Genomic DNA, 115343 nt, shown 5'->3' with positions numbered 1-115343 from the left:
GAATGAGAGATTGCTTAGGCTGTGAGGGTACGGCTATTTCGGTATGCATGTCAGTAATAAAGCTCCTTCATTGAAAGAATAAGAACACACAGCAGCATGCGTTTGGGCCGAATGTACGTGAAAAACCGAACACAATCTGCCAGATACATGGCAGCGCTAGTACGCAGCGGGAGGGTCTTTTTTAATATAAGGCACACTGAGAACGATTGTCAATGATAATAATTCTCATTGACATGCTGTCCAACTTTCTATATTCTACGGAGGTATCCCCTGCAAGGCTATGGGCTTAATGCCATACCCGCAGGATCAATAACATACATACAGAAAAGGGGACTTAAGAGAATGAAGAAAATATTCAAACGATATGTACCGCTGCTGGCGGTTCTGGTGATGGCGGTTATGCTGGCGGCTTGTTCTTCCGCTACAGGCAATGAGAAGGACGCGGCGGCAACGGCTGCACCTGCATCGGCCAGTCCTGCACCGGCGGAGACTGCACAGGCTGCGAAGACTGTATATCCGCTCACGATAGAAAACCATACGAATAATGGGGAAGGCACCGAATGGACGGCTAAAGCGCAGACCTTCGATAAGGCTCCCGAGAAGGTAGTAGCGAATACCCAAGGTGCGGCGGAGCTGCTGATTAAGCTGGGGCTTACCGACAAAATGGTCGGGGTTGCGGCTCTCTACGGTGCAGGCGATCCGGCGGTTCAGGAAGAGTTCAAGAAGATTCCTGTCATTTCCCAGGACTATGCCAGTAAAGAGCTGGTTGTAGGAGCAAGTCCAGATCTGGTGATGGGTCGCGGTGGCCTGTTCGCAGATGCGGATTGGGGAGTCGGGACGGTAGGCGGACTCAATGAGCTGGGCATCAAGACCTTCGTGCAGAGCACCAGTCTGCAAGGGGCAACGCTTGACAGCCTGTACAAGGATATTGAACAGCTTGGCCAGATCTTTGATGTGCAGGAGAAGGCAACTGCATACATTGCAGAGCTGAAGGAGCGTGCAGCGAAGCTGAAGGAAGGGGCAGCAGCAGGAGGGAAGACCTTTGCTTACGTCTCTGACGGGGGCAACGGCGCGATCGCCGTCTATAGCGGGAACGTGGATACTTTTGCGGGAGATGTGCTGGGACTGCTTGGACTGACCAACAGCTACGCGGATGTGACCGGTGAGATCAGCAAGGAGCAATTGATCGCGACCAACCCGGATGTCCTGCTGATCTCGGTGTACACAGGCGGTATTGATGCTGACCAGTCGATACAGGCGTTCTATGCCGATCCGTCACTGCAGAGTCTGAAGGCGATCCAGAACAAAGCGATCTATAAGATTGACTTCAACCAGTTCTGGGGCTACAGCTATTCCATCTTTGACGGGGCGGAGAAGCTTGCGTCTGAGCTTCCTGCTGCGAAGTAAGCCGGAGCTAATATTAATCTGTCAAAAAAAGCAGCCTGAGCTGTCACTCCAACGGGTGACGGTTCAGGCTGCTTTTGGCATTCTCATAGATATTCATAACCACCTGCTGGATCGGCAACTCCTTGACGGAAATATCCGAGAAGGCATGCTTCCGGGAGATATTCTCCAGGAAATCGCTGATGGAGATCCGGGCGGTGTCTACCTCAAGCGTAATCTGTAAGTCGGAGGGGCGTTCCATAACCTTGGTCCAGTCGTTGTCGAAAAGGGTGTCCCGCACAGACTCGTTAAACGTAAAGCTCACGCGCTTCTTCTCTCCGAGGAACAGCTTCAGCCGCTGCAGCGAGTCATCAAACACCTTCTCGCCGTGGTTAATGACAATCACCCGGTGGGCTAACTCCTCTACATCCTCCAGATCATGGGTGGTGAGAATACAGGTCATGTTCTGCTGCTTGTTCATCTGGCGGATGAACTCACGGATTTTGAGCTTGGCGATCACATCCAGCCCGATGGTCGGCTCATCCAGGAACAGGATGTCCGGCCGGTGCAGCATTGCCATGACGAATTCGCATTTCATGCGTTCGCCAAGCGACAGCACCCGGGTGGGCTTCTCCATCACTCCAGCGATATCCAGCAGCGTTGCCAGCTCGTCTAGACGGTTGCTGAAATCCGTGGCCGAGATACCGTAGATTGCTTTGTTCATCTTGAAGCTGTCGATGGGCGGGATATCCCAGATGAGCTGGGATTTCTGGCCGAAGACGGCCCCGATGGTGCGGACATAATGCTTCCGGTCCCGGGCCGGGGAATAACCGAGTACTTCGATCTCCCCGCTGGTCGGGTAGAGGGCGCCGCAGAGCATTTTGATCGCAGTGGATTTGCCTGCCCCGTTCGGACCCAGCATCCCGCAGATTTCGCCTTGCTCGATGGCGAAGCTGATATCGTTCACGGCCTGGACAGAGACGGCTTCACGCCGGAAAAAGCTCGTGAAGGTCTGCTTCATGCCTGCGCCCCGCTTATAGGTGGTATAGGACTTCGTTAAATGCTTGACATCAATCACCGGCATCAGCCGCCAACCCCCTCATATAATCTGATTATGTGCCGGTATACCCAAATGCCTGCCCAGAGAAAGACAAAGCAGGGCAGAATAGCGATGAAATCACCGGCCTGTACCCGGCCAAGCAGTGCGGAGGCCGGGAGGTAGCCGACCATCCCCACGGGAATGATCAGCGTAGCTGCCGCCTGCACCGCCTTCGGGAAGATCGGAAGCGGATATTTGCCGACATGCAGCACACTGTCCGCCAGCTCGGAAATCCGCGAATTACCGACCCATTTGAAGGACATCGCCGCCATCATCAGCGATAATCCGGCGAGTACAGCCGTCCCGGCCAGGAACATTCCGGCGAATTGCAGCCAGGCGAGGGCGGAGATAGCGCCAATATGCATAGCTGAGAAGATGAATAATGCAGCCCCGCCAAGGAATAATCCGACACTCTCTACAGAGAAGGTAGTGGCTACAATGTAGAACAGCGGATTCAGCGGCCTCAGCAGAATGACCTCGAAGCTCCCCTCCCGCACATGCGACATCGTTGTCCATAACAATCCTCCGAAGACGAGACTGGAGAGACCGCTGGACATGGTGAATATAGACTGGATCAACAGCACCTCGTATAAGCTCCAGCCGGGAAAGCTGGTGCCCGCCCGGTAGATTAACAGCGTCACCAGCGGAAACAGAATGTTGCCGATGAGTGTAATCAGACTGCTGACGATGAAGTTCATCCGGTAGGCCGAAGCCGTCTGGATAGCAGAGTACATGCACTGCTTGTATACATCCACATATTTTTTCATAACAGGACCGTTCCTTTCCCTCCGGGTATTCATGCGCCGACCGCCGTGAACTGCTTCATGGCCCGGCGGCGGACGAGCTCATTGCAGCCGAACATCACTAGCACAGCAGCGGCCTGCATACCTACGGCTTCGGGAAGGGATAGCTCAAGACCGCCAAGTGAATAATGCCCGGTGAACACCATGGCAGGCATATAAGCAATGTACTGAAAAGGCAGGAACAGCTGAGTGACCTGAAGCCAGTGCGGGAAGAAATCAAGCGGAATCAGCGCCCCCGAGAAAATACCCGACACGAGCAGGAAGGCGCTGCGAATCCCGCCGGATTGCACCAGCCAGAAGGAGGTCAGGCCAATCGTATAATTGACATAGAAATTCATGAGAAAGGCAAGCAGCACAGACACCAATGTCCAAGGGAGGCTTGCCGGCCGCATATCGATCCCGAAGATGAAGATAAAGATCAGGAGACACGGCAGGAACTCAAACAAGAAGCCAAGCATCCGGTGCCCCAGCTTCTGGAACAAGGCGAAGGAACGGTGATCCACCGGACGCAGATGGAAGGTCAGGAATTTGCCGGTGCGGACCAGCATCGACAGGTTCCAGTCGGCGAAATCCATAATCAGATACCCGATCAGCGCCGTGGCCCCGAAATAGCGGATCATCTGCTGGAGATCAAGCCCGCCGAGCGTAGTCTGCCCGCCATAGACTGCGGTCCAGATGAAATATTGCACCATGAAATACACCGGGCCGACAATAACAGAGACCAAGGAATGGGTGCGGTAGGCACTCCATTCCTTGTAGGTAACCTCTGCAACGGCCCGGCATATGAGCCAGTTATGCCTGAGACGGTTCATTACATCAGTCCTGACCAGATCACATTGGTTACATTGAACAGGGCTTCCGCATGCCAGTTATCATCCGTGAAGGGCACGAACCATACCGCGGTGAGCTGCTCCACCGGATCGATTACCATACAGCAGGCGCCGGCACCTTCATGAAAATAACTGCCTTCGGAATAGAGAAATGCGGGGCCTCTCCGCATATCCAGCCCAATGCCGTAGCTCCGGTCTTTGACATTGTTGCCCCAGCAGTAATCAGGCGTGCCATAGAGCGTGCGGGTGGTGAGCTTCTCAACGGCTTTACGGCCCACAATGCGGGTGCCGTCCATGGTACCCATGCCGAGCAGCATATTGGCGAAGCGGATAAGGTCGGCCGGGGTAGAGGAGAGTCCTCCCCCTGTACTGGATACGTTGTCCCACAGCTTCTCACCTGGCGGAATTTCAGCAGGGTTCTCCGCGATCAGGTCATGGAGCTGCTTTTCTTTGCGTTCATTTCTGATAATGAAGCGCTTCGCCAATTCGGGAGTCGGCTCCCACCGGGTATCATTCATACCAAGCGGCTTCAGAATCTGCTCCTCTATGTACTGTTCAGCGGACATGCCTGTAACCTTCTTAATGATCTCACCAAGAATACAGAAGCCGAAGGAGCAGTATTGCCATTCCTCACCGACCGGTTTGTTGATCCCGCAGCTCAGTGCAGCTGTGATCCAGTCTAGCTCCCCGTCCTCCGGATTGTACTTGTCGAAATATTCGCCAATCAGCTGCCAGTAGGACTTATGATAAGGAATCATGCTGCTGGCGCAGTCCGGGAACAGGCCGGAGGTATGAGTCAGCAGGCTATAGATGTCGATTTTATTGAACGGATCTGCGTTAAACGGTTCCAGAAAGGCACCAACGGGAAGGTCAAACCGGAGAATGCCGTCCTCCACGAGCTTGGCAATAGCCACCGAGGTAACCGCTTTGGTAATGGAAGCAATCTGATGAACCGATGTCGGCAGCAGCGGGTCCGCAGGGTCTTGACGGTAGGAACGGGGACCGATCGCGCCGTGCATGAACGTCTTGCCGTATCTGGATACGCAGTACGCCGCAGCCTGAATCTTATGGTCGTCGATCAGTTGCTGGAAGTGGGTATGCAATATCCCGATTCTTGTAGCGTCATAATTCACCTCTGCCGGTGAGCAGTCGGTAATGCCTGGAGTGTACAGCATAAAGATAAATGCCTCCTCGAAGGATAGTGGCGCTGAGCGAACCAGCTATGCCCAGGGAAATGCGCCCAGGCTTCAGTATATCTTCCATATAGTGTTAGTTACAATGGGAAGTTTGGTTTATAACCAATTTCTCCGGCTCAAAAAGAGGGGTGAACAGGACAAATAGAGAAATAAAAGCATGATAAATATTTCACAGAACGGAAGGACAATGAATCGCATCATGACAACAAAGCCGTTAACCAAAAGTATTACGTTCCTGCAAGCCCTGGCCCTGGTGGTCGGGATGATTATCGGATCGGGGATTTTTTTGAAGCCCGGAATTGTATTGGACAATGCGGGCAGCCCGTGGCTCAGTATTCTTGCCTGGGGCGTTGGAGGGATCATTACCCTGGCTTCGGCGCTGAGCGTGGCGGAGATTGCAGCCGCCATTCCGAAGTCGGGAGGTCTATATACTTATTTAAGTGAATTGTACGGCGGGGTATTCGGATATCTGCTTGGCTGGGTGCAGGCGGTGATTTCCTACCCCGCTTCTGTGGCGGCGCTGGCTATTGCTTTTGCAACCTATTCCGGTTACTTCCTGCCGCTGAATGCATGGCAGCAAAAGCTGCTTGCAGTAGGCATTCTGGCCTTCATTCTGCTGATGAATGTCATCGCGACGAAGTTCGGCGGGATCATTCAGACGGTGGCCACGGTCGGGAAGCTGATTCCGGTAGCGGGCATTGTGGGCGTCGGGCTGTTCTCGGATCTGGCTCCCGGCTTCGGCGGCATCGGTACAGCGGCAGCGGGTGCAGGCTTTGGGGCTGCGGTGCTCGGCACACTCTGGGCCTATGACGGCTGGATCAGCGTGACCAATATGGCGGGAGAGATCAGTGACCCGGCCAGGACGCTGCCGAAAGTCATTTCGATCGGTGTTGTTTTTGTCATCGCCGTATATGTGTTGTTCAATATTGCGGTGTTCCAGGCGCTGCCCTATGACCAGATTGTGTCGTCCCCGACCCCGGGAGCCGATGCGGCTGAAGCGCTGTTCGGCAGCGGCGGCGGAGCCTTTATTACGGCAGGCATTATCGTCTCCGTGCTGGGTGCGCTGAACGGTTATCTCATGACCGCAGCACGGGTGCCGCAGGCGATGGGGGAGCGGGGACAGCTTCCGTTCTCGCGGGTGCTGAGCAGCATTCATCCGAAGTTCCAGACACCGGCGAATGCGCTTGTTTTTCAGAGTGTGCTGGCGGTAGTCTACATCTTCTCGGGAACCTTCAATACGCTGACGGATCTGCTGGTGTTTGTCCTGTGGATCTTCTTCACGATGGGCGTGTTCGGCGTATTCATTCTGCGCAGGAAGCTGCCGCACGAGCAGGGCCGCTACCGTGTGCCGCTCTATCCGTTCACCCCGATTCTTGGCGTAGCAGGGGGGCTCTATATTCTGGCCAGCACGATCATCAGTGATCCGCTGCGCTCGCTTATAGGGATTGGCATCACGCTGGCCGGACTCCCCGTGTATGTGCTGATGAAGCGGAAGAATCGCGTGTAGACAGCTGTTCATAGCCAGGAGTGAGAAAGTTTTAATAAAACAGTTGACAGCGCCCGTTCAAAAAAGTATACTATGAAAGTACTTTTGAGCGGACGCAGTCAGCTTAGAGATCATCGTCTAGAAGAATTATACATAGACACCATACGGACTCTTAGCTCAGTTGGTAGAGCAGTAGACTCTTAATCTATTTGTCCAGGGTTCGAGCCCCTGAGAGTCCATCCCTTAAGAAACGGCAGAGATGCCGTTTTTTTGCTGTTTTGGATAAGTGGCGCGCAGGTATGGTGGCCCGGATGAGGTACACAAGTGCACCTGAATCGCCCGAACGCGGGCTAAGCGAGCGGATGTGGGGTGTCGCAAAAGCAGATACTCTACGGGTGGAAATAAATCCCGTACTCCATCTTAAAAGCTTAAATTGTAAGAAAGGAGCGATTCTCCGTTATTCGTGGATCGCTCCTTTGCGTTTTATGTTCCTCCACCTGCTTGCTTCAGCAGGTTGTGGAGCGAGAGCCAACCAGCCCCTAGCGTCACTTTTTCAAAATCGCGAAATTACTGATTGCATGTTCATATAAAAACGGCTTGATTTCCCTCATATCGTTTGTCGCAGCCAAGATGATGGGTAATAGATAAAATGTACAAAACCATACATAACCCTTAAGAGGTGATACGGATTGACGGAAATGAATCAGCTTCACACATTAGCGGCGGAGATCATGGCTGCTGTGGCGGAATGGCTGCAGGAGAGTGAGGAGGAGAAGGGGAAAGCGATCCAGGAAGCGGTTAACCGCACTTCGCTGCAGGCCGGCATCCATGACTTGGTTTATATGCAGGTGGAGCAAGGGGAATTTAAGCTGTCTACCTGGATCAGCGACTATGGCTCGCCGGAATTTGAACGGCCCATCCATCCGCCGGACCCGCCCATTACCCGGCAGCAAGCCGAGACAGTGTTGATTCCGTTGCTGGCGGAGGGAATTGGTGGAATACTGCAAGGCTATGCGGACAATCCTCTGATAGATTATCATCTTCAGGTAAGCCTTGAGCTTGATGATTTTGGGATTCTTCCGGTTCTGCATACGATTAATGAGCGCAAACGCGGTCTGCTGCTGGAGCGCATCCAAACGTATATCGCCAAGCTGGAGAATCATGCTTACCCAACCGATCCGCTGGAAAGCTTCTTTTTGGCGCAGCACCTGGTTGATCCGCTGCTGTTCCCGGAGCTTAATTCCGCTTTTGTGTTGCGCATCTATGAACTGGTGATGGAACGCAATCGGGACAATCCGGCCAAGCTGAAGGAGCACCGCGGCAACTTTATCCGCGCTTTTACCGTGTGGGTAGAGGAAGAATTTCTGCCGGCCTATTATCATCGGATCAAGCCCAAGTGGGGAGTGGTGGAATATACGCTTAAAGCGGATGTGGATAAGGCGTCGATCGATCAAGAGCATCTGGAACTTGTGCTGCAAACGGCCATCTTGATCATCAAATACGAACCGAACTACAGCCGGCAGAGAGGACTCGATTTGCTGGCTCGTTTGCAGGAACTGGGTTATGCGAAGGCGGCGCGGGTGATCAAGGAGGGCAGCGGCACGCTCCCTGCCGATGCAATTCACTATAAGGATCAGCAGCTTGAGTGCCAGGCACATGATGTGTTCTCCACGATCACCATTCGCATCAAAGAAGAGTGTGCGGACAGCTACGGCAAAGGGCTGGATTATATCTCGAACCTGCACACGCTGGGATTCTTCCGCAGCTACCAAATCAAGCTGAAATCTTCGGTTAAGCAGGCAGTGGACGTTCCCGGTCTGGCCAAATCGCAAACACACCGTTTTTTTGCCAACGCGTTGCAATACGAGGAACTGTATCCCAAGCTTGAGGCATACGCAAGGCTGGCGATGGTCGAATTTGAGTGGTATGAGGATACCGAGGGGGAGAAAAATTGTATGCCCGGCACCTATGCTGTGTTTGGCCTTGGGCTAACGGACCCGCGCTATTATCCGCTGGTACAGGAATATATGAAGGTGGTGGACAGTGAGCATCAATCGGTGCAAGCGGCCTTCACTGCGGCTTTTATCCACCGGTTCGGTGTTGATGAAGCCAGCCTGCCGACGATAACGGCTTGTCTGCTCGCCTGCGAGGATGGCAAGTTCACCAAGCATGGACCGGCATTTGAAACAGCAAGCAATCTGCAAGCGCTCGCCGGGATTCTGGCAACCCTTGAGCCGTACGAGGCCCGTCATATTGTCGAATTGGTCTGGGGAAGCACAGCGAAGCTGGAGAAGAAAGCGAAAGCGGCAAAAGGCGAGCTTACGGAAGGCTTCGCGCGGGTGCGCGATGCAGTGAACCAACAATAATCAGAACAGAGGAGAAGGATGATGACGACACGACTTTAAGTACACACCCGCTTCTCCACGTCCGTACGTTACTTTATCCCATCCGAACGCCGCTACATATGCTCCGCAAGCTGGACCTCAAAGCCGTCGGGGTCCAGGATATAGAAGAAGCGCAGGCTGGAATTCGGCGCGATGGGGCCGCGGGCTACCGGGATTCCTTCCTTGCTAAGCTCCGCCATAGCCTCGTCCAGCGACCTGACCTCGAACCCTACAGACACTCCGCACTCCGGCTTCACCGGCGGGTCACTTCCTTCTATTAACTCAAGCTTGGGCTGCCCCTCTATCCCCAGCATGACGATCTGCTTCCCTCTGCTCTCGAATCTGCGCTCCACCGGAAGCCCTAGAATTCTGTGATAGAAATCAAGGGAAGCCTCCAGATTGCGTACCCTGAGTGTAATCCAATTCATCGTGAGCTCCATCATGATCCATCCTTTGTTGTATATTTCAATTGCTGCTAAGATAAGCTATCCGCATATTTTAACATATTCGATCAGGAGGTTATAACCATGAACATAACAACTATTGAAGCAGGAGGCACAACCATCGCTGTTGTGAGCGGCAACGAGGCCGTGGTGGGGGATGTCCAGAGCGCACTGGATCTTATGGCAACGGTCCGCTATGAGACGGACTGCGACCGGATCGTGATCCATAAGGCGCTGCTGAGCGAGGAGTTCTTCGACCTCAAGACCCGACTGGCCGGTGAGATTCTGCAGAAGTTCATTAATTATCAGGTGAAGGCTGCAATAGTCGGGGACTTCAGTGGCTATACCAGCCGCAGTATGCGCGATTTCATCTATGAATGCAACCAGGGGAAGGATATATTTTTCGTAGCGGATGAACAGCAGGCGGTTGAGCGGCTCATCCGGGTCTAGATTCTCGCAGCGTTAGAGCTAAGGGCTTGCAACGTTAGCCTGGTCCTCTATGCAGCTCATACTGGAACCGGAAACCCCGGATATGATAAGCTCATGGAATCAGGGCAGCCCTGAACCAAGGAGGGAAAAGTTATGAGCAGCTTAATAGCAGGTGAAGTTTATTCCGGGTTTGAAGTCATACGTAAGGAGTACATACGGGAAATCGAATCCTCCGTATACACGCTGGAGCATCAGCAGAGCGGCGCACGGCTGCTCTATGTACAGAATCAGGATGACAATAAGGTGTTCAGTGTCACGTTCCGGACTCCGCCTGCGGACAGCACGGGAGTGTTTCATATTCTGGAGCATTCGGTCCTCTGCGGCTCCGGCAAATTCCCGGTGAAGGAACCGTTCGTGGAGCTGCTGAAGGGCTCGATGAAGACGTTCCTGAACGCTTTTACCTTTGGCGACAAAACGATGTATCCGGTAGCCAGCCAGAATGACCAGGATTTTGCCAATCTGATGGAGGTCTATCTGGACAGCGTCTTTCAGCCGAATATTTACAGTCAGCCGGAGATCTTCGAGCAGGAGGGCTGGCATTATGAGCTCCCGCACTCCGGGGATGAGCTGATCTACAAGGGCGTTGTCTATAATGAGATGAAGGGCTCGTACTCCTCGCCGGTGACGGTGCTGATTGACCGGATCAAAAAATCGCTCTACCCGGGTACGATCTACCGTCACTCCTCCGGCGGTGATCCGCAGCATATCCCTGCCTTGACCTATGAGCAGTTTCTGGAGGCGCACCGGAATTATTATCACCCCTCGAACAGTTATTTCTATCTCTATGGCGATCTGAATATCGAGGCACGGCTGCAGTTTATCCATGAGGAATACCTCAGCCGCTATACCCGCAAGTCTATGGATACTTCGATTGCACTACAGGCACCGACCGGCATGACCCAGCTTACGGCGGAGTATCCCATTCTGGAGACGGAAACGGCTGCCGACAAGACATACTTGAGCCTGAATTATGTAATGGGCACCTCTGTGGACCGGGAGCTGAATCTGGCCTTTGCCATTCTGAAAAGCATGCTGATGGACAGCAACGCCGCCCCGCTGAAGCAAGCGCTGCTGGAGAGCGGCCTTGGCAAGGATGTGGTTGCCTTTTATTCGGATAGCATGGCTCAGCCTATGCTGGGTATTGCCTTGACGCATTCCAACCCCGGTGCCAAGGAAGAATTCGTGAATCTCGTCAGAGCTACCTTAAGCCGCCTGGCGGCGGAAGGACTGGATGAGAAGCTGGTGCTGGCTGCGGTGAACAGCAAGGAATTTGAACTGCGGGAAGCCGATTTCAGCCAATATCCGAAGGGTCTCACCTACAACATGGAAGTGATGAAGGCCTGGCTGTATGACGGCTTGCCGTCCACCTATCTGGAGTACGAAGCGGCGATTACGGCGATCCGTGAGCAAAGTGGCGAGCGGTATTTCGAGCGCCTGATTGAGACCTACCTGCTGAACAGTAACCACTGCAGTGTCGTTGTCCTCCAGCCCTCTCAGACTCTGGCGCGGGAAAAGGATGCGGCGGTCCGCAGCCGTCTGGCGTCATACAAAGCGTCTTTGGACCCGGCACAGCTGGATGAGCTGGTGCTTAGCACGCAGAAGCTGCTGGCCCGGCAGAACACTCCAGACCCCGCAGAGGAGCTGGAGAAGCTGCCGAAGCTGACCTTGCAGGACATTAACCCTGTCGCCCCGGCCGGGGTACCCACAGTGGAGGTTGCGCTGGACGGGATTAAGGTGCTCCATCATGAAGTGGCTGCCGGGGCCATCGCCTATATCAAGCTGTACTGGGACACCAGCGTGCTTGCCGCGCAGCAGTTTCCTTATCTGGAGCTGCTGGCGAGAGTGCTTGGACAGCTGGAGACGGAAGCCTACAGTATCGAGGAGCTGACCAGTGAGATCGGGATTACGACCGGGGGCATCCGTTTTCAGAATGAGGTGTTCGGAGCCGGGAAGTCTGGGGAAGGAAGCTATCAGGCCAAGTTCAGCGCACGGATCAAGGTCATGCAGGGCAACATCGGCGGTTCCCTGAAGCTGCTGCATGAGCTGCTCTACGGCAGCAATCTGGATAACCTGTCCAAGCTGCAGGAGATTGTCCGCCGGGAAGCCTCCGGGATGGAAGCGATGCTGACCCAGAAAGGCAATGAGATTGCAGCCAGCCGGGTGCTGTCCTACTTCTCGGACCGGGGGATGTACGAGGAGCAGCTTGGCGGCGTGGCGTATTACCGCTTCATCAAGGAGCTTGCCCGCACCATTGACCAGCAGGCTGAGGGACTTGCGGATACCTTGAAGGAAATCTGCGGGCTGTTGTTCAATACGCAGAATCTGACGCTCTCGCTCACTGGTACGGCGGATTCGTATGCGGAATTCGCCGCACATGTGCAGGAGCTGGACCTGAGCAGACGGGTAGTAGAGTCTGAGCCGCTCTTATCAGCACAGGGGCAGGCGGTCAACGAAGGCTTCATGTCCGCGAGCCAGGTGCAGTACGTAGTCAAAGGCTATGACTACAAGAAGCTGGGCTTCGCCTATTCCGGCAAGCTGCAGGTGCTCAAGAAGATCCTCAGCCTAACCTACCTGTGGAATACGGTCCGGGTCAAGGGCGGTGCGTATGGCGGCAATCTGCTCCTGCGCCGCGACGGGGTAATCCTGTTCACTTCCTACCGCGACCCGAATCTGCTGGAGACGCTGGAGGTCTATGACCGGGCCTCTCAGTTTGCCGGAGAATATTCGGCAGATGAAGCGGAGATGGAGAGGGCGATTATCGGGACTCTGGCCATGCTGGACCAGCCGCTGAGTCCCGGCGCTGCAGGCCGTCAGGCGGACCGGCATTATTTCGAGCAGATTACGGCGGAAGACCTTCAGCAGGAGCGTAATGAAATCTTGTCGGCCACAGCCGCGGATATCAGGAGCTATGCCAGTCTGCTTGAGACGGTAACGCAGCAGAATTACTTCTGTGTAGTCGGAGGCGAATCCAAGCTGAAATCAGCCTCCGGTGCCTTTGGCAGTCTGGAGGAGCTGGTGAAATAAGCGGAAGCGGCTACGATTAACCAGCTAACACACAATTGGGTGCCTCAGGAGCTGTTGACACAGCCGGGGCACCCTGTTTGCTGTGGCTTGATAATTTCTTTGAATATTCACCTATTTAGTTTTAGAATATAAAGATTACTGACTTCTAGGAGGAACAATACGTGGAACTTGGAATAAGCACCTTTGTCGAGACAACACCTGATGTGAATACCGGAGTGACGCTAAGCCATGCGGAGCGGCTGCGCGAAGTGGTAGAGGAGATCGTGCTTGCGGATCAGGTGGGACTGGATGTATACGGCGTGGGTGAGCATCACCGGCCTGATTTTGCAGCTTCATCGCCTGCTGTGCTGATGGCGGCCGCTGTACCGCTGACGACCCGGATCCGCCTGACCAGTGCGGTCATGATTCTGTCCTCAGCCGATCCGGTACGGGTATTTCAGGATTTCGCAACACTGGACGGAATATCGGGCGGCCGTGCCGAGATCATGGTGGGCCGGGGATCGTTCACCGAGTCGTTTCCTCTATTCGGCTATGATCTGAAGGACTACGAAGAGCTGTTCGACGAGAAGCTGGACCTGCTGCTCAAGCTGCGGGAGCCCGGCAAGGTGAGCTGGAGCGGCAAGCACCGCCCGGCTATAACGAATCTGGAGATCTATCCGCGTCCGGAGCAGAATCCGCTGCCGATATGGATTGCGAGTGCGGGAACTCCGGAGTCTGCGGTCCGTGCGGGTACCCTGGGTCTGCCCTTTGCACTGGCGATTATCGGCAATGTGAACCCTTCCGATTATGCCATGCATGTACGGCTCTACAAGGAGGCAGCAGCCAAGGCTGGTCATGATGTGTCCAAGCTTCCGATTGCCTCACACTCTCATGGTTATGTTGCGGAGACGGACGAGCTTGCGGTAGAGGGCTTCTTCCCGTCCACACATGCGCGGACGAATATCCGGGCGGTGGAGAAAGGGCTGCCTTCGTATCAACGTGCGGATTACGATGCTGCCCGCAGCTTTGACGGTGCTCTATATGTGGGCGACCCGGACACAGTTGCCCGCAAAATCATCCACCTCTACGAGCATGTAGGGATCACCCGCTTCCTGCTGCATGTCCCGCACGGCTCCATGCCGCATGCTCAGGTAATGCAGGCCATCCGTCTCTTCGGGACAGAGGTAGCGCCTAGAGTGCGGGAGGGAATTAAGCGGTTGAAGCAAGCCTAACTGCCGTTACGAGCTTAGACAACAGTGAACAGCCCCCGTGCCTTATGGCCCGGGGGCTTAAGTCTGCCAATCTATGAAACCAGAGAACAGGCAGCCAGAGGGCTTAAGTAATCGAAGCCTCATAGATGGCCTGGATCGACGCAGCGAGGGTGCTGTTAAATTCCTCTTCCGTCTGCTGATCGCTGAGACCCTGGGACAAAGCGCGGGAGAAGCTGGCAATCACTCCATGCTGCCGGGCCAGCTTCTCGTTGGCTTCAGCCTGGGTATACCCTCCTGAGAGGGCTACGATCCGAACCACATGGGGATCTGCGGCGAGCTCGCTGTATAAATTATCCTCCGTCGGGATCGACAGCTTGAGCATGACCTTCACGCCATCTGCTAGCTCAGACAAGCGGGTGGCCAGTTCACGCTTCAGCAATTGCTCTGACGCCTGCTTGTCCTTACTGAGGATGTCTACTTCCGGTTCAATAATCGGAACGAGTCCGCAGGCGGCGATCTGCCGGGCCAGCTCGAACTGCTGTTCCACTACCTGCCGGATACCCTCCGGGTTCGCCTCATGGATCACGGAGCGCATTTTGGTGCCGAAGATATGCTTGCTGACTGCCCTCTTCAGCAGGTCATCGAGGGCCGTAATAGGCTTCATGAGCTGGACTCCGTGCTGAGGAGCGGCCAGTCCCTGGTCAATTTTGAGAAAAGGCACGACGCCCTTCTGCTCCCACAGGTAATCCGCGGTATATTGCCCGTCTATGAGACGGTCCATCGTGTTCTCGAACAGAATTGCGCCGAGAATATGCTCGCCTGTAAAGGCAGGACTCTGAATAATGCGTGTTCTCATGCTGTGAACCATGGTATACATCTCTTCGTCTCCGGAATAACGGTCTTCCTTAATACCGTATTGCAGCAGCGCTTTGGGGGTGCTTCCTCCGCTCTGATCCAGAGCAGCTATAAAGCCTTGGCCAGTGTGAATCCGGTCCAATTGTTCAGTATTCATGGTTAGGTTCATTCCCTTCTGCAAAATGAGATGGTTAGTGTACCCTGTCTAGTATAGCACTTGCACATAAGGACATACATGCGGGTCCGGCAGAGCTTTCCATTTGAGTTGAGAGATATGGTATGTTACCTTGTTCAATAGGATGGTATGATAGAAAGTGGGGTGAATTTAATTATGACAAACGAAACAACCAATGAGACCACGAATGAGCCGGTCAACGGTGAGGCGGAAGCTGCCGAGCAGGCCATGACCGAAGAGAACTGGAATGAGCTGCTCAAGGCTGTTTTTCATAACGGCATTGTAGCGCTCAAAATGAGCTTCAGCGATGTGGAAGGACAGGTGCTGAACCTGGACAACTACGGCCCGGTATATGTATTCCGTGTGAAGGATAAAGATAACGCTGATTATTACTGCGGCTTCTTCCTTCGTGAGCTGGCTGCCCGGTTCCAGTCCGGCAACAGTCCGGAGATCTGGATGGCTTCCTTCTTCCACGAGCTGATGAAGACCAAGGGAGGCAACTCCATGCCTAAGCCGCTCGCCAGTGAAGAGGAAGCCAAGGCCGCTGTCGATAATGTGCTGGTTCCGATGTGTATCGCCGCTGTAACGGAGGAGTTCGCACCGGAGCAGGTGCATGCCGGACTGGCCTGGAACGAGGAGCATGGACCGGTCTTTGAAGCAGGCTTCCCTGCAATTACGGACGGAAATAACGTATGCGCTATCCCGCTCCATCTGTTACTGACCCATCTGCAGCTTAACCGTGATCCTTCGGAGCTGCTCGTGCAAGGGATGTACAAGATCCGCGAAGAGCACGGACTCGAGTAGTACGGCAATCAAGGTATTATCTTTGCAAAAGCATGAACCGCCTCCGTTGGAGAGCGGTTTTTTGCTGTGGCTGGGCTTGATGAGGCAGTGTCTTCCGAAAGGACGCCCCTTACTTTCCGCCGGGTTCGCTGAATTGTCAAATTTCTGGTTCTTCCGGGAAGCAAAAACGATATATATGGGATGTAGCAGAAGAAGGCGCTGCCAATATCCATATCCGAAACCGGTTGGGTAAGGTTTCAACTGCACGAACGTACGCGTGCATTGAAATAAGGCTGGCAATTTTGAAAGGCAAAAGAGGAGGACGAAGATGGTTAGAAGAGGTAAAGTCTTAAGCTTGTTCATGCTGTTCACGTTATTAATCGCACTGGTCCCTGCGGGGAGTGCAAGCGCAGCAACCTGGAATCTGGCCTGGAGCGATGAGTTCGACGGCTCCTCGCTGAACACCGCCAACTGGACGGCTGAGACGGGCACAGGCAGCGGCGGCTGGGGCAACAATGAACTGCAATACTATACGAACCGTTCACAGAACCTGAAGGTAACCGGCGGGAACTTGGTCATCACGGCGCAGAAAGAATCCTATGAAGGCATGAATTATACCTCGGCACGGATTAAGACACAGGGACTCAAGAATTTCACCTATGGCAAAATCGAAGCCAGAATCAAACTGCCTTCCGGCCAGGGATTATGGCCTGCGTTCTGGATGCTCGGCTCCAATATCAACACCCCGCCCGGCTGGCCGGCCTGCGGAGAGATCGATATTATGGAGCGGGTAAATAATAACGCTGCTGTCAACGGTACGGTGCACTGGGATGCAGGCGGCCATGCCGAATTCGGAAGGGTATCCGGTAATCTGGACTTCTCCCAATACCATGTATACAGTGTGGAATGGGATTCGAAGTACATCAGATGGTTCGTCGACGGCAACCAGTTCAATGAATTCTATATTGAGAACGGAACCGGCAATACGGAGGAATTCCAGAAGCCGTTCTTCCTGCTGCTGAACCTCGCGGTAGGCGGTAACTGGCCGGGCGCTCCGAACAGCTCCACCCCCTTCCCGGCGCAGATGCTTGTGGATTATGTACGGGTGTATCAGGCGGGTGCGCCTTCGACCGGCATTGTCAGCGGCGGGGTCTACACCTTAATGAACAAGGCAAGCGGCAAGGTAGTGGATGTGAAGGATGTGTCTACGGCAGACGGAGCGAAGCTGCATCAGTGGACCAATTATACCGCAGCCAATCAGCAATTCAGAGTGGAGAGTACAGGAGACGGCTTCTACAAGCTTACAGCGATGCATAGCGGCAAACTGCTGGATGTGCCGAATGCCTCCACGGCAAGCGGAGTCCAGCTTCAGCAGGCGAATGACAACGGCAGCAACGCCCAGCGGTGGAGCATCGTCGATGTGGGCGGCGGATATTACAAGCTGATCTCCAAAGCCAGCGGGCTGGCTATGGATGTCTCGAACTCCTCTACCGCAGACGGAGCGGTCGTGCAGCAATGGACAGATAACGGAACCGATGCGCAGAAGTGGCAGCTGACCAAGATTAATTAGGGCAGTGGAACGCTTATACTGCTGCAAAAGGGCTTAAGAAAGGGAGAAGCCCCGCAAGCCTGTCGGCTGGGCGGGGCTTCCTGCTGTTTGCGGCAAGCTTCTATTTCTTCGCAAACAGCTCAATACTGTGTGTCTCCACAATCGGATTCCAAATACGCTCTACCGATAGGGTAAGCGGCTGCGGATAATCTGCAGCTTGACTGTCAAAAGATAAACTGATCTCACTGGTTCCCGTACCATCTCTAGAGATCATGGTGCCGCCGAAGTCGATTAGTGGCGTTTCCCGATTCGTTCTATTATGCACCTGGCCGTTCGCATCGGTGAATTTGTCAGCCAGTTGTGCGCCGATGTTCTCCGCCTGTACCGCCCCTTGCGAATCGGTGAAATAAGACAGATGGGTCACCTTACGCCGGAGCAGAATCTCTGCGGCTGTTGCATGATGTTCTTCCTTGGATGTGACCATTTCCCAATCGTTTGCCGGTGCTTCAATCACTTGCTGCTTGTTCAGATCGACCACAAATTTCATACGGTCCGGCTCCAGCGCCGAGATCCCGGCAATCTTCAGCGTGGTGGAGTCCGGCTGGTTAAGCTCGGTATACCTGAACACCAGCGTGGCCTGCGAGGTGTCTTTGTACACCTCGGAATTATCGGCCGTGATTCTGCCCGGATAAACTAATTTCTCGGTTTGACTCCCGGTTGTTGCGGTCAGAACAGGATTCAGCAGGCTGAAAATCTGTTTGGTGTTTGCCTTGTCATACTCCAGATCGACATAAGTATTGAACGGAGTATATTGTACTTGGCGCACTTTGATCTTTTGCCCGTCCACGGTAAGCGTGCGATTCACAGGCAGCGTGTGCTCCTGGTCTTTGAACCTGTGCGGATCAAGCCCGAACGATACCTCAAGGCCGGTCCGATACTTGCTGCTGCTGGAAGCGAGTGCTTGGTCGGATGTTCCAGTGAGAATTAAAGTGAACTTCACCTCCTTGGAATCAGGGATGGAAGCCGGATAATTAGTGGAATAAATAAAATCTTTGCTCCCGCCGGGTTGAATCCGGGAGTCGCCATCGTACGCCATTTCCAAGGCCGCACCTCGATGTGGATATGGAACCTCGAAATCACCGAATTGAATTTTCGTATCCGCAGTAACAACTTCTTGATCCGTACCGTTGTGCACATTGAATAGGATATACACTTTACGGCCATCCGTGACCGCGCCTTCCACATCTATACGGTATCCTTTGTTGGTTGCGCTTTGACGGACCGGTTGGAACAGATTTCGTTCCAGGATGTCGCCAACCACCCGGTTCGTTAATGGCTGCTTGCGATAGTCCGCAAAATCATTCCAGCTTTTGGTGCTGGCTGCCTGCACTGAACCGCTGAGGCCGGAATCGTCTATACCTCCAGATGGCAAGCCGATAGATGAGACAATCACAAAAATGGCTGCGGCCGCGGCTAATACGGCGCCGGCCCCATAGGAATAGAAACGCCGTTTGCTGCGTTTTTTCCCTTGCGTCATTCCACTGCGCATGGCATTATAAATTTTCAATTCCTGAATCTCCTCTGCATGAAGATGGACCTCATGGGCATCCTGTTTCAGGACACGCTCTTCTTTTTCCAACATTTCTGTCACCTCCGATTTGCTCACAGATATTTCCGCAACAGCCTAAGTCCTTCACGCAGCCAGGTTTTGACCGTGCCTTCGGGCTTATTCAGTACCTTGGCAATTTCAGTGGTCGTCATATCCTGGTAATACTTGAGCATCACGGCATGCCGGTATTTCGGCTTGATCCGGCTCATCGCCCGCTCCAGATCGAGACGGTCGCTGCTCCTCATCTCCTGGGTCTCCTTCTCATCCAGCTTCTCCGCCGGCACGACGCGTTTTTTACGCCTTAACTCATCCATGCAGCAGTTGATGGTAATCCGCAGCAGCCACGGTGTGAAGGCCTGCTCGTTCTTAAGCTGTTTGCGCTTCATCCAAGCCCGGCATGAGGCTTCCTGCACCGCTTCCAGGGCATCTGCTTCTGAGCGCAAATAGCTGTACGCGAGCGTATACAGTTTACGGTGCTCACTTGCAAGCCGCTCGAAGAATACCTCTTCATCCATCAGCGCCAGATCTGCTGTGTTGGCTTTGTTCATTGTCTTCCCCCCATTCACCATCCCCTCTTCCTTATTGTGTTGGTCTATGGAAGAAGTCGTCCTTTAAATATGTTTTCATAAGTAAGACGGAGCTAACCGGAAAAACGATTGATTTTTATTAAAACACATATCAGATTCCTTAGGAAATACACATTGAATTATGAGAAGCTGTGTGCTACATATAAGTTGGGTTGGCTTAGCGGGCATGCACCTAAAGGAGATGAAGCCGAAGTGGAAAAGAACAAAGTTACCTATGAAACGGTTGACCAATATATTGCGGACTTTGCACCGGAGGTCCAGGAGCTTCTGGAGAGCTTGCGTAAGGTCATTTCGGAAGCTGCGCCGGAGGCCGTGGAGAAGATCAGCTACCAGATGCCTACCTGGTTCCTGCATAAGAATCTGGTGCATTTTGCCGCCTTCAAGAACCATATCGGATTCTACCCGGCACCCAGCGGGATTGAAGTCTTCAAGGAAGAGCTGGCGCGTTACAAAGGAGCCAAGGGTTCGGTGCAGTTCCCCATTAATGAGCCGCTCCCCTATGATCTCATTGCCAGAATCGTCAAATTCAGAGTGGCAGAGAATCAGCAGCAGGCTGCAGAAAAGCGGAAGAAGAAATAAGAGAGCGTGCTCATGCCGATCCAACTCAAAATAAGGGGCTGTCCCGAAGCCATGAAGTGGCTACTTGGGACAACCCCTTATAGTTGATGCTGTGATTGATGGTGCATGGAAACTTAATTGTATCTGGTGTATGAATCCCAGTCCTTACAGTGCCTTATCGTCTATGCTGTTCAGCCAGCCCTCAATCTCTCCGATGACGGAGCCGATGCAGCCATCCTCGAACGGGGAGGTTAGTCCGGCAAGCTTCACCAGCTCCGTGAAGGAACGGCTGCCTCCGGCCTGGCAGAGCTTCAGGTAATCCGGCCAAGCCGAGGTGAAGTCCTCGTTCGAGCGTTTCCAGAACTGGAAGGCGCAGAGCTGGGCCAGGGTATAGTCGATATAGTAGAAAGGGGAACGGAAGATATGAGCCTGCTTGTGCCAGAAGCCGCCTTGTTCCAGATAAGCATTGCCGTCATAATCACGGTGCGGCAGGTATTTCCGTTCAATGTCCCGCCAAGCCTGTTTGCGTTCCTGCGGCGTAGCTTCCGGATGCTCGTACACAAAATGCTGGAATTCATCGACAGAGACGCCATAAGGAATGAACTCCAGACTGTCCGCCAGGTGGTTGAAGCGGTACTTGTCCGCCTCCTCCTTGAAGAACAGGTCCATCCATGGCCAGGCGAAGAACTCCATACTCATCGAATGAATCTCAGCGGCTTCGGAGGTCGGAAACGCATATTCAGGGACCTCCATATTCCGGCTGGAGTATACCTGGAAGGCGTGTCCGACCTCATGGGTTAGCACATCGATATCTCCGGAGGTTCCATTGAAGTTGGAAAAAATGAACGGAGCACGGTAGTCGCTGAAGAAGGTGCAGTAGCCGCCGAATTCCTTGCCTTTTTTGCTGACCAGATCCATCAGCCCGTTCTCCTGCATGAAGGTGAAGAATTCACCGGTCTGCGGGGACATCTCCTGGTACATCTTCGCACCATTCGCCACGATCCAGTCCGGGTCTCCCTTAGGGGTAGCGTTGCCGGAATTGAACTTAATACCCTCATCGTAAAATTTCAGCCCGTCCAGCTGAAGGCGTTCGCGCTGGCGCTGCTTCAGCTTCCCGGCAACCGGCACGATATGCTCATGCACCTGCTTGCGGAAGCCTGCTACCATCTCAGCATTATAATCGGTACGTCCCATCCGGTCATACCCGAGCTCCACGAAGCTCTTGTATCCCAGCTTGGCAGCGATTCCCGCCCGGACCTTCACCAGCTCGTCATAGATCCGGTCGAATTGTGGTTCATGCTCTGCCATGAAGGCATTACGGGCTTCGAATACGCCTTTGCGGACTTCACGGTCCGTGGAAGAATCGAACGGAATCAGCTGTGCCAGCGTGCGTTCTTCGCCCTGGAACAGGATTTTGGCGGACGCGATCAATTGGGAGTATTCGGAGGACAGCTTATTCTCCAGCTGCAGATCTTCAATGACTTCAGGGCTGAAGGTACGCAGTGAGATCTCGGCCAGGCTTAGGAGCTGTGTTCCCCATTCCTGCTCGAACTCGGCTCTATATTTGGAGTTGACGAGGGCTCTGTAATAATCCGTGATGTACTCCTGGATCACCGGTCCGGTCTCATCCATATAATCCTGCTCTGCCTTGTAGAATGCATCCTCCGTATCGATGGAGTGGCGGACACTCACGAGGGTCTCCATCGTATCGAAGCGGCTGCGCAGCTTATTGATTGCTGCCACGGCAGCCTTTTGCTCCTCCAGATTGCCTGTCTCCAGGTCCTTCAGCAGAGTGGTGAACTCCTGTTTGAATTGCTCCACATCCGGTCGTTCGTATACATATTCTGTGAATTTCATTTGCTGTATCGCATCCTTTCTTTACCATATAGATCTTATTATATAATCGGCGTCCGCAAAAAACTAATGTTCTTCCGGTAAACTTTGATTATAGCTAAACACTATACTCCTGGCACCGCGCACATCCGTTGTTGAACCAATATGGAAATTATTCTAGAATAGAGTTAATCTGCACCAATTATTAAATCCCGGGAGGTGATGACCCATGTTTCGGATGAGTCAGTATGTGAACGGCACGCTCCATGCAAAGCCTGTGAAATAACTAAGGCGAAAGCTTGGCATGGAGCGGATTCATATTCGCCTGAAGTATGTTTTAAGAAATACAGTTATTTATACACAGGCTTTGCCCTTAAAAGATTAATATATTTTAAGGAGCGAGCCAGATATGCAATGTATAAATGCAGCAAAGCTGTTGCCAGACCACCTGCTGAAGGAGATTCAGCAATATATTCAAGGGGAAGCCCTGTATATCCCAACCTGCAAGAGCAAACGCAGAAAATGGGGCGAAAGCTCAGGGGCAGCCGATTACTATAAAGTCCGCAATGCTGAGATCCGTAGCCGCTTCCAAGAAGGTGCAGAGTTGTACCAATTGTGCGAGCAATACGGCTTATCCATCGACAGCATCCGTAAAATTGTATATTCCAAGAACCCGCAGAGCTGAACTGCGGGTTCTTTGAGGTTGGGGAGGGCGTGGCTGCCCGGGAAAAGTGCCAAGCGGATGCCGTGTATGGTCAAGTGTGCATCGGTAATAGACAGTGGATGGTCAAGAGACATCAGCCAAGCTGCTATAGTTGAGTGCTGATCGGCTAAGGGTGCGATTTTCACAAAGGCTACGGACTGAGATTCCGCTATTGTGGATTTTCAGGACCAAGTGGAACTTTGGCGGACTGACAATCCGTTATTGCTGCTCAGACAGGCCGTTTGAGTGGTTTGTAAGGCGGATAGCGGAATCTCAGTCCGCGAACAAGCGAATAAGTAACAATTTCGGTAAAATAGCGGATTCTCAGTCCGCGCCATCAGGCTCGTGCGTCTCGTGTACCTCCGACATCAGTCTCCCGCACATCAGCTACCCCAAGCTCGTCATAAAAACTAATATTCCAGGGACCCGCAGAGCTGAACTGCGGGTTTTTTTGAGGTTGGTGGGGGGCTACGGACTGAGATTCCGCTAATGTGGATTTACAGCGCCATATGGACTTTCGGCGGACTGACAATCCGTTATTGCTGCTTAGACAGGCCGTTTGGGTGGTTTCTAAGGCGGATAGAGGAATCTCAGTCCGCGAACATCCGAATAATAGCGATTTCGGCAAAATAGCGGCTTCTCAGTCCGCGGCATTAGGCTCGTGCACATCGCCCCATCAGGCTCACGCACATCACCCCATCAGGCTCACGCACCTCCACGCCGGCAGACTCGTCCACCAAAAGTGGGGGAGTCAGGATTAGCGGTTCTTAGCAAAGTTAGACCCGGAGCTTATACGTGCGAACCCGCTCTGTGCCACTCGCCACCTCCAGGACTTGTAGCTCAACGAGATGATGAAGAATGCGCCTCGCTTGGCGGTCACACACCCGCAAATGCGCGGCCAGCTCCAGCGGCGTCAGCGGACGCAGAATACGCCGGGCCAGGCGGACGGTTTCTGCCTCCAGCCAGGATAATGATGCAGATACATCAGTAGCAGCGAATCTGCCAATGAACGCAAGCACAAGCTGCTGGCATAGCTGAGGTTCTTCTGTAATAGACGGATAGGCAATGGGCAAAAAGGTCCAACCGTCCAGCGCCAGCAGACAATGCCGTCTGCATAAGTCTTTGAACCGTCTGACATCAAGGTCCCGTGCATGCGGACCAAAGCCTTGAATCTCGATGCCGCCCTTGGCACCGCCAGGCATGTACGCCAGGTCTAAGTAACGGTAACCGTTGTTGAAATCACGAACCTCCCACTCCGCATATAGAGACTTGAAATTGCCGACAGCGGGAAACCAGACGGAGCGCAGAAATTCAATGGTCCCGTGCCCCAACCCCTTATTAAGAAACTCCAACCTTATTGAACTTGTCTCCGCATGAATCTGTTCCTGAAGCCATTTCTCAACATGCTGCTCGAATCTCGACAATGAAGCTTCCCCTTTACTGTAGATTAGCCGTGAAATCCGCAGTGATCCTGAACACAAGAAAAGCCGCCTCCATAGAGACGCATCCAGAGTTAGCTCCAGATAAACGCTCTATTGAGGCGGCGTGTTCTTCACGACCTATACCGGTTATTATACCGTATTTCTTTTTATAACCGGTACCATTTATTGCAGAAGAACCAATGAAGGAGTTGAGCCTGGTTGGACCTCCCAAACCTGCAGCTTGAACCCGCTGGAGCGCAGCTTGCGCAGAGGCCATTGTATAAGTCTTTTTACAAAAATATACTGTAGCTGTAGGGAGAGAAGGCAGGAGGCGGTGGCGGTGAAAATCACGATTGAGAATGTTCCAGAGGGTGGTGAGCCGGAAATTATCCTCAGGTGCAATGACCCGGATGAAGCCTTGCTGGGGCTGATCTACTCGGTGAACACTGGCGCAAGGAAGCTGATTGGCATGAACGGGCTGCAAATGCACATCATCCATCCGCGTGACGTCTACTACTTCGAGGCGGTCGATCATAAGGTGTTCATCTACTGCCAGGAGAAGGTGTATGAGTCAAGGCTGAAGCTGTATGAGCTGGAGACGGAGTATGCGTCTGGCGATTTTTTCAGAGCATCCAAATCCAGTATTCTGAATGTGGCCAAGATCGAGTCGCTCCGCCCGGTGCTCTACGGAAGATACGAGGCGCTGCTGCACAACGGTGAGAAGGTCTACATCTCCAGACAATACGTCCCGGTGCTCAAACGGAAGCTAGGGTTATAGCTGTGCTGTCCAAACTTGACTAGGAGGAAAACTCATGATTACAACCAGAAAGTATGTGTCTTTGTTCGTGAAGGATCTGCTGGTGGCTTGCGGGGGGCTGATGGTGCTCGCGGCGGTTGTGCTGGCTCTGAACTCTACGGAGATGATCCGGGGCTCGCTGCTGGTGCAGCTGTTCCTGGGGGCTTCGGCATTTACCTGCTTCCGCTATGCGCTGGTGAATACGTATGAGGTAGATCCCAAAGTGCAGACGATCAGCTTCTATCTCTGCTTCATCCTTGCCGATGTGCTGGTAATTCTCTGGCTGTGGCAGTTCGCGGATGGCCCGCTGATGGATAAGGGAGTGCTGGTGCCGTTCGTCATTGTTATTCTGGTGGTCAAAAGTATGGTGTACGCCATGATGCACATCGACGGGAAACGGGAAGCCAGACAGCTTAATCAGAAGCTGAATGAGTATAAGCAGGGCGGGGATCAAGGAGACGAAGAGCTTTAGGAAGCGCTGGAGTTAAGGAGCATGAAAGCCATCTTGAAGGGGAAGCGGTCCGGGTGGCTTTTTTGGTGCTGGGTAAGCTTGGGGATTTTTGTTACCTTTTGCAAGACTGAACCGTAATAAGCCAAATGCTATACATAATCTTCCATGGAGATGATCTTATGCTGCTTCACAAGGTATCCCTGACAGAAATGATGAGCCGGATTCACGAACCCGGATATTCACCCGAAACTGTGCTTGACCAGTACATGGAGCGTTACAGACAGCTTGAGCCGCATATCCATGCATTTGTCCCTGAGGATGAGGCTGAAGGGCATCTGGATTCGGAAAAAGCTCTGCTGCAACGTACCTACAGCGGAGATGATCGTAAACCGGCCCTATTCGGCATTCCTGTGGCCATTAAGGATCTGCTGCATGTAGACGGTCTGCCCACCCGGGCAGGATCGCAGCTATCTGCTGAGCTGTTAGCCGGTGCCCAAGGGTCTCTGGTCACTAAGCTGCGTGCCCTCGGGGCCGTGATTGCAGGCAAGACGGTGACCGAGGAATTCGCCTATAACGGGCCGATTGCTACGCTTAATCCGCATAATACCGCGCATACTCCCGGAGGGTCCAGTGCAGGCTCCGCCGCAGCGGTGGCTGCGGGGCTCTGTCCGCTGGCAGTGGGCACACAGACGCTGCGTTCGGTGATCGCCCCGGCGTCCTTTTGCGGAGTGGTCGGGTTCAAGCCCAGCTATGGCCGGGTTCCGCTGGATGGGGTGCTGCTGTTCTCACCGTCTTTTGACACAGTAGGGTTCTTCACACAAAACTTGCCTGATATGGAGGCAGCGGTAGCCTTGCTTGTCCCGGACTGGGAGGCTCCTGCTGCCCCAATCCCCCGTAAGCCGGTTCTGGGTATCCCCAAGGGAGTCTATATGGAGCTGATGAGCGCGGAAGTCAAAGGGGTGTTCGAGGCTCAGATCACAGGAATTAAGCAGCTTGGATATGAAGTCCGTTATGTCCAAATGCCGTGGGAGGATGAACTCATCTACGGAAATGCCATGCTGCGTTTCATTGAGGGGGAGCTGGCACGGGAGCATAAAGATAGATTCGCGGTGCATAGAGTAGAATACGGCGTTCCAGTGCAGGAAGCTATCCTTAGAGGACAGCAGATTCCGGAGGAGGAGCTGGAGCAGTACCGCACCCGGCAACAGGAGCTGCGGCGTGATCTGACGGAGCTTATGGACCAAGAGGGAATCGACCTGTGGGTCTCTCCGGCCCAAGGAGGGACTGCGCCGAAGATCGAGGAGCGGAATACAGGCTGGGCAGGGATGCCTGCGGTCTGGGGCTTCGCGGGAGTGCCCGCGGTCAGTCTGCCTGCGGCAACGCTTGAAGGCATGCCGCTCGGCTTCCAGTGCATAGGAAGATATGGAGAAGACGAGAAGCTGTTAGCCTGGGCGCGCCAGCTATGGCCGCATCTGGCTGGGGAGTAACCGCTCCCCGTGAAATAAGGAGCAGTTACCGGGCCGGTTATTTTGTCGGGGGTCCCCGCAAAGAACCTGAATATCCTTCGAAGCTAAAATCTCACTTTGTGGGGTTTCTTGGGGGAGCAGCGGCGCTTCAGGAACCGTACGTCGATCTCCCCGCTGCCGCCGGTATTCGGCTTCAGGCGGAGAGGGAAGGCGTTACGCTTCAGCAAGAGCTTCACCTGGCGCGGCGTGAGACCAGGCGCAAGCTGGAGCAGCTGCGCGGCGGCACCGGACACGATGGGCGTGGAGATGCTGGTGCCGGACAGCTTGAAATACCGCTTGCCGACCTTATTGCGCGGCAATTCACGGACCAGCCGGGAGCCGGGGGCACGCAGCGAGATCACTGAATTGCCGGGGGCGACCAGATCCGGCTTCACCTTGCCGCCGGGAGCGGGTCCCCGGCTGGAATAGACGGCGATCCGGTCATCCTTCTGCGTCAGCGTCCGGCGGTCATTGACGGCTCCGACGGTGATCGCGGAGGGGCTGATCCCGGGGGACTCAACGGTCCTGCGCCGAGGGCCGGCATTGCCGGCGGCGATGACTACGGTGAGGCCGGCTTTGACGGCTTTTTCCACCGCCTGGACGAGAAGATCATCCTTGACATGGGGAGCCACCGGCCCGCCGAAGGACATGGAGAGGATGCGCAGCTTCAGTTTTTTGCGGCGGGTGATGCAGTATTCAATCGCCTTGATGATGGTGGAGTCATAGCCGTCCCCATACTTATCCAGCACCTTGATTCCGACAATCCCCGCTTCCGGCGCGGGTCCCCGGTACTTGCCCCGGCTGGACCAGCCGTTACCGGCCGCATCCCCGGTGATATGTGTCCCGTGTCCGTTGTCGTCATACGGGCATTTCCGGTGATTGATATAATCCTTGAACGCCAGGATGCGGTTCACCGGCCGGGTCAGGTCGGGATGCGGGTAGATTCCGGTATCGAGCACAGCGATGTTGATGCCTTTGCCGGTAAGTCCTCTTGAGCGTCTAACCGCTGTAGCTCCTATGGATGGAGTCGCGATGTTGAGTGTAGCCTTCTTGATGCCATCCAGGTAGACTTTATGGACCCCGTTCCAGCGGCATACATGCTCCAGACATTTCAGGGATACCTGTGAAGCTACGGCCTGGTGCAGCCGCAGATGATGCTTGACCGGGAGGACATGCCGTCCCAGATGCTTCCTCAGTTCACGGAGCCCTGCCGGAGTAAGCGGTTGTCTGAACTGTATGATTACCGGTATAGCAGTAGTTGAGGCAGCAGTGGAATAGGCTCTGCGGATCTTATGCTTCAGGGGCCGGTTGAGCTTGGCGGCGTGACGCCTGACCCATGATGGTACACTTTTCATAATGTAATCACCTCTATGAAGCAGTGTATGCGGCAAGCTGCCTCGTGGGTACGAAACCATGAATGAGTACAGTAATACATTTATGTAAATAACAGGCAATAGCGCGTTTCGGCTGATTCTTCTATTGCATTTACTACTGTATTCCAATAGAAAGTGGTGAAGTAAATGAAAGAATCAGAGAAGAAGGCATTGCTGGCAAAACGTCAACTGATGGCTAAAAAAGCAAGAGCAGCGGCGGTAGTAAGACCCAAGAGACGGCGGATCAGACAGGTGCTTAATAATTTCATCGTGCTTGCCGTGAACAATAACAATGTCCCTTACGAAACACAGGGCTGGACGGCAACACTGACCCGGAGCTCCGGCACTGTGATTACGGCACAATTCGATGAATTCGGCGTTGCCCAGTTTAATACAATCAGTACGCTGACAACAGTCAGCTACACGCTCCGAATTATCGACGCGGATAATGTGCAGCGCACACAGAAGTTCGTCCCGTCGAACCGCGAGTTTTTTGTAGCACGCTTCTAAGGCGGTGCGCCTATTTATATTCTATGAACAGTGCAAGATAGAGAGCTAGATTGCATAGTGTATCTATGAATGACGTAATGAAAGAGCTGTTTCCAGGGCCGGAGGGCTGATGGGGGCAGCTCTTTTGATATATGTGTGAGATAATATTCCGTTTGTCAAGCATTAAGGGGAGTTGGCGTTAAAATATTGGCTCAATGTACAATCCCGTCCGCAGAATTCAGCTCTTATGACAATAAACCTTCCATCAATATTCAAAAGCGGGGGCATACCCTATATAATATCGCCATAGATGTATATCAGGGATTGTGGAGCAGGATGCCAAGCGGGCAGCAGCTATGAGCTGAAGATGCCCTGGAAAGGTCTGAGGAATGATGAGCCTGGAAGCCTTGAATGAACGAGTGAATACGGATCTCTCTTATCTCGCCTATGGCGGCGCGGACTGGGTCCGCCCTGTGGAGCATGTGGAAGGCCATGTCTATGATGTCGTCATTGTGGGCGGAGGCCAGAGCGGGCTCGGTGCGGCTTTTGGCCTGCTGCGCGAACGGATCTCGAATCTGCTGATCATCGATGAGAATCGTGACGGGCTGGAGGGGCCGTGGGAGACCTATGCCCGGATGGTGACGCTGCGCACACCCAAGCATCTGACCTCGATTGATCTTGGAATTCCATCGCTGACCTTCCGCTCCTGGTGGGAGGCTCAGCATGGGGCGGGGGCCTGGAGTGAGGTGGATAAAATCCCGCGCGGGCAGTGGATGGAGTATCTGCGCTGGTACCGGCAGATTCTGAAGCTGCCGGTACGTAACGAGGTGCAGCTAATGCTGGTTGAACCTGGTGACGATGGAATTTACCGTCTGCAGGTTACAGGAGCGGGTGCGCCGGCCGGAACCCTGCTGGCCCGTAAGGTGGTGCTGGCTACCGGTATTCAAGGCGGAGGGCAGTGGCATGTTCCGCCAATGATTGCAGATCATCTGCCGGAGCGCCTGTATGCCCATACTTCCCGGCAGATTGACTTCGCTGCCCTTCGCGGCAAGCGGGTGGGGATTCTCGGCGGCGGGGCGTCTGCCTTCGACAATGCCAATTACGCGCTTCAGGAGGGCGCGGCTGAGGCCCAGGTCTTCGTCCGCCGGACGCAGCTGCCGGGGGTGAATCCGATCCGCCAGATGGAGGGCTCGGGAATGATTGAGCGGTTCCATACCCTGGCGGATGCGGACAAATATACAGTCATCTCGCATTTCTTCCAGTATAATCAGCCGCCGACGGGCGATACCTTCCGCCGGGCAGCGGCATGGCCCGGCTTCCGGCTGCATCTCGGCTCGCCGTGGCTGAAGGTGGAGGCTGCGGGGGAGCAGGCGGTGGTGACTACACCCGCCGGTGAGTTCAGCTTCGACTATCTGATCATCAGCACGGGCCTGCTCAGCGATCCTGCCCTGCGGCCGGAGCTGCGGCAGGTGGAGCCTCATATTGCCCGCTGGAGCGACCGGTACACGGCGCCTGCGGGAGCGGCGAATCCGCTGCTGGATGCGCACCCTTACCTTAGTCCAGGCTTTGCCCTTCAGAGCCGGGATGAAGCAGGCCGCAAGCTGCTGCATGGCTTATTCGTGTTCAACTATTCCGCGCTGGCCAGCTGCGGGTTATCGGCATCGGCGATCTCGGGACTGCGCAATGCGATTCCGAGACTGGTCAGCGGCGTGGCCGACCAGCTGTTCCTGGATGACCGGGAGCAGATCCTGCAGGCTTATTATGATTACGCTGAGATTGAATTTACAGGCCAGTAAGACGGCCGGAAGAGGCTGTACCTGAGGCGGGCAATGACCTCTGGTGCAGCCTCTTGGCGTGCAGAGCGGATAGATTGGCAAGTGTCTGAGAGCTGACTGGCACCCGGGTCAGGCAGTAATCCTGGCGTACAACGCGAAGAACAGCGCCAGCTCGCCCATAATCAGGACATTCGGTACATGGACTAGAAGATCCAGCACATAGAAGCAGGCCAGAATGACGGTCAGCCCTGCCAGCGGCTTCATTCCCAGCCGATGCTGCTGATGTCTGTAGACCTGGAAGACCAGTGCCGTGGAAGCGAAGTAGAGCAGTGCGGAGCCGAACAACAGGTTCAGCATCGGCCCATAATGTAGCTGATCCAGGAACAGCAGCTGGATGGACGCAGCAAGCATACATAGCGACAGATAGATGAACAGATGCCCGTAGATAATCGTCTGTCCGGCAGTCTGGATGTGCATATCGACCTTCTTCTCCAGGTTGTCATAATACTGCCACCATATGGCGATGATCAGTACAAAGGTGAGCGCAGCGAAGCCGACAGATTGTCCGGTCCAGCTGCTGGATTGCAGTACGGCGAGGATGCTGACCACGGATTCGCCGAGCAGGATCAAGGCGAACAGGGAGAAGCGCTCCAGCAGATGATGGGTATTGGCAGGCGTCTTCACCAGAATCCTCCGTCCCGTCAGCGGGAGAATAATGTCTAGTATAATCCCGGCGTACAGTACCGCATACCGCAGCCAAGAATCGAAGAACAGAGAGCAGGCCGAAATCGTAAGTCCAATCCAGAAGCGTGATCCCAGATAACGGGCGGTGCTCCGCAGATGCCCGCTTTCTCTGGAATGGCTGTAATGATACTGGACCGCAGTCATGATCCGGAGTCCGAGGTAGCCAATTAGAAACGGCAGATAGTTGGCATCGAAATCTACCGACAGGCTGGCTGTCATTATTAATACGAAGAACAACTGGATAATCAGAAAAATCCGGTGCATCACCGTATCCTGACCATAGCGGTTAACGAAGAGCGTCTGGCCGACCCAGGCCCACCAGATCGGAATGAAGATCAGTACGAATTTGCCCAGTGTCTCAAAGGACAGGGTCTCGTGTTCTACATGCAGCAGCACATGGCTGGCTTTGGAGACCGCAGCGACAAACAGCAGATCGTAGAAGAGCTCCAGCCAGGTTACCTTTTTGATGATCATTGCGTTAGTCCCCTTTGCCGTTTGTTGTCCGGAGCTGTCCGGTTTACAAGTATAATAATGGCTCTCCACAGAAGAAGGCAAGAATATCTGTGACAATTGGAGAGGTTGCCCTGGCGGGAATTGACCTGACGGACACACTCATTGATAATAAAGAGGTTCATATTCTTGAGAGAATGGGAGTAGAAGCATGTCATATCGCAATATGGAAGAATGCATTATTGACCTGGAGAAGCACGGGCATTTAATTCGCATACATGAAGAGGTGGACCCGCATCTGGAGATGGCGGCGATACATATGAAGGTCTATGAGGCGGGCGGTCCCGCTCTGCTGTTCGAGAAGGTCCGGGGCTCGAAGTACCGTGCGGTCTCGAATCTGTTCGGAACGATTGAGCGGAGCAAGTTCATCTTCCGCGACACGTGGGAATCGTCGCAGGCGGTCATCGCCCTGCGCAGCAATCCCATGAAGGCGCTCAAGCAGCCTTTGCGGTATATCGGGACAGGCCTTGCCGCCCGTAAAGCGCTGCCGATCAAGAAGGGCAGCGGTGTACCGGCCGGGTTCGAGGAGATTCAAATCTCCGATCTTCCGCAGATTAAGCACTGGCAGGGCGACGGCGGGGCGTTCGTCACGCTTCCGCAGGTGTACTCCGAGGACCCCGATAAGCCGGGCATCATGAACTCCAATCTGGGGATGTACCGTATTCAGCTTAGCGGTAACGAATATGAGCTGAATAAGGAAGTGGGCGTCCATTACCAGATTCACCGCGGGATCGGCATTCATCAGGCCCACGCGAACAGACGCGGCGAGCCGCTGAAGGTTAGCTGCTTCATCGGCGGCCCGCCTGCGCATACGCTCTCGGCGGTGATGCCGCTGCCGGAGGGCTTAAGTGAAATGACCTTTGCCGGGCTGCTCTCGGGGCGTCATTTCCGCTACAGCTATGCAGACGGCTTCTGCGTCAGCAGCGATGCCGACTTCGTCATTACCGGAGAGATTCATCCCGGGGAGACGAAGCCGGAGGGGCCGTTCGGCGATCATCTGGGCTATTATAGCCTGACTCACCCGTTTCCGGTGATGAGAGTACACAAGGTTTACGCCAAAAAAGGGGCCATCTTCCCCTTCACGGTGGTCGGCCGTCCGCCGCAGGAGGATACTGCCTTCGGAGAGCTCATCCATGAGCTGACCGGCGGGGCGATCCGCTCGGAGATTCCCGGCGTGAAGGAGGTACATGCGATAGATGCTGCGGGAGTGCACCCGCTGCTGTTCGCGATCGGCAGTGAGCGGTATACCCCGTATCAGCAGCTGAAGCAGCCTGCAGAGCTGCTGACGATCAGCAACCGGATTCTCGGAACCGGACAGCTCAGTCTGGCGAAATACCTGTTCATCACGGCAGAAGAGGACAAGCCGGTCAGCACGCATGATATCGCCGGGTTCCTGACCTACATTCTGGAGCGGATCAATCTGCGCCGCGATATTCACTTCCAGACGAATACAACGATTGATACGCTGGATTATTCCGGTACGGGGATCAACAGCGGAAGCAAGGTGGTCTTCGCAGCCGTAGGAGAGCAGAAGCGGAGCTTGTGCACGGAGGTACCTGAGGTTCTTCAGCGGGTGGAGCAGGGCTGGGGTCCGGCGGCCATGATTATGCCGGGGATTGCCGCCATGCAGGGGAAGCCGTTCCGGGATTACGCCTCGGCGGCAGAGGAGATCTCCGGCCTGAGCGCTGCTATTGCAGCGCAGGGGGCGCTTGATTCCTGCCCGATGATTATTCTGTGCGATGACAGCAGCTTCATGTCGGATTCGCTGAACAACTTCCTGTGGGCGACCTTCACCCGCAGCAATCCTTCCCATGACATCCATGGGGTGAACAGCACGGTGGAGTATAAGCACTGGGCCTGTGATAATGTGATCATCGATGCCCGGGTGAAGCCGCATCAGGCGCCGCCGTTAATTCCTGACCCCGAGGTGCAGCGGAGGATTGAGCGGGTATTTAGTGAAGGAGCAAGCTTGGGTGGACTGCAGAGCCGTAAGGGGTGAAGCAGCACTTCTATAACCGCTGAAAAGAGGGGTTGTATGGCTGAGCTATTCGGGGTGCTTTTCGAAGTTATGCTGGAGCTCGTATTGGGCCGTAAGGACCGTAAGCGGAGGAGAGAACGAAGAAGACAGAGAAGAATGGAGCGGAGAATGAAAAGGCAGGGGCGTTTGTAGACGCCCTGTCTTTCATTTGGTGGCTGTTGGATGTTAGACGCATAAACGTCATTTATGATAATAATGACGTTTATGCGTTGTTTTGTCGTGGCGGAAAATGTATGCGAAAACAAACATGTCTTTCAAGGCACAACTCCAGCATAAAAATGAGCAGCACGGAGGCCGAGCAGACCAAATGTAATCGAAAAACCGAACACAATTGGACTGGAGACGCCGCGTAGGTCGTGCGTTTATCGCAAGAGACGTATTTTCACAGAAAAACCGAGTGCAATCGAATGTGAAAGTGTAGCTCCTCAGTTCTGACTGCCAGGCCATGTGTAGGTCTTGATGATATCCTGGCTGCCGTCCATTCTGTGAAGCTTGAAGGTGAAGACATTGTCAGTACGTCCGGTGAAGTAGATATAGTCACCCGGGAACATAAAATCGGGCTGCTCTACCTCGCGCTGGCGCTCTGCACTGAGCAGCTGCTTATACAACACAGTTTGCTTACCATTAGCACGGTCAACTAGGGTCAGGAAGGCGGTGTCTGTAGGACGGACCAGCAGAACATCCGGGTAGACGGCTTCGACGTTGTAGTAGACATCCTGGGCAACGGTGGTGCCCAGCAGTTTCGGTAAATCTACGGTCTCGCTGACCGCTCCGGTTCCATCCTCAATGAGTCTTAGCGTGCGGCCGTCATTGAATAACAGCTTGCCGTCAGCCCAGACCGGGGCTGTGCCGAAGGAGGTATGGATATTCGTATGCCCCTGGCGGATCACACTGTTGTTCTTCACTAGATAGGTGTAATACCCTGCATGTACATGGGGCTCGCCATACGAATTCACGACTTGAAGCAGAGTCAGACCGGCAGGTGTGCGCTCGAAGGTGAAATCCACTACATCCAGCCCTCTGCCGAGAACAGCCAGCTTATGTCTGGTGTTCTGCTTCGTGGTCAGATACAGCTCGCCGCTGTCCAGCGACAGGGAGTACACTCCGCCGTCGAACACTTCCGAATAACCGCGGTACATATGCAGACCGTTGGCCCGTATCGTATTCGTGGCGGCATCCCATCTTACGGGCCCGCCTTCAAGAGCCGCTACCACAAACTTGACGGGTACATACAGTTGCTTATCCGCCATATAAGGTGTGCCTCCAAGGGAGACCTTCTTCCCGTCCAGTACGCCGGTGGATTGACCAAGCTTCATGCTGAAGCTTTTGTTCCACCCGCTGAAGGTAGCGGTTTTGTCCGCATTACTCCACTTGCCCTCAAGACCCATGATTGTGACCAGGTTAGCGGGCATATAAGAGACTCCGTTCTTGATCTGTGCGGTGCCTCCGGCCATGCCTGATATCCCGCTTCCGCTGCTGTAGGTTAATTGAAGTTGTACCTTCGGGGCGGGCTTGGCCGAAGCCGGAACGGCTTCAGCCCCTCCGGCCAGAGCCAGTGCAAGTGCGGGGAGGAGTAATAACCTCCGGTTGATCTTCATGTTCGTCATCCTTTCTGCGGGCGCGGCCGCTGCTGGATCAGCCGTCCCCCGTCCCGTGACCCATAGGCTGAACCTGGGATTGTACGGTAGTCTCTGTTACAGATTCATAACCCCCCAGGGGGTGAACAGCTATAACGGCCAAGCTACATGACACTAGAAGCATAATCATTTTTCTTATCATTGGATTCTTGCACCTCTCCAATCAGAAGTCTGTATTGCTCTGTCTGTTCCTCAGTGGCTTGATGCCGGAATTGTTCAAACAGATTCACACATTTAATGATTATGCTATCACTCTTTATTTTAGCAGAAGATTCCAGACTTTGGAGCAGGAAGCCCATTCCTTCGGGGCGGTGATTGCGTAAATAATAGTTGGCTAATTCCGCGAGAAAGGTAGAGTACTGGTCGGCCAGGATCTGCTGGTTGTGAAGCTCCCCGAAGTCCTTCAGGTTGGTCCGGTAAGGGATATAAGAAGGGAACTGTTCAAGCACCTCATCGACATTCCAGGAGAAGCGGTTGGCTGAGATCATAATATGGTACAGGGCAACGAAAATCTCACTGGCATGCGGAGCAATATAGGCCACATATTCAGGCAGCGCTCCATGATCACCGGACATCATCCGGTAGAGAAGGGTGTTGGCCGTGCCCCACTCCTGGAATTGGTCCAGGATGCGCCGGGTGTCTTCCCCTTTTTCACGTATCCAGCTCCTATCCATATATAGAGCTACGTATTTCAGCGCCGACTCATAGTCCCGGAATTCTTCGCACACGCTTGCCCGCATCAGATGCGAATACAGCGCATAGAAGAATACCGGCTTCTCCGGGCTTTTATCCTGGCGGTCCCTGCGCTGCGATCGGTGCAGATGGTGGTAGCTGAGCGTGGCAAGACGGTGCATCTCCTGGGCCAGGGCATCCACCTTATCCCACTTGTGCAGCGAGTAATAGACATGCATCAGAGCTTTCAGTCCATCGAGCTGATCCGGCACCTCAAGCCGTTCAATATAACATTCGAACAAAAGAGCAGCCTGGAGGTTGAGTGTCTGGCTGTCTCCGAGGGTAATGCGGAACAAACGGTACTGGCAGAGGGCCAGCCGCTCGGAATGCTGATACTTCTCGCTTGCGCTGATATTCTTGTAGAGAACGGCCGCCGCTTGCCAGTGATGCTCCTGGAACAAGTCCTCGGCCACTTCAAAAAGCATCGGGGCGTAGGTCAGGTTGTCCAGCAGATTTTTGACTACAAGCTCAATACAGTCCAGCCGTCCCAGCTCCGCTGAATTCAGGATGAAGGGGCGCAGCCGCCGCCAGGTTGGTGCCGAATATAAGAAGCACTCATCGACATACATGCTATAGAAATGATCCTCCGGCAATGACATGCCCCGGGTAATCAATTTCAGGTGGTTCATGGCAATCGGCTGCTGGCCGCTAAGGATACGGCTTAAGGTGCCGGAATTAACGCCGGACTGAATGGAGAACTGGTTGATGGACAACTGCTGGGAATAGAGATAAGCCTCAAGATGACTGCGAATCGTTGTGAGAGGCTTCAAGGGATCACCGCCTGACTGAATTCCATATTTTGGATTATTGTATATGTGTATAATATAAGTCATTATTCCAATGGTCAATAGAGTGATGGGGAGAAACCGTGAACAATGGAAAAAAGCATTCCCACAGTCCCAGGAATGCTTAGTCTTCATAGGGGGGCAGACAGCGGATCAGGCGGTGTAAATCCCTGCTTCATTCTTGATCCTGCGGTGCTCGATGACTTCTTCATAATCCTTAATCAGTCTGTCAAAAATCTGCTCCCAGGAGCGCTGGAGAGCTTGACGCCGCCCTTCGCGGCCCATTGCGCTCCGCAGCAGGGGCCTGGCGGCGGCGGTGCAGATCTGCTCTGCCATGGCTGCCGGGCTGCGCGGCTCGAACAGCATGCCGGTGACACCGGGTGCGATCAGCTCCCGCGTTCCGCCTGCATCTGCGGCGATCACGGGAAGCCCCGACGCCATGGCTTCAAGCACGACGTTGCCGAAGGTCTCCGTGCAGGAGGGGAAGACGAACAGATCGGCGGAGGCGTACAGCTCTGCCAGCTCTTCGCCGTGTCTGGCACCGGTGAAGGTGACATTCTCCTGTACCTGCGATTTAAGCTCAGGCAGCAGCGGGCCATCGCCGGTAATCACCAGCTGAACCTGCGAACGCACGGACTCCGGCAGGAGCTGTGTAGCCTGAAGAAGGGTGGTGAGATCTTTTTCCGGGGCAATCCGTCCGACATAGAGCATCATCAGCGCTGCACCCTTGCCATAACGCTCCCTGGTCTCTTCGCTTCTTCTCTCCGGCGAGTAGAGCGTACAGTCCACGCCTCTGGACCACAGACGCAGCCGGGTGAAGCCCTCCATGCGCAAGCTGGTTAGGGTCTCGCGGGAAGGGGCCAGGACGGCATCGCAGGAACGGTGATACCACTTCATGTATTTCCAGTAGAGCGGGAGGATTCTTCTCATTTTGTAATATTCGAGGTAACGGTCGAAGTGGGTGTGATAGGAGGCGACATGGGGGAGCTGCTGCTTGCGGGCATACCGGAGGCCGGTTAAGCCGATATTGAACGGGGTGGCGAGATGGAGCAGGTCAGGGGCGAACGCAGTCAGTTCACTCTGCATGGAGGACATGCCGGGCAGGGCCAGCCTGCACTCGGGATACAGGAAAAAGGGGATGCTGGCCACGGGTCTGACAGGATCGGGGTAGCTGCTCTCCGGGGCGGATTTTGGCGTGAACAGCAGATGATCGATTCCCCGGCGGTGCAGGTGGCCGGTCAGCCGGGCGAGTGTACGGGCAACGCCATTGGTCTGCGGAAGAAAGGTGTCCGTGAATAGAGCCAGACGCATCGGTATCCCTCCCAGTAATCTTGTTGCCTTGATCTTAACAACCAACTATTACTTGGAGATCAACCGCAGGTTAAACATCTTGCATGAAGAGGGGAATTTACAGGGAGGGTCGGAGAGAAGCCGGGAGGACAAGGGAGGACAAGGGAAGACCAAGGGGGACAAGGGAAGACCAGGAAGGACTTGGACAATAAGGTTAAGGGAGGAGCGGAACGGGTATACATGAGGTATCAGGAATGAAGGAGGTATATGGATATGAACAAAGATCTGCCGCCGGAGGTTCCGCCGAAGGTTGTCCCTGATGTGAAGCCGGATATCCTCCCGGAGCCGGTTGTGATCCCGCCGGAGATTGTGCCGGAAAAGCATCCCGAAATCGTGCCGCCAGAGCAACCCGAGATTATCCCGCCAGCCCCGCCGGAGATTCTTCCGAATGATCCGCTGTAAGCTGGAATGCTGTCTGACAGCGGACTAAAGACTGACTGACAGCAGAATAGTGGATAGATTATGCTAAGCGCCCGGGGAGCCGGGCGTTTTGCGATTATATAGGAAACTAAAGTTTCCTGCTGTAGAAAAGGTATGTGTACATTTGTGAATATGAGTTCTTGGAATGATTCGTAAAATGACCTTGATGCTGAATGTGACTGAGGGCTGAATGTATGTGAAAAACAGCATACAATGTGCTCACAAGCAGGCATATGGACCAAATGTATGTGAAAAACAGTATACATTGTGTTCGCAAGCAGGCATATGACCAATTGTATGTGAAAAACAGTATACATTGTGTTCGCAAGCAGGCATATAGACCAGATGTATGTGAAAAACAGTATACATTGTGTTCGCAAGCAGGCATATGACCAAATGTATGTGAAAAACAGCATACATTGTGTTCGCACGAAGGTAATCTTATTCGTCCGTAGGATGATTTTGCTGTGTGCTCTGTTCCGCGTAAAGTACCTGGGCAGGTATCGGAGCTAGAACCAAAATCCACTTGTTACCTGATATTCTTGAGAAACTGGCGAAATAAGATACGTTTTTCCAATTGTTAGTGGCAGGCACCTGTTTCCTGAGGTGGAGAAGAGCGTGGCAGTAATATGGACGGGTCAGGTGTTTGTTAAGCAGCTGGCTTCCTGTTCCAGGTTGGCGGTTCCCGGTGACCGGTTCCCGATCCTGGTTGACAGTTCCCGATGCCCGGCTCCCTGTTCCAGGTTGGCGGTTCCCCGTTCCACCGTACCCGCTCTCCAATCTCCGCTCCCCCTCAACTGCCCGGGAGACTTGTCCAGATCGGTTCGGCGTACTGATTCTGCAGATTCATGCTGCAATCCTTGCCGGTATCGTAGGAGCGGTTGCCCAGCACCTGGGCGAACTGCTCCTGCTTGCGCCTTGCTGCAGCGGGTTCCTTGCACTCCAGCCAATCGGCAAGCGCTCCGAGCACCGTCCGGCCTTCCGCAAGAGCCGCCTCCCATAGCTCCCACACCGATTCTGTGCGGACCTCGGAATAGAGTGCGGGATGCCGCCATTCGGAGTGCCGCTCATTTAGATAATCCAGCTGCTCCTCACGCGCGGTAAGCTTGCGGGAGAACAGCAGGCGGGTCCGTCCCCAGGTGATGGCCTTCTTCCAGCCTTTCGGGTCATACAGGCAGCGCTGGGCCAGCACCATATCGCGGTAAGAGGTCTGCCAGATCTCTTCAGGCAACCGGGACATCGCCTCCGGGTAATGCTTAAGGGCCGTAGTGTGAAGGATGCGGTGAACCGGACCGGGCAGGCGGGAGCCGGCGTCAATCAGAGACCAGGCCGGGTTCTGCCACGTGTTGAGCTTCCGCCGCCGGTTCATGAACAACGTGTCCAGATCAATCTCGAACCGCTGATGATCGCGGTATTGATAGCCCGCTTTCCAGTTAATATAGGGATGGAGATTGCGGTCCAGCAGATGATGGGTGAGGAAGCCGAGGAAGTAGAGCCGGGCCTGCTCCCCTTCAGCCCCGCTGAGGTTCCGCGCAGACTCCGAGAAGTCCATAAGTACAGGCCCGCAGCTTCGCGTATGCATCAGATCCCCGAGATGTAGCGCCCCGGCATCCTTGCTCCAGGGGAGAAAGCTGTGATACAGCAGAATATCCGGGCCCTGACAGCCAAGATGATAGAGAGGCTGCTGCTGCTCCAGCTGCTGAAGAAACGGAAGCCGATTACTGAATTCTCCGGCCAGCTGCCGCCCGTACTCGATATGCATCCAGATATTAGGCATGATCATTCCTCCTATCAGTTCATGTGTCAGCCGCAACTAAGGATATTCATATATTTTACCCCTTGTATGTAAGAAGAAAATCAGAAATTCCGCATAAAACAGCCTGCATTCTTTTACAATTCTGTGAATGAACTCAATTGAACCCATAGACCTGCATTTGACCGGAAAATAACCCAGCAAACAGCGGCAGTCAGGGACGGAATGTCCCGGCTGCCGCTGTTTGCTGGGTGCTCACACAAAACAATCGTATTCAGTCCATGCTGATCAGGTCACGGAATACCCCGGGAAAAGAGTCAGGGACCGCAATCGCACCCACGGTCTTCTCATAGAAAGGGACGGCGTCCGCCACCCAGCCGATAATGGCATAGCCATAACCGCTCTGGTGCATCGCGGACAGGCATTCCAGCAGCAGGGCCTTCCCGATGCCCAGCCCCCGGTAATCCTCCAGCACGCCGGTGGGGCCGAAGAAGTTCTTCACTACAACCTCGTGACAGGCGAAGCCGATCACCTCGCCCTGCTTCACGGCAATATAGCAGTGGACGGGCAGGTGGGCGAAGGCTACCTCGCATTCATTCCGCCAGCTCTCCGTGAAATGGCGGCCGACAAAATCGACAATAGCCTGCTTATCTCCGGTCATCGCCCGTTTAATAACAATGCCTTGTCCCCGCAGACGCTCCAGCAGCGCCCCGTTGTCCGGCAGATCGTATAGCTTCACGAGCATATCAGGCATCAGCTATCCCCCGCTTTCTGTTCTATGATCTCAAGATCGGTAATCATGGCATGCAGGTCCGCTTCAAACAGCTCCGGCCGGTAGAAACGGGAGCGGATGAACAGCTCCGCCATCTGCGGCACAAGCAGCTCGGCCAGCACGCTCTGCATTCTTAGCTTGGCCCGCCGGAGATCCCCGTATCCGCTCCGGTATTTGTCCCGGAGGAAGGTCATCACTTCCTCGCTCCCCGGTGACATCGCTCCCCGGAAGAGGAAGGTATGCAGCGGGGAGCGGCGCTGCGCCGGGATCTCATACTGGATCATGGCGTCGATCAGCTCGGCGGTCAGGCGGTTCTTCTTCACCTCCGGCAGGAGCTGCGGAATCAGCGCGTAATAATCGGTTACCGCATAATCCGCCCATTCTTCCCCGCTGAGCCGGTCCGCAGGCAGGCCGTGGAACTGGTGCAGGAACCGTGTCAGGAAGGTTCCGGTCTCCGCTCCGGCGTTCCAGCTCTGCTCCGCAGCGAAGAAAGCCGGATAACGCGAGGTCTCGAACAAGCCGTAGGGGCTGCCTAACGAGAACGGGCAACCCCAGTTCGTATGAATAATGCCCTCCAGCTGCTCGGAGCGGGCGAGCTGAATCCAGTCCTGCACATTCTTGACCCGGTTATGGATGACCGGATAATTCTGGTCGCCGTTATCATCCCAGCAGCGGACGGACGAAGCGCCAAGGGTCTGGATGCCCGCATCCCGCAGCTTATGGAGAATCAGCCGGGCATCGGCCTTCATCCGGTGTCCGCCATAGATCCAGACAACGACTATAATGCGTTTGTCCAGCGCCGCAATCTCTTCCGCAGTCGCATGCATGATCATATCATGCCAGATCATCGGCTGCTTGCCAAGGCTGACCGTCTTCTCCGCCAGCTGATTGACGAAGCGGATGAACGAAGCCTCCGGGGTAAGCCCGGACCGCTTGCAGTCTTCACAGGTGCCCAGGGTCCAGACCTCATCACAGCCCAGATGAAGATATTCGCTGTGCGGATGAAGGGCGGCCACTTCCTCCAGAATGCCGGCCATCATCTCGAAGGAGCCTGCGCGGTGCGGGCATAGCTCCGAGACCGTCTCCGGGATCTCGCGCAGACCGATATAAGCCGGATGCTTCAGGATATATTCCAGATGGCCGAAGGACTGCTGCTTCGGAATCACGGTGACGAAGTGGTCATGTGCGGTCTTGAGCAGCCGCTGGTGTTCTTCTTCAGTGAAGGCAAGCTCAGGATGCCGCAGGAAATCCAACTTACGGAAGGGCAGCTTGTCTTCATATTCAATGACCAGCGTATTGATCTTATAATCGGCCATCTCCGCGATATACTCCAGGATATGCTCATAGGTCGGATAGACCGTGCGCAGATCGAGATAATCGCTGCGCAGCTTCAGCTCCGCCCAGTCGGCAACCGTAAGTGCAGGCACAGTGCCTTCGCCGGAGGTTATCAGCTGCTCCAGCGTCTTAATGCCGTAGAACAGGCCGGAAGCACTTAGCGCATACAGCTCCATCCGGTCCGTGTCTGTAATGAGAACGTAACCGTCATGCTTGCCTTCTACCCGCCGGGCCATCAGCGGGTTGAGCGGGGTACCCTCCGTGACCAGAGAGAATACACCGCTGCCGTCATGCGTAGTACGCACCGTCACCTCTGTGAATATCCTTTGCGCTGCCGCAAGCAACCGGACATCCTTCATGGGGAGCTGAAGCTGCACCGTCCAGCCGCTAATACCGCTGACCGGCTCCGGTCCCCGGCTCTGCACCACCTGAGGCTCTGGAATCAGCTGAAGGTTCATAGCCAGCGGACCCGGCCCTTGAAGCGTTCAATGAAGCGGTTGTTCCACTCATCCCCGCCGGGAGCATTGCCGCTGCGCCAGACCGGCACCTCGATCCCTTTGGCCCCGAGACAGGCCGCTGTAGTCATCATCAGGGAATTGAGCAGAAAAGCGTTGGCGAAGGTTGAGGTCGAACCCATCTTCGGTTCAATCCCGCCAATATGCAGTGCAGCGTCCCCAGGCTTCACCTTGCTGTCCAGGACATAGTCGCACAGCTCATACAGATTCTGCCCTGAAGGGTGGCGGGCAATATGATCCTTAGGCGTAGCTTCAGCATGGCCGACCGAAGTAACGGCTATCGTTGTGACTCCCCGGCGACGGGCCTCTACAGCCGCATCGACACAGGCGGTGTTAATCCCGTAAGCATTGGCAAGAATCAGAATATCGCCCTCGCCCAGCCGGTTGTCTTCAATAACAAGTGTTCCGTAGCCGGGAGTGCGTTCAACGGCCATCGAGCGCAGAGCACCGTTCGAGATCATCGTGCCTTCATCTAATATGGCGCTGATATGCATCAGGCCGCCGGCGCGGAAGAAGACCTCAGTGGCATTCATATTGGAATGGCCGCCCGGGCCGTAGAGGTAGACCAGCTTGTCCTGTGCGATATGATCCGCAAGCAGCTCTGCCACCTGCTGCAGCTTGTCCTGCGGTTCGTTCCGGATCTCATTCAGCAGCTCAACAATAGTATCCATATAAGCGGACATAATATCTGGCTTGGCGTTCATCTGGATTCCTCCTAAAAGTTTATAAGTATAAGCCCGTGTGTGCTTGCCTAGAAGATAACAAAGCGGGCAAACCAAGTAAATCAACTATTTTGCGCAAATCCGCACCGTTTTTGACTGATTTACACCAGCAGTGTACCAGATGTCCGGGGAACGCTGATTATCCGCAGCGGCAGGTAAAAATTTTTCTGAACGGGTCAGGATCGTGACTTATGTAAAATTCTTTGCTTTTCTATAATGAGAGATAAGATCACGCAAGAGGGGGGACAGAGCCTTTGAAGACGTCAGTTACCTTACCGCAGTCCCATCAGACACCAACCGCCGGCAGCAGAAAAAGAAAACGGATAGAAGCGGGGATGGGCTACTTTTTCGTCGGACCCATGCTGCTGGGGGTGCTGGTATTTACACTTATTCCGATGATATTCTCCTTCATGCTCAGCTTCACCAAATGGTCGTTCGTCACCGGGTTTGATAAGATCCGCTGGAGCGGCCTCGATAATTTCCGCCAGCTGTTCCAGGATGAGGTGTTCCTGAAGTCGCTGGGCAATAACTTCATTATGCTGCTGGCCGTACCCGTCGGGATGGCGATCGCGCTGATCCTCGGGGTAATTATCACGAGTCATGTATATGCGCCGGGTGCATTCAAGGTCATCTACTTCATGCCTCAGATATCCAGTGTAGTTGCTGTGGCGGTAGTGTGGCAGGTACTCTTCCATCCTTCGTACGGTCCGGTCAACGGATTCCTGTCGGCGATCGGGGTGGACAATCCGCCCAAATGGCTGGCCGATCCCACGTATGCGCTTCCATCGGTCATGCTGCTGATGATCTGGATTGACCTTGGGGTCTCGCTGATTATCTACATTGCCGGGATCAAGAATATCCCTGCCGACTTGTATGAAGCGGCGACGATTGACGGCGCCTCCAAGCTCGCCCAGTTCCGCTCCATTACCTTTCCGCTGCTGACGCCGACGACCTTTTTCCTGCTGGTGACCGGGATTATCGGCAATTTCAAATCCTTCGCCCTGGTCAAGGTGCTGACGGACGGCGGACCGGCTAACTCCACTTCTGTCGTAGTGTACGACATGTACCAGACCGCATTTGTCGATCTTCAGACCGGTTATGCTTCATCCATGGTCATGATTCTGTTCGTCATCGTGCTTGCCATTACCGGCCTGCAGTGGCTGGGACAGCGTTATTGGGTCAATTACTAGATAAGGGAGGCACATACCTGTGAGAATAGGCAATCTGGACTGGGGAAAAGCCATCATCACCCTGATCATGGCACTGCTGGGCATTGTGTTTCTGCTCCCTTTTATATGGATGCTGTCCGCTTCGCTCAAGCCTGAGGCCGATGTGTTCAAATATCCGATCGAATGGATTCCGCAGACATGGAGGGCGGCGTTCAACTATCATTCCGTCTGGTTCGGCAAAGCCAACTTCACCCTGTATTACTGGAACTCGATTAAAGTCACAGCGCTCACGACACTTCTCTCTGTAGCGGTGTCCAGCATGGCGGCTTATGGTTTCACCAAGATCCGTTTTCCCGGCAGAAATGCACTTTTCGTACTGGTGCTGGCCACTTATATGATTCCTGCGGAAGCTACGCTGGTGCCGCTGTTCATTATCTTCCGCTCCACCGGCCTGTACGATACACATCTGGGCCTGATCCTGCTTGGCGGGTTCAGCGTGCTGGGCACCTTCCTGCTCCGCCAGTTTTTTGCCTCACTCTCGAATGAGTATATCGAATCGGCGCAGATCGACGGCGCGGGACATATCCGTATCTTCCTCTCGATTCTGTTCCCGCTGGTCCGTCCCGCCATTGCCACTTATGCCATTCTGCGGTTCATCTGGACCTGGAATGATTTTCAGACGCCGCTGGTCTTCCTGAACAGCAAGACACTTTATACGCTTCAATTGGGCATGAATGCTTTCGCTGACCGCAACGGCGCCTTCTATTCGCTCATCATGGCGGCTTCGGTCTCGGCGATTGTCCCGCTGCTGGTCGTGTTCATCCTCGGGCAGAAGCAGGTAATCGAAGGTATTTCCTTGGGGGGGGTGAAGGGGTGAGGGCTGGCAAGTTCCCGGAAGCTGCATAACCGGAAGACAGGCGGGCGGATAGGACGGTCAGGAAGTGCATGAGAACTGCATGGAACTGTAGACCACATTAGAAGGGGTGTTAGTTATGAAAAAGAATGTGTTCGCTCTGGTATGGATCATCGTGCTTCTGGTAGCCCTGGCGGGCTGCGGCAATTCAAACAACACCAATGGTGCAACTCCCACTTCCGGCAGCACGGCTGCACCGGAGGCGGGGGAGAGTGCTGCACCTTCCGCAGAACCGGTAACGATCAAAGTCGCCAACTGGTCGCCTGCGGCGGATATGGAACCGATTCTGCAGGCGTACGAGGATTCCCATCCGGGAATTACACTGGAATACGTGGAGCTGGCTGACAACGGCGATTCGGTTGCCGGGATGAAGAAGCTGGATCTGCTCGTCGCATCCGGCGAGAACCTGGATGTGGTATTCATGCCGGGGGCAACTGACTATTCACAGCGTGCCGGACTCGGACTGCTGGCTCCGCTGAATGACCTGATCAGCAAGGAAGGCATTACGCTGACAGACGAGTATACGGTTGATCCGTCCGTTGACGGCAAGGTATATGCACTTCCGGATACGCTGGAGAATTATTTCGTCCTGCTGAACAAGGACAAGCTGGATGCGGCAGGCTTAGCCGTTCCCACCGATTGGAGCTGGGACGATTACCTTGATTACGCAGCCAAGCTGACCAGCGGCACCGGGCCGTCCAAGACCTTCGGTACGTATTTCCATACCTGGGCCATGTACTGGGAGCTGGCCGTCATCAACCAGGAGAAGGACAATAATCTGGTCAACAATGGTATCGTGAATATCGACAGTGCGGGGATCCGCCAGTCCCTGGAGCTGCGCAGCAAGGCAGAGGCCTCGGGAGTAGCGGTGCCGTATGCCGACACCATCTCCCAGAAGCTTGCGTACCGCTCGGAGTTCTTCACCGGACATGCCGCGATGATCGTGACCGGCAACTGGATGATCGGCGAAGCAGGCGGGTCGGAAGAATTCCCGGCTACGTTCACCACCGCGTTCGCTCCGATGCCGTCCAATAGTGCCGGACAACCTGCGGGAGTCAGCATTGCCAACGGCAACTATGTAGGCATCCTGGAGAAGTCGGGACATCAGCAGGAAGCCTATGATTTCATCCGCTGGTACTCCACAGAGGGCGAGCAGATGCAGAATGTATATTCCGCGTGGAAGAAGCAGGATGTGGACAAGTTCATTGCCGGCGTCAAATCGGGTGCCATGAGCCCCGACAAGATTGACGAAGCCTCACTGGCCTATGTGATTAAGAATGCCAAGCCCGCACCGCTCAGCGTGCCGCCGACCTATCAAGGCGAGCTGGAAACAGCCTTTACCAAAGAAACGGAGCTGTACATCCTGAAACAGCAGGATCTGGAGACTACCATCAAGAAGGCGCAGGCTGAGCTGCAGAAGATAGTAGACGCCAACAAGTAAAAATTGGAAGCGCTGAACAGCCCTCTTTTACCGGAAATAATAGATTGAAATGAGCTGCTGGAGGCGGAAAGCTGATATGATAGAGGCATAGAAAACGATAGTCTGATTGTGAAGGAGGATTGCCATTGCTGCCTAGAGGATGGAGACTCGGTTTTCGCAATAAGCTGCTCGTCGCTTCTCTGCTCTGTCTGCTGCTTCCCGCCTCTATTACCTTGTATATCTCCAATTCCTACACCGAGCATATCCTCCGCTCCCAGGTGATTCAGAATGAACGCCGTTCGCTGGAGCAGGAGAGTCTATATATCTCTAACCTTCTCAGCAATATGGTGCTGGTGGCGAATTATATCCAGTTCGACCCCGGCATCACTCTTATTCTCAAAGAAAACTGGCAGCGCAGCAAGCTGCACGAGCCTGATACCGCCAAGCATATTCTCGATTTCAAAGAGGTGACGGACAAGCTGAACAGTGTCACCTCCATGATGGAAAAAACGTTCGTCACCGTTCTCACCTCAGATGGACAATATTATTCAAACTATGCTTACGCCAAGCTGGATGTCGGGGCACTGCTGAGGCAGCCCTGGATGGAACAAGCCCGCCGGCAGCCTGCCTTCGAGCTATATTGGGCGGGTGTGCTTGCTAACTATATCCCGACTGCTGCTCCAAGCAGCCCGCAGGTGCTGACCATTGCCAGGAATCTCAAGCTGTCCTCCAATTCAACCTATGCTACCTTGGTGATCAGTATTGGGGAGAGCCGGATCAGTCAGATTTTTAATGACAACGGGCAGGGACAGGAGACGCTGCTGATTGCGCCTGACGGAACCGTTCTTGCCGCCAGGGACAAGACCCGGCTGGGCCAGCCGTTCGCGCTTATGGATGCTGTGAAGCATTCAGAAGGTTCGGGGTTTATGGATTACCGGGGCGAGCAATATCTGCTGAGCAGCCTGGAGATTCCTTACGGGAATTACCGGATTGTCAGCCTGGCGCCATACCGTGAGGCCGTGAGCCAGATCAGTGCGACCCACCGCTGGAGCAGTGCCGTGCAGATCGTATCGGGCGCTTTTTTCCTGCTGATCCTGGTGTTGCTGGTAAGGCAGTTCACCAAGCCGGTGATCCGGCTGGATCAGGTGGCGGCGCGGGTGGACCGGGGAGAGCTGGGCATCCGCTCAGGCGTCCGCGGCTATGATGAGATCGGACGGCTGGGCAAGTCCTTCGACCATATGCTGGACCGGGTGGAACGGATGATTATCCAGATCAAGGTGGAGCAGGCGCAGAAGCGCAAGGCCGAGCTGGCAATGCTGCAATCGCAGATCAATCCCCATTTCCTGTTCAATATTCTGAATTCGATCCGCCTGCGCATCATGATGCGGGGCGATGAGGAGAATGCGGAGCTGCTGTTCTCGCTCTCCCGGCTGCTGCGGATGACCATTCAACAGCGGGATGAGTACACTACCCTGCATGATGAGCTGCATATTGTCAGGAGTTATGTGGAGCTGCTGAATTTCCGCCAGTCCGAGGAGGTGTCGCTGGATACCGATTGTACTTCGGAGAGCCTAGGCGTGAAGATCCCCCGGTTCCTGCTGCAGCCGGTCATCGAGAATGCCTACATTCATGGTCTGCATCAGGAGAGCGGACGTATTCTGATCCGGACCCGGACGCAGGATCACCGGCTGCTCATCGAGATTGAAGACAACGGGCAGGGGATGGATGAGGTAACCTTAAACCGCCTGCGTGCCGAGTTAAGCTCTGAATGGCAAGAGAAGGAAGCGATGCCGTCCAGCAGACTGGCCCATATCGGCATGTCCAATGTCTATGAGCGGCTGTATCTGACTTACGGTGTTGCCTTCCAGATCACGATTGACAGCCTGCCCGGACAAGGGACGACCTTCCGGTTCGTGCTGCCTGAAGAGATTCCGGATCAAGGCTATGAAAGGGAGCGTGGAAGCGATGTATAGCGTAATGCTGGTGGATGATGATCAGCCGGTACTGGACTTTCTCTCGGCAATGATTCCCTGGGACGAGCTTGGATTAACGCTGCATTCGGCCTGCAAGAATGGTCTGGTTGCCCTGGAGAAGGCACAGGCTGATATGCCCGATATTGTCATTACGGATATTGGCATGCCCTATATGGATGGTCTGGAGCTGATCCGCGAGCTGAAGCTGCGCAGCGAAGAGCTGCGTGTGGTGGTGCTGTCCTGCATGGATGACTTCACGTACGCCCAGCAGGCGGTGAAGCTGATGGTGAGCGACTATATTCTGAAGGAAATGATCAGCCGCGAGCTGATTACCGGGCTGCTGCGGGAGCTGTGTGAGGACCTGCGCCGCAGGGATGCGGACAAAGCCCAGACGCTGAAGTGGAAAAGCATGGCCGAGCATCAGAAGGTGCTGCTGAAGCAAAGTGTGCTGCGGCGCATCGCTGCCCGCGAGCTGCCGGACAGCGAATGGCGGGCAGACGCCGCCGAGCTGGGAATTATGCCGGATCTCACGGCCCATGTAGCCGTGCTCTGCCGGATCAGCGGCAACGCCGGGGAGAGCGAACCGGAGGAGCTTGCGCTAATGTCATGGGTGGAATCCGCCGCCGAAGCCGTGCGGCAGGAGGATACCGCTGCTGTGTGCCTGCCCTACAGCGGCCGCGATTGTGTGCTGGTCTTCAGCGGCGGTATGGGCAATGGAGCGGATTCAGGCCATATCTCCATGCTGGGCAGGCTGCGTTCCGCCATTCAAGCGCTGCCGGGGGTTAAGGCTTCCTTTCAATATTTGTGTATACCGGCGGGCGGCGGGCATTTCCGGGAGGGTATTATTGATCTGCTTAGCCAAGGCCGCGAATATGCCTTCTATCTGAAGCCGGGAGAGCTGAACGGCCTGAAGACGCTCCCGCCGTTCACGGAGGAGGATCTGTTCCTCTATTATGCCGAAGCCTCGCAGGAGATCCGTGAGGCCTTCCTGGAGGAAGCGGCGGACAGGCTTGCGGCCTTGCTGTCGAAATGGATGAATACCATCCGGGCCAGACGTTATGCACCGCGACAGGTGAAGGAGTGGATGCTCAAGCTGCTCTACGATAACCAGATGCGGCTGATGGCCCGCCAGCAATACCAGTCCACCTTTTCCCTGGAGCTTCTGCATGATACCCTGACGGCCATTGATCATATCGATCACCTGGAGGAATGGTCTCAGCAGTTCTTCAGCGAACGCCTGCCGGTGATCCGGGAGATGTACCAGGAGACCCGCCGGGATGAGATCAAGAAGGTGAAGCAGTATGTAGACCGCCATCTGAACCGTAAAATCACGCTGGAGGAGGTGGCGGAATACACGCATTTGAATTCGAGCTATTTCAGCCGCCTGTTCAAAAAAGAAACCGGAATGAGCTTCATCCACTATGTCACCCATACCAAAATGGAGCAGGCCAAGGAATGGCTGGACCAGTCTCCGCAAAGTGTGGAGCAGGTAGCGGAGCAGCTTGGATATGAGAATAAAAGCTATTTCACGAAGCTCTTCAAGCTGCATACAGGCACTACGCCCGGAGAGTTCCGGGGGGAGGAAGGCAGCCGGTCTGCACAGACATCAGGCACAAGGAGGCACTACCCATGCTGAACATCAAACCGATTCATACAGAACTGTCAGGTGCTATGCTTGTCCGTGTATACAAGAACCGCTCACAGCTCGGAGCTGCTGCCGGGCGTGAGGCAGCGGCGGCCATCCGGGCGCTGCTGGCCTCCAAGGCACAGGTGCGGATCGTGTTCGCCGCTGCACCCTCCCAGAATGAATTTCTTGCGGAGCTTGCCGCTGCGCCGGATTTGGACTGGAGCCGGATTACTGCGTTCCATATGGATGAATATATCGGCCTGCCGGCAGGCTCGCCGCAGAGCTTCGGCAGCTTCCTCAGGGAGGCGCTGTTCGGCAAGGTTTTGCCGGGAACGGTCCATTATCTGAACCCTGCCGCCAGCCCGGAAGCCGAATGCAAGCGTTACGGACGGCTGCTGGCGGAAGCGCCGATCGATATCGTCTGCCTCGGCATCGGGGAGAATGGTCACCTGGCCTTCAATGATCCGCCCGTGGCAGATTTCAATGACCCGCTTCCTGTGAAGCTGGTGGTACTGGATGAGGTCTGCCGGAACCAGCAGGTGAATGACGGGTGCTTCCCCAGCCTGGCGGAAGTGCCGCAGCAGGCCTTGACGTTGACGATTCCGGTCCTGCTGTCCGCGCAATGGCTGTTCTGCATGGTGCCGGGCGCTTCCAAGCGCGGCGCGGTTACCCGCACGCTGCATGAATCTGTCTCTACGGCATGTCCGTCCACGATCTTGCGCGAGCACGGGGATTGCCGGATGTTCGTGGACACCGACTCCTTCGGGGCGGTCCTCTCATGAACATTGACGCGCTGCATTACCGGACAGGCGAACCGGTCCGCATTACGCTGCAGGAGGGCTTCATTGCTGCAATTGAACCTCTTGATACGGAACTGACGCTGGAGGAACGGGCGGAGCTGTCAATGGTTGCGCCGGGCCTGGTGGATCTGCAGATCAACGGCTATGGCGGATATGATTTCAATCATCCGGCACTGGGTGCAGAGGATGTCAAGAAGGCGGTCCGCGCGGTGTGGCGGGAGGGGATAACGGCCTTCTACCCGACTGTAATTACCGGCGCCCCGTATACTATTCTCGGAGCGATGCGGGCGATTGCCCGGGCCTGTGACGAGGATGAGGCCAGCGCGGCGACGATCAAGGGCATCCATCTGGAAGGCCCGTTCCTCTCGCCGGAGGACGGGCCGCGCGGGGCACATGCGCTGGAGCATATCCGTCCGCCGGATACGGCCTTGTTCGACCAGTGGCAGGAGGCTTCGGGCGGACGAATCTCCATTGTGACGCTGTCCCCCGAATGGGAGGGGAGCGCGGAATTCATCCGCCACTGCGTACGGCAGGGAGTGACGGTCTCCATCGGGCATACGTCAGCGGATACCGCGCAGATTGCCGGGGCGGTTGCCGCCGGAGCGCGGCTGTCCACGCATCTGGGCAATGGTGCCCATGCTATGCTGCCGCGCCATCCGAACTATCTGTGGACCCAGCTCGCCGAAGAGGCGCTGTGGTGCACCTTGATCGCCGACGGCTTCCACCTCCCGGATGAGGTGCTGAAGGTGGCGATGAAGGTCAAGGGCCGGCGGGCACTGCTGGTCAGCGATGCCGTTGCCCTCGCCGGGCTTGCGCCCGGCAGCTACGACACGCCGGTCGGCGGCCGTGTCGTGCTGACCCCGGCGGGCCGGCTGCATCTCGCCGGCGAGCCCGGGCTGCTGGCGGGCTCGGCGCAGATGCTGCTGCGCCACATCGCGCGCCTCAGCGCCGCGGGCCTGGCCAGCCTGCCGGACGCCTGGGACATGGCGTCCGTGCATCCGGCAGGCTTCATGGCCCTGCCGGCGGCCGCGGGCCTGGCCCCAGGAGCGCCGGCGGATCTGGCGCTGATCCGCCGCCCCGGCACCGGCGCGGCCGGGCTTGCGCTGACGGCGCTGTGCCAGGCCGGCGGCTGGGTGTACCGCCGGGAGTGAGTGAGCGGCGGCGGTAAGGTGTGGGCAGGTCCCCGGTTAAGGGGGCCTGTTATGGTTTTTTTATGCCTTTAGCCAGTTGAGTGCGTGAAACATGCGAAATCAGGACCACCCGTCCAACGGATGGTCCTGATTTGGAAGTGAATCGCTTAACTTGAGCGATTACAGGCGGAGGGAGCGGCATGGGCAGGGCATGGGGATGGGGATGGCTGTTGCGCCAGCGTCTGCTCCACGCCAGTAACATTAACAGTAAATGTGTTCTGTTTTCCGCACACATTTGCCCCGATCGCCTTCGGGCAGCGAGAATGTATGCTGTTTTTCACATACATTCGGGCCATGCGCCTGCATGTCACCACAATGTATGTTGTTTTTCACATACATTCGGGTCATGCGCCTGCGTGCCACTACAATGTATGTTGTTTTTCACATACATTCGGGCCATGCGCCTGCGTGCCACCACAATGTATGCTGTTTTTCACATATATTCGGGCCATGCGTCTGCGTGCCACCACAATGTATGCTGTTTTTCACATACATTCGGGCCATGCGCCTGCGTGCCACCACAATATATGTTGTTTTTCACATATATTCGGGCCATGCGCCTGCGTACCACCTCAATGTAATCGTTTTTCCGCATACACCCGCACTAGATATCTGCACTATGTCCGCACTAGCGTCAACGTTTGCGCCAGCGCCTGGACCAGTAGCTGCATCAGCATCAACATAGTTATCTGTACTAGCCTCAGCCCCGGGCTCACCACTAGCCCCAGCCTCACCGTCTGCATCAGCCCCACCCTCAGGAAGCAGTTGGACTTTTAGGTACTTGTTCAGGGGCGGAAGCGGGCACACTCCAAAGGACCAACTATAAGATACGTTTTTCCAACGATATAGATTGGAATTTTATTTTGTAACTTGTCCCCAAAAAAGCACCCCCAGAACTAATAATCCAGCAGACGCCCGTTGTCATGCCACTCTCCGTACATTTTGTTCACGCGGGTATTCTCGATGAATTTGTCCAATCTGCGTTCGAACAGCTCCGGCTGGCGGATATAGCTCTGAATGGTGTCGATCCGCACCCGCTGATACAGCGCCGGAAAGGCCAGGAAATGGCGGTACACCTGCTCGTCCTCCTTCAATCTCTGTTCAATCACAGGATCGATTCGAAAAGCTCCGACATTCATATCAGGCAGGCATCGCCGTCCCTCGCCGCGCATCAGCCCCAGCTTCTCCAGCCTTCGCACGCGCTCCTTATTAAGCTCAGTCCATGAACTCCGCTTGCTGCGTGGAGACAGCCGTTGCATCAGCTTGCCTTCAGCATTCACCTTCTTCACCCCGTCGATCCAGCCGAAGCACAGCGCTTCTTCCACGGCGTCAAGGTACAGTATTGTCCCCGGGAGCGGCTTCAGACTGACCTCTGCCCAGCAAGAGCACTCTGTGGTACTGTTCGCCATCAGCCAATTTCTTAATTCTTCCCTCGTTGTAGCTGCAAGCCTATTTTCAATGATCATAGTTAGTGTTCACTCCCTTCTGACGTTAACCCGTTGCTCTCTTCCTGATCCAAATTCTGCACATTATACAACTTCTCCCTTATTAAACTAATCCAATTCTAAAAATATTGCACAAAAGGCAGCATTCCCTCTTCTCTAAGTGGCTAGGCGGCGACATTCCTGCATTTTTTGCAACAATCCTGCCATTCCGGCGGTATGTATGGTATTAATGCTGCAATTTGTGCAACATCCTCCGTTTCCCTTAAATTTTGCCGCTTTGTTAACACTTTCGCAACACATTCTTTACGCTGCGCATACACAACTTGAGAGAGTAATTAATATCCGGCTTTTACAATGAGGTTATTAGCATAATATACCTATTGCATAATCAGGCTTGATATGAAGGGATGATACTTTTGAAGGGGAAGCCGCTGCACTTTTCGATGAAATGGAAGCTGATCTTGAGTTTCTCGGCGATTACACTTATTTTTCTGGGCGTGGCTGTGTACCAGGGACATAAAATCAAGCAGGTCGAGCTGTCCATGGAACGGCAGAAGAGCGAAATGGAGAATAGAATCACGGTCTCAACCATCACCCAGCAGCTGCAGGAGCTGAACCGTGCCGAGACTTCCTTGGCGGAATCCAGCGACCTGGAGCAGGCAGAATCTTTACAGGAGAAGCAGCAGCAGTTGTCTGCCGAACTCGCCAGGGTGAATTTTGAACAGGGCACGCCTGCATCCGCGAGCTTTAAGCTGTTGACTGCGCAGGCCGCAGAATACGGCACTCTAACCAAGGAACTGGTAACTGTGATGTCGGACGAGACCCTTGACCCGCTAAGTGTTTTGGAGAAAATCGATGGTATACATACGAAGGCGCTCGCATTGAATCAGGACATGCTGAAGACGAACGGGAAGCTGTACACCGCCGCTGCCAAAAATGCCGAACAGGCGCAGAATGTCTCCTTCGCCCTGCTGGATGATACGGTATCCATCGTGACGTATGCTGCGATCGCAGTGTCCCTGTTCCTGCTGATGCTCGCCTGGCTGCTGATCCGCTCGTTCCTCACCCCGGTACGCAAGCTGCAGGCCGCGCTCAGACAGATCGCGGATGGCGATCTGCGGCAGCAGATTAACTCCCCATACAATGACGAGCTGGGACAGCTGAGCCATCATTTCGACCATATGGTCAGCAGGGTACAGGGGATGCTGCGGCAGACGTTGTCTGCGGCGGGGTCGCTTGCCGATTACGCGCAATCTTTTCAGGGGTCTTCGGCGGTTACAGCGCATACGAACCAGAATATTGTCAGAACCATACAGGAGATTTCGCTTGGAGCAGACCAGCAGGCCAGCCAGTCGGAGCAGAGCACGCAGCTCCTGGTGGAGGTGGCCTCCGGGGTACGGGAGATTACTGACTATACCGATGTGATGCTGACTACGAGTGAAGCCGCTAACCGGAACAGACAGCTGGGCTCGGAGACCGTTACGGCGCTGCGCCAGAGCTCGCAGGATTCCCGGGTGTCCATCAGCAAGGTCTACGGGGCGCTGGACAAGCTGGTGAGCCAGTCCAAGGATATCTCGCGCATTACCCATTCGATTACCGAAATCTCGAAGCAGACGAATATTCTCTCGTTGAACGCCGCGATTGAAGCGGCCAGGGCCGGGGCAGCAGGCAAAGGCTTCGCCGTGATTGCCGATGAAGTGCGCCAGCTGTCCGTCCAGACGAATGGCTCCTCGGTGCATATCAGCAGGATTATTCAGGAGCTTGAGGCCGGTATGGCTGATTTCCAGGGACATATGATGGAGACCCGGGACCGTCTGGAGCAGCAGGACCATCAGGTGGAACAGACCCTGGCTTCCTTCGCCGCGATCGACGAATCGATTACAGGCATCAGCACACAGATCGGGCAAATTCACCTTAAGGTGGAACAGACCAGTGTCCTCAATTCGCGGCTTGCCGAATCTGTACATTCTGTTGCGGCTGTAGCTGAGCAGACGGCGGCCGGAGTTCAGGAGGTTAACGCTTCCAGCACCCAGCAGGATCAGGCCATCAGCGACATTGCCAGGCAGGCCGGGGAGATTAATGAAATCTCACAGCGGCTGTTCCGGGAGATCAATGTGTTCAAAATACCGGAGGCTTTTGAGGCCGGATTCGAGCTTGGAGTAGCGTCTGAGCTAGAGCCAGACCCAGATTCCGTTTCAGATTCAGGTGTAAGTTCAGCACATGCAGCTCGAACGCTTCGCGGAAGGGTGCAGGAACCGGAAGAGCAGCAGGAAGCGGAGACAGCCGCGGAAATCCAGCCCAACCCGCAGCAGGAGATGCATACGAACCTCACGCAACAGTCAGACAAAAGGGCAGAAGCCGGAATTCACCAGCCCCTGCCTGCGGGAATACCGGTGCAGGATAAGCCTGCACCCGGTCAGAGTACACTTGTGAACGAACCGCAGAAAGAAATCTCCAAAGAGCTGGAGCAGGAGCTACTGGTCCTTGCGAAGTGAATGGGTCAGCGACGAGACCAGCTCCGGGAACCACTCTGATAAGGACAGGAAGCTGAAGCCCGCACTGCGGGCTTTTGCCGTATCCATGAACCAGGATGCTGGTATCCCAAAAGGAGATTGATCCGCTTCAGCGGCGTCGTCCCGGATGACTGCCGTCAGTCCGGTAATCTCTTCAATGATGGAGATGACGCTGCCAATGGTGAGGGTTCCGTCGGAGCAGGCATTCACCGGCCCCGTGACGGCTGAGCCCTCCCGGCCTAGCCAATGCAGGAAATCAGCCGCTTCGTCCGAACGGATGAACGAGATCTCCGCCTGCGGATTAGGGATGCCCACCGGTTGACCCGCCAGAACATGCTCGATGTGAAAATGCAGCCGGCGCGTATAATCATCCGTGCCCAGCACAATCGGAAAGCGTACCGCAGCCACCGGGAAATCCGCTGTCTGGAGCAGAACTGCTTCGGCTTGCCTTTTGCCTTCCTGGTAACTGACATCCGCTTTCCCGCCAGACTTCAGCGGATAATGCCAAGGATCGAAGTCCGTTTCAGCCAGCGCCTCCGGTTGCGGATCGTACACCGACAAGCTGGAAGTCAGGATATACCGCTTGGTCCGTCCCGCCCAGATCCGCCCAGCCGCCGCTGCCTCATCCGGCGAGAAGCAAATATTATCATATACGATATCCCATTCGGTATCTCCTACAGCCCGTTCAAGCGCCGCTTCATCCGTCCGGTCCACGGCCAGCCGCTTGACACGCTCACCGAAAGTATCCTCAGCGATCCCCCGGGTCAGAATGGTGACCTCGCTGTCCTGGTCCTGGAGCAGCAGCTCCACCAGTCTTTTGCCGAAAAATCTCGTTCCTCCAAGCACAAGCACCTTCTTCATGGAATCACTCTCCTAAGTTATAGTCAGAGCCACTGCTCCATTCATCCGTATTATGCAGCCATCCGAAGCTCACCGTACGCAGGTGCTCCCTGGGTATAGGCGTATCTCGCGTTGTCTGTATACATGGAATACACGGCCTGAACTGTAAAGGTGCTTACAGCAGATGCTGTCTCCCCGGCGTTCTCCTGGCGGAGCAACTCCAGCAATACTGGAATCTGCCCTTGCTCATAGGCCTCAGCCAACGCCCGCAGATACCCCCGGTAATCGGCATCCTGCGGTAGAGCGGGGCCTTCATGCTGGATCAGCTCTTCCCGGACCCTGCTCAAAGCCTGGCGTGCACGGTGCAGCGCTGCTTTGACCGCTCCTTCCGTGGTTGACAAGAGTCCGGCGGACTCAGCGGCTGAATACCCCAGCACATCGCGGAGGACCCAGGCGGTCCGCTGTGACGGCGAGAGATGGGCGAGCAGCGCCTGGAAGGTCAGCTCCAGCCCGGAAAGCTCCTCTAGAGCTGCGGCCGCAGAAGCCGGGTCTGATGATGCTCCAGACCGCTGCATCGCGCGAATAAGGGACCCCTGGCGGCGGGAGGCGTCAATCCAGGTATTCTTGGCAATCCGCAGCAGCAGGGCTTCGGGATTGGGGCTGATGGTGAATTTGCAGTAGCCCAGCGCTTTGGCCCAGGTCTCCTGCGCCAGATCGTCGGCTTCGAAGCGGGAGCGGGTGAGCGACAGGCAGTAGCGCTGCAGTGTTGTTCCCAGCTCTTGAAGATGTCTTGTATCCATAGCTATCGTATCCGGTGTCCGGTGATGTTCAAGCATCGTCATAGTAGCCCTCTCCTTCGATGGATTGTGTTGCTTCTATTATATAAACGAACGGCGCATTGTAAAAGATACGCACTCCCGCTATTTCCGCTTCTCCTCCGGCTTCCGTATCTTTTCGTGCAGGCTGACCGTTTACAGGGTATCAACACCAACACAGGAAGACAGATCAGAGGAGGCACACCAGAATGAGCGTAATACCTTATGTGATTGAACAGACAGCCAGAGGAGAGCGGTCCTATGATATTTATTCCCGGCTGCTGAAGGACCGGATTGTATTCGTGGGTGCGGCGATCGATGACGGGCTGGCTAATAGCATTATCGCGCAATTGCTGTTCCTGGCGGCGGATGAGCCGGAGAAGGATATCCAGATGTTCATTAACAGTCCGGGAGGTTCGACTACCGCAGGCTTCGGGATTTATGATACGATGCAGGTAATTAAACCTCAAGTCAACACGATCTGCACTGGTTTTGCCGCTTCGTTTGCTTCTCTGCTATTGCTCTCCGGCGCTACAGGCAAACGGTCGGCCCTGCCGAACAGCGAGATTATGATCCATCAGCCGCATGGCGGGGCGCAGGGGCAGGCGAGCGATATTGCGATCAGCGCCAGACGTATTCTTCAGATCCGCGAGAAGATTGTCGGGATCACCGCGCAGCGGACCGGTCAGCCGCCGGAGAAGGTGGAGAAGGACATGGACCGGGATTATTTCATGTCGGCTGAGGAGGCACTGGAGTACGGAATTATTGACACGATCATCACCCATTTGTGAGACGAAGGAGAGGAAGAGCATGCTGGAAGCGCTGAAGGGACAGGAAGTTCATATTCATTTTTTGGATGGTACAAGTGTTAGGGGAGGCGTACTGGAGGAGCTGGACGAGAGGTTCGTGAAATACAGCACCGAATATCAGACCCTCTACATTCCGATTACCTCGATCCGGGCGGTAGATGTGCAGACCAAGGAGCGCGAACGTCCGCGCGTCGGCTTCGGGCAATAGTCGTTCGGGAGCTGCATGTAAAAGCGTACAACACCCCGTCATCTCTGCTCAGAACGAGCGGAGATGACGGGGTGTTTGCGCTTGTTCAGGAAATTATAGTTTCCACAACCGAATACAATAGGCTAGCGCTACGGCGCATGGCCCGAATGTATGTGAAAAACAGCATACATTTGCTGGCGCTACGGCGCATGGCCCGAATGTATGTGAAAAACAGTATACATTGTGCTCGTAAGCAGACGCATGGCCCGAATGTATGTGAAAAACAGCATACATTGTGGTGGCACGCAGACGCATGGCCCAAATGTATGCGAAAAACAGCATACATTGAGGTGGCACGCAGGCGCATGGCCCGAATGTATGTGGAAAACAGCATACATTTGCTGTCGCGCAGGTAATCTCATTCACCCGCAGGGTGATTTTGTTCAAAGAGAATCGATATGCTCCGCTATACAGTATCCTTATCATTTCGCTGAAACGGTACCGCCCTTTAAAGGACGACACAGCCGTTTCTACTTGTGAGCGAGTTCTGGCATACGTATGAACGCCAGTCCCGCTTATACGGATAACGAGAAGGCCGGGTCCGGGCGGTGCACACCCATTGGAGTGTACCCGAGCGACACGCTTATGCCGCATAGATCGGCTAACAAATAGATGATGCTTAACCACATCTCCGTGCCTTGCAGGCCGGTGTCCTGCTGCCGGGATAACTGGAAGGCGAAGCCGCGCTCCGGAACCCAGAACTTCAGCACTTCGCTGAGCATCTTCTCGGCCCAGACGCGGATCTCTTCCTGGCGGTAATCCGTCTGCTTCTGGCAGAGCCAGAGCGGGTGGACGACATCCAGCACGTTGCAGGCATTCAGCACCTCCGCCCGGAAGAACCTGCGGTCTCTGCTGTGGGCCAGCACAGTATCGATGCTGCGCTCCGGGTATGGCAGGGGCAGACCGAACTGGGCGTAGGTAGCGCGCGTAAGCCGGTAAAAGCCGTTCACCGGCTGCAGCCAGCCCTCCTCTGCAGTAGGCAGACCCCACAGCCCGGAGTCCCGGCGGCAATGCGTCGCCAGCCAGCCGAACAGATCATCCGGGCGCTTGCCGGAGCCGAAGGACTTCAGATTGAGATACAGGCCGGTAGCATAGCAATCGATCCAGTCACCAGCGCCCCAGGCATTGTCCGCCCATGGCAGACTATTCAGCTGCTGGTACAGTGTCACGGTATCCATATTCTCGGCCACGGCAACGGGGTAGAGCAGAGCAGATCCTAACACCTCCAGCGCGTAGCCTGCTGCAAGAAGATGATACCGGGAGAGATGATCGGATAATAACGCGGGCTGGTCATCCTCTCCGGGCGGAGACCAGGGATCGGGCAGCAGTCCTGTGCTGCTGTCCTGAAATCCCTGCAGCTTGGCGATAAGCTCCTCCCGGGTCCAGCCGGGCGGCAGACTGCCGAACATCGCAGCGATCTCCACAGCGTCGCAGTACGCCCGTACGGTCCGCCCCGCTCCCGGCCGGTCCCGGAACAGCTTCTCTCCCTCTATCGTTTCCGAGTAGAACTCCAGCAGGGAAGTTAGCTGCTCCTGCACCTGCTTGCTGAAGTCCGCCAACTGCTCATCTATACCTTCGCCCAAACTTCCCGCCTCCCTGTCCATGCTATTCTTAATGCTCATTACTGAATCCTCCTCGGCTGTCCTTGGCTCAGCCGTTGCAGCTGCCTCCCCTGCCAGCCGGCTGCGGATCAGTCTGGCCGGATTGCCGCCGACAATGCTGTACGCGGGCACATCCCGGGTCACGATGGCACCCGCCGCAACAATGCTGTGCGACCCGATCCGCACTCCGTCAAGAATCACGGCATTCGCCCCGATCCACACATCATCTCCTATGACAATGCCCTTGACTGTCAGAGGCTGGCGGAAGACCGGAACATCCGTCACAGCATAGCCGTGATTGAAGCCGTATAGACTTGCATGGGAAGCGATCCGCACGCCATTACCCATGGTAATATCGCCTGACAATATGCTATAGCTGTTCATAGAGCAGTCGCTGCCCGTGACCAGCCGTGTGCTGCGGATAATCGCACCTCCGGCAATGTAGCTCCGGTCGCCGAGCACCAGCTGATCCGGCAGCACGATGGCTTGCGGCGAGACGAAGCAGGCTTCTCCGAAGGTGCAGGGATAATCCGCAGCAAGCTGCTGCTGGTGGCGGTCCTGCTGAAGGCGTTCTTGTTCGGACAGGCCAATCCAGGGCATGTAATCCAGGGCTTGTGCCGGGGTGGACAGGGTTTCAGTCATCTGGTTTCTCTCCTTCATCATTTCAGCCGTTAATGTCCTAAGTGTAGCAATGAATGCAGGGGAGTGGCATGGTAAAATGAACAGAATTGGCATGTCAAAAACGCTTCGAATATCCCGGCCCGGATTGAACTCATTCCGGTAAATGGCATGCCGAGAAACGGAGGAGCTGTACATGGAGGAGATTCCGCAGAATCTGGTGATGGATATTCACTGGATTCATGACAAGGTTACCTTCCCGCACTGGAAGGATATCCGTCAGAATATACATGTGCACAGTCTTTACTGGATTCAGGAGGGGGAAGGAGTCTTTCGCACAGACATCGAGGAGCATCCGGTCTCGCCGGACATGCTGTTCTATCTGCGGCCGGGACTGCCCTTGGAGATGAGCAGCGGAGGCGGTGAGCCTTTGCGGATCACCATGATCCTGCTCTCGCTGTATACGTTGTCGCCGTCTGCGGACAATCAGGGGAGGGTAGAGCCGCTTCATGAACTGCCCTTGCCGTTCCAGCTGAAGCCCGGGAGGGAGCCGGGCAGAGCGCTGGGTGAGCTGTTCCGCACCATTGCCAGCGATTTTGTTCCCGGAAGTCCCGGAAGCCAGCTTAAGACTCAGGCGCTGCTTTATCAGCTTTTGTACGAAATATTTCAGGCTAAGGATGGCGGCCATCCAGACCGCGGACAGGGCTATGAATTGTTCTTACGGATGAAGGAGGAGCTTGAGCGGCGCTACAGTGAACCCTTGCAGATCCAACAGCTGGCGGTGCGCTACGGGATATCGTCCGCGTATATGCGCAGTCTTTTTCAGCAATATCTGCACAAGAGTCCCAAAGGGTATTTAAGTGAAATCCGCTATGAGCATGCGAAGAAGCAGCTGCTGTACACCAGGCTAACCCTGAAGGAGATTGCGGCCGCCTGCGGGTACAGCGATGAGTTTCATTTCAGCAAAGCCTTCAAGCAGCTCAGCGGACAGCCGCCGTCTGCCATGAGGTTCCGCGAATCCCGCAACGGCTAGGCACGACAGAGGTATGGGATAGAGCGGGTTACGCATAATAAAAGGATGGACCGGATCAGAGTAGTCAACACTGGGCGGCGGCCTTTACAATGATCAGTTAATGGCAGCGAAAAACGGGTAATTTATTATTATGTGTCTCATTGGCACTTTTGTCCGGCTGACCTTGCTTAAATTTGAAATAAATAAGTTGAACAACACCGCTGTTGTGATATAATTATCCGGTTGGCCTGATGCACTGGAAATGGACGGGACCCCAAGCTGTTTTCCATTCGGTTAAGGTTAAAAGCGAAGGAAAACGAAGGATTTCAGTGCAATGAAGTGAATTACAGAGTATTAATGTAGAAAACTGCAGATTTTACACGGAAGATCACAGTTTTTGTCGGATTTTATTGATTTATTAAGAAAGTTTCTGTATAATCAGCGTTGTTGATTTTTCATAGGATGTAGCCTGTTCCAGAGCAGCAAGGCTAATAACTAATAACTTAAGCATAATTAGGGGGTTATTATTTTGGGAAAAGCGTTAATTATTGGCGCTGGCGGTGTAGCGAGCGTTGTTGTTCATAAATGCTGCCAGAACCCGGATGTATTCGAAGAGATCTGCATTGCCAGCCGTACGGTGTCGAAGTGCGATGCGCTCAAAGAGAAGCTGGACGGGGGCCTGACTAAGATTTCTACGGCCAAGCTGGATGCTGACAACACGGAAGAAGTCATTGAGCTGATCAAGAGCTTCCAGCCGGATGTCGTGATTAATGTGGCTCTTCCTTACCAGGATCTGACGATCATGGATGCCTGCCTGGCTACCGGAGTGCACTATGTGGATACAGCGAACTATGAACCGCAGGATACGGCGAAGTTCGAATATTCCTGGCAATGGGCTTACAAGGAAAGATTCGAGAAGGCCGGAATTACGGCGCTGCTCGGCAGCGGCTTTGACCCTGGCGTAACCGGTGTGTTCACGGCTTATGCGCAGAAGCATTATTTTGACGAGATTCATACAATTGATATTGTAGATGCGAACGCGGGCGACCATGGTTATCCCTTCGCCACCAACTTCAATCCTGAGATTAATATCCGCGAGATTACTGCGAACGGACGTTACTTCGAGAATGGCGAGTGGATTGAGACAGCGCCGCTGTCTGAGAAGAAAGTATACGATCTCCCGGAGATCGGCCCGAAGGATATTTACCTTTTGTACCATGAAGAGTTAGAATCCCTGGCAGTTAACATTCCTGGCGTGAAGAAGATCCGCTTCTGGATGACCTTCTCGCAGAACTATCTGACTCACCTGAAGGTGCTTGAGAATGTCGGCATGACTTCTATTGAGCCAATTAATTACGAAGGTAAAGAGATTATTCCTTTGCAGTTCCTGAAGGCCATTCTGCCTGACCCGGCTTCCCTGGGACCAAGAACCAAAGGTAAAACCAATATCGGCTGTATCATTCAGGGCACCAAAGACGGCCAGCCCAAAACCTATTATGTCTACAATGTCTGCGATCACGAAGAGTGCTACAGAGAGGTTGGCTCTCAGGCCATTTCCTACACTACCGGCGTTCCTGCGATGATCGGGGCAATGATGATTATCAAAGGCATCTGGAACAAGCCGGGTGTACACAATATCGAAGAGTTCGACCCGGATCCGTTCATGGATGCTCTGAACAAACACGGCCTGCCTTGGCAAGAAGATTTCTCGCCGACGCTGCTGGATTAAGGCGCATGACCATGAAGAACAAGGACATCGATATTGATATCAGCAATCTTCCGTCCCCTGCGTATCTGGTGGATGAACGGCTGCTGACGAAGAACCTGGAGACCCTGAATTATGTGCAGGAGAAGAGCGGAGCCAAGATTCTGCTTGCGCAAAAAGGCTTCTCCATGCACGCCATGTACCCGCTGGTAGGCAAATATCTGCATGGCGTAACCTCCAGCTCCCTGTTCGAAGCCCGGCTGGGCTTCGAGGAGATGGGTAAAGAGGTCCATGTCTATGCTCCGGCTTATGTGGACCGCGAGTTCGATGAGCTGCTTCGCTACAGCGATCATATGGTGTTCAACTCGTTCGACCAGTGGAACCGGTTCAAGCAGCGCGTGCAGAACGCGCCCAAGCAGATCAGCTGCGGGATTCGTGTCAATCCGGAGTATTCCGAGATTGAAGTGCCGCTCTATGATCCTTGCTACAACTTCTCCCGTATGGGCGTAACCCTGCCGAACTTCCGGCCGGACGAGCTGGACGGCATTGACGGCCTGCATTTCCATACGATGTGCGAACAGAACTCGGACACGCTGGAGCGTACGCTCAAGGTGGTCGAAGAGAAGTTCGGGCAGTATCTGCACGGTATGAAGTGGCTGAATTTCGGCGGCGGGCATCATATTACCCGTCCTGACTATGATCTGGATACCTTGATTAAATGCATTCTGCATATGAAGCAGACGTACAATGTGGAGATCTACCTGGAGCCGGGCGAAGCGATTGCCCTGAACACTGGTTATCTGGTTGCAACGGTCCTCGACACTATGCATAACGGCATGGATATCGCGATTCTCGATACTTCGGCGGAATGCCATATGCCGGATGTGCTGGCCATGCCTTACCGTCCGGGCATTATCGGTGCCGGAGAGCCCGGCGAATTCGCCCACACCTACCGGCTTGGCGGCATGACCTGCCTGGCAGGGGATGTGATCGGGGATTATTCCTTCCCGGAGCCGCTCAAGTACGGCGACAAGCTGATCTTCACCGACATGGCGCATTATTCCATGGTGAAGAACCACATGTTCAACGGCGTGAACCTGCCGGCCATCGCTTCTTATAATGAAGCAGAAGGTCTGAAGGTGATCCGCGAGTTCGAATACAGTGACTTCAGCGGCCGGTTGTCTTAACGAATAGCTGCGAATGAATATATAGATGCATAATAGAAGCGCCCCTTCAGCTTTGGCTGTTGGGGCGCTTTTTGGGTGCGCGGATGGGCAGGGGGAGCTTGCTTGATCGGCAGCCTGCGATATTGCCAATTTGCTATTTTTCTGATGAATCTCCGCTATATTGCCGCTAATCAGTAATTAGTCCTGCTCACCGTTCACCGTTACTGTCCCGGTGCCGCGCTGCTTTCCCTGCCGCTGGAAATGCTGCAATAAATGCAACAATGCCGCCGCTGATCCACCGGTCTGCGCGAAATCCTGCACAAAATTCAACAATATGCTGATCTCATCCGCTAATCCACCGGAAATGCTGCAAAAACTACAACAATGCCTAGATTAGTCCCCTAACCAGCCAATAATCCTGCATTTAGTGCAACAATGGAGGTCGAAGAGAACGCTATATCATGGGAGATAGCCCGTTTTGCTCTTTTATGGGAGGAAGACCTTCTTACTTCATACTAATCGCAATTCTGCTCTCCTGCGGCAGCCAGTCAACCTTCGCCCCAAGCTGTTCGCTGATGAAGCGCAGCGGCAGGTAGACGGTGCCATTCACTACAAACGGCGGCGTTGCCAGAGTGACGCTTTTATTATTTACGGTGGTGGCTCCGTTCACGGTCTTGATGACGATGGTTAGCGGAGTTTTGTCGGCAGCGGTACCGGTAATCGTTACTACTTTGTCCATGGAATAACCGATAGTAGCTCCCATCTTGGTGAACAGCGAACGCAGCGGAATGAAGTTCTGTCCGTTACGGGTGATGACACCGTTGGTGAAGGCGATGGATTCGCTATTCAGGGTAACAGAGATCGGCTTCTGCATTGGGACCGGCTGCTTATAGCTGAATTCATAAGTACCGTACCCGAGCTCAGCATTCTTGTTCACGCCCCAGCCCCAGAGAGTGCCGTCATTCTTCTGCATAATGACATGTCTTCCGCCGCCTTTTATCGACTGGATATCGGAAGCAAGCAAGGTGAACTTTGCATTCGGCGACATAAGCTCTGCTGCAATCGAAGCTGCATAGACCTTGCCGTCTGAGGTCAGGGCGACAATAGATTGTTCAACGATGTATGCATCGGTCACCTTGCTGATTCCTGAGAAGACAACCGGAACGGGTTCATCCTGATATGTGGTTCCATCCGAATATCCGGTGACCGTGGAGCCCCAGAACCATAGACGGGATTGCTTGTCAATCGCGAGCCGGCTGCGCCCGTTGTTGTACAGGGCCCGAATATCTTTTAAGCCGGAGAATGGAGTTGCAGTTAACTGGGCCGGGTCACTATAGGTTTCCGGTAAATAACTATCCTGGTCCGGCCAGGTCCAGACGCTGCCATCCTTGCTGAGTGCATAATTCTGTTCGAGCTGGACAATATCCTTCAGATTGGCGACGGGTGTAAAAGTGGCAAGTTCGTCAATGCTGGTCCAGACCGTCCCGTCTGTCTTCAGGAACAGATAGCGCTGCCAGTCGCTATCCTTATTGTTAAGCTTATTGCTCTCGTAATATTGAGAGATAGCTGCAACGTGATCCAGGCCCGGAACAGGCGCAAACGGTGGGGTCGTATTATCGTCAGTTGACGTAACTGAAGTATATACCGTAACCTCTCCGGTGACTGCTAAATGACGCGGGTATCTGCTTTGGAAATTGCTCATTTCCTTCAATTCCGGCACAGGCGTAACTTCGATGGCCATAGTCTGGGAGTTGCTAGTCCATTTCCAGACCGAGCCATCCTTGGTGGTTACCAGTGCACCATTCCATAGCGGGAAAGAAGCCTGCACATCACTTAGTCCGTGTACCTGCGTAGGTACGGACTTCGTCTCACCCCAGACCCACAGGGAACCGTCATCCTTGATCAGATAATCGGGTCCGTAGGAAGCGATGCCGGAGCCACCGCCACTAGCTGCTGCTGTTGCAGCCTCGGGAGTCCCAACAGTCAGACACGCCGTCAAACCCATCACCATGCTCATAAACAAATTTCTTTTTTTCATCAAGATATCCTCTACTCTCTTTAGGAAATTACTGAATTAGGTAAATAAAAGAATATATTACCTTGAATATAGACGCTGCTTGTCCCTGAAAAGTTTCTTTGAAAATTAACCGTTCTTGGCGGCGCTCCTGTGGTACAATAATTTAGTCTGTTTTTTTGGAATTGTCCGTACTTGAGGAGGAAATTAGCGTTAATGAAACATGCACCTTTTATAGCCGTGGAAGGCCCGATTGGAGCCGGTAAAACCACCCTCGCCACGATGCTCGCCACCGAACTACAGCTTCCGGTCATCAAAGAAATTGTTGACGAAAATCCGTTTCTGGACAAGTTCTATCAGAATATGGACGATTGGAGCTTCCAGCTGGAGATGTTCTTTCTCTGCAACCGGTTCAAGCAGCTTGAAGACACGACGATCCAGTACATAGATCAAGGGAAGCCGGTCATTTCGGATTATCATATCTATAAGAATCTGATCTTCGGGGAACGGACGCTGAAGGGATCGAAACGGGACAAATACCGGGAGATCTATCATATCCTGACCGATGATTTCCCCAAGCCGAACATTATTCTGTATATCCGCGCGGATCTGGATACGCTGCTGGCCCGGATTGCCAAGCGCGCGCGTACGTTCGAAGAGATCATTGCCCCTGCCTACCTCCAGCAGTTAATTGAGGATTACGACGATGCAATGGCATCACTGGCCCTCCGCGAACCGTCCACCGTAATCGTCACGATCGACGGAAACCAGGTGGATTTCGTGGAGAACCCGGAAGACTTCACCGCCATCGCGGAACAAGTAAAGGAGCTTATGAAATGAACAGTTACAATATCCCGAACAATGCCATTATCACTGTGGCCGGAACCGTAGGCGTTGGCAAATCGACGCTGACCGCAGCACTGGCGGAACGCCTGGGCTTCCAGACCTCACTGGAGCAGGTTGACCATAACCCTTACTTGGAGAAGTTCTACCATGACTTCGAGCGGTGGAGCTTCCACCTGCAGATCTATTTCCTGGCGGAGCGCTTCAAGGAGCAGAAGAAGATGTTCGAGCTGGGCGGCGGTTTCGTGCAGGACCGTTCGATTTATGAAGACACCGGGATTTTCGCAAAAATGCACGCTGATCAAGGCACCATGTCCCCGACGGATTATGCTACTTATACCAGCCTCTATGAAGCCATGGTGATGACGCCATACTTCCCGCACCCGGATGTGCTGATCTATATTGAAGGCAGCCTGCCTTCGATCCTGAACCGGATCAATGAGCGCGGGCGCGAGATGGAGATCCAGACTGACGTCTCCTACTGGGAACATATGCACGGCCGGTATTCCCAGTGGATCAACGAATTCAGCGCCTGCCCGGTGCTGCGCCTGAACATTGACGAGTATGATGTGAAGGACCCGGCTTCCATGTCGGAGATTTTGACCCGGGTCAGCGCGGTAATTAACCGGACTGCGGTGGGGAAATAAATAGTTAGAGTGAAAAAGCAGCACCAGGGGTTGATCCTGGAGCTGCTTTTTTGATCCACCTTCCTGCAATGAGGCCAAATCCATCACAGAATGTTAAAATACAATGGTTTCGGGGGTTACACCCTTGGGATATTCTTCCTCCCATACGGTTTTGTCCATATAGGCTTGATACCACATGTCGCCAATCACATCCGGATCATTGATTGCGCCAGTACCCGACTCCTTAATCAACAAGCCTAAAGAACGGTGACCAACAAAAATGCCTTGAGCAGCCAATGAAGTATGAAGATTAGCTACATAATTGCGCAGTCCTGAAAGAGCAATACCGATATTCCCCATCATTGGGACGGGGTACATGGCAGATAATCCTGTGGTAAAGAGTAGAGAACCCTCTTTCTTAGCGAGCATATCAGGGAGAACAGCATTGACAACTTGGATGGCACTGACCACATAGGCCTCAAAGGAGTCCCTTACATTCTCTACTGTTAACTCCAATACAGAGGTAGGAGGATAGTTGCCTGCTGTAGGACTGAATTCCAGCACATCAATCTGGCCATACTGTTCTTTAATATTGGTGATCGCCTGTTCAATCTGTTCTTTACTGAAAATATCCGCTATGAAATAAGAGGCTTCAATACCCTCCGCTTTCAATTCATCCACCATTTCTTGCAGCTTTGCGGCGTTTCTTGCGACTAATGCCACTTGGAAGTCATTTTTTCCAAAGCTTTTCGCAATAGACATTCCTAATCCCTTACCTGCACCAATGATCGCTAGTGTTTTCATATCTGATTCTCCTTTTATGAATACGTGAGTGTAATTGACAACTATAATAGTAAAATATACAATTATAATGCTCAATGGTTGATATAATGCGACATGACATTTAAACATCATTTTATATAAATTTGACTATTATTTATGAAGGAGTGGCTTATTGTTGGGTAAGGATAAGGTGGATCTGCGTATTCTTAAAACGCGAAAAGCGATTAAGGAAGCCTTCTTGAGACTAATGCAAACCAAAGGCTACGAACGAATTACTGTACAAGACATTGCCGACGAAGCGATGATAAACCGAAACACATTTTATTTACACTATGTAGATAAACCTGAGTTCATGGACAAGTTATTTCAGGAGAGCGTACAGAATTTGAATGCTTGCTTGAGCCTGGAGGTGAGCTCGATCCATGAGATGGACAAGGATATGTTCGGTGCGATGATAAAAACGATTTTCGACAATATTGATGCAAACATGATATTCTTTAAAACCATGCTGACTCAAAACATCCAACCCAACTTCTCCATATATTTAAAAGATGCTTTTAAAACGTTCATCTTCGCCGGAATCGGCGATTATCACCACGATGAAAAGATGAAAATTGGTCTCGAGTACATGATATCGGGATTGGTAGGTGTGATTTGTCTATGGATTGTTGAACGAGAGAATTATAAAATGGATGGCTTTATCGAGCATCTGAGTGAAATTCATTATCACAACATGGTTGACTTGTTGAAGAATACTAGGTAGCAAAACAACACCAATAAACCGCAACTGAGCCGTTCTCAGTGCGGTTTATTTTGCTTTTCAGACATTTTCTCTTAAAAATTCAGGACTTTTTTCGTTTTCCGAGTATATTAACCCTATTTTGGGGCGTTTGACGCAGCTTTTGTCGAGATTTGTTAAGAGTTTGTTTAGAGCCGCCTGATAGAATAAACGCAGATATGAAAAAATAGGTAGTTTATAACTAGTATTTTTTGTCCACGGGAGGGCAGGGCGAAAGGAGAATGCGGAAGCATAGGGAGCGAATCCAGATTACAGCGAAGCTTGCTGCACGCCGGACAGGAAATGATGAACGAATAAGGGGGAGCACCAATTGTTAATGAGCAGGAGATTGAAAAGATATACCTCACTAAGCTTGATTCTTAGTATGTTGCTATCGTTAATACCCAGTTCCTTTAGTGGCCTGGCAGAGGCTGCGGGTGATGATTATGAGGTTACGTTTCCAAACGGACAACATGTCGGAAATCTAAGCTACCCTGCGGACAATACGTTTCTTAACTTTTATACCAAGGTGCAAGGCTTTAAGCAGACAGAGGAAGATAAAGATGCCAAGTACGACTGGGCTAAGGGAGATATCTTTGCCGGTGTCGATGATAATGAAGCAACGGTTCAATTCCAGGTGAATGTAGCCGACAATCCGCTTCTAAAGAATATGGCGGAGAGTGGACATGCGGAGATGCTTACAGGGTTTGCCGTGTTGCGTCGTCACTCCGGGTTCTTATGGACCCGTCATTCGTCCATTACCGTAAACATTGACGGGAAAAATATTATCAATGAACGAACCGGCAGCAGCCAGCGGTACAACAAGTCGGCCAAGGCCATCATCAAACCTAATTCCGTTATTACCATTAGGGTCTGGGGCGAAGGCGATGACGACGGTGAAGCAGCCGGTGTACGCGGATTCTACCTCAAGTTCCAGGATCTCAAGCGTCCGGTCATCGATAACTATACCTTCACCGGCAATGGTGCAGAGCGGCTCAACGAGAAGATTAATCAGAAAGAGCTGTATGTCAAAAGAGACGAGAATATCACGCTCAGCTACAACTTCAGCGAGCCGGTCAGACCGACTTCGGTAGTCAAAGACAGCTCTGACTATTTCCTGCGGCACAAGCTGTTCGTTAACGATCCGGGCACCGGACTTCCGGCAGCCGGAGAACAGCAGTATCTGCAGAATATAAGCTTTACCAAGGATACTTTAGGTTCCTACCAAAAGAAAATTGCCTACAGATACACAGGAGTTCCTTTCCATAACAGCGGCAATCTGCCACTGAAACCTCTAATTACCGGGGGAACCACCGGCGGGGCGCAGATGGATCTGTCGCTGGATAATAAATTGAAAGAAGCCGTGCTTAGTGATGCGGCAGGCAATAAAGCGGTTGTCAATCTCAATACTGTACCGAGCAGCGGCAGCAATGCCTGGCTGGACCGGAAAAGCGGGAACCCGTTTGACTTCGACCGGGGCGGCTTCCGCGTCATTGTCGATGCTGTGCGTCCGAAGTATTCCAAGACCGCGAACGGCATTCAGCCGGAGATTCTGACGGGAGTTACGCTCAATAAGGGAGATGTCATTGACTTCACCCTGCAGATGACGGAAGAGGCGATTGCCAAAACCGGCTGGGACGAGAAGAAAACCTTCATCCTCTTCAATAACGGAATGAAAGCCTATTATGTTGCAGGCCGGAATACACCGAATTGGAGCTTCCGCATGACCGTGCCTGATGGCAAAACGGTGGAAACCCCGCTGCTCAAGGCTATAGCCATATCTAATGATGCCAAGGGCGGCAGCGAGCCGATCCAGATGGATACCGATGTTATTCAGGATTACGCAGGGAACCTGTTGATTCAGCCTGCGAACTTCGATGGAATCCATGAAGAGAAGATTCCTAATATTGAGGGCGGTGACTTCTCTCTCGCCAACTCCAAAATCGACTGGGCAAACCTGTTCATCGACAATACGGAGCCGGTGATCGGGTACCGGTTCGAGACAGGTGGAGCAACGGATACAACCTATGCCAAAAAAGGTAAGGTGACAATCGACGCCAACGATCCTTCCATTAAAGTACCGCACCTTGATCCTACTGTCCCTGACCGTGGTACGGAACGGCCGAGCCGTGGAATCTACCGTCCTTCCAACATGAGTGCGGAAGCCTCTCCTTCGGTGGGTCTGGTGTATTACTGGTGGAGCCAGGATAAGGCTGATCCGTTCGCCGGTGTAGCCGGAGATCATTATGCAGCGCTTAAGCGTTATGCACTCTCTGCCAAGCAGCCGTCAGATGAGCTGTATCCGGGAGAATTCGAGAATATTGAGCTGTCTGTAGTGAATAACAAGACGAACCTGCTTGCTCCTCCGGCGGAAGCCTTCGAGGAAGGGAACAGCGGGGAGTGGTATCTGCATACCTGGACTGCCGATATGTCCTGGGATTCTGCCAGAGAATTGATGCAGTATGAGAAGAAAAAAGTTTATGTGGATACTCATGAGGAACAGTATAAAGCTTGGAAAGCAGAAGCACCGGGCGAAGAGGCTGATAAGATTTTCTATGCCGACAATCAGGCTCTGGCCGCCGTTGGACAATACGGCGATATGAGTGTCTGGCCGCTTGAAGATTTCAAGAAGGACGATTCTAACTGGAAGCATGAAGTAGGCGTTCTTAAGCTGGACAACCAGGGACCTGCCATTACGCTGGCCGCCGAGGATAACGCTACGGTACAGGCTTTGGTGAAGGACCCGCATAGCGGAGTCAGCAGCGTGCAGTATCAATGGGTTAAAGACGGGGATTCCCCGGACAGCGGGAAGTGGGCAGATACGCCATACACCGGTTCGACCGTAACCCGGTCTACCTATGAGGATATTGATGAGGACGGCTCGTACTGGCTCTATCTGAAGGCACTGGATAAAGCGGGCAATGAGACGATCAAGACACCGCAGGAAAGAGCGGTAGTTGTAAGCTCAGAGGCGGCTATTCCGACAGAGTTCACACCGGAAGCCAATCCTAACTATGTGAAAAGTCATGATGTTACATTCCGGATCAGCGGTGTGCATCCCGATTATGTGGGCTATGCCATCAGCGAAAGCTCTCTTCGTCCAGGGGATGGTGACTTCAGCGGACTGGAGGTTTCCGAGTCATCAGGCATATCTCCACTGGCTGATAAAAGTCTAATTGAAGACGGTTCGGAACCGGGTGCATCTGGTGCCCCTACAGAGCCAAGTCCTCCGGTTGAGCCAGAAGTTACAGCAAGCATCGGGCCGGTGGCCCTTATGAAGTTCTTGTCCTCCGGGCCGTCAGCGCCTTCGCTGACCCCGCTTCCAGCAGATGAGACACCGGCACCAGATAACAGTGCTGAGCCGGTAACGGCTCCTGCTGCTTCGGCCGAAGCAACTGAACCGGCAGTGACACCTGCGGTTTCGCCAGAAGCAACTGAACCGTCGGCGACACCAGAAGCCAGTCCCGATGCCAAGCTGGCAGCCAAGGGTCTTGGCGCTTCCGTAAGTGAAGCTACTTACAGCTATGTCATTCCTGCTGAAAAATTAAAATTAAACGGAACGCAATACATTCATCTTATGGTGAAGCACAGCGACAAAACGTACTACTACTCGAAGGCTTATTATTTTGATAATGAAGCACCGGTAATATATTTCAGCCCTGATAGTGTTGCTTACCCGCTGCCGCTGCAGAAGACGAAGATTAGCGTATCAGAGTTCTACAGCAAAACAGGACTGGTCAGCAAGTATCAATGGGTCAAACAAGAAGCAGGCGCAGAAGTACCTACAGAGTCGTCGACAAAATGGGCAGATGTCCCGGCAGGCGGCTCAGTCTCCATCGATGACCAATCACTGAAATCGGGAGAAATCTCTGAGTTCCGCTTATATGTACTCGCGGTTGATGGAGCTGGCAACAGCACGATCAAGGCAAGTGCAGGAACCTTCAAGGTCTCGGCAACGACCAAGCCGGATGCGCCGGTGTCGGATGCCAAGTCTTCTCTGATCTATCTGTCCGGTGATACAGCGGACGGCTACACAGCCATTATGAAGCTGAGTCTCGAAACGGAAGACAAGACCGGTTACGAATATTCAGTCTCACCGGATAACGGGGTGAGCTGGCTGAACTGGAAGCCTTATACGAACTTCGTAGCCGTGAAGGTTCCGACGAGTAAGGCTGAGGAGCTTCAGGTGTGGGTCAAGTACAGAACGCCGGGCGGTCTGATCAGCAAGCCGGCCCAGCTTGAAATCAAGCTTCCTCTTACTACCGTACAGCCGGTCTATGCGCTTGCTTCACTCAGCGTGAACAGCCCGGTTAATGCCAAGGTTGGTGCGGATATTGAGATTACGCTCCCGCCGGGTATCCGTGTAACGCCTTCGAAGATTAACCCTTCGGTGCCTGTGCGGACCGGCAATTCATTCAAGATCTACGAGAATGGTTACTACAGCTTCGATCTGACTGATCTCAGTGATCCGGACCGGACAGATACTCTGTATCTGGTCGTGAAGAATATTGACGGTACTGCTCCTGAAGGAACCGTTGAATATTCATACATGGAGAGTACGAACGGTAATGTGGTTGCCCTTCTACAGAGCACCTCTGAGCCGGTGACGGTTGTGAACAATGGCGGCAAGACAGCCTACACCTTCACGGAGAACGGCAAGTTCGAATTCGAAATTAAGGATGCTGCCGGAAATGTCAATAAGGTTGAAGCAACGGTTGCGAACATTAACAAGGAAGTGCCTAGGGTGAAAGTTGTCCGTTCCTACCAATATGGCGAGAATGGAAGCCAGACCTTCGGCACCCTGAAGGATAATAGCGGCAATGTGCTGTTTTCCACAGGTGTAACACTTAACGTAGAGAAGGCAGATGCATCGGCTAAGGCATTCAATGTCATCAGTGCCGATAAGAGCATTACACTCATGGAGAATGGAACGGCTTCATTTACTGTGGTGGATGTGTACGGCAATACGACAGTTATCAAAGAGAAAGTAACCAATATTCTCTCTGCGCCGCCGGTACCGGACAAAGTGGCCTATACCTTTGTAGATGCCGAAGGCAAAGCGGTTCCGGCCGATCAGATTGTTACCATCGGCGGACAGAAATATGCCAAGGGCAAAGTGAAGGTCACGCTTAGTGGCACAGTAGCTGCCCCTAACCAAATGTTCTCAGGCGTAAGACCTATTTCAGATGGAGCCGCGTATACGAACCAGATCAGTAAAGCGGATGGAACGTACAGCTACTCGCGTGCTTTTGAGAGCAGCGGATCAGCGGTTATTGCGATCTCGGATCTGCTGGGCAATGTGAACAAGGTTCCGGTGACCATAGCCGGACTTGATAACACAGCGCCTGAGCTGACACTGAACAAGGAAACCGTAGGAATTGTTCAGAACAAGAAAGACTTTAGCTTCCGTACGGATCTCGGCGGGTTCACCGTATCTGATAATGTATCGGCTGAGGCTAACGTGAAAGTATCGGTCAGCGGGCTGGATCTGAGCAAGCTTGGACGCCAGCGCGTAGCGTACACTGCAGTTGATCAGGTAGGCAATAAGTCGGTGGTCTATCAGGATGTGGTGGTCGTGAAGGACGGCGGATTGCTGGTCTTCGGTAACGATACCTTAATCTCGGCTTCATCCGGCGAATCCGCATTGTTCAATACCAACACCATTACCTTCAAGGTATCCGGCTTCAACCTGATGAAGGTAGGCGGAGTAGACAAGGTCAATCAGGCAGGAACGTTCGATATTCTGTATTACCCTGGTCTGTACCGCGAAGGACAGCTGAAGCTGGTGAAACAGAAGCTGACCTATGCTGAGCTGGTGAGCAGCAATTTCAAGGTCACCTTCCCGAAAACAGGCTGGTACACCATTGTGGTGAGAACCCAGGAGCGGGACCGCGAATTTGCTACCTTCTTTGTCGGCAATCTGAAATAGTTGAAACAAGAACAGGGGGAATACTTGGTGAAGTTGTTGAAACGCACAGTAGCGGTAATGCTCACCTTAATCATGGTATTTCTGTCCACCTCCGAGAGCTTCCATGCTCTCGTCGAGGCGGCCAGCAGTACCAAGACAACCATGATCCAGAATGACTTTATTAAGGTCACCGTGGATAACGAGACGGGCCGCTACGGCATTCGCACTGTAGAGGGTCAACCGATCCGCAAGAAAGATAATAATGTTAACCTGCTGTTCCAGGGTGATGACCCGGAGACGTCGTTCACGACGTTCCGGATCGATGGAACGGATTATATTTACGGCAATAAATACAAGTTCGACAGCAGCCATTATTCTGAGACTACTGCACCTAAAGTGGTGGAAAATTCAAATGGCACCAAGCAGCTGGAGATGATCTGGAAGATTAAGGGCGTAGAGATCAAGCAGATTCTGATGCTCTACACCGACAGCAAGGATGCTGTGAATTCCGGTAACGTCAACATCCGCTATGAAGTGAACAACAAGAGCGGGGCGCAGGTGCAGATCGGCAGCCGGATTCTGCTGGATACGATGGTCGGCGGTAATGACGGACCACAGTTCCAGATTGGCACAGCCTACAAGTCACCGCTGCAGGTAGAGCGGAAGCTGGTGCATAATCCGGAGGACGATAAGGGGATTCCCTTCGAAGATAGAGCTTACTTCAAGATTCCTGCTTATTGGGTGATGCGCGACAAGCTGGATCTGACGAATCCTCAGGCAACCAATGTGGTGGCCTACGGTTTCAATAACTTTGCCGAACAGAATATTAATATTGTGGATGAAATGATCGTCGGGCACTGGAACGGCCTGGCGAATACGAAGTGGGATTATAAAATTAATCCGAATCTGGACTTCACCAGAGATACCAATGATTTCGGTACGGCGGATTCCGCCGTTGCCTTCTACTGGAACCCGGAGAAGCTGGCACCGGGAGGCTTCCAGAGCTTCGAGACCGTATATGGCCTGGGTGAACTGACAGCCCCGGATAAAGTGTTCTCGATCCGTTATGTAGATCAGGTTCAGCAGCTGGCGACAGCTTCGCTGGGAACGGGGGAGACCGTTCCGTCGAAGTATGTGGATAATGGTGTCTTCACGATTACAGCTGAAGTAGAAAACTTGCAGGCCTACAATATGGAGCACTCCAAGATTGAAGTGGAGATGACGCTGGAGAGTGGTCTCAGCTTCGTCAGGCAGGATGAGTTGGGCCAGGATGTTAAGGATGCCAATGGCAATCCGGTCCTGGAGAATTCCCGCAGCAAAATGCTGGAGTTCAAAAAGTCAGCCACACCCGACGAAGCAGCCATGGGCATTGAGCCGAAGTACAAGCCGGGTGACGCAATTACCGCGACCTTCCGCGTTCAGGCCAAAGGCAGACCTTGGCCGGTTACACGGGAGTATATGATTTCCGCGAGAAGCCCGGAAACACAAGGCAAAATCGAAGGCGTCAAGGATGAGGGCATCAAAGCCCAGTATGAATCGACCCGTACCAACTTCATTCTCCTGCCCCCGGTAGGAGAAGCAACAGCTACGTATTCCTATGCACTCGCTCCGGCAGAGCTGTATAGCACAGATGTGAAATATCTGACGGTCAATCTGTCGAATATTGAAGCTTACAATACGGGCAATGCAACGACCGCTCCGAACTTTGACCTGTACCTCAAGAATAAAGCAGACGGTAACCGGTATAAAGTCAATGTCCAGGATGCAGTGGTGATGCAGCCGACGGATGACGGATTCTCCGGCGCCATGCGGATTACGTACCGCGGTGGTGACCAGGTGGATTCAGGCGGCAATGTGCTGGAAGCCGGGCTTGGACCGGAATTGCCGCTTGGTGAATATCAGGTGGAGATTGATTACAAAGGCGACGCCGGAGGGGACGAGGAAGTAGCGGCTCTATATGATATGACGACTCCGCAATCTTTCCTGGTCACCGATAATAACGACACACGAATCCGTGAGGCCGGAGTGATGGCGGTCTATAAGGAAGCTGTAGATATCAGCGGCCTTGCGAACGGTGCTTCGGTAAAGGATGAGCTGGTGGATCAGCTGAACTCTCTGTTCCCGGGCAAGCCTTTCAAGGACGGTTCGTTCCTGTACAAGGCTGTTACCGAATATAAGAAAACCAAAGCCTTATTCGGCGCAGCGAGCAAAGCGGTTGATCCGAAATTCGATATCAGCGAATTCATGGATGATGAAGCGCTGAAAGAGACTCCAATGTATGCTTACAAGCTGTTTGCAACGGAAGAGGACTTTGAGGAATTCAAGGAAGAAGCGGAAGCCAAGGACCCGGAATTCGACCGTGAGATTCTGGTTACCGTCCGCGGCATGATCAAGCAGGTGGGTACAGGTGATGAAGAGCAGGTCATCGTGGATACCAAGACAGAACCGGCCATTATTAATGATGCCGTAGCTTATAAAGGTAAGGACCTGTCTTTTGTACGCGGCAAGCTGGATATCTTCGGCAACACCCTGCCTGGCGATCTGCCCTTCCTGGATACCCTGTTTGTCAAGGGTGAAGGAACGCTGAGCGTAGCGAGCAGTGGGTTCGTCTTCCATAAGGGCGAATGGACGCTCGACTTCTTCAACGGCTTCAACAAGTCGCTTGGAGAAGAGGACTTCGATCCGACGAAGGAAAAAGAGGAAGAGGATAAGGACAAGGATGACGATAAGAAGGACGAGAAAGGCAATGACGGCAATCCGGAAGACGACAGTCAGAACGGCAGCCTGAAATGGGCCATCGGCGGTGTGGGTGACAGATTGAATCCGCTGCGCCAGATTATGATTGAGGATGTGTACTTCAACAAGCAGTCTTTGTTCGGGGCACCAAGCTTCTCGATCGACGGCTTTGGCTTCTCCTTCAATGACTTCATTCTTAGAGAGAATGGGATTTCCTTCGGAGGCTCGCTGTCCCTGAAGATCATTAACTCCGAGATCAAGAATGTCATCTTCAACAGTGCCGGCTTCTATGGCGTCGATGCCTCACTGGGCTTCGATCTCAATCAGGAGATGGGCTTGTTCGGACCGGATAAGAAGAAAGATGCGAATAAGAAAAAAGGTCCGGATGCTCCTAGCGGCAAGGTTACGATCAAGCACGCTGTGCAAGGCAAGGGGATCGGTAATGAATACGGCCTGGAGTTCGCCGCACAGCTGAAGAATATGATGGGTGTGGAGATTGAATTCTCACTCAAAAAAGTAAAAGACGGCCGGATTCTTCCGGATGTCATTGCCTTCGGGGCAGAGCTTCCGCAGCCGGGTATCCTGGTGACGGGTGCAACGTACCTGACAGCAATACGGGGTGCAGTGCGTGAACTGGCGGATACGATTGCCGGAGGTACGGCACAAGATCCATTCCCTTTAACCATTCAAGCAGGCGTAGGCATGCGGTTCGGGATTGCTCCGGCGTATTTCTTCGGCGATGTGGACCTGACGGTGAAGCGTACCGGCCTTAAGGTGGAAGGTAGGCTGGATTTCGCAGCCAAAGCCGATGCGGAGAAAGATGACCGGCTTCCAATGCTGACCAAAGCGCTGCTCGAAGCGCAGTGGGTAACCCCATGGTTCGTGCGCGTGGAAGCAGAGATGGATATCGGCGGATGGGATATCATCATCGGGAAGGCTGGTATCTTCGTCGGACAGAATCTGGAGAAGAACCGTACGGATTTTGAAGGCTATATCAGCTCCAAGGTGCAGATTCCGAACGATGTACCGGTTGTCGGCGGCATGCCGCTGTCCAGTATGTTCCTTGGGGTCAACAATGACAAGGTCTGGGGTAGCATTGGCATTCTGCTCATCTCCTTAGGCATTACCTACTACTGGAGTGGAGGCATTGAATTCGGTACTTCTACAGATCAGCTGCCGGAAGGTATGATCCATCTGGTGGTGGATGATCCTGAGCTTGGACCGCGTCTGATGGTGATTGGGGCAGGCGTGCAGACGCTGGCCACATCCAAGGTGGCTTCCGAGGAAGAGAATCAGGAGATTATCTACCGTGAGGTAGAAGAAGGCGTTAAATATGTCGAGAACGGCTCGATCAATGTCGGCGTAGGCGGCATTACGGTCAAGAACGGCGGCAGAATCCATGAGATTCCGATGGACGGCGTAGCCGGCAATGCCATCATTGAGATGGAGTACAGCAGCAAGGAAATGCCGGAATTCAAGCTGCAGGATGCATCAGGCAAATTGTATCCGGTGAAATTCGATAACACGAACACTGATCCTACAGCAAATGCTTTTACACAATATATTCCTGCAAGCTATAAAACAGATAATGGGTCCAAGCTCAGCAGCGAAGTGGACATTCGCAGAGCATATATCATAATTCCTGAGAATGAAGCCACAAAGGGCGGCACTTGGAAGCTGACAGCCGTCTCGGCTGTGGATACCAAGCTGCTCAACGTTCCTACCCTGCCTACTCTGGGTGAAGTCAACCTGGCGAAGGACAGCTCGAATGCGAATAAGTTCACAGCCTCCTGGAAAGTCGCCAACGCAGCCGAAGGCGATACAGTCAACCTGTATCTGGCAGAGGATGCCGTGACGAACCGCAAGGAAATGCTGAATGGTCAAGAGATTCTGCAGACGGGTGATCCGGGTATGCTGATCGCCAAGGATGTACCGGTCGCAGCAGGCGGCTCGGTCAGCGGCGGAATCACGAGCGGCAGCAAAGTGATAGATGTCACCAATGTAACCTTGATGGGGAACCCGGAAGATATCCGCGGGCTGCTCAGACAGGGCAACTATTACCTGCGGGCCGAGCTGAAATCCAGCTCGAACTTCGGGACGAAGACATCGCCGCAGCGCTTTGAGATCATTGATCCGCTGGCACCACAGAGTGTCAGTGATGTCATTGTTGAGCCTGCCGGCAACGGATTGTTCTCACTCTCCTTCAAGCCGGGAGCGAAGAAACCGGGACACAGCGGCTACGAGCACAGCTATGTGGTCGATGCGAAGCTGGATGATGGAAGCAAACTGGGTGAATATGCTCCGTTTGGAGAGCTTTTGTATACCGAACAGGAGCTTAAGCCTTACTGGAATGCCTCCACAGGCAAATACGAAGGTCTGTTGATTGGCGGCTGGAAGGCTGTATCTACAACAGATGAAGTCTATAAGGGCAGCCTTGAAGGCTCAGTGATTGATCTGAGCAAGGTGAAATATGTCGGCCTGGAAGTGAAGAAGAATTACGTCATCGGCGTCACTTCCGCAACGGTTCCAACCGAGGATGCCGACAAGCATCAGAACTATCATTATGCCGAGCGGCGGGACAGCAGCAGCACCTTGCTGCCAACTCCGAATCTGCCGGATCTGAAGGTATTGAGTTCATCGGGGACAGTAGATGCCTCCTCCGGGAACTACGTGAACCTGTTAACGAATGAAACGAAGCAGAAGCTGACGCTCTCTTCCAAACAGTCCAATGTGACGGTGGAAGCATTCTATGCTGACAAATCTATCGCTACATTGGCCTTGACGGACAAGGCTGGCGGCGGAAGCGAAGGCATACTGAATCTCGACCAGTTCCAGACGGACGGGCCGTATGCAATTGAACTCAGGGCCAGAAATACGGTGACCAAGGATATCTCAGTGACTATGCTGTATCTGACTGTAGATACAATCGCACCGGTCCTGTATCTGACGGAGCCGGTAACGGGCGAACGTACTGCACAGGGTGCCGTTCGTGTAGCCGGAACGACAACTACAGGAACGAAGCTGAGTGCAGTTTATACCGTGAGCCAGTTGCAGTCTGACGGCAAATACAAAGACAAGGTCATCTCCAAGGAGCTTACGGTGGATCCGAAGACGGGAGATTTCAATGGAATGGTGGAAGTGAATTCTGAGGAGCCTTCAGTGGCGCTAAGCATTGTCGCAACTGACGGTGCTACTAATCAGAACACAGCCATTGTGGATATTACGAATGCCGGATTCAAAGTACCGGTTGCCCTGGTTCTCAAGGGGGCGGAGACGCTGACGCCGGGTGCGGCAGGCCAAATCCAGGCTTATCTCAAGGTTTCGGATGGCAAGGACGGGAACGGCAAGCCGAAATTCAAGGAAGAGCCGGTTACCGGTAAAAATCTGGCTAATCTGACTTATGAAGTGGCCGTAGGCGATTCGGTATCCCTGTCGGCACAAGGCAATGTTACTGCACTAGCTACAGGCTCCAGTCTGATTGAAGCCGAGTACAAGGTGTCCGAAGGTGTAACGCTTAAGGGCATGCTTGCAGCAACCGTAGCTGTTCCGGATACGAAAGAATTGGGTACTGTGCAAGCTGTATCTTCTCCAATTGGCGGAGACAGCAACCGTACGAAGATTACGGTGACTTCCGCCGGAGATATGACTGGACAGCAGATCGCTTACAAGGTCTTCTCGTCCAATCCGGCAGAACTGAAAAGGGATGACAATGTAAGCTCATGGAGTCTGCTTCCGCTCGATGGTATCGTGTCCGCTCATCCGGGCGCCACTGTTGTGCTGGCCAAGCGTACCTCCTTGGACAAGCTGGTTAGGGCTTCCGGCAGTGTAGCTGCATCGGTCTGGACCAGCAGCGGTTCAGGCGGAGGCGGCGGTGCTGGCGGTGGTGGCGGAGGCGGTGGTGCCGTACCGGGAGTTGTTGAAGAACAAGCACCGGAACAGGCAGCCCGGATTACCGTCAACGGCCAGGCCGTGACAGCAGAGTGGGATGGACTTACAGCTATCGTCCGGATTACGGATAAAGAAGCTGTAGCAGGCAGTGACCTCACGGTAAGCTCCGCCGATCCGAATGCCAAAGCATTCAGTATCCGTGTAGACCAGAGTGTGGTTCAGCAGCAGCTGAGCGCGAAGAAGAATATTGTGATTGAAGTTCCAATGGGACAACTGGTGATTGCTCCTGAGAATCTTGCAGGTGTAACTGCCGGACTTACTATCGGTATTGGTGCCAACAGTGCTGCCGATCAGCAGGCTATGAAGGCTATCGCCGATCAGCAAGGCTTCACCCTGATGGGGGCTGGCCAAGGTGTAACGGTGAACGTTAACCTGCCGAAGGGCAGCTGGACGCCGGCGCTTGCAGCCAAGATTGCCATTCCTGCGCCGCTTGCGGCCAAGGAAATTACAGCCATGGTGCTTAAGGATAAAGACGGCAACTGGACAACGGTACCGTGGAAGCTGGACAGCAGCGGCACGGCAGTGAATGTACAGCTGACCGGCGAAGGCAGCCTCTTCTTCATCCGCAACCTGAAGACCTTCAAGGATATGCCTTCAGGCTGGGGCAAGGAAGGCATCGTAGCGGCATCTGCCAAGCTGTTCGTGCTAGGGAAATCTGCGGAACTGTTCGATCCGTCAGGTAAAGTGACCCGGGCAGAATATCCAACCATTCTGTTGCGTGTTGCAGGTCTGATGAACAAGCAGGCAGCTTCGGCAGGCTTCAGTGATGTCAGCGCCAGCAGCTGGTATAACCGCAGCGTCTCCATTGCTGCAGAGCTGGGTATTGTCACTGGTCTTGAAGGCGGCAAGTATGCGCCTAAGGATACGCTGACAAGAGTTGAAGCGATGACGATGCTCGGAAGATTGCTGAATCAGGTGAATCCGGGCAGTGAACTTAGCGAGGACGAAGTCACTTCGATCCTCAGCGGTTTCACTGACAAGGGCAAGGTTCCGGCATGGGCAAGACAAGCAGTGGCAATGAGCATCAAGAACGGCATTATCCTCGGGGAAGGCAACAAGGTGAATCCGTCCAGTCCGCTTACGCGTGAGCAGGCGGCAGCCATTGCCATCCGCCTGGATCAGTTCATTACAGCCAAGCAATAACTAGGATGTGCCCGTTCGCTCGCAAGCGGGCGGGCACACTCTGCTGGGAAATCCCTAATCACAATACTATTCAGGTGGTGTCAACATGGCTTTGAAGCGAAGATCATGGATAGGTTATCTAATAGCACTGGCGGTAATTGTCGTTGCCGCAGTTGCCGGAGGCATCATGGCCAAGGCTGATCCGCAGACCTGGGACAGCACGGCCGATACCAGGTGGTATGTGCCAACGAATGATACCTTCAAAATTAAGAATGCTGAAGAGCTGGCAGGTGTAGCCAAGCTCGTCAATGAAGGTACCGTAAACGGTCTAAGCGGTAAAATTCTGGAGATTACGGACAACCTTAATCTCTCTGCTTACCAGTGGGTGCCCATCGGTACCGCTGAGCATCCCTTCCGGGGAACACTCATCACCGAGAACGGGTTGATGAAGAAGATTAACGGGTTGAATGTAGTAGCAAACCGTTCTTATCAGGGTCTGGTAGGGAACATGGTAGGCGGTACAGTAGGCGGCCTGATTTTTGAAACAGGTACCATCTCTGTTACCGGAGTGACCTATGATGTCTATGCAGGCTCTGCTGTAGGTAAAATGAGCGGCAGCAGCATTGTGTTTGACATTACTAACCAGATCAATATCACTTCGGACGCTTCTCCATACCACTCCTACGCGGGCGGTATTGTCGGCATGGGCGAAGGGATGATCTCGAATTCTATCAATAACGGGACGGTTACAGCGTATGGTTCAGCCGATGTTGGCGGAATGTTGGGCTATGGCGATTCCAGAGGCATTATCATCAAAAAAGTGGTCAACAATGGAGCGGTTCTTGCCCAGGGAACGGACAGTTCTGTGCTTACCGCAGGCGGGATCGCAGGTCATACTACAGGACCGCTTCGTCTAAATGATGAAGACACTCCAATCATCAATACGGCGGCTGTTACCATCGCCGGAGGGAATCAGGTTGCAGCAGGCGGGATTGCCGGTAAAGTAGACAACACCGTCGTCTTCTCCAACATGACTACCAATAATGGTGCAATTACCGTGAATGCAGCAGCGGCAGTGAATTCGGCAGCCGGGGCGCTGGTAGGTGCAACAGGTACGGTAGCAAGCGAAGCGGCTTCCATTACCTTTGTAAATACAGCGCCGGTTACCAATAACGGCGGCAAGAACGTATATACAGGCGGGATTGCCGGATATACCGGCAGCAAATTCACCTGGACGCATCCTTATGCGAATACTCAGCAGATTACAGCAACAGGCGCAGAGAATGTAGCTACCGGCGGATTCGTCGGATATGCCGCAGGCGGCTTGGTTACCAGCAACGCTACGGCAGGAGTATTCGAGAATAGAAAGCTGATCTCAGTTAACGGCGGTAAAGGAGTCTACACAGGCGGAATTGCCGGTTACGATGCAGGCGGGAACATCACCCAGACCTCTTCCACAGGTGAACTGAAGGTTAATGGTACTGCGGATGTATACACCGGCGGTACCGTTGGTTACGAAATGGGCGGAACCATTGCTTCATCAGTTACCGGCACGACAGAAAGCAAGCCTCTGGCCATCACTTCCGATGGTACCATCGGCGGTATCGTTGGCTATCTGGAAGGAACCTTGAGTAATTCTTCTATTAAATATGCAACACTGCAAGTCACTTCTGCAGGCGGGGTTGCCGGCGGGATCGCCGGGAACGCACAAGGAACGGTAAGTGGAGTCACTGCCGGTGATGCTGAATCGGCAGGCTACAGCACTTTGGTGCTTCAAGCTGTGGTAGCGGATGCGGCAGACGGGCAGGACAATATCACATTCGGCGGACTCGTGGGCGTGAACACCAAGCCGCTGACGCTGACCGGCAGTAAGGCCTCGCGGATCAGCTTCCTGAATGAAGCGGGAAGAAGCGGGTATATCATCGGCGGCGCAGCAGGCGAGCTGAACGCAGATGCCGTATTCGGGACTGCTGCTGTGCCTGTGGATGTCCAGGATATCGTTACAGAGCTGAAGGCCGACAAGGTAAGCTTCGGCGGCGGCGCAGGGCATAACTCGGCTGCCCAGTTCAACGGGCACACGAATCGGATTGAAATTAAGGCTACAGGCGCTTCGGTAAAAGCCGGCGGTATGTTCGGCGAGAACCATTCGGCCGCAGCCGCTCCGTTCAATCATGCGGAGAATGTAGTTATCACTGCAAGCGGTGCGGATAACCAGCTCGGCGGGAATACCGGCTTCAATGCCGGACAGCTGGTTAACGCTACAGTGACTCAGTTGTCTATTCAAGCAAAAGGTGTACGCGCTGTAGCTGGCGGGATCACCGGATATTCGGCGGGGACAGAGACTCCTGAAGCACGTGCAGGAATTACATCCGCTGTGCTGAATGTTCCCGGTGCTGAACCGATGATTACGCTGACAGCGGCGGATGCCAAAGCGGGGGCGATCGTTGGAGTAGCTACAACAACAGATATTACAACGCCGGAAGTGAACGCTGAAGATGGCGCCTTGATGCTCATCCAGGCGCAAGCTGCGAAGCCGTCTGTCGGCGGTCTGGCAGGTACCCTTACGAACAGTACCATCAGCAGTGACAGCAAAGTCGTCAATGTAGAGAATATGCTCATTCTGGCAGGACCAGCGGCTACGGATGCCTATGTTGGCGGTATTGTAGGCTACAATGAGTCCTCCAGGCTGGAACGTCTGGTAGGTTCAGCGGTGAGTCTGACCCTTAACGCACCGCGCGCTACTGCAGGCGGGGTGGCCGGATTTAACCACGGCAGTGCTACAGGCATTATTGTAGACACTTATATCAGCGGTCTGAATCTGAAGGCTAACGACGGTGCAGTCTCCTCTTATGCCGGGGGCATTGTGGGCCTCAATGCGGCTCAGAGTATTGATCCGGTGCTGAGTCCTGCAACCTCGGTCAGCACGATTCAGAATACCCGTACACTGGGTACGGTCTCAGCTACCTCATCAAATGCCATTGTGGGCGGTATGGTCGGTGAGAACCGTACGCTGATTGCCAACAACAGCATTACCGATAAAATCTCGGTGATCTCCAGAGGCAATTCCTCCCTCATTGGCGGTCTGGCCGGTGTGAATACAGCATCAGGAACACTCTACTACACTTACTCCAATGCGAACCTGACCATTGAAGGGACAGGCACACATGCCGGAGGATTAGTAGGCAGCAATGCCGGTGCAGTCATTGGCTCTTATGTAGATATTGATGTGACGGGCAATGCCCAAGGAACATCAAGCGGTTCGGTCTACCTGGGCGGACTGATCGGCAGAAATACAGCCGGTACGGTGGAGCAATCCTACTCCGCTTCCAAGGTTACAGCGAACAAAGTCTATACCATTGTCGGCGGTCTGATCGGAGAGCTGTCCGGCGGAACGGTCAAGAATTCCTATGTAGCGAAAAGTGTTAACGCTGCGAACGATAATTCTTACGCCGGCGGCTTCGTTGGCCGAATTACAAACGGTAAAATAAGCAACGTCTACTCAGCAGCAGAGGTTAATGTAGCGGAGAAAAAGACCGCTTATGCCGGCGGTTTCGCCGGACGTTATGATAATGCAAGTAAAGAACTGCTCTACAAGTCTTACTATATTAAAGACGAAGGACTGAATATCAACCGCGATCTGCCTGATTTCGCAGAGGGCAATCACCGCTGGCTGAATGTGCATGTCCGGCTGACCACCATTCTGTCGGAGACACTGAAGGACAGAACGGTATTCCCGGGCTTGTCGGGCTGGGATTTCGAGGGAGCCTGGAAATACGGCTCGCTCAGCGCGGCATACCGCTATCCTGAAGTCAACCGCACTGCCAATACCGGCGGCGGAGACAACGGCAATAACGTGAATGCCAATATCAACTGGTACACGAAGGATAAGGATGCAATCGGCTTCGAGATCACCTCGGAGGCTGAGCTTGCCGGTCTGGCGGGAATTGTCAACGGCACCATTGCCGGTGTAGAGCAATTCAGCTTCAAGGACAGAACGGTGACTGTGATGAATCCGATCCATATCCAATCCAAGCAGTGGGTGCCTATCGGTGACAAGGAGGCTAATCCGTTTGAAGGAATGTTCGACGGGAAAAGCCTGCTAATCGACGGCCTGACCCTGCAGCCGGTATACACGCATTCCGGGCTGTTCGGAATCATTGGAGCTACTGCTACAGTGCAGAACATGAACCTTGAGCCGCTCGCGGTTGGCGGCAACGGCTACACCGGCGTACTGGCCGGGACGAATCTGGGTACAGTCAAAAATGTCGACCTAAAGCTGCTTGGCGGCGTGAAGGTCAGCGGCAGCATTGTCGGCGGCATCATCGGCCAGAACTCAGGCAGTGTTGCCGGTCTGCAGCTTACGCTGGACGGCGGAAGCCGGATTGAGACGGTAGCTGAAGGCGGCATCGCCGGCGGTCTGATCGGCGACAATACAGCGGATATTACAGCTGACACTTATGTTATTCACGATAAGGACGGCAGCATCGGCAGCGCGGCTGACCATGCCGTTATCGGCGGAGTTATCGGGGTTCAGAATGGTAATGTGACAGGCCTGGCCCTTGAAGTGAACTCGAGATACCGGATCTCTTCAACAGGAATGGAAGCCACGGTTGCCGGACTGGTTGGACATTACCAGACGGGTCAAGCTGAAGGGCTGACCGTGAGCTTTGCAGACGGAACCCTGGAAGCGCGGGGGCTTGGCTCCATCCTTGGCGGTATGATCGGTCAATCCGATCAAGGGAACAGCATCCGCAATGTAATCGTAACCGGCTCCGGAAGCGGCGTACAACTGACAGCTAATGGTACGGCTGGCGGTGTTGTGGGCGCGAAGGAAGGCAGACTCGGCGGAATGCTGACCCGTTCTGTGGATAACGGCAGCAGCTTCGATATTGAACATGCAGCAGTGTCAGGCGTGAAGCTGGCTACGACCAGCGACAGCTTGAAGGCTGTGCTCGGCGGGATTGCCGGATCGGCTTCCCGGACAGCGATCAATGACGCCAAGTTCAAGGCTTCGTTACAGGCAGCCGGTGAAGTGATCACTGCCGGAGGTATTGTGGGAGAGAGTGATAACTCCATCATCTATAATGCAGATTCGTCACCTGAGCTTCAGGCGGCGGCGAAGAGTGGTGAGGTCGCGGTCGGCGGAATCGCCGGAACGATCTCAGCGGACGATATCAATCAAGGCTTTGACTTTGGCAAGGCATATCCGCTGTATAAGGGGATTTACATTGCTAAGGTTCATGACGGCCAGATCACAGTCACCGGAACAGATCATCGTGCTGACCTCTATGCAGGTGGTTTGACAGGCAAGAATACGGATGCCTCCATTTACAGCTCCGAGGTTGCCTCCGGTCTCAAGGTAACCGGCGGTAATACCGTGAGTGCAGGCGGAGTAGCCGGATACAGCAACGGTATCATTGTGGATACCATTGTCAGAAGCGGTGTGAACGCAGATAACAGCAGAGTAATCAATGCCGGCGGGCTTGTCGGCTGGGGAGATGGCGGCGAGATTCATTACAGTAAGGTGATCTCCGGCTCCGGCCAGTCCATCAACGTCGGATCAGCAGTTACTCTAGGTGAATCAGTACCGAATACACGCGTTGGCGGAGTGATCGGTATGGCCGATCATGTCCTGATTACGAATACCCATACGGATATTCCGGTAGTGATCACAGATACCAATCAGGATAACACGATGTATGCAGGCGGCTTTGCCGGACTGCTGGGTGAGAACGGCACGCTTGCCGGACAAATTCAGAAGTCTTATGCCACAGGCAAGCTGAATGTCAGCGGCAGATTAGGCTCTTATGTCGGCGGATTCGCCGGGTCTGTAGATCATTACTCGATCACAGATTCCTATGCCTCCGGTGACATCAGCAATACCGGCTTCGATACACGCAGCGGCGGCTTCGCCGCATCCGTGGAAAGAAGCGGCAGCATCAGCAAGTCTTACGCATTGCAGAATAAGCTGTCTACTGTCGGAGTGAAGTCTTCGACCCGTTCCTATAACGGCGGCTTCGCCGGATATAATGACGGAACATTAACTAGTGTATATGCCAATGTACCGCAGATTACGGTGGCGGTTGCCGGGGACAATGTCTCCAAGGGAGCACTGGTCGGCTACAACTTCCGGGACGGCAAAATTCTTAGTTCGTCCTACACAGGCACACTGGATGCTGTAGGACGTAACACAGGCGCGGCCGCAGCAGCTGTAAGTACAGCAGCAGTTGATCCGCTGGCTTCAGGACTCTGGAGTATCGACTATGATACTACCTTCCTGAACGACCTGACGGATGGGGCTATTACAGTGCAGACTCCGCTGCAGCTGGCGGGGGCAGTCATGTTCTATAACGAGACAGGACTGAATTATTACAAGCTGTTCAACAGAACGGCTGAGAACAAGCCGGAGCTGGCAACGATCCTGCTCGGCGCGGATATCGACCTTGCCGGACGCTTCTGGACGGCATTCGACAGCTTCACAGGTGTATTCGACGGTCAAGGCCATACGTTAAACGGACTGTCGCTGAAAGCCTCCGGGCAGCAGACCGCCGGATTCATCAAGGATAACCGTGGACAGCTCCTGAATGTGAACTTTACCGGAGCGGAACTCTCCGGTGCAGTGAACGCAGGTATTGCTGCCGGGATCAACCACAAGGGTGCAGTCATCCAGAATGTGAAGGTCAGCGGTTCCGTGACTGCCAGTGCTGCCGCAGGCGGGGCAGCAGGTGTGAATCAGGGTACCCTGGAGAAGGTCACGAATGAAGGTGTGACCCTTGCCGGAGCGGGCCGGATTGGCGGCATTGCCGGAAGCAACGCCGGTGTGATTCACCAGGCTGTATCCAAGGGCAATATTGATGTTACATCTGCACTGGCCGCAGGCGGAATTGCCGGTGAGAACAGTGCGGAAGGCACGATCACTGAGTCGATGGCCTATGGCGATATCCGTGTAGCTTCAGCCCAGGCGATCGCCGGCGGGATCAGCGGTCTGAATGCGGGAGAGATCAAGAACAGCTACTCTGCTGGGGCGGTCCTCGCTGAAGGCATGTCTACTGCATGGGCTGGCGGGATTGCCGGTCTGGCGGAGAGCGGGTCGATTACTTCTTCCTTGAATACCGGAGAAGTGAAGGCTGGAGTGAAGGGCAAAATTCAACCGCTGCAAGCCTTCTTCGGCGGGATTGCCGGACAGAAATCGGACAAGGCCACAATCAGCCAGTCCTTGTTCAACAGACAAATGCTGAAGAATAATATTGCGTACTACAATCTGAATGGTCAGGCAGTGTCCGGCAATGACAGTAGTGCCATGGGGCTGCCGGTTGGAGAGCTTACCGGCGCGAATCTGCCGGCAGGCCTGGATGCCGGAATCTGGACAGCCCAGAACACATTCTATCCGCTGCTTCAAGCCTTTAACGGAACAAATGAAGGGACACTGGCTTCAGCCGCTGTTATCCTGAACCCGCAGGATCTGATTAACCGCGTGGGTTCGGCATTCCACATGAGCAGCGGCGGAGCACTCTCCTGGAGCGCTGATCCGTCCAAGGCTGTAGTGAACGGTACAACCGGCAGCCTGATATCAGGTGGCAATGCAGTGCTGAAGGCAAACGCTGGAGGACAAAGCAGAAGTATTGCTATTAATACAGCTGCATTCCAGTACCCGAGCGCAGCAGTTGCACCAACTGCAACTCCTGCAGATAAGAATTTCACCACTGAAGTGAAGGTGGAGCTGGCAACAGGCGAGCAGGGAGGAAGCATCTACTATACACTGGACGGTACAACACCTACAGAGACCTCCCAGGTGTACAGCGGACCTATCGATCTTAAGAGCACAACAACAGTTAGAGCCGTTACCATTGCTCCCGGCAAAGAGTACAGTCCGGTGGCAACCTGGACCTGGACGCTTGTCGTCCCTAATCCCGGCCCTGGTTCCGGCCCTGGCACGAGCCCAGGGGGTGGTCCTGGCCCGGCAGCTCCGCTTCCGAGCCCGACACCTGCACCGGCAGCTCCGGCAATTACCGCTATTGCAGGCGCAACGTCTATTAATGGAGACAGCAAGGAGCCTGTGAAGATTGCCAAGAACAGCAAGCTTGCGCTGAAGGCTCCAGAAGGGCAGACAATCTATTACACAACGGACGGCAGCATTCCGACTGCCAAGAGTACGAAATACACCGGCGAGCTGCTGATCACCAAGAGTATGACGGTCAAAGCCATCACGGACAAAGACGATAAAGTCATTACCATCGAGTATGTAGTGGAGAATGCGAAGTACAGCCTGAAGAGTAACAGCGGCGAGATCAAGTATATGGCAGCTTATCCGAATGGTCTGTTCATGCCGAACGCAGCCATTACCCGGTATGAGCTGATCCAGTCCCTTGCGCCGCTGCTCGATATGGAAGAAGTGAATGTAGGCAATCTGTTCAATGATGTCAATGCCGAGAATGAAGGCCTGACCGGATTCTTCGCATCGGCGGGCATTATTGAAGGCTTCCCGGATGGCGGATTCGGCGGAACGAAGGGCTTAACCAGAGCAGAGTTCTCCAAAATCATGACCACTGTGCTGAAGCTCGATGTAACTCAGACCGGTGTGACGAAGCAGAAGGATATCCGCGGACACTGGGCAGAGAAATATGTAAATGCCCTGTCGCAGGCGGGATATGTGCAAGGCTTCCCTGACGGAACCTTCAAGCCGGGAACACCGATTACCCGTGCGCAGGCCGTAGTGCTGATCAACCGGATTGCCGGCACGAAGAAGCTGACGGTAACGGCTGTACGGTTCAAGGATGTTCCGGCAACCCACTGGGCTTACAAAGACATCATGTCAGTTGTGAAATAACAGAAATTCATAAGTGAAGGAGATCGGCGGATGAAAACAAAGCTGCTTGCCGTAAGCCTGGTCCTCTCATTGATCTCGGCGATACTCTTCTATTCGGGCACCACCAGTGCGGATACACCTGAGGCGTTTAGCGCTGAACAAAGCTATGGAATAGCGAGTAAGGCGATCTTTTATCTGCGTGTGCTGAAAAGCGACGGTACTGCAAGCTCTACCGGAACAGGAATTATCCTGTCTCCGGCCGGTACCGCAGCAACGGCGTATCATGTGGTCAAAAGCGCACAGCGCATTGAAGGAGTCATGGCGGACGGAACGGTGATCAGTCCGATTAAAGTCACGAAGTCCGACGAGCTGAAGGATGTGGCCATCCTTGAACTGCCAAGTCCCGCTGCGATGAAGCAAAAGGATAATGCCTATGCTTATCTGCCGCTGCGTAAGGACAAGCTGAGACATGGTGAAGCGGTGTATGCCCTGGGCTATCCGCTCAAGAATACAGCGATCATCACGGAGGGGATTGTCAACACTCCGGCAGCCGACATTAACGGCCGAAGCCGGATTCTGACCTCGGCCCAGGTGGCAAGCGGAATGTCCGGGGGTCCTTTGCTCGATACGCACGGCGAGCTGGCCGGTATCATCTCCGGTTCCCTGCGGACGATGACTAACATTCATTTGATTGTAAATACGGAGGATCTGCGCAGCCTGCTGCCGGCTTCCTTCAACTAAAAGCATTACCAGAAGCAGCTTACACTTGCGGCTGCAATATAATACCGACTATGGCTGTCCTCAGGCGTTTCGTTGAAAACGCGGGGACAGCAATTTTTTTAAAAATATAAGAAATTATATGTTTCACACAATAATTTATCCTTCTATTTCTCGCTGAAACGGTACCGTCCTTTACAAGGACGGCAAAGCCGTTTCCACTTGAATATAGAATGTATGGGCTGCTCTTGTAACCGCAATTCACCGTATGGAAGGAGGAGGAACCCGGGTGATTAAGGCCTATTTGCTGGATGTGAATCAGAAGGATCTCTATAAGCTGTCATCGATGCTTCAGCATACAGGCAAGGTGAATGTGATCGGCATGTCTGCTTATCCCGAGAATGTGGTGGACCGGATTGTTCTGCTGCAGCCCGATGTGCTGTTTCTGGATCTTCAGCTGCCCGGCCACCAAGGAGTCGTCGTAGCCGAGCTGGTGAAGAAAAAGCTGCCGGATATTCAGATTGTGGTGGTCACAGAGACGAAGCAGCATGCCCTGTGGGCCTTCGACCAGGATATTGTGGATTATCTGCTGAAGCCGCTGGAGGAGGTCCGGCTGGGCCAGTCTCTGGAGCGGCTGCGCCAGGGAAGCTGAAGCAGGCTGGCGGATGGAATCAGGATGCCGGATGTCCTCTGCCCATGGTACAATGTACGGACAAGCAGAAAGGATGGGTGATTTTAGTTGAAGTATGATTTTAACCGTATCATAGACCGCCGCAATACCCGTTCCTACAAATGGGACCAGTCCGAGAAGCTGTTCGGAGACAAGGAGATTCTTCCGCTGTGGGTAGCAGATATGGACTTTGCGAGCCCTCCTGCGGTTCAGGAAGCGATTCTGCGCCGCGTACAGTCAGGAATATACGGCTATAGCGTGACGGGCGACTCTTACAAAGCGGCGATTGCCGGCTGGTACCGCAGACGCCATGACTGGGAGATTCAGAAGGACTGGATCTCGGATTCCCCGGGAATTGTCACCTCGCTCAGCCTGTCTGTAGAGCTGTTCAGCCAGCCGGGCGATCATGTGATCGTGCAGTCGCCGGTATATTATCCGTTCTATGATGTCATCCGCATGAATGACCGCAAGGTGGCGGCGAATCCGCTGAAGCTGGAAGACGGTCATTATGTGATGGACTACGTGCAGCTGGAGGAGCTTATGGCCGGTGGCGCGAAGCTGCTGCTGCTGTGTAATCCGCATAACCCGGGCGGCAGAGTGTGGGAGCGCGAAGAGCTGCTGCGTCTGGGCGAGCTATGCCTGCGGTACGGGGTAACCGTGATCTCGGATGAGATCCACTGCGACATGATTATGCCCGGACACAAGCATATTCCGTTCGCCTCGCTGTCACCGGAGCTGTCGGATATTACGCTGACCACGCTGGCTGCTACCAAAACCTTCAATCTGCCGGGGCTGCAGACCTCTTATATCGTAACCTCAAGCCCAGAGCTAAAGCGGAAGTTTGATTATAAGATTAAGACGCTCAGCTTGCATATGTCGCCCTTCTTCACGCCGGAGGCTGTGGAGGCGGCTTATAACGAAGGAGGAGAATGGCTCGATGAGCTGATCCCGCATATCAACGGCAATGCCGAATACGCGATCAGTTATCTGACAGAACATCTGCCCCAGGTGAAGCCGATGAAGCCTGAGGCAACCTATCTGCTGTGGATTGACTGCCGGGCGCTCGGACTCGATGCGGACGGGCTCAAGCAGCTGATGTATCGCGAGGCTAAGGTGGCCTTTAATGAAGGCTCCGTCTTCGGAGCGGAAGGCCAAGGCCATCTGCGGATCAATCTGGCCTGCCCGCGCTCCCTGCTGGCTGAAGCGCTGGAGCGGTTCGTTAAGGCTGCGGGGGCTTATGTAACCCGATAATCTGTAATAAAGAATCCGCTGGCTTATGAAGCTGGCGGATTCTTTATTGTGTGGAAACCATATTGAGCCGGGGGAAGCCCCATGTTAAGATGGGCAGTGCGACTAAGCCGAGAGAGCAAAGTAAATATAGAGATTGGGAGAGATAGAGATGAGCACCAGCACAACTAGAATCATCATTGATTGTGATACAGGGATAGACGATGCACTCGCCATATTGTATGCGCTTCGGGCACCGGGTGTGGTGGTCGAAGGGATTACGACGGTGTTCGGCAACATTGATGTGCAGCAGGCAGCAGACAACACGCTGCGGCTGCTTGAGCTTGCGGCTCCGGGCTATGAAATCCCGGTGGCGCTTGGCGCTTCCCGGGCGCTGGTACGCGAGCTGACCGACTTCTCCACCCATGTTCACGGGGAAAACGGCATCGGCGGCGTTCAGCTGCCGCCCTCCCGGCAGGTGCCGGTGCAAGAGACGGCTGCGGAATTCATTGTGCGGCTGGCAAATGAACATTCCGAAGAGCTGGTGCTGGTGACGCTCGGACGGCTGACGAACCTGTCGCTGGCCCTGGATCTGGACCCGGAGCTGACCTCAAAGCTGAAGAAGGTGGTGGTGATGGGAGGCACGGTCTTTAAGCCGGGCAACGTCACGCCGGTGGCCGAAGCCAATCTGTGGGGCGACCCGGAAGCGGCAGACCGCGTGTTCACTTCTGGGCTGCCTGTAATGATGATCGGGCTGGATGTCACCCTGCAGACGCGGATTACATCTGAGCATGTGGAGCTGCTGAAGCTGCATGGACGGGAAGAGAATAAGGCGGTTATTGACTTCATGGAAGAATCGCTGGCGTATTATTTTAAATTTTACCGCGAGGCGAACTATCTGATTAACAGCGCTCCGCTGCATGATCCGCTGGCCCTGATGGCTGCCTTGCAGCCGGATCTGGTAACCTGCCGCCGGATGAAGGTCCGTGTGGAGCATCAGGGGGCGTTCACCTCCGGTATGGTCGTAGCCGACTTGCGGGCACAACCCAAAGAAGGCGAGTTCATCGAAGTGGCTGTAGAGGTGGATGCTGAGCGGGCGGTTGGTGTCTTTTTGAGCGTGTTCATATAGGTGTTAAGGGAACCCCGGACGGGTGAATCTGCAATGGTTACAATACCTTCATTTGCTATATTTATCTAGTTTGCTAGAATAGTAGGGGATGTAAGGTTGAGAGATTCACAATCTATTTAAGAGAACGGGGAACCTACTTATATGAAGCATTTGGCCAAAATAGTATTATGCGCAGCGATCTCACTCGGCAGCCTCTCGGCACTTCCGGCAAGCGCGGTCCATGCGGCACCTGCGGGTGTCAGTATCATGCTGGACGGATATCCGCTGCCGTTCCCGGTGGAGCCGGTGATGATGAACGGAACGACCATGGTGCCCTTCCGCGCCATCTCTGAAGCCTTGGGAATTCAGGTGGAATGGAATCAGAAGGCCCGCAAAATCACGGCCACCCGGAAGGACGCAGCTGGCACCGCTCCAACCGTAGTGGTCCTGACCCTCGGCAGCAAAAATGCCGTCGTGAACGGGACGGTAGTGAAGCTTGCGGCAGCGCCGCAGGATATCCGCGGAACGACGATGCTGCCGCTCAAATTCTTCAGCCAGCAGTTCGGAGCGGCAGCCTCCTGGGATCAGGCGTCCAAGACCGTATCCATTACCTCCCCGAAACGGGACATGTACACCTTGGGCTTCTACGCACAGAAGGCCTACAGTGAGGTCTCGCTTATTCCAAGCTTCGATGCGGTTGCTTTTGGCTGGGCGCGAATTGATAAAGACGGCCAGTTCACCACCACCGGCAAGGATTTCTGGTGGCCGGAGGCGGCAGGCGAGGTTACGCCGGAATCGATTGTGCAGAATGCGGCGGCGGGAGGGACCTCTCCCTACCTGATGGTCTATTCCAGTGACTCGTCACTGGAGCTGAGCAAGAATCTGGAGGACCCGCAGCTCCAGCAGCAGACGATCGCCAGTATTGTTGATTTGGCCTCGCAGAAGGGCTTCAAGGGCATCGGACTGGATCTGGAAGGACTGGGACTGACGGGGGATAAGGCGCTGGTACAGAGCCAATATAACGCTTTTGTCCAAAAGCTCTCCACAGCCGCCCGCGCCGCCAGCCTCAAGCTGACCGTCATTCTGCATCCGCTGAACAGCTCCTACAAGGGGTATGATTACAAGACGCTGGGGACACTTGCGGATGATCTGGTCATTATGGCTTACGCCTATGAAGGAGAGACCGGGCCGGAGCCGATGAATAAGGTCGATGAGAGCATCCGGCTGGCGCTTGATCAGGTCAGCAAGGAGAAGCTGATTCTCGGGATATCGGTCTACAGTGAGAACGAAGCCTCCGTCAATGCCAAGATCGGCCTGGCTAAGCGGTACGGCCTGAAGGGGATTGCGATCTGGCGTCTGGGGATCATCGGCCAGCCGGTGCTGAACCGGATGGGAGAAGCTATCGAGCTGTAGCAGGTTTATCTATCTTCATGAAGACTGCCGTATGGTGAGCCTATAACCGTGCGGCAGTTTTTTTGCACATATTAAATGTCACATTAACCTCGCGGGCTAACCTGTATAATTCTATAGTTGACCTTTGAACAGGAATAATCAGCATCCAAGGAGGACTATAGAAGATGAGTACGAAATATAAAGCGCTGGAACTGGATAAGCCGATGACTTATGAGCTGGAAGGGCTGGAGGTCGGAGTGACCTCGAACTGTAATTTCCGCTGCGACTATTGCTGCGCTTATAATAGAAATGACGGCCAGACCCTTGACGGCAAGGAGGTCATCCGCATTCTGGAGGAGCTGCCTAATCTTAAGCGGGTGCGCCTGTCGGGCGGAGAGGTTACACTGAAGTTTCAGGATTGCGTGGAGATTGTGGCATACTGCTCTTCGCGCGGGATTCAGACCCAGTTGAACTCGAACGGCAGTCTGCTGAATGAGCAGCGGATCGGGCAGCTGGTGGACGCAGGTCTGACGACGATTCATATTTCTTTTAATTTCACCACGGCTGAAGGCTTCTCGCGTTATTATAATATTCATCCGAGTGTCTATCACAAAATCAGAGAGAACATCACCATGTTCGCCAAGACCAATGTCAATGTGGTGCTGGAGACCCTGCTGTTCAATGAAACACAGGATCATATGCAGGAAATCAGCGAGCATGTCTATTCGATGGGCGTAAGAACGCATGAAATTCAGAACAGTATTATCATGGGACATACCGGCTGGAAGGCGATTGCCGCCCGCGAGCAGTTGAAGAATGCCGTCAATGAGCTGATTGCGCAGAAGCCGGAGGATACCACTCTCTACTTCACCTGTATGGACCGGTTCATGGACGCGATGGGCTTCGGGGAGCAGCCGGGCGTCTACTTCCCGCATTGCATTGAAGGCATGAAGCAGCTTCATCTGCACGGCAACGGCGACATTCTGATCTCCGAGCTGTGCCACCCGGTCATTATCGGCAATATCTATAACGGAACATCACTGAAGGATTTATACAGCAATATGCCGGCACCGCTGTCGGACTATCTGGAGAAACGGCCTTGCCCGGCGCTGGACGCCTTGTTCCCGCAAGGAGTATAGCTCCCTTACCGGACCTTGCAGCAGAGACAGTCAGTGCAGCAGAGTATAATGGCATAGTTCACATAGGGGGATGAAATACATGCTTGGTGCAGTAAGACGCGGATTAGTATCTTCCAATACGGTGCTGGAGCGGATCATGCCGCTGCTAACACCCGCAGCCATCGTAGTTGGCGTGCTCAATGAGGCGTCCCTGCTTCCGTTAACGTGGCTGGTGCCCTGGATTTTTGCGGGTATGACGCTGATCGGCAGTCTGAAATCCAATTTCCGGGATCTGCTTGCCGTGCTGGTCAAGCCGCAGAAGCTGATTCTTCTGCTGGTCATCCTACATGTCGTGATGCCGCTGATCGGCTGGCTGGCCGCGATGCTGTTTTTCCCGGGCGATCCTTATACGGTTACAGGGTATGTACTGCTGTTTGCAATTCCAACCGGGGTGGTCAGTGTAGTCTGGGTATCCATACATGGCGGGAATATTGCGCTTACGCTGGCTCTGATCCTGATCGATACGTTGTTATCGCCGTTGATTGTACCCGCTACCCTATATGTGCTGATGGGCGCAAGCGTACAGATGGATGCCGGTGAGATGATGCGGGGTCTGCTCTGGATGGTGGTGCTGCCCTCCGTAGCGGGAATGCTGCTGAATCAATTCAGCAAAGGCAAGATCAGCACGGTCTGCGGCCCGCCGCTGGCCCCGTTTGTCAAGGTGGGCTTGTTCACCGTGGTCTCGATCAATGGGGCCAGCATTGCCCGGTATCTGAAGCATCCGGATGGCAAGCTCGTGCTGATTATCGCGGTGACCTTCGTTACGGTTGCCCTCGGCTACGTTATTGGAGCATTCGTCTCGCGCCGCCTGCACTATGATCATGAGAGCTCTGTGGCCGTACAGTTCAATTCCGGTATGCGTAATCTCAGTGCAGGTGCAGTGTTAGCTGTGCGCTATTTCCCGCCCGCCGTAGCGCTGCCCGTGATCTCCGGTATGCTGTTCCAGCAGATTCTGGCTGCCTGCTCCGGCATGTTCATCCGCAGCAGGGTGAGACGGCGGCAGCAGGCTGAGCTGCTGGCCGACCGGCTGGCAGCCCCAGCTTCATCCGACATTCGCAGCACGCTTACTAAATAGAACCTGTCTGTGTATCTGTGTATATGAACCCGCTTTTCCTGTTGATGCCGTAGTCTGCGGCGGCAGGGAAGAGCGGGTTTTGCAGTGTTTGGAATGAAATGTATATTTCATACTACCATTCGACAAAAAACGATAATATTTCTGAAAATACTACAAGGAATATTCATTATTTTCGAGGAAAATCCGATAATTATTGTAATAAAGTTAGCATTTTGGCTGATTAGAAGCGAGTGGATAAGAAAAGGGCGGAAGGAAGTAGAAAATCATGAAGATTCGTATGAAGCTATCAGTTATGATGATTGTCGTTACACTTATTTCTACAGCATTAATGGGGATTTTTACGTATACCAAATCCACAGGCACCATCATGAATCTGACCGAATCTTCCATGGAACAGGTGGGCACCAATAAATCGCAGACCATTGCCGCCATGATTGATAAAGAGAAGCGGAGTATGCAGCTGGTTGCCGGGGACAGCGAGATTGTGCAGCTGTTGACGCAGGCTGGTAATAACGGATGGAGCGGCGGGAATCCCCTGCAGAATCAAGTGAATGTGAAGCTTCAGAGGCTGGTGAAGGATGCAGGCAACCTGGAGCATATGTTCGTGGTTGATCTGAAGGGAACGGCGGTGGCGGATAGCGATACCAAGCTGGTCGGCGCCAACTTCAGCGATAGAAATTATACGAAGAATGTTTTGAAGACCGGGATGCCTGTAATCAGCGAGACGCTGAAGTCCAAGTCAACAGGGGCATATATTGTGGCTTTTGTCCATCCGGTGACAAGCGGGGAGAAGATGATCGGGTTCGTCGCTTCGGCAGTCCGGGCGGACAGTCTGGTGACCTATCTGGCCGATGTCAAGGTGGCGGGTGCACCTTCCTCTTATGCCTACCTGGTGGATGAAACGGGGAATACGCTGTATCACCCCGACGAGAAGAAGATAGGTTCACTGGTGGAGAACGAATCCATCAAAGCCGTGGTCGAGCAGGTGAAGGCGGGGCAGACGGTACCGGACGGGAATGTCGAATACACTTTCAACGGGGCCAAGAAAAAAGCGGCCTTCACCGTGCTCCCCGAGACGAAGTGGACCCTGGTGCTGACCGGAGATGTGGACGAGGTGCTGCAGCCGGTGAGCGAAATGACGAACTTCATTCTGCTGCTGGGCCTGGGAAGCCTGCTGCTCACACTGCTGATCGGGACTACGGTGGCAACCCGGATCTCCTCGCCAATCATCAAGCTCACGGAGCTGGTGAACCGCACGGCAGAGCTGGACCTCAAGTATGATCATCAATATGAATATTTGACTAAGAATACAGACGAGACAGGAACCATTGCCAAGGCCATGTTCAGCACCCGCGCGGCGCTGCGTGAGATGGCGGGCAGTCTGATTGCGATCTCCTCCAAGGTGCTGGACAATGCCGAGACGCTGGAGAAGCTGTCGAACGAGGTCAGAGAGAATGCGCATGATAATTCAGCCACGACAGAGGAGCTGTCCGCTGGGATGGAGGAGACGGCGGCTTCTACCGAGGAGATGACGGCGGCTATTCACGAGACCCTGAGCAATGTCAGAATGATCAGTGCTAAGGTAAAAGAAGGCGCGGATGTATCGGGCAAGATTACGCAGCGGGCCCTGGAGCTTCAGCATGATGCAGTGACGTCCACAGAGAACGCTAAGCAGATCTACAGCTCGGTCCGCAGTGAGATGCAGCAGGCTATTGAGCAATCAGGAGCGATCCACGAGATCAATATATTGGCCGATACGATCCTCTCCATTACAAGCCAGACCAACCTTCTGGCGCTGAATGCGGCGATTGAAGCCGCGCGGGCAGGCGAGGCGGGCCGGGGCTTCGCCGTAGTGGCCGGGGAGATCCGCAAGCTCGCGGAGAAGTCCTCCGAGACGGCGTCAGGCATTCAAGAGGTGGTCAAAAATGTCTATGCCTCCGTGGAGCAGATGACCCGGCATTCCGAGGCCGTACTGAGCTTCATCGACCGCAATGTGCTGGGCGATTATGAGCGCCTGACCGAGGTCAGCCAGCAGTATAATGAGGATGCTTCCACTATTAACGGGCTGATGAACCAGTTCGAGGAAGCGGCCGATCATCTGAACGAGACCGTCTCCAGTATCGCCATCGCCGTCAATGAAGTGGCAGCTACCGTGAACGAGGGGGCCATCGGGGTGCAGGATATCGCCGAGAAGACGGCGGACATTGTGGAGAAGACCTTCCATGAAGCCACAATGGCTGACGAGAATACGCAGAGCGCTAAGGAAATGCAGCAGCTGGTTGAGAAATTTATAATCTGAGCGGGTTTCAGCAGATCTTTACCTGGGCTTCATCTGTTTTTAAGCTTGAGGGGGTATAGTACTCACATACCCCCCTTTAATATAACTTTTGACCCCGCCGGACGCTGGCGGGGTCCTTTTTTTTTGTGTATTGATATTTGCGCTGAAGCCGGGGTTTCCGGTATGCTATATGTAAGTATAATACTGGAAGGAGGACACTTCATGAGCAGATTAATGCTCAGCTCTGCGCAGAGTCTACGGACCCACACACAGCGGTTAATGTGCAGAGCGGACAGCTATACTCCGCTGTAATAATGTAATGCTCCACTTGTGAACGTCAGTCCGAAAGACTCTGCTGCCTTGATAAGTTGAAATAACTTAAGAGGAGCGGAGCGAGCAATGAAATATGTAAATGCAGATCTGGTATTACCGCAGCAGCTGCTGCAGGAGGTTCAGAAATATATGCAGGGCGGGATGCTTTATATCCCGAAGCCCGAGGGACAACGCAAGCGGTGGGGGGAGAATTCAGGCGGCAGATCCTATCTGAGCGCCCGGAACCAGTCCATTCGTGAGCATTATGCCAGCGGATTGAGCGTAACCGAGCTGGCGGAGCAATTCTGCCTGTCGGGCGACAGCATCAAGAAGATTGTATATGGAAGCAAGCAGAGAGGGTAGAGGTCTAAGGCCGCGTGACGCAGCCATTTCTTCTTGTGAGATTCAGCCACGAGCTGGCTTCGATTGCACTATATACACTAGATTCCTCCAAAACCTCCCGAAAAATAGCATCTGCTGCACTCTGTACAGTAGAATTTTGCGTTGGCGGCCTTTTGGAGCATATTTGCAGAAATCTAGTGTATGAAATACAGCAGAATGGGTTACTGGGCCGGTTAAAGTGAAATCTATTGTATGAAATACAATCGCAGCGTTCTTACAGAAGCGTCCGCAAACAAGCGTTCACTCACCAGTCTTCATTCACAAGCGCCCGCGCCTGGCACTCAAGCTGATCCTCAACCTAATCCACCCTAAATAGAGGCTGTCCCAAGAAGTCGCGTCGTGACTTTTGGAGCAGCCTTTTCTTTTTGTGCAAAAGTCAGGTTATACCTGTCTATTATCTATGTCCGCCGCCAACGCCAACCCTATAATGAATGCAGACATCCATATGAGGGAGGCAGGAAGATGAAACTAGAAACAGCAGCAAGGGATATAGTACTGCGGGCGCTTAAGGCGTACGAATTAGATTGGACGAAGATTGAATATATTGGACAATCCGATAGCGTCACCTTCAAGGTAGAGACGGAAACAGCGGGCAAGCTGCTGCTGCGGATTCATGGCGAACGGTGCAGCCGGGCAGAAATTCTGTCGGAGCTGGAATGGCTCAGGCATCTCAGCGGGGCAGCGGAGCTGGTTGTCCCTGTGGGGCTGCCCGATTCAAGCGGCAGTTATATCCTGGAGACTTGCTGTGAAGCTGGCGGTGGAGAGCAACTTAACTATGTTACTCTGATGCGCTGGGTGGAAGGGGAGCATGCAGAGTCTAGTCTGCCGGATGAGCATCTATATGCTGTAGGCGTTATGCTGGCCGGGATGCATGAAGCGGGCGAACAGTTTGTACCCTCAGCAGAGTTCACCCGTCCGGCTTGGGGAGCGGACAGCTTCCGCAAGGAATGGGACAAGCTGGAGAAGTATCATACGGCTATGGTGTCACAAGCTTCATGGGCGCTCTATCAGGCGGCTGCTATAAGAATCCTTGGTGAACTCGATGCTATGACGCCGGACCCCGGCAGCTATGGCCTGATCCACGGTGATTTGCATGGCGGGAATGTGGTGTTCGCTGAGGGTAAGCCCCGGGCGATTGATTTCGGCCTCTGCGGCTACGGCTTCTACCTCCATGATCTGGCCGCTGCTCTGCTGGAGCTGTCCACGGAGCAGCGCAGGAGCCTGATTCGAGGCTATAGCAGCGTCCGTGCGCTGGAGACGGATTATGAACGGAAGCTGGAATGCTTTTTTGTCAAAATCATGATCGGGAACTACAGCCACCATATCTCAAATCCGGACGAACTCCCCGGCTTGCGGGAGGAGCAGCCGTATGCCTTAGCTTATCTAAAAGAGTACTTGGCAGACTCCCGTTTTTTGTTCAAGAGAATCGAACCTGCCCAACTAGGATGAATTGTGCAAGATGAACTGTGCAATCTGTAAATATGTCCACTGAACCTAGCCTGAGGACATTTATTGCCCTCCCCTGCGGCGGTAACATAAAGACATCAAAGAGCAGTCAGCTTTGAATCACCGATCAAAGGGGAGTATACAGATGAAGCGATCCATGCAAAAGGGAGCATCACTATTACTGATGGTTATGATGCTGGCACTAGTTGTAACCGCTTGCGGCGGGAACAATGCGAAGAATAACGGCGCGAACGGCGGAGAGGCCACACAGGGCGCGGACGGGGGCAGCGGCAACGGCAAGAAGACAGAGCTGCTGTTCTGGTCTCCCTTCTCCGGCTCGGACGGACCGTTCATGAAGAAAATCGTCGATAAATACAACAGCTCCCAGGATCAATACAAAGTGAAATTCGTCATTCAGCCCAACGGCGAGTATTACAAGCAGCTGGATGTGGCGCTCAGCACGGGGAAGGAGCGGCCGGACCTGATGATTATGCATGTCGATCAGGTGCCGACCTACCAGAGCAAGGATCAGCTGCAGCCTGTGGATGAGCTGGCAGCGGCAGCGGGCATTAATCCGGCTGATTTTGCCGAAGCCCCGGTGAAGTACGCCACCATCGACAGCAAGCTTTATACGATTCCGCTCGATATTCACCCGGTCGTGATGTATTACAACAAGGATCTGTTCGAGCAGGCGGGCATCACTGCACCTCCAGCGAACCGTGCCGAGTTCGACGACGCTGTACAGAAGCTGACGGACAAAGGCAAAGGGGTCTACGGCTATGTCGTGCCTACCCTCTGGCCGCAGCAGTTCATCTTCCCGTCACTCGTCTGGCAGAACGGCGGAGAGCTCTGGAACGGCACGGATGTAGCCTATAATTCTCCTGAAGCGGTAGAGATGGTACAGTGGCTGCGTGATATGGTAGACAAGGGCATCTCCCCGGCCAATGTGCAGCAGGACGGCGAGAATACCCTCTTCCTGCAAGGCAAGAACGCGATTCAATTCAACGGGCCGTGGATGAAATCACAGTTCGATGAAGCCGGGCTGAATTACGGCGTAGCCGTTATGCCGCAGATCGGCAAGGCGAAGCAGGCGATATACGGAGGCTCACACGGCTTCGTGGTTCCGAAGGCAGTGACCGACAGCAGCGCGCTGGCCGGCATCGGCGACTTCCTGAAATATGTCTCCGGCAATTCCCTGGACTGGGCGGAATCGGGTCAGGCGGTAGCCTCCAAGACGGTGATGGACAGTGCGGAATTCCAGGCGATGGAATTCCAGAGCACCGTATCCAAGAGCTTCCCGTCCGTACAATTTGCACCGAATGTCCTGAACTGGGGTACCATCATTGAACCGGTATGGGGAGAGCTGAGCAATGCGATTCTCGGCAAAAAATCACCGCAGCAGGCGATGGATGATGCGGTAGCCAAATCCCGTCAGGCGATGAAGTAGCCTCAGGTGAAGCGGAGCATTTCGGCAGAACGGGGCGGGGGGCGCTGATACGCTCCCCGCTTTACCCTGTACGAAGAAATGGAGGAATCCTTTTGAATAGCACATGGACTTCACGGTTAACCTCATTCCTGTTCATCCTGCCCTATCTTGCAGCCTTCGGCCTGTTTCTGCTCTTTCCGATTCTGTACGGCTTGGTGATCAGTCTGCAGGACTTTGAATTGCTGTCAGCGGAACATCCCTTTGTTGGACTGCGCAATTATATTACAATTCTTACGCCGGGAACGTATGAGAACAGCCTCTTCTTCAGCGGCCTGTGGACCACCCTCCAGTTCGTCCTGTATTCCGTTCCGCTGCTGATCGTTGCGGGCTTAGGGATGGCGATGCTGGTGAATGCGCTCCCGCGGAAGCTGCGCGGGCTGTTCCGTACCTTCTATTTCCTGCCTTACGCGATGTCGGCTTCCGTGATGGCTGTCATCTGGCTGATGATGTTCGATACGAATGCCGGATTCATCAACAGTCTGCTGCAGAAGCTGGGGTTGAGCGGGATTCCATGGCTGACCGCTACACCGTGGGTCTGGATTGCGCTGGTCCTCACGACGCTCTGGTGGACGATCGGCTTCAATATGATTATTTTTGTGAATGCGCTCAATGAGGTGCCTGAGGATTATTATGAGGCGGCTTCGATTGATGGAGCAGGGGCCTGGAACCGGTTCGTGTCCATTACGCTGCCGTCGATCCGGCCGGTGATGCTGTTCGTGCTGATTACCTCGACCATCGCGTCCTTCAATGTGTATGCCCAGCCGTTTCTGCTGACGCGCGGAGGGCCGGGAGATACGACCAGGGTGCTGCTGATTAATGTACTGGACCAGGCATTCGCGCGCAAGGATATCGGCTCCGCTTCGGCGATGGCGATTATGATGGCGCTGCTGATTATGATCATATCCATCGTGCAGTTTCGTCTTACGAACCGGAAGGAGAAGGTCTAAATGGGAAAAATCAAAAGAACGGGCCTGCTGCTGCTGGCCATCCTGATCGCCCTGTTCGTGCTGCTGCCGCTGGTGTGGATGCTGTCCACGGCCTTCAAGAATGACTTCGAAGCCCTCTCCGGGCGGATGAACTTCCTGCCGCAGAAGCCTACGCTTGATAATTTCATCCAGGGGCTGAGCGGCGAGCTGATGAATACGCCGATTCTGCGCTGGATTATCAACTCCCTGTCGGTTGGGATCGCGGGGACGGCGATCGTGCTGCTGATTGATTCCATGGCGGCCTTCGCCCTGGCCCGGCTGCCGGATCTGCCGCTGCGCCGTACGCTGCTGGCAATGTTCATCGCCTCGCTGATGATTCCCGGCGTGCTGACGTTCCTGCCGATGTATATCGAGTTCAATACCCTGGGGCTGATCAACACCTACCAGGCGCTGATTCTGCCCGCTACCGCCGGGGCGTTCGGGGTGTTCCTGCTGTACCAGTTCTTTGTCTCCTTCCCCAAAGAGATTGAAGAGGCGGCCCGCATCGACGGGGTGAACAAATGGAACCTGTACGCCCGGATTCTGCTGCCGTCGGCGGTGTCCATCATGATGACGCTGGGCATTTTCACCTTTATGGGGATCTATAATGACTTTGTGTGGCCGCTCTATGCGACTACCTCGCCGGAGATGCGGACGATCACCGCAGGAATTGCGATAATGGCTACCGGAAGCTATACCCAGAGCTACGGCAAATTAATGGCTATGACCACCATTGCCGCGCTTCCGGTGCTGATTATCTTCATTATCGGCCAGAAGTCGTTCGTGAAGGCGATTACCAGCTCGGGTGTGAAATAGCAGGTGAGGGGAGGATGCAGATGGAAAAGAGTTCAGCGGGACCCCGGAAGGCATGGGTAGGAGGTGAGAGATCACGTAAACGAATCTACTCCCTTGCGGCAGTACTGTTACTTATTCTGGCGGGAGGTGCTTATCTGTTGCTGCAGCAGAATCAGGACGGAGGGCAACAGGTCTACAAGGGCCACGGCGGGACATTCAAGAATACGCTGGCCGAGATCGATACGCCTGATCCGAGTGTCATCTACAAGGATGGGTATTATTACATGACCTTCACCCATAACGGAACGGATATTATGGTGATGAAGTCACGAACGCTGGACTTCCGGCAGGCAGAGCGGAAGGTAGTCTGGTACCCGCCGGCGGAGACCGCATATTCGGCGAATCTCTGGGCTCCCGAGCTGCAATATATCCGGGGCCAGTGGTACATCTATTTCGCCGCAGACGACGGACATAACGAGAATCACCGGATGTATGTGCTCCAGGGCGACAGCGGTGATCCGCTGGGCGGCTATACGTTCAAGGGGCAGGTAACCGACAACACCAACAAGTGGGCCATCGACGGGCTGGCGATGGAAGTGGACGACGCGCTGTATTTCGTCTGGTCCGGCTGGGAAGGGGATATGAACGCTGCGCAGAACACCTATATTGCCCCGATGAGTGATCCGCTGACGATCAGCGGGCCGAGAGTACTGCTCAGTGAGCCGCTGCTTGCGTGGGAGCAGGCTGGAGGCCCGCCGTATATTAATGAGGGCCAGTCCATACTTTATCATGACGGCCGTGTCTTCATCGTCTATTCCGGGGCGGGCAGTTGGACGCCGTATTACAGTCTGGGGCTGCTGGCCCTGAAGCCGGGCTCAGACCCGTTGGAGACGGCAAGCTGGACCAAAGCGGAGCTGCCGCTGCTGACCATGGATGAAGCCGCCGGAGTATACGGACCAGGGCATAATTCCTTCACCGTATCGCCTGACGGGAGCGAGCAGTGGATCATCTATCATGCCACGGCAGGGGCGGAGGACGGCTGGAACAACCGCAAGGCGCGGGCACAGCGCGTTAGCTGGGACAAGGACGGCCTGCCGGTCTTCGGCAAGCCGCAGCCTTTGAGCGCGGCGCTTGAGGTGCCTGCAGGAATGGGCGTATTCCAGGCGGAGCATGCTGTGCAGAACGGGCACCAGCTGGAGTTCCCCTTGCTGCCGTCCGCAGTGGACAGCGATACCCCGCTGCTGGTGCATTATGTGAATCCGGGTGAAGCACCGGTGGAGGCGGCGGTGTCGGTGAATGGCGGGCAGCCGATGTCCCTTAAGCTTCTGCCATCCGCCGAAGGACAGACCGGCTACGCCTATCTGCTCCTGCCCTTTGCAGCAGGGGAGAATACGGTATCGCTGGAGCTGGCTGCGGGAACCTCCGCTAAGCTGAGCGCAATCGAAATTCCGCGTTATGAGGCGGAAGCCCAAGCGTTGATGGGGGAAGCGGCGGCGGAGGATCATCCGTATGCCTCAGGCGGAGGCGCTGTAAGCATGGGTACCCGCGGGGCGTCGCTGCGCTTCGGCAACCTTCGTGTGCCGCGCGCCGGAACCTACACCGCCATAGTAGCGGTCATGAATGCTTCCCCGGATGCGAAGCTGGAGGTGTCCGTGAACGGCGGCCGGAAGGCCGGATATCCCCTCAAGACGCAGGGGCGTAACGAGGCCGCCTTTCTGGAGCTGGAGCTGACATTGCAGAGCGGCGCGAATGAAATCATTCTTTTTGACAGTCAGGGCAGCTTCGGTATAGATTATATGGATATATGGCAGAAGAGTGAATGAAGCGCTAGATTCATAGCTTGCAAGTAAGACGGGGGCTTGATCAGATGAGAGATTCGGAAGGCTGGCGATTCGCAGAGCGTTATAAATTGGTTGCGCTCTCATTATGGCAGCCGGTGCTGCTTCTGGCTCTGGTGCTGAGCGGCTGCGGCGCAGGGCAGAAGGAGGAGCCGGTGCCGCCTGCCGCTCCGCCGGTAACGCTGGAGTACTGGACGCCGTTCAGCGGAGGAGACAATATATTCATGACCGGGCTGGTGGAGCAGTTCAATGCCGAGCATCAGGAGATCCGGGTGGATCAGATCAACTCCCGGCTGGATGATTATTATTCCCGGCTGCGTACAGCCATTCTGTCCGGCAATGCGCCGGATCTGGCGATTATCCATGCCACCAACCTGCCGCAGTTCGTGCAGAACGGCTATATCGAATCTCTGGACGGGCTCGCTGCGGATGCCGGGCTGGACTGGGAGCAGTTCAATGCCAAAATTGCCGGGTCTACCGTCTACGCCGGTGCCCATTATGCCGTCCCGCTGGATACGCATACCCTGGTGCTCTATTACAACAAGAAGTATCTGCGGGAGGCGGGATTGCTGGATGCCGCGGACAAACCGCTGATCGGGCGGGGGGAGCAGGGGTTCACCGCTTTCCTGCAGAAGCTGAAGGATGCCGCTCCACCCGGAGTTGCGCCGCTGGCCCTGCCCAGCACACGGATCGATTCGGTGTGGCTGTGGTGGAGCCTGTACAATCAGATGCAGGGCGGCGGTGACTTTTACAATTCCGAGGGGACGCAGGCGGTCTTCAACAATAAGCATTCTCTTCAGGCGCTGGAGTTCGTGAACAGCCTGTATCAGCAGAAGCTGATTCCGCCGCATATCAACGATGCCTTCAAGCTGTTCTATGACGGTGAGGCGGCTACCCTGATTACGGGGGTGTGGGGCACCGGTGCATTCGAGAAGGATGAGCAGCTGGAGCTGGGCGTCGTGCCGGTTCCGGTCATCTATGATCATCCGGGGGTCTGGGGGGATTCGCATACGCTGGCTATTCCGGCCAAAAGCGGGCTGAGCGCGGAGAAACGCAGAGCGGCGATGATCTTCGCCCGCTGGGCGGTGGAGCATGGGGTGATGTGGGCGGAAGCCGGGCATGTGCCAAGCTCCCTCAAGGTCGTCCGGAGCGAAGCTTATACGGTGCTGAAATTCCGCAGCGACTATGCCGCCGCCGCGAGCTCCGTAGCCTATTGGCCGAGAAATGTGAAGCAATGGAGTATTAATGAAGAGATTATCCGCCAGTTCGAGAAGATGATCTACAAGGAACAGACTCCGCAGCAGGCGCTTGCGCGGGCGGTGGACAGCATTAACCTTCAGCTAAAGAAATAACGCTGCGGGAGCAAAGGGGGAATAGCGGTTGAGATCCGTTCACAGCTGGTTCAGGAATCTGGCGCTTGCGCGCAAGCTCATTCTGATTAATGTGGTGTTCATTGTGCTTCCGCTGGGACTGATGGGCTATTTCGCCTTCGCCCGCTTCACCGCAACGACGGAGCGTAAGGTGGGCGATTATCAGCTTCAGACGCTGAAGCAGCTTACGCTGAATATCGATACCTATATGAATGAGCTGAACCGGCTGACGGTGATGCCCTATCAGTATCCCAAGGTGACCGATTATCTTGCAACAAAGCGTGCCCCAGGCGAACCCCTTACGCTGGATGAGATCAGCGGACTCAACAGCTTCGTCACCCAGGTGTTTCTGAACGGCCGGGTCGATATTCTGGGCGTCTCCCTGTATGGTACGGGCGGAGCTTCCTATGTGGTCATGCCGGAGAGCCAGTATGTCACGACCTACAAGCTGGATGAGAATGTGAGCTGGCTGAATAAGTTCAAGGGGCATTACGGGAAGCCGGTCTATGTGGCGACGCATGACTTAAGCGCAAGCAGCGGTACTGTCTATGAGGCCTTCTCCATTGTCCGGGAGCTGCGCAGCTTCGATGACGGCGTGACGATTGGATACATTGTCATTGATGTGGACCCGAAGTTCATCAGCGAGATTCTGTCGAAGGTTAAGCTGGATGCCAAGGAGCTGCTGTATATTACGGATGAATCCGGCAACCGGGTCACCGGCAAGGATTATGGATACCCGCAGACGGCGTCTGCCGTAACTCCGGGGCGAACCGGTGAGGGGGTCAGCCATGTGAAGTCGGAGGGGGAAGGGCTGCTGGTCGCCCATGTGACCTCTGAGGTTACAGGCTGGACGACGGTAGGCGTTGTTCCGGTGGCCAGTCTAATGAAGGAGACCGAGGTTCTGCGCACGTATATTATTCTTACGGGCATTATCTGCGTTGGTCTGGCCCTGCTGCTCTATGTGTTCATCGCCTACCGGATCACGCAGCCGCTGCGCAAGCTGAGCCGGCTCATGCGCAGTGTGGAGCGCGGAGACCTCAGCATGGCTTTTCCAGTTAGTGGCAGGGATGAAGTGGGTATGCTCGGCCATTCGTTCAACGGCATGCTTGCCAAGCTCAGCGAACTCGGTTACCTGCTCTATGAGACGGAGATCCGGGAGAAGGATGCGCAGATTGCCGCGCTGCAGAGCAAGATCAATCCGCATTTTCTGTACAATACTCTCGGGTCTATCAGCATGTATGCCGAGCTGGAGGGCAGCCCGGAGATCATCGCCATGTCCAACAATCTCAGCAAGCTGCTGCGTTACAGTCTGAGCGGGCGCAAGGAGCAGGTGACGCTGCAGGATGAGCTGGACCATGTAGGCGGCTATATGACAATCCAGCAGATGCGCTACGAGGAACGGATTCAGTTCAGCATGGCGGTTGAACCGTCCCTGCTGGGCTGTGAGGTCATTCCGCTGATGATTCAGCCGCTGGTCGAGAATGCCATTAACCATGCGCTGGATAAGGGCGTTGGCCGCGGCCGGATCTCGCTGAGTGCAGAACGCCGCGGGCAGGTGCTGAGAATCGCCGTCGAGGATGACGGGATCGGCATGAATGCAGAGGCGCTTGAAGCACTTCGGCTGCACCTGCGGGATACGCAGGAGCTTGGCGGGCGCTCCGGCAACGGGCTGTTGAATGTTCACCGCCGGATTGTGCTGCATTATGGCGAGGCCTATGGCCTATCCCTGGAGAGTATGCCCTATCAGGGCTTCAAGGCAGTGCTTAAGCTGCCGGTGCTGAGCCGGGAAGGCAGAGGAAGGGAGGGTGACGGGGTTGCCTAGAATACTGATTGTTGACGATGAATCGGTCTTCCGTAAAGGCCTGCGCAAGATGATCGCCGCCGTGGGTGACGGCTGGGAGGTGGTTGGTGAAGCCATCGACGGCTACGATGCCCTCGACAAGCTGGCCGAGCTGACCCCTGAGGTGCTGCTCACCGATATCCGTATGCCGCGGATGGACGGCATCCAGCTTCAGCAAGTGGCCGGTGAGCGCTTCAAGGATCTGATGACCGTTGTGGTCAGCGGCTATGATGAATTCGCTTATGTGCAGCAGTCCATGCGGGAGGGGGCGAAGGACTATCTGATGAAGCCGGTCGAACGCGAGGAGCTGGGCCGCGTACTGGAGCGGCTGGGCCGGGAGCTGGCTGAACGCCAGGCGCTGCCTGCGCGCAAGGAGGAGCCGTGGCAGGTCCAGCCGGTGCTGAAGCGGCATGTGGCCGGTCACCTGATTGAGAGTCTGCTGAAGGGCCGGACGCAAGGCAGCGACCTCCAGCTGCTGCGCGAGCTGGGCCTTGCCTTCGGGCACCGCTATTTCATCTGCATGGTGATCAAGCTGGATAAGCATTCGGTGGAGAAGGAGCGTTATCTGCGGGGAGACCCGTCCCTGTTCCTCCTGTATATCCAGCAGGTGGTTCAGGAGATGATTGACCGCCATGCTACAGGACTAAGCTTTGTGCTGTCGGATACCGAGGTGGTGGCGCTGCTGAATACAGCAGATCCGCAGCATCCCCTGTCTGCGCCAGGTACTCTGGGGGATATGATCCGCAGGCAGATCCGTTCGCTGTCCAATCTGACCGTGACGATTGGGGTCAGCAATCCCGCCGAAGGCCTGCCGGGAATCCCGAAGGCCTACAATGAGGCCGGGATTGCCCTCTTGTACCGGCTGATTGAAGGCGGCGACAAGCTGCTGGAGTATGCCAGCATGACGCAGCGTCCGCATTCCGGCGGCCCGCTGAAATGGTCCTGGGAGCTGCTGGAGAAGTCGATTACCGCCGGCAGAGTGGCGGGGATCGGCCCGATTGTCGAACATATGATTGAAGAGCTGTGCAGCATGGCGGAATCACCGGAGAGCATCCATCAGCAGCTCTGCAAGCTGCTGCTGTACTACTACGAATTGTCCGAGGAGCTTGAGGTGACCGAAGCGTGGCTGGGGTCGAAGGATATCCGCAAGGTGCTGTTCGATGTCTGCAGCCTCTCCTCGCGGCAGGAGCTGGCTGAGAAATGCCGGGGGCTGCTGCTCACACTGACCCGCTGCATTGCGGAGTCCAGAGCCGCGAAGGATATCGATCCGGTCGCTGCCGCCCAGCGTTATATTTCGCAGCATTACGATCGTCCGCTGAGCCTCAAGGAGGTAGCGGATGAAGTGTTTCTGAATCCGGCGTATTTCAGCAATCTGTTCAAGCAGAAGACTGGCATCACCTTTATTGGGTTCCTTACGCGTATCCGCCTGGAAGAGGCCTGCAAAAAGCTGGCCTTCACGGATGACAAGATCAGCAGAATCGCGGAGGATACCGGCTTCGGCAATGTACGGCACTTCAACCGCGTGTTCAAGAACAGCAGCGGGTTATCGCCCAAGGAATACAGGGACAGCACCCGCATGGTGCAGGCGGCTTCTATGGGTGGCCGGAAGTGGCCAGCTGACGGACGTAGAGCAGGAGATTAAGGGCCTGCCGGCCTGCGACTGCACAGCGGAGCTGCCGCTTGCGCTGATCCGCGCGATTGTGGAGCTAATGAAA

Annotated in this window: 78 protein-coding genes, 1 tRNA gene and 2 pseudogenes (1 of these 81 running past the window's edge); 54 read left to right on the top strand and 27 right to left on the bottom strand. The window is 54.2% G+C overall.

Annotated elements, in window-relative coordinates; translation table 11 throughout:
- A protein-coding gene (locus tag MKY96_RS18275; RefSeq protein ID WP_340942163.1) for a FecCD family ABC transporter permease crosses the window boundary here: on the bottom strand, window positions 1–49 show its 5' end (the start). The gene continues 1058 nt to the left of window position 1, outside the view; 49 of the gene's 1107 nt are visible here — the first part of the coding sequence; its start codon is at window positions 47–49; its stop codon lies beyond the left edge, outside the window.
- A gap of 293 nt (window positions 50–342) precedes the next feature.
- Between MKY96_RS18275 and MKY96_RS18270 the strand changes: the two genes are divergently transcribed.
- Window positions 343–1407: an ABC transporter substrate-binding protein gene (locus MKY96_RS18270; RefSeq protein ID WP_340942162.1), complete on the top strand. Its 1065-nt coding sequence runs from the start codon at window positions 343–345 to the stop codon at window positions 1405–1407.
- A gap of 43 nt (window positions 1408–1450) precedes the next feature.
- On the opposite strand, the gene MKY96_RS18265 is transcribed toward MKY96_RS18270, so the two are convergent.
- The 4 genes from MKY96_RS18265 to MKY96_RS18250 are packed head-to-tail and all read right to left on the bottom strand — an operon-like array spanning window position 1451 to window position 5290.
- Window positions 1451–2467, bottom strand: coding sequence for an ABC transporter ATP-binding protein (locus tag MKY96_RS18265; protein ID WP_340942160.1), 1017 nt, complete (start codon window positions 2465–2467; stop codon window positions 1451–1453).
- Window positions 2467–3249: an ABC transporter permease gene (locus MKY96_RS18260; RefSeq protein ID WP_340942159.1), complete on the bottom strand. Its 783-nt coding sequence runs from the start codon at window positions 3247–3249 to the stop codon at window positions 2467–2469. Before MKY96_RS18260 ends, MKY96_RS18265 begins: the two co-directional genes overlap by 1 nt.
- A gap of 29 nt (window positions 3250–3278) precedes the next feature.
- The gene (locus MKY96_RS18255; protein WP_340942157.1) at window positions 3279–4097 is read right to left on the bottom strand and encodes an ABC transporter permease; all 819 of its coding nucleotides are present in this window, start codon (window positions 4095–4097) and stop codon (window positions 3279–3281) included.
- Window positions 4097–5290 carry a serine hydrolase domain-containing protein gene (locus MKY96_RS18250; protein WP_340942156.1) on the bottom strand — a complete coding sequence of 398 codons (1194 nt, stop codon included), beginning with the start codon at window positions 5288–5290 and terminating at the stop codon, window positions 4097–4099. Before MKY96_RS18250 ends, MKY96_RS18255 begins: the two co-directional genes overlap by 1 nt.
- 220 nt (window positions 5291–5510) lie before the next feature.
- Here MKY96_RS18250 and MKY96_RS18245 point away from each other — a divergent pair, with 220 nt between their 5' ends.
- The 3 genes from MKY96_RS18245 to MKY96_RS18235 all read left to right on the top strand — a co-directional run bounded on the left by MKY96_RS18245 (window position 5511) and on the right by MKY96_RS18235 (window position 9163).
- Window positions 5511–6818 carry an APC family permease gene (locus MKY96_RS18245; RefSeq protein ID WP_340942155.1) on the top strand — a complete coding sequence of 436 codons (1308 nt, stop codon included), beginning with the start codon at window positions 5511–5513 and terminating at the stop codon, window positions 6816–6818.
- A 145-nt stretch (window positions 6819–6963) separates the two neighbouring features.
- Window positions 6964–7036, top strand: a tRNA-Lys gene (locus tag MKY96_RS18240).
- Between the two features lie 459 nt (window positions 7037–7495).
- Window positions 7496–9163 (top strand): DUF6138 family protein, encoded by a 1668-nt coding sequence (locus tag MKY96_RS18235; RefSeq protein WP_340944625.1) that lies wholly within the window; start codon window positions 7496–7498, stop codon window positions 9161–9163.
- A gap of 92 nt (window positions 9164–9255) precedes the next feature.
- Here the strand turns inward: MKY96_RS18235 and MKY96_RS18230 are convergent, their stop codons facing one another.
- Window positions 9256–9609 (bottom strand): VOC family protein, encoded by a 354-nt coding sequence (locus MKY96_RS18230; RefSeq protein WP_340942154.1) that lies wholly within the window; start codon window positions 9607–9609, stop codon window positions 9256–9258.
- A 99-nt stretch (window positions 9610–9708) separates the two neighbouring features.
- Between MKY96_RS18230 and MKY96_RS18225 the strand changes: the two genes are divergently transcribed.
- The 3 genes from MKY96_RS18225 (at window position 9709) to MKY96_RS18215 (ending at window position 14348) form a co-directional block, all read left to right on the top strand.
- Window positions 9709–10074 (top strand): DUF4180 domain-containing protein, encoded by a 366-nt coding sequence (locus MKY96_RS18225; protein WP_340942152.1) that lies wholly within the window; start codon window positions 9709–9711, stop codon window positions 10072–10074.
- Between the two features lie 132 nt (window positions 10075–10206).
- On the top strand, window positions 10207–13137 hold the full coding sequence (locus MKY96_RS18220) for an insulinase family protein (RefSeq protein WP_340942151.1): 2931 nt from the start codon (window positions 10207–10209) through the stop codon (window positions 13135–13137).
- 161 nt (window positions 13138–13298) lie between these two features.
- Entirely contained in the window at window positions 13299–14348 is a 1050-nt protein-coding gene (locus tag MKY96_RS18215) for an LLM class flavin-dependent oxidoreductase (RefSeq protein WP_340942149.1), read from the top strand.
- Between the two features lie 103 nt (window positions 14349–14451).
- Here the strand turns inward: MKY96_RS18215 and MKY96_RS18210 are convergent, their stop codons facing one another.
- Window positions 14452–15339: a fructose bisphosphate aldolase gene (locus tag MKY96_RS18210; RefSeq protein ID WP_340942147.1), complete on the bottom strand. Its 888-nt coding sequence runs from the start codon at window positions 15337–15339 to the stop codon at window positions 14452–14454.
- A gap of 174 nt (window positions 15340–15513) precedes the next feature.
- On the opposite strand from MKY96_RS18210, the gene MKY96_RS18205 reads away from it, so the two are divergent.
- Complete coding sequence (locus MKY96_RS18205) at window positions 15514–16161, top strand: hypothetical protein (RefSeq protein WP_340942146.1); 648 nt, start codon at window positions 15514–15516, stop codon at window positions 16159–16161.
- A gap of 307 nt (window positions 16162–16468) precedes the next feature.
- The gene (locus MKY96_RS18200) at window positions 16469–17710 is read left to right on the top strand and encodes an RICIN domain-containing protein (protein WP_340942145.1); all 1242 of its coding nucleotides are present in this window, start codon (window positions 16469–16471) and stop codon (window positions 17708–17710) included.
- A 100-nt stretch (window positions 17711–17810) separates the two neighbouring features.
- Here MKY96_RS18200 and MKY96_RS18195 read toward each other — a convergent pair whose 3' ends face one another.
- Entirely contained in the window at window positions 17811–19331 is a 1521-nt protein-coding gene (locus MKY96_RS18195) for a DUF4179 domain-containing protein (RefSeq protein WP_340942144.1), read from the bottom strand.
- A gap of 20 nt (window positions 19332–19351) precedes the next feature.
- Window positions 19352–19846, bottom strand: coding sequence for a sigma-70 family RNA polymerase sigma factor (locus MKY96_RS18190; protein ID WP_340942143.1), 495 nt, complete (start codon window positions 19844–19846; stop codon window positions 19352–19354).
- A 231-nt stretch (window positions 19847–20077) separates the two neighbouring features.
- Here MKY96_RS18190 and MKY96_RS18185 point away from each other — a divergent pair, with 231 nt between their 5' ends.
- Entirely contained in the window at window positions 20078–20464 is a 387-nt protein-coding gene (locus MKY96_RS18185) for an iron chaperone (protein WP_340942141.1), read from the top strand.
- 144 nt (window positions 20465–20608) lie between these two features.
- On the opposite strand, the gene MKY96_RS18180 is transcribed toward MKY96_RS18185, so the two are convergent.
- Window positions 20609–22300, bottom strand: a complete 1692-nt coding sequence (locus MKY96_RS18180) for a M3 family oligoendopeptidase (RefSeq protein WP_340942139.1) — start codon at window positions 22298–22300, stop codon at window positions 20609–20611.
- Window positions 22301–22685: 385 nt separating this feature from the next.
- On the opposite strand from MKY96_RS18180, the gene MKY96_RS18175 reads away from it, so the two are divergent.
- Complete coding sequence (locus tag MKY96_RS18175) at window positions 22686–22961, top strand: CD3324 family protein (protein WP_209874583.1); 276 nt, start codon at window positions 22686–22688, stop codon at window positions 22959–22961.
- A 794-nt stretch (window positions 22962–23755) separates the two neighbouring features.
- Here the strand turns inward: MKY96_RS18175 and MKY96_RS18170 are convergent.
- On the bottom strand, window positions 23756–24403 hold the full coding sequence (locus MKY96_RS18170) for a transcriptional regulator (RefSeq protein WP_340944624.1): 648 nt from the start codon (window positions 24401–24403) through the stop codon (window positions 23756–23758).
- Between the two features lie 337 nt (window positions 24404–24740).
- Between MKY96_RS18170 and MKY96_RS18165 the strand changes: the two genes are divergently transcribed.
- From MKY96_RS18165 to MKY96_RS18155, 3 genes are all read left to right on the top strand, one after another.
- The gene (locus tag MKY96_RS18165; RefSeq protein WP_340942134.1) at window positions 24741–25178 is read left to right on the top strand and encodes a LytTR family DNA-binding domain-containing protein; all 438 of its coding nucleotides are present in this window, start codon (window positions 24741–24743) and stop codon (window positions 25176–25178) included.
- A gap of 34 nt (window positions 25179–25212) precedes the next feature.
- On the top strand, window positions 25213–25668 hold the full coding sequence (locus tag MKY96_RS18160) for a hypothetical protein (RefSeq protein ID WP_340942131.1): 456 nt from the start codon (window positions 25213–25215) through the stop codon (window positions 25666–25668).
- Window positions 25669–25826: 158 nt separating this feature from the next.
- The gene (locus MKY96_RS18155; protein ID WP_340942129.1) at window positions 25827–27134 is read left to right on the top strand and encodes an amidase; all 1308 of its coding nucleotides are present in this window, start codon (window positions 25827–25829) and stop codon (window positions 27132–27134) included.
- Window positions 27135–27217: 83 nt separating this feature from the next.
- On the opposite strand, the gene MKY96_RS18150 is transcribed toward MKY96_RS18155, so the two are convergent.
- The gene (locus tag MKY96_RS18150; protein ID WP_340942127.1) at window positions 27218–28507 is read right to left on the bottom strand and encodes a S8 family peptidase; all 1290 of its coding nucleotides are present in this window, start codon (window positions 28505–28507) and stop codon (window positions 27218–27220) included.
- Between the two features lie 165 nt (window positions 28508–28672).
- On the opposite strand from MKY96_RS18150, the gene MKY96_RS18145 reads away from it, so the two are divergent.
- Together MKY96_RS18145 and MKY96_RS18140 are read left to right on the top strand one after the other, a co-directional pair.
- Complete coding sequence (locus tag MKY96_RS18145; protein WP_051478024.1) at window positions 28673–29035, top strand: hypothetical protein; 363 nt, start codon at window positions 28673–28675, stop codon at window positions 29033–29035.
- Between the two features lie 371 nt (window positions 29036–29406).
- Window positions 29407–30810 (top strand): NAD(P)/FAD-dependent oxidoreductase, encoded by a 1404-nt coding sequence (locus MKY96_RS18140; RefSeq protein WP_340944623.1) that lies wholly within the window; start codon window positions 29407–29409, stop codon window positions 30808–30810.
- Window positions 30811–30918: 108 nt separating this feature from the next.
- Here MKY96_RS18140 and MKY96_RS18135 read toward each other — a convergent pair whose 3' ends face one another.
- Window positions 30919–32007, bottom strand: coding sequence for a low temperature requirement protein A (locus MKY96_RS18135; RefSeq protein WP_340942124.1), 1089 nt, complete (start codon window positions 32005–32007; stop codon window positions 30919–30921).
- Window positions 32008–32194: 187 nt separating this feature from the next.
- Here MKY96_RS18135 and MKY96_RS18130 point away from each other — a divergent pair, with 187 nt between their 5' ends.
- Complete coding sequence (locus tag MKY96_RS18130; RefSeq protein WP_340942122.1) at window positions 32195–34042, top strand: UbiD family decarboxylase; 1848 nt, start codon at window positions 32195–32197, stop codon at window positions 34040–34042.
- Window positions 34043–34506: 464 nt separating this feature from the next.
- Here MKY96_RS18130 and MKY96_RS18125 read toward each other — a convergent pair whose 3' ends face one another.
- From MKY96_RS18125 to MKY96_RS18115, 3 genes are all read right to left on the bottom strand, one after another.
- A complete protein-coding gene (locus MKY96_RS18125; protein ID WP_340942120.1) occupies window positions 34507–35688 on the bottom strand; it encodes a copper amine oxidase N-terminal domain-containing protein in 1182 nt (393 codons plus the stop codon).
- A 134-nt stretch (window positions 35689–35822) separates the two neighbouring features.
- Window positions 35823–37220, bottom strand: coding sequence for a transcriptional regulator (locus MKY96_RS18120; protein ID WP_340942117.1), 1398 nt, complete (start codon window positions 37218–37220; stop codon window positions 35823–35825).
- A 168-nt stretch (window positions 37221–37388) separates the two neighbouring features.
- A complete protein-coding gene (locus tag MKY96_RS18115) occupies window positions 37389–38546 on the bottom strand; it encodes a glycosyltransferase family 4 protein (RefSeq protein WP_340942116.1) in 1158 nt (385 codons plus the stop codon).
- Window positions 38547–38798: 252 nt separating this feature from the next.
- On the opposite strand from MKY96_RS18115, the gene MKY96_RS18110 reads away from it, so the two are divergent.
- Window positions 38799–38987 (top strand): hypothetical protein, encoded by a 189-nt coding sequence (locus tag MKY96_RS18110; protein WP_340942115.1) that lies wholly within the window; start codon window positions 38799–38801, stop codon window positions 38985–38987.
- Window positions 38988–39798: 811 nt separating this feature from the next.
- Here MKY96_RS18110 and MKY96_RS18105 read toward each other — a convergent pair.
- The 4 genes from MKY96_RS18105 to MKY96_RS18090 form a co-directional block, all read right to left on the bottom strand.
- The gene (locus tag MKY96_RS18105; RefSeq protein WP_340942113.1) at window positions 39799–40782 is read right to left on the bottom strand and encodes a zinc dependent phospholipase C family protein; all 984 of its coding nucleotides are present in this window, start codon (window positions 40780–40782) and stop codon (window positions 39799–39801) included.
- Between the two features lie 250 nt (window positions 40783–41032).
- Window positions 41033–41512: a GNAT family N-acetyltransferase gene (locus MKY96_RS18100; protein ID WP_340942110.1), complete on the bottom strand. Its 480-nt coding sequence runs from the start codon at window positions 41510–41512 to the stop codon at window positions 41033–41035.
- The gene (locus tag MKY96_RS18095; RefSeq protein ID WP_340942108.1) at window positions 41512–43323 is read right to left on the bottom strand and encodes a family 20 glycosylhydrolase; all 1812 of its coding nucleotides are present in this window, start codon (window positions 43321–43323) and stop codon (window positions 41512–41514) included. Before MKY96_RS18095 ends, MKY96_RS18100 begins: the two co-directional genes overlap by 1 nt.
- Window positions 43320–44084 carry an SIS domain-containing protein gene (locus tag MKY96_RS18090; protein WP_340942106.1) on the bottom strand — a complete coding sequence of 255 codons (765 nt, stop codon included), beginning with the start codon at window positions 44082–44084 and terminating at the stop codon, window positions 43320–43322. The genes MKY96_RS18095 and MKY96_RS18090 overlap by 4 nt, the downstream gene beginning before the upstream one ends.
- A 353-nt stretch (window positions 44085–44437) precedes the next feature.
- Here MKY96_RS18090 and MKY96_RS18085 point away from each other — a divergent pair, with 353 nt between their 5' ends.
- From MKY96_RS18085 to MKY96_RS18055, 7 genes are all read left to right on the top strand, one after another.
- Entirely contained in the window at window positions 44438–45292 is an 855-nt protein-coding gene (locus MKY96_RS18085) for a carbohydrate ABC transporter permease (protein WP_036725519.1), read from the top strand.
- Between the two features lie 67 nt (window positions 45293–45359).
- The gene (locus MKY96_RS18080; RefSeq protein ID WP_051478036.1) at window positions 45360–46148 is read left to right on the top strand and encodes a carbohydrate ABC transporter permease; all 789 of its coding nucleotides are present in this window, start codon (window positions 45360–45362) and stop codon (window positions 46146–46148) included.
- Between the two features lie 115 nt (window positions 46149–46263).
- Entirely contained in the window at window positions 46264–47625 is a 1362-nt protein-coding gene (locus tag MKY96_RS18075) for an ABC transporter substrate-binding protein (RefSeq protein WP_340942101.1), read from the top strand.
- Between the two features lie 125 nt (window positions 47626–47750).
- Entirely contained in the window at window positions 47751–49577 is a 1827-nt protein-coding gene (locus MKY96_RS18070) for a cache domain-containing sensor histidine kinase (RefSeq protein WP_340942099.1), read from the top strand.
- Window positions 49570–51213: a response regulator transcription factor gene (locus MKY96_RS18065; RefSeq protein WP_340942098.1), complete on the top strand. Its 1644-nt coding sequence runs from the start codon at window positions 49570–49572 to the stop codon at window positions 51211–51213. The genes MKY96_RS18070 and MKY96_RS18065 overlap by 8 nt, the downstream gene beginning before the upstream one ends.
- Window positions 51207–51986: a glucosamine-6-phosphate deaminase gene (locus tag MKY96_RS18060; RefSeq protein ID WP_340942095.1), complete on the top strand. Its 780-nt coding sequence runs from the start codon at window positions 51207–51209 to the stop codon at window positions 51984–51986. The genes MKY96_RS18065 and MKY96_RS18060 overlap by 7 nt, the downstream gene beginning before the upstream one ends.
- Window positions 51983–53155 carry an N-acetylglucosamine-6-phosphate deacetylase gene (locus tag MKY96_RS18055; RefSeq protein ID WP_340942094.1) on the top strand — a complete coding sequence of 391 codons (1173 nt, stop codon included), beginning with the start codon at window positions 51983–51985 and terminating at the stop codon, window positions 53153–53155. Before MKY96_RS18060 ends, MKY96_RS18055 begins: the two co-directional genes overlap by 4 nt.
- A gap of 935 nt (window positions 53156–54090) precedes the next feature.
- Here the strand turns inward: MKY96_RS18055 and MKY96_RS18050 are convergent.
- Window positions 54091–54660: a YdeI/OmpD-associated family protein gene (locus MKY96_RS18050; protein ID WP_340942093.1), complete on the bottom strand. Its 570-nt coding sequence runs from the start codon at window positions 54658–54660 to the stop codon at window positions 54091–54093.
- A 422-nt stretch (window positions 54661–55082) separates the two neighbouring features.
- On the opposite strand from MKY96_RS18050, the gene MKY96_RS18045 reads away from it, so the two are divergent.
- Window positions 55083–57134 carry a methyl-accepting chemotaxis protein gene (locus MKY96_RS18045; protein ID WP_340942091.1) on the top strand — a complete coding sequence of 684 codons (2052 nt, stop codon included), beginning with the start codon at window positions 55083–55085 and terminating at the stop codon, window positions 57132–57134.
- On the opposite strand, the gene MKY96_RS18040 is transcribed toward MKY96_RS18045, so the two are convergent.
- Both MKY96_RS18040 and MKY96_RS18035 read right to left on the bottom strand, forming a co-directional pair.
- Window positions 57114–58013, bottom strand: a complete 900-nt coding sequence (locus MKY96_RS18040; RefSeq protein ID WP_340942089.1) for an NAD-dependent epimerase/dehydratase family protein — start codon at window positions 58011–58013, stop codon at window positions 57114–57116. The genes MKY96_RS18045 and MKY96_RS18040 overlap by 21 nt on opposite strands.
- A gap of 50 nt (window positions 58014–58063) precedes the next feature.
- The gene (locus tag MKY96_RS18035) at window positions 58064–58834 is read right to left on the bottom strand and encodes an RNA polymerase sigma factor (RefSeq protein ID WP_340942086.1); all 771 of its coding nucleotides are present in this window, start codon (window positions 58832–58834) and stop codon (window positions 58064–58066) included.
- A 176-nt stretch (window positions 58835–59010) separates the two neighbouring features.
- Between MKY96_RS18035 and MKY96_RS18030 the strand changes: the two are divergent.
- Window positions 59011–59598, top strand: a pseudogene (locus MKY96_RS18030) (ATP-dependent Clp protease proteolytic subunit); the annotation flags it as partial.
- 19 nt (window positions 59599–59617) lie between these two features.
- Window positions 59618–59824, top strand: a complete 207-nt coding sequence (locus tag MKY96_RS18025) for a hypothetical protein (RefSeq protein WP_340942085.1) — start codon at window positions 59618–59620, stop codon at window positions 59822–59824.
- Window positions 59825–61542: 1718 nt separating this feature from the next.
- Here the strand turns inward: MKY96_RS18025 and MKY96_RS33955 are convergent.
- A pseudogene (locus MKY96_RS33955) lies at window positions 61543–61701 on the bottom strand (DapH/DapD/GlmU-related protein); the annotation flags it as partial.
- Window positions 61702–62278: 577 nt separating this feature from the next.
- Here MKY96_RS33955 and MKY96_RS18015 point away from each other — a divergent pair.
- The 3 genes from MKY96_RS18015 (at window position 62279) to nspC (ending at window position 65986) form a co-directional block, all read left to right on the top strand.
- On the top strand, window positions 62279–63115 hold the full coding sequence (locus MKY96_RS18015) for an AraC family transcriptional regulator (RefSeq protein ID WP_340942083.1): 837 nt from the start codon (window positions 62279–62281) through the stop codon (window positions 63113–63115).
- Window positions 63116–63623: 508 nt separating this feature from the next.
- Entirely contained in the window at window positions 63624–64823 is a 1200-nt protein-coding gene (locus tag MKY96_RS18010; RefSeq protein ID WP_036702452.1) for a saccharopine dehydrogenase family protein, read from the top strand.
- A 26-nt stretch (window positions 64824–64849) separates the two neighbouring features.
- Complete coding sequence (gene nspC, locus MKY96_RS18005; RefSeq protein WP_340944621.1) at window positions 64850–65986, top strand: carboxynorspermidine decarboxylase; 1137 nt, start codon at window positions 64850–64852, stop codon at window positions 65984–65986.
- Between the two features lie 177 nt (window positions 65987–66163).
- Here the strand turns inward: nspC and MKY96_RS18000 are convergent, their stop codons facing one another.
- Complete coding sequence (locus MKY96_RS18000; protein WP_340942081.1) at window positions 66164–66298, bottom strand: hypothetical protein; 135 nt, start codon at window positions 66296–66298, stop codon at window positions 66164–66166.
- 172 nt (window positions 66299–66470) lie between these two features.
- On the bottom strand, window positions 66471–68003 hold the full coding sequence (locus MKY96_RS17995; RefSeq protein ID WP_340942079.1) for a stalk domain-containing protein: 1533 nt from the start codon (window positions 68001–68003) through the stop codon (window positions 66471–66473).
- Between the two features lie 192 nt (window positions 68004–68195).
- On the opposite strand from MKY96_RS17995, the gene MKY96_RS17990 reads away from it, so the two are divergent.
- Together MKY96_RS17990 and MKY96_RS17985 are read left to right on the top strand one after the other, a co-directional pair.
- Window positions 68196–68819, top strand: coding sequence for a deoxynucleoside kinase (locus MKY96_RS17990; RefSeq protein ID WP_340942078.1), 624 nt, complete (start codon window positions 68196–68198; stop codon window positions 68817–68819).
- Complete coding sequence (locus MKY96_RS17985; protein WP_340942077.1) at window positions 68816–69469, top strand: deoxynucleoside kinase; 654 nt, start codon at window positions 68816–68818, stop codon at window positions 69467–69469. The genes MKY96_RS17990 and MKY96_RS17985 overlap by 4 nt, the downstream gene beginning before the upstream one ends.
- Before the next feature lie 93 nt (window positions 69470–69562).
- Here the strand turns inward: MKY96_RS17985 and MKY96_RS17980 are convergent, their stop codons facing one another.
- Complete coding sequence (locus MKY96_RS17980) at window positions 69563–70252, bottom strand: SDR family NAD(P)-dependent oxidoreductase (RefSeq protein ID WP_340942075.1); 690 nt, start codon at window positions 70250–70252, stop codon at window positions 69563–69565.
- A gap of 154 nt (window positions 70253–70406) precedes the next feature.
- On the opposite strand from MKY96_RS17980, the gene MKY96_RS17975 reads away from it, so the two are divergent.
- The 21 genes from MKY96_RS17975 to MKY96_RS17875 all read left to right on the top strand — a co-directional run bounded on the left by MKY96_RS17975 (window position 70407) and on the right by MKY96_RS17875 (window position 115270).
- Window positions 70407–70994 (top strand): TetR/AcrR family transcriptional regulator, encoded by a 588-nt coding sequence (locus tag MKY96_RS17975; RefSeq protein WP_340942073.1) that lies wholly within the window; start codon window positions 70407–70409, stop codon window positions 70992–70994.
- Window positions 70995–71346: 352 nt separating this feature from the next.
- Window positions 71347–76938 (top strand): hypothetical protein, encoded by a 5592-nt coding sequence (locus MKY96_RS17970; protein WP_340942072.1) that lies wholly within the window; start codon window positions 71347–71349, stop codon window positions 76936–76938.
- Window positions 76939–76965: 27 nt separating this feature from the next.
- Entirely contained in the window at window positions 76966–84744 is a 7779-nt protein-coding gene (locus MKY96_RS17965) for an S-layer homology domain-containing protein (protein WP_340942071.1), read from the top strand.
- Between the two features lie 85 nt (window positions 84745–84829).
- Complete coding sequence (locus MKY96_RS17960) at window positions 84830–93550, top strand: chitobiase/beta-hexosaminidase C-terminal domain-containing protein (RefSeq protein ID WP_340942070.1); 8721 nt, start codon at window positions 84830–84832, stop codon at window positions 93548–93550.
- Window positions 93551–93580: 30 nt separating this feature from the next.
- Window positions 93581–94270, top strand: coding sequence for a S1 family peptidase (locus MKY96_RS17955; RefSeq protein WP_340942069.1), 690 nt, complete (start codon window positions 93581–93583; stop codon window positions 94268–94270).
- Between the two features lie 265 nt (window positions 94271–94535).
- Complete coding sequence (locus tag MKY96_RS17950) at window positions 94536–94898, top strand: LytR/AlgR family response regulator transcription factor (protein WP_340942067.1); 363 nt, start codon at window positions 94536–94538, stop codon at window positions 94896–94898.
- Between the two features lie 87 nt (window positions 94899–94985).
- Window positions 94986–96167, top strand: coding sequence for a MalY/PatB family protein (locus tag MKY96_RS17945; protein ID WP_340942066.1), 1182 nt, complete (start codon window positions 94986–94988; stop codon window positions 96165–96167).
- A gap of 148 nt (window positions 96168–96315) precedes the next feature.
- Window positions 96316–97272, top strand: coding sequence for a nucleoside hydrolase (locus tag MKY96_RS17940; RefSeq protein WP_340942065.1), 957 nt, complete (start codon window positions 96316–96318; stop codon window positions 97270–97272).
- 141 nt (window positions 97273–97413) lie between these two features.
- Window positions 97414–98664, top strand: a complete 1251-nt coding sequence (locus MKY96_RS17935; RefSeq protein WP_340942064.1) for a stalk domain-containing protein — start codon at window positions 97414–97416, stop codon at window positions 98662–98664.
- Window positions 98665–98828: 164 nt separating this feature from the next.
- Entirely contained in the window at window positions 98829–99782 is a 954-nt protein-coding gene (locus MKY96_RS17930; protein ID WP_340942061.1) for a radical SAM protein, read from the top strand.
- A 79-nt stretch (window positions 99783–99861) separates the two neighbouring features.
- The gene (locus MKY96_RS17925; RefSeq protein ID WP_340942059.1) at window positions 99862–100896 is read left to right on the top strand and encodes a bile acid:sodium symporter family protein; all 1035 of its coding nucleotides are present in this window, start codon (window positions 99862–99864) and stop codon (window positions 100894–100896) included.
- Between the two features lie 277 nt (window positions 100897–101173).
- Window positions 101174–103195, top strand: coding sequence for a methyl-accepting chemotaxis protein (locus tag MKY96_RS17920; RefSeq protein ID WP_340942058.1), 2022 nt, complete (start codon window positions 101174–101176; stop codon window positions 103193–103195).
- Between the two features lie 378 nt (window positions 103196–103573).
- Complete coding sequence (locus MKY96_RS17915) at window positions 103574–103849, top strand: CD3324 family protein (RefSeq protein ID WP_209991123.1); 276 nt, start codon at window positions 103574–103576, stop codon at window positions 103847–103849.
- 501 nt (window positions 103850–104350) lie between these two features.
- Window positions 104351–105337, top strand: a complete 987-nt coding sequence (locus tag MKY96_RS17910) for a phosphotransferase enzyme family protein (protein ID WP_340942054.1) — start codon at window positions 104351–104353, stop codon at window positions 105335–105337.
- 142 nt (window positions 105338–105479) lie between these two features.
- Entirely contained in the window at window positions 105480–106781 is a 1302-nt protein-coding gene (locus tag MKY96_RS17905; RefSeq protein ID WP_340942053.1) for an ABC transporter substrate-binding protein, read from the top strand.
- Window positions 106782–106873: 92 nt separating this feature from the next.
- Window positions 106874–107767, top strand: a complete 894-nt coding sequence (locus MKY96_RS17900) for a carbohydrate ABC transporter permease (protein ID WP_340942051.1) — start codon at window positions 106874–106876, stop codon at window positions 107765–107767.
- A complete protein-coding gene (locus tag MKY96_RS17895) occupies window positions 107768–108601 on the top strand; it encodes a carbohydrate ABC transporter permease (RefSeq protein ID WP_340942049.1) in 834 nt (277 codons plus the stop codon).
- Window positions 108602–108621: 20 nt separating this feature from the next.
- Window positions 108622–110403 carry a family 43 glycosylhydrolase gene (locus tag MKY96_RS17890; protein ID WP_340942047.1) on the top strand — a complete coding sequence of 594 codons (1782 nt, stop codon included), beginning with the start codon at window positions 108622–108624 and terminating at the stop codon, window positions 110401–110403.
- A 44-nt stretch (window positions 110404–110447) separates the two neighbouring features.
- A complete protein-coding gene (locus MKY96_RS17885; protein WP_340942045.1) occupies window positions 110448–111770 on the top strand; it encodes an ABC transporter substrate-binding protein in 1323 nt (440 codons plus the stop codon).
- Window positions 111771–111798: 28 nt separating this feature from the next.
- Entirely contained in the window at window positions 111799–113610 is a 1812-nt protein-coding gene (locus MKY96_RS17880) for a sensor histidine kinase (protein ID WP_340942044.1), read from the top strand.
- Entirely contained in the window at window positions 113603–115270 is a 1668-nt protein-coding gene (locus MKY96_RS17875; protein WP_340942042.1) for a response regulator, read from the top strand. Before MKY96_RS17880 ends, MKY96_RS17875 begins: the two co-directional genes overlap by 8 nt.
- Window positions 115271–115343: the final 73 nt, after the last annotated feature.

Origin of the sequence: Paenibacillus sp. FSL R7-0302 (genome assembly GCF_038006885.1) — a bacterium.
Classification (GTDB): Bacteria; Bacillota; Bacilli; order Paenibacillales; family Paenibacillaceae; genus Paenibacillus_AQ.
Note: the sequence above shows the minus strand (reverse complement) of the source record. Positions and strands in the feature narration are given on the sequence as shown.

What these genes read in the sequence shown, in the direction of transcription:
- MKY96_RS18270 (WP_340942162.1), top strand. Translation starts at nt 343, where the DNA reads ATGAAGAAAATATTCAAACGATATGTACCGCTGCTGGCGGTTCTGGTG.
- MKY96_RS18265 (WP_340942160.1), bottom strand. Translation starts at nt 2,467, where the DNA reads ATGCCGGTGATTGATGTCAAGCATTTAACGAAGTCCTATACCACCTAT.
- MKY96_RS18260 (WP_340942159.1), bottom strand. Translation starts at nt 3,249, where the DNA reads ATGAAAAAATATGTGGATGTATACAAGCAGTGCATGTACTCTGCTATC.
- MKY96_RS18255 (WP_340942157.1), bottom strand. Translation starts at nt 4,097, where the DNA reads ATGAACCGTCTCAGGCATAACTGGCTCATATGCCGGGCCGTTGCAGAG.
- MKY96_RS18250 (WP_340942156.1), bottom strand. Translation starts at nt 5,290, where the DNA reads ATGCTGTACACTCCAGGCATTACCGACTGCTCACCGGCAGAGGTGAAT.
- MKY96_RS18245 (WP_340942155.1), top strand. Translation starts at nt 5,511, where the DNA reads ATGACAACAAAGCCGTTAACCAAAAGTATTACGTTCCTGCAAGCCCTG.
- MKY96_RS18235 (WP_340944625.1), top strand. Translation starts at nt 7,496, where the DNA reads ATGAATCAGCTTCACACATTAGCGGCGGAGATCATGGCTGCTGTGGCG.
- MKY96_RS18230 (WP_340942154.1), bottom strand. Translation starts at nt 9,609, where the DNA reads ATGAATTGGATTACACTCAGGGTACGCAATCTGGAGGCTTCCCTTGAT.
- MKY96_RS18225 (WP_340942152.1), top strand. Translation starts at nt 9,709, where the DNA reads ATGAACATAACAACTATTGAAGCAGGAGGCACAACCATCGCTGTTGTG.
- MKY96_RS18220 (WP_340942151.1), top strand. Translation starts at nt 10,207, where the DNA reads ATGAGCAGCTTAATAGCAGGTGAAGTTTATTCCGGGTTTGAAGTCATA.
- MKY96_RS18210 (WP_340942147.1), bottom strand. Translation starts at nt 15,339, where the DNA reads ATGAATACTGAACAATTGGACCGGATTCACACTGGCCAAGGCTTTATA.
- MKY96_RS18205 (WP_340942146.1), top strand. Translation starts at nt 15,514, where the DNA reads ATGACAAACGAAACAACCAATGAGACCACGAATGAGCCGGTCAACGGT.
- MKY96_RS18200 (WP_340942145.1), top strand. Translation starts at nt 16,469, where the DNA reads ATGGTTAGAAGAGGTAAAGTCTTAAGCTTGTTCATGCTGTTCACGTTA.
- MKY96_RS18195 (WP_340942144.1), bottom strand. Translation starts at nt 19,331, where the DNA reads ATGTTGGAAAAAGAAGAGCGTGTCCTGAAACAGGATGCCCATGAGGTC.
- MKY96_RS18190 (WP_340942143.1), bottom strand. Translation starts at nt 19,846, where the DNA reads ATGAACAAAGCCAACACAGCAGATCTGGCGCTGATGGATGAAGAGGTA.
- MKY96_RS18180 (WP_340942139.1), bottom strand. Translation starts at nt 22,300, where the DNA reads ATGAAATTCACAGAATATGTATACGAACGACCGGATGTGGAGCAATTC.
- MKY96_RS18175 (WP_209874583.1), top strand. Translation starts at nt 22,686, where the DNA reads ATGCAATGTATAAATGCAGCAAAGCTGTTGCCAGACCACCTGCTGAAG.
- MKY96_RS18160 (WP_340942131.1), top strand. Translation starts at nt 25,213, where the DNA reads ATGATTACAACCAGAAAGTATGTGTCTTTGTTCGTGAAGGATCTGCTG.
- MKY96_RS18155 (WP_340942129.1), top strand. Translation starts at nt 25,827, where the DNA reads ATGCTGCTTCACAAGGTATCCCTGACAGAAATGATGAGCCGGATTCAC.
- MKY96_RS18150 (WP_340942127.1), bottom strand. Translation starts at nt 28,507, where the DNA reads ATGAAAAGTGTACCATCATGGGTCAGGCGTCACGCCGCCAAGCTCAAC.
- MKY96_RS18145 (WP_051478024.1), top strand. Translation starts at nt 28,673, where the DNA reads ATGAAAGAATCAGAGAAGAAGGCATTGCTGGCAAAACGTCAACTGATG.
- MKY96_RS18140 (WP_340944623.1), top strand. Translation starts at nt 29,407, where the DNA reads ATGAGCCTGGAAGCCTTGAATGAACGAGTGAATACGGATCTCTCTTAT.
- MKY96_RS18135 (WP_340942124.1), bottom strand. Translation starts at nt 32,007, where the DNA reads ATGATCATCAAAAAGGTAACCTGGCTGGAGCTCTTCTACGATCTGCTG.
- MKY96_RS18130 (WP_340942122.1), top strand. Translation starts at nt 32,195, where the DNA reads ATGTCATATCGCAATATGGAAGAATGCATTATTGACCTGGAGAAGCAC.
- MKY96_RS18125 (WP_340942120.1), bottom strand. Translation starts at nt 35,688, where the DNA reads ATGACGAACATGAAGATCAACCGGAGGTTATTACTCCTCCCCGCACTT.
- MKY96_RS18115 (WP_340942116.1), bottom strand. Translation starts at nt 38,546, where the DNA reads ATGCGTCTGGCTCTATTCACGGACACCTTTCTTCCGCAGACCAATGGC.
- MKY96_RS18110 (WP_340942115.1), top strand. Translation starts at nt 38,799, where the DNA reads ATGAACAAAGATCTGCCGCCGGAGGTTCCGCCGAAGGTTGTCCCTGAT.
- MKY96_RS18105 (WP_340942113.1), bottom strand. Translation starts at nt 40,782, where the DNA reads ATGCCTAATATCTGGATGCATATCGAGTACGGGCGGCAGCTGGCCGGA.
- MKY96_RS18100 (WP_340942110.1), bottom strand. Translation starts at nt 41,512, where the DNA reads ATGCCTGATATGCTCGTGAAGCTATACGATCTGCCGGACAACGGGGCG.
- MKY96_RS18095 (WP_340942108.1), bottom strand. Translation starts at nt 43,323, where the DNA reads ATGAACCTTCAGCTGATTCCAGAGCCTCAGGTGGTGCAGAGCCGGGGA.
- MKY96_RS18090 (WP_340942106.1), bottom strand. Translation starts at nt 44,084, where the DNA reads ATGAACGCCAAGCCAGATATTATGTCCGCTTATATGGATACTATTGTT.
- MKY96_RS18085 (WP_036725519.1), top strand. Translation starts at nt 44,438, where the DNA reads ATGGGCTACTTTTTCGTCGGACCCATGCTGCTGGGGGTGCTGGTATTT.
- MKY96_RS18080 (WP_051478036.1), top strand. Translation starts at nt 45,360, where the DNA reads ATGGCACTGCTGGGCATTGTGTTTCTGCTCCCTTTTATATGGATGCTG.
- MKY96_RS18075 (WP_340942101.1), top strand. Translation starts at nt 46,264, where the DNA reads ATGAAAAAGAATGTGTTCGCTCTGGTATGGATCATCGTGCTTCTGGTA.
- MKY96_RS18065 (WP_340942098.1), top strand. Translation starts at nt 49,570, where the DNA reads ATGTATAGCGTAATGCTGGTGGATGATGATCAGCCGGTACTGGACTTT.
- MKY96_RS18060 (WP_340942095.1), top strand. Translation starts at nt 51,207, where the DNA reads ATGCTGAACATCAAACCGATTCATACAGAACTGTCAGGTGCTATGCTT.
- MKY96_RS18055 (WP_340942094.1), top strand. Translation starts at nt 51,983, where the DNA reads ATGAACATTGACGCGCTGCATTACCGGACAGGCGAACCGGTCCGCATT.
- MKY96_RS18050 (WP_340942093.1), bottom strand. Translation starts at nt 54,660, where the DNA reads ATGATCATTGAAAATAGGCTTGCAGCTACAACGAGGGAAGAATTAAGA.
- MKY96_RS18045 (WP_340942091.1), top strand. Translation starts at nt 55,083, where the DNA reads ATGAAATGGAAGCTGATCTTGAGTTTCTCGGCGATTACACTTATTTTT.
- MKY96_RS18040 (WP_340942089.1), bottom strand. Translation starts at nt 58,013, where the DNA reads ATGAAGAAGGTGCTTGTGCTTGGAGGAACGAGATTTTTCGGCAAAAGA.
- MKY96_RS18035 (WP_340942086.1), bottom strand. Translation starts at nt 58,834, where the DNA reads ATGACGATGCTTGAACATCACCGGACACCGGATACGATAGCTATGGAT.
- MKY96_RS18025 (WP_340942085.1), top strand. Translation starts at nt 59,618, where the DNA reads ATGCTGGAAGCGCTGAAGGGACAGGAAGTTCATATTCATTTTTTGGAT.
- MKY96_RS18015 (WP_340942083.1), top strand. Translation starts at nt 62,279, where the DNA reads ATGGAGGAGATTCCGCAGAATCTGGTGATGGATATTCACTGGATTCAT.
- MKY96_RS17995 (WP_340942079.1), bottom strand. Translation starts at nt 68,003, where the DNA reads ATGAAAAAAAGAAATTTGTTTATGAGCATGGTGATGGGTTTGACGGCG.
- MKY96_RS17990 (WP_340942078.1), top strand. Translation starts at nt 68,196, where the DNA reads ATGAAACATGCACCTTTTATAGCCGTGGAAGGCCCGATTGGAGCCGGT.
- MKY96_RS17985 (WP_340942077.1), top strand. Translation starts at nt 68,816, where the DNA reads ATGAACAGTTACAATATCCCGAACAATGCCATTATCACTGTGGCCGGA.
- MKY96_RS17980 (WP_340942075.1), bottom strand. Translation starts at nt 70,252, where the DNA reads ATGAAAACACTAGCGATCATTGGTGCAGGTAAGGGATTAGGAATGTCT.
- MKY96_RS17970 (WP_340942072.1), top strand. Translation starts at nt 71,347, where the DNA reads ATGAGCAGGAGATTGAAAAGATATACCTCACTAAGCTTGATTCTTAGT.
- MKY96_RS17960 (WP_340942070.1), top strand. Translation starts at nt 84,830, where the DNA reads ATGGCTTTGAAGCGAAGATCATGGATAGGTTATCTAATAGCACTGGCG.
- MKY96_RS17955 (WP_340942069.1), top strand. Translation starts at nt 93,581, where the DNA reads ATGAAAACAAAGCTGCTTGCCGTAAGCCTGGTCCTCTCATTGATCTCG.
- MKY96_RS17940 (WP_340942065.1), top strand. Translation starts at nt 96,316, where the DNA reads ATGAGCACCAGCACAACTAGAATCATCATTGATTGTGATACAGGGATA.
- MKY96_RS17935 (WP_340942064.1), top strand. Translation starts at nt 97,414, where the DNA reads ATGAAGCATTTGGCCAAAATAGTATTATGCGCAGCGATCTCACTCGGC.
- MKY96_RS17930 (WP_340942061.1), top strand. Translation starts at nt 98,829, where the DNA reads ATGAGTACGAAATATAAAGCGCTGGAACTGGATAAGCCGATGACTTAT.
- MKY96_RS17925 (WP_340942059.1), top strand. Translation starts at nt 99,862, where the DNA reads ATGCTTGGTGCAGTAAGACGCGGATTAGTATCTTCCAATACGGTGCTG.
- MKY96_RS17920 (WP_340942058.1), top strand. Translation starts at nt 101,174, where the DNA reads ATGAAGCTATCAGTTATGATGATTGTCGTTACACTTATTTCTACAGCA.
- MKY96_RS17915 (WP_209991123.1), top strand. Translation starts at nt 103,574, where the DNA reads ATGAAATATGTAAATGCAGATCTGGTATTACCGCAGCAGCTGCTGCAG.
- MKY96_RS17910 (WP_340942054.1), top strand. Translation starts at nt 104,351, where the DNA reads ATGAAACTAGAAACAGCAGCAAGGGATATAGTACTGCGGGCGCTTAAG.
- MKY96_RS17905 (WP_340942053.1), top strand. Translation starts at nt 105,480, where the DNA reads ATGAAGCGATCCATGCAAAAGGGAGCATCACTATTACTGATGGTTATG.
- MKY96_RS17895 (WP_340942049.1), top strand. Translation starts at nt 107,768, where the DNA reads ATGGGAAAAATCAAAAGAACGGGCCTGCTGCTGCTGGCCATCCTGATC.
- MKY96_RS17890 (WP_340942047.1), top strand. Translation starts at nt 108,622, where the DNA reads ATGGAAAAGAGTTCAGCGGGACCCCGGAAGGCATGGGTAGGAGGTGAG.
- MKY96_RS17885 (WP_340942045.1), top strand. Translation starts at nt 110,448, where the DNA reads ATGAGAGATTCGGAAGGCTGGCGATTCGCAGAGCGTTATAAATTGGTT.